107 protein-coding genes, 1 riboswitch and 1 other annotated feature (2 of these 109 only partly in view) are annotated in these 115,343 nt (G+C 29.5%); of the genes, 88 read left to right on the top strand and 19 right to left on the bottom strand.

Annotation, left to right across the window (positions count from 1 at the left end; genetic code table 11):
- The 14 genes from BV55_RS0102510 to BV55_RS0102445 all read left to right on the top strand — a co-directional run.
- Window positions 1-1,164, top strand: partial view of an ethanolamine ammonia-lyase subunit EutB gene (locus BV55_RS0102510; RefSeq protein WP_029451175.1) — the 3' portion only. 204 nt of this gene lie to the left of the window's left edge; the window shows 1,164 of its 1,368 coding nt (coding positions 205-1,368); its start codon lies beyond the left edge, outside the window; its stop codon occupies window positions 1,162-1,164.
- Between the two features lie 14 nt (window positions 1,165-1,178).
- Window positions 1,179-2,063 (top strand): ethanolamine ammonia-lyase subunit EutC, encoded by an 885-nt coding sequence (eutC, locus tag BV55_RS0102505; RefSeq protein WP_029451174.1) that lies wholly within the window; start codon window positions 1,179-1,181, stop codon window positions 2,061-2,063.
- Between the two features lie 18 nt (window positions 2,064-2,081).
- Window positions 2,082-2,738, top strand: a complete 657-nt coding sequence (eutL, locus tag BV55_RS0102500) for an ethanolamine utilization microcompartment protein EutL (RefSeq protein ID WP_029451173.1) — start codon at window positions 2,082-2,084, stop codon at window positions 2,736-2,738.
- Window positions 2,739-2,753: 15 nt separating this feature from the next.
- Window positions 2,754-3,422, top strand: a complete 669-nt coding sequence (locus tag BV55_RS0102495; protein ID WP_029451172.1) for a BMC domain-containing protein — start codon at window positions 2,754-2,756, stop codon at window positions 3,420-3,422.
- A 13-nt stretch (window positions 3,423-3,435) separates the two neighbouring features.
- Window positions 3,436-4,905 carry an acetaldehyde dehydrogenase (acetylating) gene (locus BV55_RS0102490; protein ID WP_051652376.1) on the top strand — a complete coding sequence of 490 codons (1,470 nt, stop codon included), beginning with the start codon at window positions 3,436-3,438 and terminating at the stop codon, window positions 4,903-4,905.
- A 55-nt stretch (window positions 4,906-4,960) separates the two neighbouring features.
- Entirely contained in the window at window positions 4,961-5,245 is a 285-nt protein-coding gene (gene eutM, locus BV55_RS0102485) for an ethanolamine utilization microcompartment protein EutM (RefSeq protein WP_029451170.1), read from the top strand.
- A gap of 116 nt (window positions 5,246-5,361) precedes the next feature.
- On the top strand, window positions 5,362-6,123 hold the full coding sequence (locus tag BV55_RS0102480) for a cobalamin adenosyltransferase (protein ID WP_029451169.1): 762 nt from the start codon (window positions 5,362-5,364) through the stop codon (window positions 6,121-6,123).
- A 12-nt stretch (window positions 6,124-6,135) separates the two neighbouring features.
- Window positions 6,136-6,777, top strand: coding sequence for an ethanolamine utilization phosphate acetyltransferase EutD (gene eutD, locus BV55_RS0102475; RefSeq protein ID WP_035794216.1), 642 nt, complete (start codon window positions 6,136-6,138; stop codon window positions 6,775-6,777).
- Between the two features lie 11 nt (window positions 6,778-6,788).
- Window positions 6,789-7,619, top strand: a complete 831-nt coding sequence (gene eutJ, locus BV55_RS0102470) for an ethanolamine utilization protein EutJ (RefSeq protein WP_029451167.1) — start codon at window positions 6,789-6,791, stop codon at window positions 7,617-7,619.
- Between the two features lie 26 nt (window positions 7,620-7,645).
- Window positions 7,646-8,356: a TIGR02536 family ethanolamine utilization protein gene (locus BV55_RS0102465; protein WP_029451166.1), complete on the top strand. Its 711-nt coding sequence runs from the start codon at window positions 7,646-7,648 to the stop codon at window positions 8,354-8,356.
- Window positions 8,357-8,415: 59 nt separating this feature from the next.
- Complete coding sequence (locus tag BV55_RS0102460) at window positions 8,416-8,685, top strand: EutN/CcmL family microcompartment protein (RefSeq protein ID WP_029451165.1); 270 nt, start codon at window positions 8,416-8,418, stop codon at window positions 8,683-8,685.
- A 23-nt stretch (window positions 8,686-8,708) separates the two neighbouring features.
- Window positions 8,709-9,251 carry a BMC domain-containing protein gene (locus BV55_RS0102455; protein WP_029451164.1) on the top strand — a complete coding sequence of 181 codons (543 nt, stop codon included), beginning with the start codon at window positions 8,709-8,711 and terminating at the stop codon, window positions 9,249-9,251.
- Between the two features lie 74 nt (window positions 9,252-9,325).
- Window positions 9,326-10,417 (top strand): ethanolamine utilization protein EutH, encoded by a 1,092-nt coding sequence (eutH, locus tag BV55_RS0102450; protein WP_029451163.1) that lies wholly within the window; start codon window positions 9,326-9,328, stop codon window positions 10,415-10,417.
- 123 nt (window positions 10,418-10,540) lie between these two features.
- On the top strand, window positions 10,541-11,011 hold the full coding sequence (locus tag BV55_RS0102445) for a cupin domain-containing protein (protein ID WP_029451162.1): 471 nt from the start codon (window positions 10,541-10,543) through the stop codon (window positions 11,009-11,011).
- Between the two features lie 157 nt (window positions 11,012-11,168).
- Here BV55_RS0102445 and BV55_RS0102440 read toward each other — a convergent pair whose 3' ends face one another.
- Complete coding sequence (locus BV55_RS0102440; RefSeq protein WP_029451161.1) at window positions 11,169-11,825, bottom strand: pentapeptide repeat-containing protein; 657 nt, start codon at window positions 11,823-11,825, stop codon at window positions 11,169-11,171.
- 333 nt (window positions 11,826-12,158) lie between these two features.
- Here BV55_RS0102440 and BV55_RS0102435 point away from each other — a divergent pair, with 333 nt between their 5' ends.
- The 7 genes from BV55_RS0102435 to BV55_RS0102405 all read left to right on the top strand — a co-directional run bounded on the left by BV55_RS0102435 (window position 12,159) and on the right by BV55_RS0102405 (window position 21,458).
- A complete protein-coding gene (locus BV55_RS0102435) occupies window positions 12,159-12,851 on the top strand; it encodes an ABC transporter ATP-binding protein (protein WP_029451160.1) in 693 nt (230 codons plus the stop codon).
- Window positions 12,838-15,393, top strand: a complete 2,556-nt coding sequence (locus BV55_RS0102430) for an ABC transporter permease (protein ID WP_029451158.1) — start codon at window positions 12,838-12,840, stop codon at window positions 15,391-15,393. The genes BV55_RS0102435 and BV55_RS0102430 overlap by 14 nt, the downstream gene beginning before the upstream one ends.
- Before the next feature lie 256 nt (window positions 15,394-15,649).
- Window positions 15,650-16,348 carry a response regulator transcription factor gene (locus BV55_RS0102425; RefSeq protein WP_029451157.1) on the top strand — a complete coding sequence of 233 codons (699 nt, stop codon included), beginning with the start codon at window positions 15,650-15,652 and terminating at the stop codon, window positions 16,346-16,348.
- Window positions 16,345-17,589, top strand: a complete 1,245-nt coding sequence (locus BV55_RS0102420; protein ID WP_029451156.1) for a sensor histidine kinase — start codon at window positions 16,345-16,347, stop codon at window positions 17,587-17,589. Before BV55_RS0102425 ends, BV55_RS0102420 begins: the two co-directional genes overlap by 4 nt.
- A 98-nt stretch (window positions 17,590-17,687) precedes the next feature.
- A complete protein-coding gene (locus BV55_RS0102415; protein WP_029451154.1) occupies window positions 17,688-18,758 on the top strand; it encodes a CdaR family transcriptional regulator in 1,071 nt (356 codons plus the stop codon).
- Window positions 18,759-18,986: 228 nt separating this feature from the next.
- Window positions 18,987-20,237: a GntP family permease gene (locus BV55_RS0102410; protein ID WP_029451153.1), complete on the top strand. Its 1,251-nt coding sequence runs from the start codon at window positions 18,987-18,989 to the stop codon at window positions 20,235-20,237.
- Window positions 20,238-20,327: 90 nt separating this feature from the next.
- The gene (locus BV55_RS0102405; RefSeq protein ID WP_029451152.1) at window positions 20,328-21,458 is read left to right on the top strand and encodes a glycerate kinase; all 1,131 of its coding nucleotides are present in this window, start codon (window positions 20,328-20,330) and stop codon (window positions 21,456-21,458) included.
- A gap of 149 nt (window positions 21,459-21,607) precedes the next feature.
- Here the strand turns inward: BV55_RS0102405 and BV55_RS0102400 are convergent, their stop codons facing one another.
- Window positions 21,608-21,934, bottom strand: coding sequence for a hypothetical protein (locus tag BV55_RS0102400; RefSeq protein WP_029451151.1), 327 nt, complete (start codon window positions 21,932-21,934; stop codon window positions 21,608-21,610).
- A 440-nt stretch (window positions 21,935-22,374) separates the two neighbouring features.
- Here BV55_RS0102400 and BV55_RS0102390 point away from each other — a divergent pair, with 440 nt between their 5' ends.
- From BV55_RS0102390 to BV55_RS0102380, 3 genes are all read left to right on the top strand, one after another.
- Complete coding sequence (locus tag BV55_RS0102390) at window positions 22,375-22,632, top strand: DUF1653 domain-containing protein (RefSeq protein ID WP_029451149.1); 258 nt, start codon at window positions 22,375-22,377, stop codon at window positions 22,630-22,632.
- Between the two features lie 34 nt (window positions 22,633-22,666).
- A complete protein-coding gene (locus tag BV55_RS0102385; protein WP_029451148.1) occupies window positions 22,667-24,388 on the top strand; it encodes an ABC transporter ATP-binding protein in 1,722 nt (573 codons plus the stop codon).
- 182 nt (window positions 24,389-24,570) lie between these two features.
- The gene (locus BV55_RS0102380; RefSeq protein WP_029451147.1) at window positions 24,571-26,451 is read left to right on the top strand and encodes an LTA synthase family protein; all 1,881 of its coding nucleotides are present in this window, start codon (window positions 24,571-24,573) and stop codon (window positions 26,449-26,451) included.
- Window positions 26,452-26,566: 115 nt separating this feature from the next.
- Here BV55_RS0102380 and BV55_RS0102375 read toward each other — a convergent pair whose 3' ends face one another.
- Window positions 26,567-27,754 carry an amidase domain-containing protein gene (locus BV55_RS0102375; protein WP_157469589.1) on the bottom strand — a complete coding sequence of 396 codons (1,188 nt, stop codon included), beginning with the start codon at window positions 27,752-27,754 and terminating at the stop codon, window positions 26,567-26,569.
- Between the two features lie 137 nt (window positions 27,755-27,891).
- Between BV55_RS0102375 and BV55_RS0102370 the strand changes: the two genes are divergently transcribed.
- The 9 genes from BV55_RS0102370 (at window position 27,892) to BV55_RS0102330 (ending at window position 35,417) form a co-directional block, all read left to right on the top strand.
- Window positions 27,892-29,229, top strand: a complete 1,338-nt coding sequence (locus tag BV55_RS0102370; RefSeq protein WP_029451143.1) for an MATE family efflux transporter — start codon at window positions 27,892-27,894, stop codon at window positions 29,227-29,229.
- Window positions 29,230-29,395: 166 nt separating this feature from the next.
- Complete coding sequence (locus tag BV55_RS0102365) at window positions 29,396-30,094, top strand: DUF1538 domain-containing protein (RefSeq protein WP_035794212.1); 699 nt, start codon at window positions 29,396-29,398, stop codon at window positions 30,092-30,094.
- Between the two features lie 12 nt (window positions 30,095-30,106).
- Window positions 30,107-30,424: a P-II family nitrogen regulator gene (locus tag BV55_RS0102360; RefSeq protein ID WP_029451140.1), complete on the top strand. Its 318-nt coding sequence runs from the start codon at window positions 30,107-30,109 to the stop codon at window positions 30,422-30,424.
- A 241-nt stretch (window positions 30,425-30,665) separates the two neighbouring features.
- Window positions 30,666-31,115: a MarR family winged helix-turn-helix transcriptional regulator gene (locus BV55_RS0102355; RefSeq protein ID WP_029451138.1), complete on the top strand. Its 450-nt coding sequence runs from the start codon at window positions 30,666-30,668 to the stop codon at window positions 31,113-31,115.
- Between the two features lie 20 nt (window positions 31,116-31,135).
- Complete coding sequence (locus BV55_RS0102350) at window positions 31,136-31,501, top strand: HsmA family protein (protein WP_029451137.1); 366 nt, start codon at window positions 31,136-31,138, stop codon at window positions 31,499-31,501.
- A 319-nt stretch (window positions 31,502-31,820) separates the two neighbouring features.
- Window positions 31,821-32,657, top strand: coding sequence for a YkgJ family cysteine cluster protein (locus BV55_RS0102345; protein ID WP_207640791.1), 837 nt, complete (start codon window positions 31,821-31,823; stop codon window positions 32,655-32,657).
- A gap of 185 nt (window positions 32,658-32,842) precedes the next feature.
- Window positions 32,843-33,220, top strand: a complete 378-nt coding sequence (locus tag BV55_RS0102340) for a RidA family protein (protein WP_029451134.1) — start codon at window positions 32,843-32,845, stop codon at window positions 33,218-33,220.
- A 272-nt stretch (window positions 33,221-33,492) separates the two neighbouring features.
- Window positions 33,493-34,083, top strand: a complete 591-nt coding sequence (locus BV55_RS0102335) for a 50S ribosomal protein L25 (protein WP_051652375.1) — start codon at window positions 33,493-33,495, stop codon at window positions 34,081-34,083.
- 509 nt (window positions 34,084-34,592) lie between these two features.
- Complete coding sequence (locus BV55_RS0102330; RefSeq protein WP_029451132.1) at window positions 34,593-35,417, top strand: aldo/keto reductase; 825 nt, start codon at window positions 34,593-34,595, stop codon at window positions 35,415-35,417.
- Window positions 35,418-35,578: 161 nt separating this feature from the next.
- Here the strand turns inward: BV55_RS0102330 and BV55_RS0102325 are convergent, their stop codons facing one another.
- Window positions 35,579-36,376, bottom strand: a complete 798-nt coding sequence (locus BV55_RS0102325; protein ID WP_029451131.1) for a cell wall hydrolase — start codon at window positions 36,374-36,376, stop codon at window positions 35,579-35,581.
- 243 nt (window positions 36,377-36,619) lie between these two features.
- Window positions 36,620-36,844: a binding site (T-box leader), on the top strand.
- Between the two features lie 72 nt (window positions 36,845-36,916).
- Here BV55_RS0102325 and thrS point away from each other — a divergent pair.
- Window positions 36,917-38,839, top strand: a complete 1,923-nt coding sequence (thrS, locus tag BV55_RS0102320; RefSeq protein ID WP_029451127.1) for a threonine--tRNA ligase — start codon at window positions 36,917-36,919, stop codon at window positions 38,837-38,839.
- A 46-nt stretch (window positions 38,840-38,885) separates the two neighbouring features.
- Here the strand turns inward: thrS and BV55_RS0102315 are convergent, their stop codons facing one another.
- Window positions 38,886-39,461 (bottom strand): DUF3867 domain-containing protein, encoded by a 576-nt coding sequence (locus BV55_RS0102315; RefSeq protein ID WP_029451126.1) that lies wholly within the window; start codon window positions 39,459-39,461, stop codon window positions 38,886-38,888.
- Between the two features lie 143 nt (window positions 39,462-39,604).
- Between BV55_RS0102315 and BV55_RS0102310 the strand changes: the two genes are divergently transcribed.
- Together BV55_RS0102310 and BV55_RS15235 are read left to right on the top strand one after the other, a co-directional pair.
- Window positions 39,605-40,465, top strand: coding sequence for a CorA family divalent cation transporter (locus BV55_RS0102310; RefSeq protein ID WP_029451125.1), 861 nt, complete (start codon window positions 39,605-39,607; stop codon window positions 40,463-40,465).
- Window positions 40,466-40,647: 182 nt separating this feature from the next.
- A protein-coding gene (locus BV55_RS15235) for an IS3 family transposase (RefSeq protein ID WP_242850839.1) occupies window positions 40,648-41,885 on the top strand; the annotation gives its coding sequence in 2 pieces (ribosomal slippage) (window positions 40,648-40,987 and window positions 40,987-41,885; 1,239 coding nt in all).
- An 80-nt stretch (window positions 41,886-41,965) separates the two neighbouring features.
- On the opposite strand, the gene BV55_RS0102295 is transcribed toward BV55_RS15235, so the two are convergent.
- Window positions 41,966-42,235 carry an ATP cone domain-containing protein gene (locus BV55_RS0102295; RefSeq protein ID WP_029451121.1) on the bottom strand — a complete coding sequence of 90 codons (270 nt, stop codon included), beginning with the start codon at window positions 42,233-42,235 and terminating at the stop codon, window positions 41,966-41,968.
- A 197-nt stretch (window positions 42,236-42,432) separates the two neighbouring features.
- On the opposite strand from BV55_RS0102295, the gene BV55_RS0102290 reads away from it, so the two are divergent.
- The 7 genes from BV55_RS0102290 to lplA all read left to right on the top strand — a co-directional run bounded on the left by BV55_RS0102290 (window position 42,433) and on the right by lplA (window position 50,666).
- Complete coding sequence (locus BV55_RS0102290; protein ID WP_029451120.1) at window positions 42,433-43,476, top strand: M42 family metallopeptidase; 1,044 nt, start codon at window positions 42,433-42,435, stop codon at window positions 43,474-43,476.
- A 242-nt stretch (window positions 43,477-43,718) separates the two neighbouring features.
- Entirely contained in the window at window positions 43,719-44,831 is a 1,113-nt protein-coding gene (gene gcvT / locus BV55_RS0102285) for a glycine cleavage system aminomethyltransferase GcvT (RefSeq protein WP_029451119.1), read from the top strand.
- Between the two features lie 12 nt (window positions 44,832-44,843).
- Window positions 44,844-45,227, top strand: a complete 384-nt coding sequence (gene gcvH, locus BV55_RS0102280; RefSeq protein WP_029451118.1) for a glycine cleavage system protein GcvH — start codon at window positions 44,844-44,846, stop codon at window positions 45,225-45,227.
- Window positions 45,228-45,230: 3 nt separating this feature from the next.
- Window positions 45,231-46,574 (top strand): aminomethyl-transferring glycine dehydrogenase subunit GcvPA, encoded by a 1,344-nt coding sequence (gcvPA, locus tag BV55_RS0102275; protein ID WP_029451117.1) that lies wholly within the window; start codon window positions 45,231-45,233, stop codon window positions 46,572-46,574.
- Window positions 46,575-48,035 carry an aminomethyl-transferring glycine dehydrogenase subunit GcvPB gene (gene gcvPB, locus BV55_RS0102270; protein WP_029451115.1) on the top strand — a complete coding sequence of 487 codons (1,461 nt, stop codon included), beginning with the start codon at window positions 46,575-46,577 and terminating at the stop codon, window positions 48,033-48,035. It begins immediately after the preceding gene.
- Between the two features lie 16 nt (window positions 48,036-48,051).
- Window positions 48,052-49,449 carry a dihydrolipoyl dehydrogenase gene (lpdA, locus tag BV55_RS0102265; RefSeq protein WP_029451114.1) on the top strand — a complete coding sequence of 466 codons (1,398 nt, stop codon included), beginning with the start codon at window positions 48,052-48,054 and terminating at the stop codon, window positions 49,447-49,449.
- Between the two features lie 239 nt (window positions 49,450-49,688).
- The gene (gene lplA, locus BV55_RS0102260) at window positions 49,689-50,666 is read left to right on the top strand and encodes a lipoate--protein ligase (RefSeq protein ID WP_029451113.1); all 978 of its coding nucleotides are present in this window, start codon (window positions 49,689-49,691) and stop codon (window positions 50,664-50,666) included.
- Between the two features lie 559 nt (window positions 50,667-51,225).
- Here the strand turns inward: lplA and BV55_RS0102255 are convergent.
- The gene (locus tag BV55_RS0102255; protein WP_029451112.1) at window positions 51,226-52,116 is read right to left on the bottom strand and encodes an MBL fold metallo-hydrolase; all 891 of its coding nucleotides are present in this window, start codon (window positions 52,114-52,116) and stop codon (window positions 51,226-51,228) included.
- Between the two features lie 304 nt (window positions 52,117-52,420).
- Here BV55_RS0102255 and BV55_RS0102250 point away from each other — a divergent pair, with 304 nt between their 5' ends.
- The 13 genes from BV55_RS0102250 to BV55_RS0102185 all read left to right on the top strand — a co-directional run bounded on the left by BV55_RS0102250 (window position 52,421) and on the right by BV55_RS0102185 (window position 71,125).
- Window positions 52,421-53,101, top strand: coding sequence for a DUF421 domain-containing protein (locus BV55_RS0102250; protein WP_029451111.1), 681 nt, complete (start codon window positions 52,421-52,423; stop codon window positions 53,099-53,101).
- A 309-nt stretch (window positions 53,102-53,410) separates the two neighbouring features.
- Window positions 53,411-53,671, top strand: a complete 261-nt coding sequence (locus BV55_RS0102245; protein ID WP_029451109.1) for a cysteine-rich small domain-containing protein — start codon at window positions 53,411-53,413, stop codon at window positions 53,669-53,671.
- Between the two features lie 148 nt (window positions 53,672-53,819).
- A riboswitch (M-box (ykoK) riboswitch) is annotated at window positions 53,820-53,993 on the top strand.
- 380 nt (window positions 53,994-54,373) lie between these two features.
- Window positions 54,374-56,932 carry a magnesium-translocating P-type ATPase gene (gene mgtA, locus BV55_RS0102235; RefSeq protein ID WP_051652373.1) on the top strand — a complete coding sequence of 853 codons (2,559 nt, stop codon included), beginning with the start codon at window positions 54,374-54,376 and terminating at the stop codon, window positions 56,930-56,932.
- A 474-nt stretch (window positions 56,933-57,406) separates the two neighbouring features.
- Window positions 57,407-59,494, top strand: a complete 2,088-nt coding sequence (locus tag BV55_RS0102230; RefSeq protein WP_029451107.1) for a helix-turn-helix domain-containing protein — start codon at window positions 57,407-57,409, stop codon at window positions 59,492-59,494.
- Between the two features lie 309 nt (window positions 59,495-59,803).
- The gene (locus tag BV55_RS0102225) at window positions 59,804-61,243 is read left to right on the top strand and encodes an MATE family efflux transporter (protein ID WP_242850837.1); all 1,440 of its coding nucleotides are present in this window, start codon (window positions 59,804-59,806) and stop codon (window positions 61,241-61,243) included.
- A gap of 189 nt (window positions 61,244-61,432) precedes the next feature.
- Window positions 61,433-62,503, top strand: a complete 1,071-nt coding sequence (locus BV55_RS0102220; protein WP_029451105.1) for a DUF4097 family beta strand repeat-containing protein — start codon at window positions 61,433-61,435, stop codon at window positions 62,501-62,503.
- A gap of 164 nt (window positions 62,504-62,667) precedes the next feature.
- Complete coding sequence (locus tag BV55_RS0102215; protein ID WP_051652372.1) at window positions 62,668-63,786, top strand: AI-2E family transporter; 1,119 nt, start codon at window positions 62,668-62,670, stop codon at window positions 63,784-63,786.
- A 197-nt stretch (window positions 63,787-63,983) separates the two neighbouring features.
- Entirely contained in the window at window positions 63,984-64,829 is an 846-nt protein-coding gene (locus BV55_RS0102210) for a PRD domain-containing protein (protein ID WP_051652371.1), read from the top strand.
- A gap of 217 nt (window positions 64,830-65,046) precedes the next feature.
- Window positions 65,047-66,393 carry a PTS transporter subunit EIIC gene (locus BV55_RS0102205; protein WP_029451102.1) on the top strand — a complete coding sequence of 449 codons (1,347 nt, stop codon included), beginning with the start codon at window positions 65,047-65,049 and terminating at the stop codon, window positions 66,391-66,393.
- A gap of 354 nt (window positions 66,394-66,747) precedes the next feature.
- Complete coding sequence (locus tag BV55_RS0102200; protein WP_029451101.1) at window positions 66,748-67,833, top strand: DUF871 domain-containing protein; 1,086 nt, start codon at window positions 66,748-66,750, stop codon at window positions 67,831-67,833.
- A gap of 220 nt (window positions 67,834-68,053) precedes the next feature.
- Window positions 68,054-69,313, top strand: coding sequence for an MFS transporter (locus BV55_RS0102195; protein WP_029451100.1), 1,260 nt, complete (start codon window positions 68,054-68,056; stop codon window positions 69,311-69,313).
- Window positions 69,314-69,467: 154 nt separating this feature from the next.
- On the top strand, window positions 69,468-70,079 hold the full coding sequence (locus tag BV55_RS0102190; protein WP_029451098.1) for a DNA-3-methyladenine glycosylase: 612 nt from the start codon (window positions 69,468-69,470) through the stop codon (window positions 70,077-70,079).
- Window positions 70,080-70,207: 128 nt separating this feature from the next.
- The gene (locus BV55_RS0102185) at window positions 70,208-71,125 is read left to right on the top strand and encodes a transposase (RefSeq protein WP_029451096.1); all 918 of its coding nucleotides are present in this window, start codon (window positions 70,208-70,210) and stop codon (window positions 71,123-71,125) included.
- Window positions 71,126-71,236: 111 nt separating this feature from the next.
- Here the strand turns inward: BV55_RS0102185 and ispF are convergent, their stop codons facing one another.
- Window positions 71,237-71,704 (bottom strand): 2-C-methyl-D-erythritol 2,4-cyclodiphosphate synthase, encoded by a 468-nt coding sequence (ispF, locus tag BV55_RS0102180; protein ID WP_029451095.1) that lies wholly within the window; start codon window positions 71,702-71,704, stop codon window positions 71,237-71,239.
- 349 nt (window positions 71,705-72,053) lie between these two features.
- Between ispF and BV55_RS0102175 the strand changes: the two genes are divergently transcribed.
- Together BV55_RS0102175 and BV55_RS0102170 are read left to right on the top strand one after the other, a co-directional pair.
- Window positions 72,054-72,788, top strand: a complete 735-nt coding sequence (locus BV55_RS0102175) for an ABC transporter ATP-binding protein (RefSeq protein WP_029451094.1) — start codon at window positions 72,054-72,056, stop codon at window positions 72,786-72,788.
- A complete protein-coding gene (locus tag BV55_RS0102170; protein WP_029451092.1) occupies window positions 72,781-73,977 on the top strand; it encodes an ABC transporter permease in 1,197 nt (398 codons plus the stop codon). The genes BV55_RS0102175 and BV55_RS0102170 overlap by 8 nt, the downstream gene beginning before the upstream one ends.
- Before the next feature lie 126 nt (window positions 73,978-74,103).
- On the opposite strand, the gene BV55_RS15500 is transcribed toward BV55_RS0102170, so the two are convergent.
- Window positions 74,104-74,280, bottom strand: coding sequence for a hypothetical protein (locus BV55_RS15500; RefSeq protein ID WP_157469587.1), 177 nt, complete (start codon window positions 74,278-74,280; stop codon window positions 74,104-74,106).
- Between the two features lie 277 nt (window positions 74,281-74,557).
- Between BV55_RS15500 and BV55_RS0102165 the strand changes: the two genes are divergently transcribed.
- The 3 genes from BV55_RS0102165 to BV55_RS0102155 all read left to right on the top strand — a co-directional run bounded on the left by BV55_RS0102165 (window position 74,558) and on the right by BV55_RS0102155 (window position 77,171).
- Window positions 74,558-75,148, top strand: coding sequence for a class D sortase (locus tag BV55_RS0102165; RefSeq protein WP_029451090.1), 591 nt, complete (start codon window positions 74,558-74,560; stop codon window positions 75,146-75,148).
- A gap of 88 nt (window positions 75,149-75,236) precedes the next feature.
- The gene (locus BV55_RS0102160) at window positions 75,237-76,166 is read left to right on the top strand and encodes an alpha/beta hydrolase (protein WP_051652370.1); all 930 of its coding nucleotides are present in this window, start codon (window positions 75,237-75,239) and stop codon (window positions 76,164-76,166) included.
- A 108-nt stretch (window positions 76,167-76,274) separates the two neighbouring features.
- Entirely contained in the window at window positions 76,275-77,171 is an 897-nt protein-coding gene (locus tag BV55_RS0102155; RefSeq protein WP_029451086.1) for a polysaccharide deacetylase family protein, read from the top strand.
- Window positions 77,172-77,363: 192 nt separating this feature from the next.
- On the opposite strand, the gene rluF is transcribed toward BV55_RS0102155, so the two are convergent.
- Window positions 77,364-78,230 (bottom strand): 23S rRNA pseudouridine(2604) synthase RluF, encoded by an 867-nt coding sequence (gene rluF, locus BV55_RS0102150; protein WP_198023178.1) that lies wholly within the window; start codon window positions 78,228-78,230, stop codon window positions 77,364-77,366.
- 386 nt (window positions 78,231-78,616) lie between these two features.
- On the opposite strand from rluF, the gene BV55_RS0102145 reads away from it, so the two are divergent.
- Window positions 78,617-78,844 (top strand): glutaredoxin family protein, encoded by a 228-nt coding sequence (locus tag BV55_RS0102145; protein ID WP_029451083.1) that lies wholly within the window; start codon window positions 78,617-78,619, stop codon window positions 78,842-78,844.
- Between the two features lie 276 nt (window positions 78,845-79,120).
- On the opposite strand, the gene BV55_RS0102140 is transcribed toward BV55_RS0102145, so the two are convergent.
- A complete protein-coding gene (locus BV55_RS0102140; RefSeq protein ID WP_029451082.1) occupies window positions 79,121-80,203 on the bottom strand; it encodes an anti-sigma-I factor RsgI family protein in 1,083 nt (360 codons plus the stop codon).
- A gap of 71 nt (window positions 80,204-80,274) precedes the next feature.
- Between BV55_RS0102140 and BV55_RS0102135 the strand changes: the two genes are divergently transcribed.
- Both BV55_RS0102135 and BV55_RS0102130 read left to right on the top strand, forming a co-directional pair.
- Entirely contained in the window at window positions 80,275-81,648 is a 1,374-nt protein-coding gene (locus BV55_RS0102135; protein ID WP_029451081.1) for an aldehyde dehydrogenase, read from the top strand.
- Window positions 81,649-81,848: 200 nt separating this feature from the next.
- Window positions 81,849-82,094, top strand: a complete 246-nt coding sequence (locus BV55_RS0102130) for a hypothetical protein (protein ID WP_029451080.1) — start codon at window positions 81,849-81,851, stop codon at window positions 82,092-82,094.
- A 407-nt stretch (window positions 82,095-82,501) separates the two neighbouring features.
- Here BV55_RS0102130 and BV55_RS0102125 read toward each other — a convergent pair whose 3' ends face one another.
- Window positions 82,502-82,705, bottom strand: a complete 204-nt coding sequence (locus BV55_RS0102125) for a DUF1450 domain-containing protein (protein ID WP_029451079.1) — start codon at window positions 82,703-82,705, stop codon at window positions 82,502-82,504.
- Between the two features lie 170 nt (window positions 82,706-82,875).
- Here BV55_RS0102125 and BV55_RS0102120 point away from each other — a divergent pair, with 170 nt between their 5' ends.
- The 6 genes from BV55_RS0102120 to BV55_RS0102095 all read left to right on the top strand — a co-directional run bounded on the left by BV55_RS0102120 (window position 82,876) and on the right by BV55_RS0102095 (window position 89,811).
- Window positions 82,876-85,581 (top strand): sigma-54-dependent transcriptional regulator, encoded by a 2,706-nt coding sequence (locus BV55_RS0102120; protein WP_029451078.1) that lies wholly within the window; start codon window positions 82,876-82,878, stop codon window positions 85,579-85,581.
- A gap of 404 nt (window positions 85,582-85,985) precedes the next feature.
- A complete protein-coding gene (locus tag BV55_RS0102115; RefSeq protein WP_242850836.1) occupies window positions 85,986-86,357 on the top strand; it encodes a PTS lactose/cellobiose transporter subunit IIA in 372 nt (123 codons plus the stop codon).
- Between the two features lie 17 nt (window positions 86,358-86,374).
- Window positions 86,375-86,905 (top strand): glycine/betaine/sarcosine/D-proline family reductase selenoprotein B, encoded by a 531-nt coding sequence (locus BV55_RS0102110; RefSeq protein WP_029451076.1) that lies wholly within the window; start codon window positions 86,375-86,377, stop codon window positions 86,903-86,905.
- A gap of 112 nt (window positions 86,906-87,017) precedes the next feature.
- Window positions 87,018-87,323, top strand: coding sequence for a PTS sugar transporter subunit IIB (locus BV55_RS0102105; RefSeq protein WP_029451075.1), 306 nt, complete (start codon window positions 87,018-87,020; stop codon window positions 87,321-87,323).
- Window positions 87,324-87,342: 19 nt separating this feature from the next.
- Window positions 87,343-88,656, top strand: a complete 1,314-nt coding sequence (gene celB, locus BV55_RS0102100; protein WP_035794209.1) for a PTS cellobiose transporter subunit IIC — start codon at window positions 87,343-87,345, stop codon at window positions 88,654-88,656.
- Between the two features lie 72 nt (window positions 88,657-88,728).
- Entirely contained in the window at window positions 88,729-89,811 is a 1,083-nt protein-coding gene (locus tag BV55_RS0102095; RefSeq protein WP_029451072.1) for a DUF871 domain-containing protein, read from the top strand.
- A 106-nt stretch (window positions 89,812-89,917) separates the two neighbouring features.
- On the opposite strand, the gene BV55_RS0102090 is transcribed toward BV55_RS0102095, so the two are convergent.
- Complete coding sequence (locus BV55_RS0102090; protein ID WP_029451071.1) at window positions 89,918-90,463, bottom strand: glutathione peroxidase; 546 nt, start codon at window positions 90,461-90,463, stop codon at window positions 89,918-89,920.
- Between the two features lie 250 nt (window positions 90,464-90,713).
- On the opposite strand from BV55_RS0102090, the gene BV55_RS0102085 reads away from it, so the two are divergent.
- The 4 genes from BV55_RS0102085 (at window position 90,714) to BV55_RS0102070 (ending at window position 95,936) form a co-directional block, all read left to right on the top strand.
- A complete protein-coding gene (locus BV55_RS0102085; RefSeq protein WP_029451070.1) occupies window positions 90,714-91,781 on the top strand; it encodes a mannose-1-phosphate guanylyltransferase in 1,068 nt (355 codons plus the stop codon).
- A 323-nt stretch (window positions 91,782-92,104) separates the two neighbouring features.
- A complete protein-coding gene (locus BV55_RS0102080; RefSeq protein WP_029451069.1) occupies window positions 92,105-92,992 on the top strand; it encodes a radical SAM/SPASM domain-containing protein in 888 nt (295 codons plus the stop codon).
- 182 nt (window positions 92,993-93,174) lie between these two features.
- Window positions 93,175-93,540, top strand: a complete 366-nt coding sequence (locus BV55_RS0102075) for an ArsR/SmtB family transcription factor (protein WP_029451067.1) — start codon at window positions 93,175-93,177, stop codon at window positions 93,538-93,540.
- Window positions 93,541-93,554: 14 nt separating this feature from the next.
- Window positions 93,555-95,936, top strand: coding sequence for a heavy metal translocating P-type ATPase (locus BV55_RS0102070; protein WP_029451066.1), 2,382 nt, complete (start codon window positions 93,555-93,557; stop codon window positions 95,934-95,936).
- Window positions 95,937-96,022: 86 nt separating this feature from the next.
- Here BV55_RS0102070 and BV55_RS0102065 read toward each other — a convergent pair whose 3' ends face one another.
- The 5 genes from BV55_RS0102065 to BV55_RS0102045 form a co-directional block, all read right to left on the bottom strand.
- Complete coding sequence (locus tag BV55_RS0102065) at window positions 96,023-96,535, bottom strand: ferritin (protein ID WP_029451065.1); 513 nt, start codon at window positions 96,533-96,535, stop codon at window positions 96,023-96,025.
- Between the two features lie 186 nt (window positions 96,536-96,721).
- Entirely contained in the window at window positions 96,722-97,456 is a 735-nt protein-coding gene (locus BV55_RS0102060; protein WP_029451064.1) for a glycerophosphodiester phosphodiesterase, read from the bottom strand.
- Between the two features lie 151 nt (window positions 97,457-97,607).
- A complete protein-coding gene (locus tag BV55_RS0102055) occupies window positions 97,608-98,126 on the bottom strand; it encodes a hypothetical protein (RefSeq protein WP_029451063.1) in 519 nt (172 codons plus the stop codon).
- Window positions 98,127-98,144: 18 nt separating this feature from the next.
- Window positions 98,145-98,780: a response regulator transcription factor gene (locus tag BV55_RS0102050; RefSeq protein ID WP_029451062.1), complete on the bottom strand. Its 636-nt coding sequence runs from the start codon at window positions 98,778-98,780 to the stop codon at window positions 98,145-98,147.
- Window positions 98,777-99,967, bottom strand: a complete 1,191-nt coding sequence (locus tag BV55_RS0102045) for a sensor histidine kinase (RefSeq protein ID WP_198023175.1) — start codon at window positions 99,965-99,967, stop codon at window positions 98,777-98,779. The genes BV55_RS0102050 and BV55_RS0102045 overlap by 4 nt, the downstream gene beginning before the upstream one ends.
- A gap of 644 nt (window positions 99,968-100,611) precedes the next feature.
- Between BV55_RS0102045 and BV55_RS0102040 the strand changes: the two genes are divergently transcribed.
- From BV55_RS0102040 to BV55_RS0101985, 12 genes are all read left to right on the top strand, one after another.
- Complete coding sequence (locus BV55_RS0102040) at window positions 100,612-101,268, top strand: redox-sensing transcriptional repressor Rex (protein ID WP_029451060.1); 657 nt, start codon at window positions 100,612-100,614, stop codon at window positions 101,266-101,268.
- A gap of 201 nt (window positions 101,269-101,469) precedes the next feature.
- Entirely contained in the window at window positions 101,470-102,252 is a 783-nt protein-coding gene (locus BV55_RS0102035; RefSeq protein ID WP_029451059.1) for a short-chain-enoyl-CoA hydratase, read from the top strand.
- Window positions 102,253-102,291: 39 nt separating this feature from the next.
- Window positions 102,292-103,431: an acyl-CoA dehydrogenase gene (locus BV55_RS0102030; RefSeq protein WP_029451058.1), complete on the top strand. Its 1,140-nt coding sequence runs from the start codon at window positions 102,292-102,294 to the stop codon at window positions 103,429-103,431.
- Window positions 103,432-103,446: 15 nt separating this feature from the next.
- A complete protein-coding gene (locus BV55_RS0102025) occupies window positions 103,447-104,226 on the top strand; it encodes an electron transfer flavoprotein subunit beta/FixA family protein (protein ID WP_029451057.1) in 780 nt (259 codons plus the stop codon).
- Window positions 104,227-104,260: 34 nt separating this feature from the next.
- A complete protein-coding gene (locus tag BV55_RS0102020; RefSeq protein WP_029451056.1) occupies window positions 104,261-105,265 on the top strand; it encodes an electron transfer flavoprotein subunit alpha/FixB family protein in 1,005 nt (334 codons plus the stop codon).
- A gap of 64 nt (window positions 105,266-105,329) precedes the next feature.
- Complete coding sequence (locus BV55_RS0102015) at window positions 105,330-106,178, top strand: 3-hydroxybutyryl-CoA dehydrogenase (RefSeq protein ID WP_029451055.1); 849 nt, start codon at window positions 105,330-105,332, stop codon at window positions 106,176-106,178.
- A gap of 188 nt (window positions 106,179-106,366) precedes the next feature.
- Window positions 106,367-106,828, top strand: a complete 462-nt coding sequence (locus tag BV55_RS0102010; RefSeq protein WP_029451054.1) for a hypothetical protein — start codon at window positions 106,367-106,369, stop codon at window positions 106,826-106,828.
- Window positions 106,829-107,102: 274 nt separating this feature from the next.
- Window positions 107,103-108,269: an iron-containing alcohol dehydrogenase gene (locus BV55_RS0102005; protein WP_029451053.1), complete on the top strand. Its 1,167-nt coding sequence runs from the start codon at window positions 107,103-107,105 to the stop codon at window positions 108,267-108,269.
- A gap of 200 nt (window positions 108,270-108,469) precedes the next feature.
- Window positions 108,470-109,360, top strand: a complete 891-nt coding sequence (locus BV55_RS0102000; protein WP_029451052.1) for a sulfide/dihydroorotate dehydrogenase-like FAD/NAD-binding protein — start codon at window positions 108,470-108,472, stop codon at window positions 109,358-109,360.
- Window positions 109,360-110,742, top strand: coding sequence for an NADPH-dependent glutamate synthase (gene gltA, locus BV55_RS0101995; protein ID WP_029451051.1), 1,383 nt, complete (start codon window positions 109,360-109,362; stop codon window positions 110,740-110,742). The genes BV55_RS0102000 and gltA overlap by 1 nt, the downstream gene beginning before the upstream one ends.
- A gap of 309 nt (window positions 110,743-111,051) precedes the next feature.
- Window positions 111,052-111,996, top strand: coding sequence for a DNA-3-methyladenine glycosylase family protein (locus BV55_RS0101990; RefSeq protein WP_029451049.1), 945 nt, complete (start codon window positions 111,052-111,054; stop codon window positions 111,994-111,996).
- Window positions 111,997-112,321: 325 nt separating this feature from the next.
- On the top strand, window positions 112,322-113,815 hold the full coding sequence (locus BV55_RS0101985) for a 4Fe-4S dicluster domain-containing protein (protein ID WP_029451048.1): 1,494 nt from the start codon (window positions 112,322-112,324) through the stop codon (window positions 113,813-113,815).
- A 39-nt stretch (window positions 113,816-113,854) separates the two neighbouring features.
- Here the strand turns inward: BV55_RS0101985 and BV55_RS0101980 are convergent, their stop codons facing one another.
- The gene (locus BV55_RS0101980) at window positions 113,855-114,496 is read right to left on the bottom strand and encodes a TIGR01906 family membrane protein (protein WP_029451047.1); all 642 of its coding nucleotides are present in this window, start codon (window positions 114,494-114,496) and stop codon (window positions 113,855-113,857) included.
- A gap of 352 nt (window positions 114,497-114,848) precedes the next feature.
- Here BV55_RS0101980 and groES point away from each other — a divergent pair, with 352 nt between their 5' ends.
- Both groES and groL read left to right on the top strand, forming a co-directional pair.
- Window positions 114,849-115,133 (top strand): co-chaperone GroES, encoded by a 285-nt coding sequence (gene groES, locus BV55_RS0101975; protein ID WP_029451046.1) that lies wholly within the window; start codon window positions 114,849-114,851, stop codon window positions 115,131-115,133.
- 46 nt (window positions 115,134-115,179) lie between these two features.
- On the top strand, window positions 115,180-115,343 hold the 5' end (the start) of the coding sequence (gene groL / locus BV55_RS0101970; RefSeq protein ID WP_029451045.1) for a chaperonin GroEL. Its footprint extends 1,462 nt past the window's final position; only the first 164 of its 1,626 coding nucleotides appear in the window; the start codon lies at window positions 115,180-115,182; its stop codon lies beyond the right edge, outside the window.

Genomic DNA, 115,343 nt, shown 5'->3' with positions numbered 1-115,343 from the left:
ATGGATGAAATTACAAGAATAATACAAGATGCAGTAAATGAAAAGATATATGCTGAAATCAAAAACTGGACAATTTCAGATTTAAGAGAATGGATCTTAGATGAAAACACAACAGGTGCTGATATAACAAGAGTTTCAAGAGGACTTACTAGTGAAGTTGTTGCAGCTGTTGCAAAGCTTATGTCTAATTTAGATTTAATATATGCAGCAAAGAAGATAAAAATAACAGCTCATTGTAATACTACAATAGGTGAAGATGGAAGATTATCTGCAAGATTACAACCTAATCACCCAACAGATGATGTGGATGGAATAGTTGCTTCTTTATTAGAAGGATTAACATTTGGTATTGGTGATGCACTTATAGGACTAAACCCAGTTGATGATACAGTTGGAAGTGTAGTTAAGATATTAAAGAAATTTGAAGAGGTAAAACAAACATATGAAATACCAACACAAAACTGTGTTTTAGCTCACGTAACAACTCAAATGGAAGCTATAAAACAAGGAGCTCCAACAGATTTAATATTCCAAAGTATTGCAGGATCTCAAAAAGGAAATGCAGCATTTGGAATTACAGCAGACTTAATAGAAGAAGCTAGACAGTTAGCATTAACACAAGGAACAGCAGCTGGCCCGAATGTTATGTATTTCGAGACAGGACAGGGTTCAGAGTTATCAGCAGAAGCACATTTTGGTGCTGACCAGGTGACAATGGAAGCTAGATGTTACGGATTTGCTAAAAAATATGATCCTTTTGTAGTTAATACAGTTGTTGGATTTATAGGACCAGAATATCTATATGACAGCAGACAAGTTATAAGAGCAGGTCTTGAAGATCACTTCATGGGTAAGCTTACAGGAATATCAATGGGATGCGACGTTTGTTATACAAACCATATGAAGGCAGACCAAAATGATGTAGAAAACCTAGCAGTATTGTTAACTACAGCAGGATGTAACTACTTTATGGGAATACCTCATGGAGATGACGTAATGCTTAACTACCAAACTACAGGATACCATGAAACAGCAGCTTTAAGAGAATTGTTAAATAAAAGACCAATTGCTGAATTTGAAGCTTGGTTAGAAAAATGGGAATTTATAAAAGATGGTAAATTAACAGCAAGAGCAGGAGATGCTTCTGTATTTCTTAAAAAGTAAAAGGAGGTAAGAATATGTTTTCAGAAAGTGATTTAAAAAGATTAGTAGAACAAGTTTTAGTTGAAATGACTACAAAAGAAGGATCAAGTGCAGAAGGTATAGCTAAAGAGATTTTAGAAACAGCAACTGTAGTTGAAGATGGAATGATTCCAGATATTACAGAGGTTGATATTAGAACAAATCTTTTAGTAAAGAATCCAGCTGATAGAGAAGGATATCTAAAAATGAAAAAGCATACACCAGCTAGACTTGGTGTTGGAAGAGCAGGGGCAAGATACAAAACAGAAACAACACTCAGATTTAGAGCAGACCATGCTGCAGCTCAAGATGCTGTATTTACAGATGTTGATGAAAAGGTATTGGAAGATATGGATCTTCAAATAGTTAAAACTATGTGTTCATCTAAAGATGAATTCATAACTAGACCAGACCTTGGAAGAAAGATCTCAAAGGAAGAGCTCGATAAGTTAAAATCTTATAAGAGAAATCCACAAGTGCAAATATATGTTTCTGACGGACTAAGTTCAAAAGCTATAGAAGCTAATGTTAAGAGTATATTACCTGCATTAATACAAGGACTTGAAGGATACGGAATATCTGTAGGAAAGCCTTTCTTTGTAAAGCTTGGAAGAGTTGGAGCTATGGATGTTATCTCTGAAGAATTTGGAGCAGATGTAACTTGCGTTCTTATAGGAGAAAGACCAGGCCTTGTAACAGCAGAAAGTATGAGTGCTTATATAGCTTACAAGGGAACAATTGGTATGGAAGAATCAAGAAGAACAGTTGTATCTAACATACATAGAGGCGGTACTCCTGCAGTTGAAGCTGGAGCTTATATAGCCGATATTATAAAACTTATGTTAGAGAAAAAAGCAAGTGGACTCGATCTAAAATTATAACCTAAGGAGGATATTATTATGAAAAACGATCAACTTCGTCCATCAGTATTAAGCGTTAAGTTAATACCTAATGTAAGTGCTGATATGGCTAGAGAACTTAATTTGAAACCAGAACATAAGAGCATAGGAATCATAACATCAGATTGTGATGATGTTACTTATACAGCTTTAGATGAAGCTACTAAATCTGTAGAGGTTGAAGTAGTTTATGCTAAATCCTTATATGCAGGAGCTGCAAATGCTAATAGTAAACTTGCAGGTGAAGTTATAGGAATATTAGCAGGACCTAGCCCAGCAGAAGTTAGAAGTGGAATTAATACAACCGTTGACTTTATAGAAAGTGGTGTTGCTACATTTTATAGTGCCAATGATGATGACTCAATTCCATACTATGCACAATGTATATCAAGAACAGGTTCATACCTTTCTAAGACAGCAGGAATAAAAGAAGGCGAAGCATTAGCTTATCTAATAGCTCCACCACTAGAAGCAATGTATGCATTAGATGCAGCTATGAAAGCGGCAGCAGTTGATCTTAAGGCATTCTTTGGCCCACCATCTGAAACTAACTTTGGTGGAGCACTTTTAACAGGAAGCCAATCAGCATGTAAGGCAGCTTGCGAAGCTTTCGCATCAGCAGTTAAATTTGTAGCAGAAAACCCTAAAGAATACTAAGATTAGGTGAAAGATATGAATAAATCCACCTTGGGGTTTTTAGAAACTTATGGATTTGTTGCTGCTGTAGAAGGCCTTGATGTAGCTTTGAAATCTGCCAATGTAGAGCTTGTTAGCTGTGAATTTATAAGCAGTGGAATAGTTACCGTTATAATTACAGGAGATGTATCATCTGTAAAAGCTGCAGTGGAAGCTGCATGCATAGCAATAGATAGGATAGGAACTTTAAGAAGTGCCAATGTAATAGCTAGAACCGATGATCAGGTTTTAGGTATGTTTTATAAAGATCATAATGATCAAGTAAAAGATTTAGAAAAAGAAAATATTCATGTAGTCTCTAAAGTTCAGAATGTAACAGAATCTATAAATAAATCAAAAGAAACAGATGATTTGCAAATAAATGACTTGGAAAAGACTGAGAAGCAAGAAAAGACAGAAGAAGTCATTAAAAAAGAGATAGTTATTAAAGAAGATTTAGAGAATAAAGATGGAGGCTTGAACCAAGGGTTTGAAGTTGAAGAAATTATAAAAATGTCAGAAAAGCAATTAGAGGCATTAAAAGTTCAAGAGCTTAGGACTATGGCTAGAGTATTAAAAGAAAATCACAAGTTTTCTTTGACTAAAAAACAAATTAAGTTTAGTAAAAAAGATGAACTGATAAAAGCTATTCTTAATGAGAAATAGAGGAGTATGAGATATGGAACTTTTAGATAAAGATTTATTATCATTACAAGAAACAAGAACACTTATATCTAAGGCTAAAAAGGCCCATGATATATACAAAACATTTTCTCAATCAAAGGTTGATTCAATAGTTAAAGCCGTAGCAGAAGCTGCTGAAAAAGAAGCTGTAAAACTTGCTAAAATGGCTCATGAAGAAACTGGATTTGGAATATGGCAAGATAAAGTAGTAAAGAATACTTTTGCAAGCAGAGTAGTTTATGAAAGTATAAAAGATTTAAAAACAGTTGGAATAATAAAAGAAAATGATGCAGATAAGTACTTTGAAGTTGGTGTATCACTTGGAGTCATAGCAGCTCTTATACCATCAACTAATCCAACATCAACAACAATTTATAAAACGTTGATTTCAATAAAATCAGGAAATTCTGTAGTAATTTCAGCACATCCAAATGCTAAAAATTGTATTGTTGAAACAGCAAAAATATTAAGTGATGCAGCAACTAAGGCTGGAGCACCAGAAGGACTAATAGGGGTTACAACAATGCCTTCACTTCCTGCAACTACAGAACTTATGAAACATAACGATACAGCACTTATATTAGCTACAGGTGGAGAAGCAATGGTAAAGGCTGCATATAGTTCAGGAACACCTGCTATAGGAGTTGGACCTGGAAATGGACCATCATTTATAGATAAATCAGCAGATGTTAAATTAGCTGTTAAAAGAATACTTGATAGTAAGACTTTTGATAACGGAGTAATTTGTGCATCAGAACAATCAATAGTTGTTGAAAATTGCATGAAAGAAGCTGTTAAAGAAGAGCTTATAAAACAAGGAGCTTACTTCTTAAATGAAGTTGAATCCAAAAAGCTTGGGAAGTTTATACTAAGAGCTAATGGAACTATGAATCCACAAATAGTTGGTAAGAGTGTAAAAAAACTTGCTGAAATGTCTGGCCTTAATGTTAAAGAGGGTGCTAGAGTATTAATTTCTGAAGAAAATACAGTAGGTAAAAATAACCCTTACTCAAGAGAAAAGCTTACACCTATATTAGCTTTTTATACAGTAGATAACCTAGAGGCAGCAATTAAGCTTTGTATAGAAATATTAATGAATGAAGGAAAAGGACACACATCAACACTTCATACAGAAGATAAAGAAGTTATAAAAGCTTTTGCACTTAGAATGCCAGTATCTAGATTGCTTATTAATACTTCAGGTACTTTTGGAGGATTAGGAGCAACAACTAATCTTGTCCCAGCACTTACATTAGGTTGTGGAGCTATTGGAGGAAGTTCAACTTCTGACAATATAGGACCTTTAAACTTACTAGACATTAAAAGAGTTGCTTTTGGAGTTAAAGAGCAAGAAGAGATTACAGGTACTACTTCAGAAGTTAATTCAAATGAAACTTCAATGTCTAAGGATCAATTAGAGCTAATAATAAGAAAAGTTGTTGAACAACTATCAGCACTTTCTTAAGATTATAAATTATAAATAACAAAAAAATAATAATAAATATTAGGAGGAATTCAAAATGGCAAATATGAACGCATTAGGAATGATAGAAACTAAAGGATTAGTAGGGGCAATAGAGGCTGCAGACGCAATGGTTAAGGCTGCAAATGTAACTTTAATAGGTAAAGAGCAAATAGGTGCAGGACTTGTTACAGTAATGGTAAGAGGTGACGTTGGAGCTGTTAAAGCTGCTACAGATGCAGGAGCTGCTGCTGCTGAAAGAGTTGGAGAATTAATCTCTGTTCATGTAATACCAAGACCACATAGTGAAGTTGAAGTTTTACTTCCAAAATCCGAATTATAAAATAAAAATATAAAAAATATTTTGTAAACTATTATATCATGCTCATGAACTTATATCTTATTGGTCATGGGCATGATTAAAATAATAATAAAACATCTTATAAAGGATGTGAAATAATGAGTGTTTTAACAGAGAGTACACTTAGAAGTAAACTTAAAAATCAAAATGTCAGTGAGTATATAGTGGAAAAGGGAGTTATAATAACCCCATCCGCGAAGCAATATTTACAAGACAAAAAGATAAAATTAGTTTACAACAATGATATAAAAGTTAATGAGACTATTAAAAGTTCAAATGCATTAGAACTTAAAGAAAAAACATTTAATCCTAGATATGAACATATAGATGGTGGATTTTTTGAAGATAAGCCAGAGCATATGACTCAGCTTAATGGAAATAAGCTAGTATGTAAAGATCATAGGAGAATAGTTTTAAGGGGCAGACTTGACTCACTACAATCTAAAATATTAAGAGCACAAATCTTATGTAAAAATTTAGATGAAAAGTTAGTTTTAAAGGATTTAGAAGAAATTTTAGATTACGTAAGAAAGATATTAGAATGTGAAGTGACAGAAAAACCATTGCCAATGGTTAATCTTATAGGACTCTCTGAAAAAGAGTTAAGAGCGTATTCTCATGATCCTAAAAAGTATCTAAACACTGATCATATAATATATCCAAGTTATAAAATGGGAGACGTAGTTGTAGAATTAAATAGATTAAGAACTGAAAGCAGAGAAGTAGAGATAGTAGCCTTTAATGCATTTAAAAATGAGGACGGTGAACTTTCAAGAAATGATATAGCTCTAGCCATGAATAGGCTTAGTAGTTGTTTTTATGTCATGATGTGTAAAGTCGTTTCTGGAAAGTACAAATAAGAGGTGAAGAAAATGGAAATATCAAATATTGAAGTTAATTATATAATAGCCGAAGTTTTAAAAAGATTAAAAGAAAAACCAGAAGATAAGGGTATACTAATAGAAGCATCAGGAAAACATGTTCATCTTTCAAGGAAGGATGTTGATACATTATTTGGACCTGGATATGAACTAAAGAAAGCAAGAGACTTATCCCAACCAGGACAGTATCTTTGCGAAGAAAAGGTAACTGTAATAGGACCAAAGGGTGTAATGCAAAATGTTGCTGTATTAGGACCTATAAGAAAAACAACACAGGTTGAACTTTCTAAAAGTGATGCGGTTTCAATAGGAGTTAATGCTCCAGTTAGAATGTCAGGATCTACAAAAGAAAGTGCAGCTGTAAGTTTAGCTACTAAAACTGCAGCTATAAGACTCGAAGAAGGTGTAATAGTTGCAAAAAGACATATTCATATAACTCCAGAAGATGCAGCAAAATATGGAGTAAAGGACAAAGATATTATTAAAGTTAAAGTGAGTGGTGATAGAAGCTTAATTTTTGATGAGGTAGCCGTTAGAGTAAGTGATAAATTTAGTACAGTAATTCACATAGACTATGATGAGGCAAATGCATGCGGATTTGTTAAGAATATTCGTGGTGAAATACTTAAATAAAGAGGTTAATTATGATGAATTTAGGTAGAGTTGATACCATTATAAAAGAAGTTGAAAGCTCAATAAAAAAACCAAGAAAAGTTAATAAAGATGAAAAACTTTATGTAGGTGTAGACTTAGGTACAGCGTATATTGTTATAGTAGTTTTAGATGACAAAAAAAGGCCAGTAGCCTGCGAAATGCAATTTGCACAAGTGGTTAGAGATGGCTTAGTTGTAGATTTTATTGGAGCTACTAAAATAGTAAAAGAGCTTAAAAGAAAAATTGAAGATAAAATAGGCATCGAACTTACAAATGCTGCAATAGCTGTGCCACCGGGAACTGATGAAAGAGACATAAAGACTCATTCTTATGTAGTTGAAGGTGCGGGTATGGAAGTTATATCTGTAGAAGATGAACCAACAGCTGCAAATGCTGTATTACAAATTGATAATGGAGTAGTTGTAGATGTAGGTGGTGGTACTACAGGCCTTTCCATATTTAAAGATGGAAAGGTTATATATACCGCAGATGAAGCTACAGGAGGTACACAGTTATCTTTGGTAATTGCAGGTGCATATAAGATTCCATTTGAAGAGGCAGAAGAAAAGAAAAAGAGTACTAAAAATCAAGAAGAGATATTTCATATGGTAACTCCTGTTATTCAAAAGGTAGCATCTATTATTAACACACATATAAAAGCATTCGATGTAGATAAAATTTATTTAGTTGGTGGTACCTGTTGTTTAAAGAATTTTGAAAAAGTAATTCAAAAAGAAACAGGCATAGAAACCATTAAACCATTAAATCCATTTTTAGTTACTCCTTTAGGAATTGCAATTAATTGTGCTGATAAACAATAATTTATCTAATGAAAGGAGTTGAACTTATGAATAACGAAGAATTAGTAGAGAATATAACTAAAGAAGTCATGAAAAGAATTAAGTTTATGATGGAAACTAGTAGTATTAATAAAAAAACAGTATTAATATTAGAAGAGACTAAGAACTCATGCCAAGTAGTTAAGGGAAAAATAGAGCAAAATGAAATGTCAGTAGATTATATAGATACTATGAAAGATGTAGATTCTTATGAAATTATATTAATACAAAATCTTTCTAATAACGAATTAGTTAATATATCAAAGGGATATGGAAATTCACCTAAGGAAAAAATGATTATAGATATGCTTTTAAAAGGTAAAAGGTTATATGCTTTAGAAAAAGGATTACAGTATAAAGAGCATGAAAGTAAATCACCTAAAGCATTATTAAAAATATTTGAAAATTATAAAGATAAACTAGTATCTTTTGGCATAGAATTTAAATCATTAAGAGCTGTCTTAGGTAATACTAAAGAAAACAATAATATTGAAGTTTTAGGAAAATCTTTAGTTAAGGAAAGCTGTAAGATAGGAAATTCAGATAATAATAAGTGTTTAAGTTCAGTATTAAATAAAAAGTTAATATCAGAAAGTGATATCAGAAACTTAAAAAAAGAAGGATTAAATGAAATTTTGATTTGTAAGGGTTCTATAGTAACTCCACTTGCAAAAGATTTTGCAAGAATAAACAATATTGATATTAAAATAGAAGGTTAAAATAAAAAACTAATATAGAAAATTAAGGAAACTCTTAGGAGGGGAAAGGGGAGCTGAATATGTTTATAGGGCAAGTAACAGGAAACTTATGGGCAACTAAAAAAGATGAGAACCTTAATGGGCTTAAATTTTTGGTTGTAAGAAAGCTAAATTATAAAGGCGAGCTTACTGAAGATATGGTTGTAGCGGTGGATTCTGTAGGAGCAGGGTCAGGGGATCAAGTTATTGTAGTTGGAGGAAGCTCTGCAAGGCATGTCCTTGGAGAAAAGAAAGCACCAATAGATGCTACTATAGTAGGCATTATAGATACACTAGAACTTGAAAAGTAAGAAAAGATATGGAGATTTAAAGTATGAAAAAAGCTTTAGGAATATTAGAATTTAGTAGTATATCAAGAGGTATCGAAGTTAGTGATGTACTTCTAAAGGCATCCTTTGTAGATGTAGAGATGATTAAACATATATGCCCTGGAAAGTTTTTAACCATAATTTCAGGTGATGTAGAAGCGGTTAAAGAAGCCATGGAAAAGGCTAAGGCTGGAGATCAAAAGAAATTAGTTGAAGATACCGTTATACCAAATGCTAGTGAAGAAATTATAAAGGCATTTAAGAAAAGACCTATTGTAGTAAATTTTAATGCCATAGGTATAATGGAGTTTTTAAATGTTACATCAGCATTAAAGGCATTGGACATAGCTTTAAAGGCCTCAGATACTCAGATTGTTAAATTGGTTTTAGGAAACGGTATTGCAGGAAAGGCTTATTTTATAATTAACGGTTCCGTATCAAGTGTTGAAGAAGGTATAAAGTCAGCAAAAGCTAATATAAACCCTAATAAAATAATTCATAGTTCAGTGATCCCCTCACCTAATGAAATTCTTTTAGGTAACCTTTAAATTTAATGAGGCATTTTAAAATTGAATACATAAGTATTTATAGAAATAAAAATATGAAAAAAGAGGTGTAATAAGTGGGAATAAATGAAATTATTGTATATATTATGATGGTATTTTTAGTTATAGGTGCTATAGACAAACTTTTAGGAAATAAGTTTGGATATGGAGAACAGTTTGAAGAAGGATTTATGGCTATGGGAGCACTTGCTTTAGCAATGGTAGGAGCTATATGCTTAGCACCAGTTTTAGCAAATGTATTAAAACCAGTAATAGTACCAATTTATAAAGCATTAGGATCAGATCCATCAATGTTTGCTACAACTTTACTTGCTTGTGATATGGGCGGATATCAATTAGCAGGAGAACTTGCAGAAAATGCAGCAGTAGGACAATTTGCAGGACTTATCCTTGGAGCAATGATGGGACCTACAATAGTATTTACTATTCCAGTAGCACTTGGAATAATAAAAAAAGAAGATCAAAAATATTTAGCTAAAGGTGTTTTAGCAGGTATTATAACAGTACCAGTTGGAACTTTCGTAGGAGGACTTCTATCAGGACTTCCAGCACTAGTTGTACTTCAAAACTTAACACCAATAATAATAGTTGCATTACTTATAGTTATAGGACTTAAGTTTGCACCAGACGGAATGATAAAGGGATTCACTTATTTTGGAAAGTTTATAACTATAGTTATAACTATAGGACTTGTAGCAGCTGTATTACAAAAGACTACAGGACTTGTTTTAATAAAAGGTATGGCACCAATAGAAGAAGGACTAAGTGTTGTTGGTGATATTGTTGTAATACTTGCAGGAGCGTATCCTCTAGTACACTTTATAACAAAAGTATTTAAGAAACCTCTTATGAAAGTTGGATCATTACTTAAGATTAATGATGTTGCAGCAGCAGGTATGATAGCATCACTTGCAAATAGTATACCAATGTTTGGAATGATGAAGGATATGGACGAAAGAGGAAAGATAATTAACGTTGCTTTCGCAGTAAGTGCAGCCTTCGTATTTGGAGATCATCTAGGATTTGCAGCAGGAGTTAATCCAGAACTTATAGCTCCTATGATAGTAGGTAAATTAGTAGGTGGTGTAACTGCAGTAATAGTAGCAGTTATGATGACTAAAAACCTTGGAGAAACTAAAAAAGCTTAATATAAATCTAAATATTATATAAGATAGAGATTTTGAAATCACTGGACTTATAGAAGATATTAAATTATAAGTCTAGTAGGTTTTAAAATCACACAAATAAAAACTTATGAGGGAGAGATTACAATGGAAAATTTAAATGAAGCAATGATAGAAGAAATAGTTAGAAAATTAATAACAGAAAAATTAGGGGATGTATCTAAAAAAGCTGAGCCTGAAATGTCAAGAGACATAGAACCAAAAAGTGGTATCATGTCAATAAAGACAGAAACAGTTAAGCCAGAAAAATTTGATACAGGGCACGCTGGAGACCAAGTTTTCTTAAAAGACGTAGTATCAGTAGAAGAAAGTCCAAGACTTGGTTGTGGAATCATGGAAATGAAAGAAACTAGCTTTGAGTGGACATTAATGTATGATGAAATAGACTATGTAATAGAAGGAACTTTAGAAGTAGATATAAACGGTAAAAAGGTTGTAGGAAATAAAGGGGATATAATATATATACCAAAAGCATCTACAATTCACTTTACAGTTCCAAACTATTCAAAGTTTATGTATGTAACATACCCAGCAGATTGGGCAGATCAAGCAAAATAAGAATATAATTAATTGAATATAAAAAACCTATAAGACGTTATAAAGTCTTATAGGTTTTTTATGTATTGAGATAGGTATAGGGTAAAGTAAGAATCTATATTTCTTAAAGTTTATACACCATAATGCTACTGGGAATAGGTTGATGGTTATTATGGTACTATAAAGGTTTATCTATCTTAGAATCCTTTAAAAGTCTAATTACATAACTTAATGTATGGAAATCTCTATCTAATTCAAGTTGAATCCTACGTAAGCCTTCAATTAAAGTCTTTTCATCAAAGTGTTCTAATAGAATCATTAAATTTAATAAATTCAGGTCTCCGTCCTTTGTATCAAAAATCCTAGCAGCTTTTACATGGGCATTTGTCATTACATTTTCAGTGGCAATTCTTAAATCCTCACTTATTTTTATATCTGGCATCTCATCAAAGATCTTGATATTAGGATTGCTCCTATCTAAATTTTTAGCCTTTTTTACATCTGTGCATAAAAATACAGTATTTATAAAGGTGGCATCTTTAAAGTTAACTGCCTCTAAGTTTACTGAATCAAATATAGCATTTTCAAATATAGCATCTTTAAAACTACTTCCCTTTAAGTTAGTACCAATAAATTCAGCCCATCTAAAAGTACACTGAAAGAAATCACTAGACTTAAAATGCGCACCTCTAAAACTCACATAATCAAAATTTGAGTTTGAAAAGTTACAATTATAGCAGTTACTTCTAGCAAGGTTTTTGTACATAAAATTCTTATCTTTTTTTTCTATATTGTTGTAATTAAAGTTCCCTTTAACGCTTTGATTTCTAGCCATTTTTACCTCCAAAGCAAATAATATTATTTGCAGTCTTTTATTTTCAAAACACCTTTAAAAAACTCCTAGCTAATTTAAAAGTTATAGAAGTTTTAATATTCTAACCTTTTACTAAGTATTTTCACGTATTTCATTATAAATGTTATACATAACTTTCATAAAAGTCAATGTGATTTTAGGAAGTACACTTTGTATTAATTACATACAAGGTAAAGAATCTATTATTACAAAGTTGTAATAATAATATTTATAGAATTGTAATAATAATGCTTTATCATTTAATATATAAGAGATATCTTAAATATATAAGTCATAGGAAAAGGGGAGAGCAACATGGAACTTGTAAAAGTTGTAGATATATGCAAAAGCTATGGAAAGGATGAAACTAGGGTAGATGCATTAAAAAATATTAATCTTACTATAAATAAGGGGGAGTTTATAGCTATAGTAGGTCCTTCAGGATCTGGTAAAAGTACATTACTTCATTTACTTGGAGGGGTAGATAAACCTACATCAGGAAAGATACTGCTAGGTGGAGTTGATATGTACTCTTTAAAGGAGAAGGAGCTTGCTATACTTAGAAGAAGAAAGGTAGGCTTTATATTTCAATTTTACAACTTAATACCCGTACTCACTGCTGAGGAAAACTTAGAGATACCTGTACTTTTAGATGGAAAGAAGGTAGATAAAAGATACACTGAAGAGCTTTTAGATATATTAGACATGAAAGAAAGAAGAAACCATCTACCCTCACAGCTATCAGGAGGGCAACAACAAAGGGTATCCATAGGAAGAGCCCTTTCTAATAAGCCATCTATAGTGCTTGCAGATGAACCTACAGGGAACTTAGATTCTAAAAATTCTAAGGAGATAATTGAACTTTTAAGATATTCAGCTAAAAAGTATAATCAAACCTTAGTTTTAATAACTCATGACTTAAATATAGCGAAGATGGCTAATAGAATAATAACTATAGAAGATGGAGAGATAAAAGGTGATGAGGTGATAGTCAGTGAAAAGCTATAATGAGATAACCTTCAAATACTTAAAGAAAAATAAAAAAAGAACTATATTAACCACAATAGGTATAATTTTAGCTGTATCTTTATTTTCAGGTATAGGAACATTTTTTTATAGCCTTAAGGAGGGACTTATAGAAAATGCAAGAAAGAATTCGGGGAATTATGAAGTTATCTACTCAAATGTAAAAGGGGAAAAGTTAAAGGAACTAAGCAATAATTTTGAAATATTAAACTTTGGAATTTCAAAAGTTAGTAATGATCCATTTTTTAATATAGAAGGTTTTGATGAGAAGTATACAGTTTATTTATCTTACTATGATAGTGAAGCTTTTTACAATACATTTAGTGGTAATTTAATTGAAGGAGAAGAACCTAAAAACCAAGATGAAATAATTATAGGGAAAAGGGCTGAAAAGACTTTAGATAAAAGAATTGGAGATTATATAAATTTAAAATCAGAAGGTAAAGAAAGTAGATATAAAATAGTAGGATACTATTATGACAAGGAAGAGCCTCCTACAAAAAACTATAATGCTATGACTTTTATAAATAAGTCTAATATAGATAAGAATGAGAATTATAGCGTATATGCAAATCTTAAAGAAAAGAAGGACAAGAGAGGGGTAGGGGAAAAGGTTGGAAGTAGCATTGGTTTAAAGGAAGAGGATATAAAGTTTAATGATAGCGTGCTTAGATTAATGCTTCAAGATAAAAATCAATTATATAATGATTCCATGTATAAAATTATGGCAGTGATTTTATCTATAATAATAATTTGTACAGTGGCAGTTATATATAATTCCTTTAATATTTCTGTAGCTGAGAGAATAAATCAATTTGGAATCTTAAGGTGCCTTGGAGCTACCCCTTCTAAAATAAGGAGATTAGTTTTTAAAGAAGGGTTTATTATGGGCATTATTGCTATACCTATAGGTATAGTTTCAGGATACTTAGGTATCTATACTACCATAAAGCTAATGAATAAATCTGAGTCTTTTATATTTAACTTTTCAAAGGTAGGATTTTATCCACAAGTTGTAGTTATATCTACAATATTATCCATTATAACTATAATGCTATCAGTTATGGGACCTGCCAGAACTGCTTCAAAAATTCCTCCAATAGAGGCTGTAAAAAACTCAGCTAAGCTAAAAAAAGAAAAATTTAAAAGAAGAAAACCAAGACTTATAAAACTTTTATTCGGCATAGAAGGAGAGGTGGCCTATAAAAACATAAGGAGAAACAATAAAAGATTTTTAATTACTGTATTTTCATTAACCATATCTCTTGTGATGTTTGTAGTATTTACATCTTTAGTTAGACTGTCTAAGGATGCAGGTAATCAATTTTTTATAGATATTCCTGCTGAAGCAACTATAGAAAGCAATGAGGGTTTAAGTAAGGATATGATTAAAGATATAGAGGGAAAAGATGAAATAAAGGAAATACTATATCCTACTATAAAAAAAGGAAACTTATATATAGAAAATTCTTACTTAAGGGATGAGTATTATAAGAATACGGGAGCAGTTAAACCTACATCTTATAGTGTAAATGATAAAGATTATGTATATATAAAAGGAGTATCTTATTGTTCCTACGATAATGTATCTTTAGAAGAAATGAAAAAACACATAATTGAAGGTAAGATAGATGAAAATGACTTGAATAATGGTGGGGTAGTATTAATAGATAGAAATATAGTTATTAAACAAGGAAATAAGGGTGGACAAAGAATTATCGAAGATATGACAAATTATAAGGTTGGAGATAAGATAAAGATACCAAACATAAAGCATCCCTTTCTTGGAGAACAAAATGACCAGGATATTAAAATTGATTTTGAAAAGGAAAGCAAAGAAGCTCTTGAAAAAGGTGATTTTATGGAAGTTACCATAGTTGCTATAGCAGATGCAGACCCTTTTAATCAAAAACTTTTTTATAATAGTGTGAATCTTATATTTAGTGAGGATTATTTTAAAAAGTCCTTTGGGGACTACAAAGTAAAAAATATAGGATTAAGATTTAAAGATAAGGCTTCTAGAGACAATATTTATGAATATCTTGAAAGCCTATCAGAAGAATATGGTGCAAATTACACTGATGTATATTCTTTAAAAGAACAGACAGAGAGCGCTTCAAAACAAATCTATGTATTTGTTTATGGGTTTATAATTATAGTTACAATTATAGCATTAGTAAATATAATAAATACAATAACTACAGGACTTCTTCTTCGAAAAAATGAATTTGCCACATTAAGTGCTATAGGTATGACCAAATCACAATTAGAAAAGATGGTAGCATTAGAAGGGATACTGTATGGTATAATAACAAGTATTATTGGTACTGTGATTTCTTATGGATTATATAAGCTTTTATTAAAGAGCGCCTCAGGCTTTGTAGAAATTAACACTAAGGTGCCTATAGACATATTTGTGTATGGAGCCGTAGCTATTATAATGATTACTTTAATAGCTTCCATGATACCTTTAAGAAAGTTAAAAAATATGAATATAGTAGAAAATATAAGAGCTCAAGAATAATTATATAAGGGCTGAAAAGCAATTATAAATAAGCTAATTCTAATTAAATAGGATTAGCTTATTTATAATTTGTTTTAACAAAAGGATTGAATTTATTGATTTATATATATATGCATTTATAGTATCATAAACTAAAGGAAACTGCTACTGCGCTACTCTACGTAGGAGTAAGTTCCGCTAGCTAAATCGAAGATTTAGAACGTCACTTAAATATCAATTTTACAAAGGTAATAATTATGACTTTAGGAGGATGATTTTGAAAAAAATATTATTATTAGAAGATGATATAACTTTGTCTATCGGATTAGAATATACTTTAAAAAAAGAAGGATTTACTGTTAAAAAAGCAAAAAACTTAAAAGAGGCTAGAGCTAATATAAAAGAAGAGGATTTTGATCTTTTACTTTTAGACTTAATGCTTCCAGATGGTAGTGGATATGATATTTGTAAAGAAGTAAGGGAAAAAGGTAATGTGCCAGTGATATTTATGACTGCCTGTGATGAAGAAGCTAATGTAGTTTTAGGATTAGATCTAGGTGGGGATGATTATATAATAAAACCAATTCGAATAAAGGAGCTTTTATCTAGGATAAAGGCTGTTTTAAGAAGACATAGCAAAGACTCTATGGAAGCTATAATAGTATCTGGAAATATTATTATAGAGCCACTTAAGGCTAAAGTATCAAAGAACTCAGAAGAAATAATATTAACCCCAGCAGAATATAAATTACTTTTAATACTTGTAGAAAATAAAGGAAATGTGCTTTCAAGAAATGTACTGCTACAAAAGCTTTGGGATATAGAGGGTAATTTTGTGGATGCTAATACCCTAAATGTTTATATAAAAAGATTAAGAGAAAAAATAGAGGAAGATTTTAAAAAACCTAAATATATAGAAACTGTAAGGGGCATCGGATATAGATGGTCTATAGAAGTTAGGGGTGAGGAGAGTTGATAAGATATTTTAAAAACCCTGAAATAAAGGCTATAACATTAAACTTGAGTATTCTTTTAGTAACAGTAATTATTTTAAGTTTAGCGCTTTTAAATATAGATATGCAGGGTTTAAATAAAACATATATAGATCAAAATACTTTAATAGTAGGGAATATATTATCTAAGAATCCTGAATTAGAAGAGGAAGTTATATCTTCACTTACTCTAAACAATAGGGAAAACTATGATTTAGGGAGAGAAGTTCTTAGTAAGTATTCCTATGACCAAAGCTTAGCTATATATAAAAATCCAAGTGTAAATAAATTCTATAGTAAGATTTTTATAAAGATTACTTTTATGATGGTATTATTTGGGTTTGTAACATTTATTATGGTATCTAATGAATTTATAGGGCTTTATAAACAAATTGAAAAGTTTACTATAGCAGCAGAGGAAGTAATAGAGGGAAAATTTGATAATTTAACTGAATATAATAAAGAAGGATGCATTTATATATTTGCAAATCAGTTTAACTTAATGGGGAATAGACTTAAAGAATCAATGGGTAACCTAAAAAGAGAAAAGGTGTTTTTAAAAAATATAATTTCAGATATATCTCATCAATTAAAGACTCCCTTATTTTCTCTTGTCATGTTTAATGATCTCATGAAAGAAGAGGATGTATCAAAAGAAGATAGAAAAAGGTTCCTAATTTTAAGTGATGAGCAGTTAAAAAGGATGGAGTGGCTTATTATAAATCTTTTAAAAATTGGAAGATTAGAAGCTGGTGTAATAAATTTTAAAACATCTAATAATTCTCTTAAATTAACTATAGATAAAGCATTGACTGGATTATTAGGAAGTTCAAAAGAAAAGCATCAAAATATAATATTAAAAGGTTCTGATGAAATTTATTTTAATCATGATATGGAATGGACAGCAGAAGCTATTTCAAATATTATAAAAAACTCTATAGAGCATACTAAAGAAGGTGGAACTATAGTAATAGAAACAGAGGAGACCCCTTTGTCTGTATCTATAATGATAATAGATAATGGAGTAGGCATTCCAAAGGAGCTTTTTGGAAGGATTTTTGAAAGGTTTTATAAGGGAGAAAACTCTGTTAATCCTACTAGTATAGGAATAGGATTATATTTAGGTAAGTATATTATAGAATCCCAAAATGGTAGTATAAGAGTGGAGAGTGAGCTAAATAGAGGAAGTAAATTTACTATAACCTTTTTAAAAACTGTAATTTGATTTTTAAAAATTGGCATAGTTATTAAAAGCTTTTTAATAAGTGGATATAATATAAAAGGAATAAAAGAAATTTAATATTTAGGAAAGGGCGAAGTATTATGTTGACTTATAATTTTGCGCAGCGGATAGTTGATAGGATGATGAAGGTTATACCTTACAATGTAAATATTATGGATAGTAAAGGCATTATTATAGCTAGTGGAGACAGCCTAAGGGTGGGTAAGGTACATAGGGGAGCATTTGAAGCTATAGAAAGAGGAATTCTAATAGAAGTTTATAAGTCTTCAGGGGGAGCTAAGCCTGGAGTTAATATGCCTATATACTATAACAATGAGATAATGGGTGTTATAGGTATAAGCGGCGATCCAAAAGTTGTAGGATCTTTTGCAGAGCTTGTAAAAATAACTGCAGAGCTTTTAATAAGTCAGGAATACACTTTCAAGGAAAAAAGAATGGAAGAAAGATTGAAGGATGAATTTCTACACCAATGGGCTTATTTAAATCAAGAGTATGATGCAGTATTTAAAGAAAGGGCCAAGGCCTTAAATATAAATCTCAATATAGAAAGGGTAGCTGTAATTGTAAAGTCCATAGATTCAGTAAAAGATCCTAATTTCGACAAATTAAGGATTAAGATATCAAAAGATGAATATTTAATAAGACTTAATCCTCAAATCTGTGTACTATTTATAAAGTTTAACAAAAACTTAGATAAGTTAATTGAAGGAATATCATCTTTAATAGATAATGTTTATATAGGTATTGGGTTTAAACAAGAGATAGTTGGATTGTCTGTAAATCAAGCATTCAAATCAATTGAGCTTGGAGAAAGGCTTAAACCTAATCAATATATTTACAATTATAAGGATTTTGTGCTTATTGATAGGATATATGAAGGTGGAGATAAAAAAGAGATATTAGAGCCTATACTAAAACTTATAGAGGAGGGCGCGGGGTCTGATCTAATAAATACATTAGATAAATATATAAATTTAAATGGTGAAATAAATTTAGTAGCAGAAGCGCTTCATATTCATAGGAATAGTTTAAACTATAGATTACAAAAGATACAAGACATTACAGGGAAAAATACTAAGAACTATTTAGATTTGTTTCAGTTATTTAGTGCTTATACAATTTATAAGTTAGATTGTAAGGAAGGTAAATAATAGTATCATAAACTAAAGGAAACTCCTACTTTGCTACTATACTTAGGAGTAAGTTCCGCTAGCTAAATCGAAGATTTAGAGCGTCACTTAAATTAATAATTACATATATTATAGGTCAAATGCACTATAATATGATCTGAGATTTTAACAATATGACGATGATTTATTAAATGCAAAGGATTACAATTGATATATCAATATTAAATATATATAAATAGGGGGCATATCATGGAAGTAACAGCGCTAGGTGCAATAGTAGCATTAGTTGTGGCTATTGTACTTATAATTAAAAAGGTTCATCCAGCCTATGGTCTTATTTTAGGCGCATTAGTAGGGGGGCTTGTAGGCGGAGCTGGACTTACTGGAACTGTAACACTTATGATAGATGGAGCAAAGGGAATAATGCCGGCCATACTTAGAATTTTAACAGCAGGAGTTTTAGCAGGGGTACTTATAGAATCTGGAGCAGCAGCTAAAATAGCAGAAACTATAGTAGATAAGGTAGGTGAATCAAATTCACTTATAGCATTGACACTTGCAACATTAGTACTTACTTGCGTAGGTGTATTTATAGATGTTGCAGTAATAACTGTAGCACCAATAGCAATTGCTATAGCAAATAAAGCAAAGCTTAGTAGATCATCTATATTAATTGCAATGATAGGTGGAGGAAAGGCTGGAAATATAATGTCTCCAAATCCTAATGCTATAGCAGCAGCAGATACTTTTAAGATACCATTAACATCAGTTATGGCAGCAGGAATTATACCGGCCATATTTGGAGTTATAGTTACCTGCATAATTGCTAAAAAACTTATAAATAAAGGTTCATACATAATTAATGAAGAAATTCAAACCTCATTGGAAGATAAACCAAGTTTTATAGCAGCAATAGTAGGACCTTTAGTTGCTATAATATTACTTTCATTAAGACCATTATTTAAAATTAATATAGACCCACTTATTGCATTACCTGTTGGAGGAGCTGTAGGGGCTTTGTGTATGGGTAAAATAAAGAATTTAAACAAATATTCTATTTTAGGATTAAGTAAAATGAGTGGAGTTGCTATATTGCTTATAGGAACAGGTACTATAGCAGGAATAATAGCTAACTCGGGATTAAAAGATGTAATAATTAATGGACTACAAACCTTAGGACTTCCAGCTTTCTTATTAGCACCTGTAGCAGGTATATTAATGTCAGGGGCTACTGCATCAACTACTTCGGGTACAGCTGTTGGTAGTCAAGTTTTTGGACCAACTATACTCGAACTTGGTATAGCACCAACATCAGCAGCGGCTATGATTCATTCAGGGGCTACTGTGCTTGACCATCTTCCACACGGAAGCTTCTTCCATGCAACTGGTGGTAGTGTATTTATGGATATGAAAGAAAGGCTTAAACTTATACCTTATGAATCTTTAGTAGGACTTACTATGACAATAGTATCTACTATCATATTTGGATTACTTAAATAAGTAGCCCAAAGAATATTAGTTTATATAATAAAATGTTAATTAATTATCTTGTAAAAATACTTGAATAACTATTAGAAAGGCGGATTATTTATGAAATTTGTTTTAGCACCGGATTCATTTAAAGAGAGTATGAGCGCAAAAAGTGTAGCTAAGGCAATGGAAAGAGGTATTAAAAAGGTTATGCCTGATGCAGAGTGTATCCATGTACCTATGGCAGATGGAGGGGAAGGTACGGTACAGTCACTTATAGATGCAACAGAGGGGACATTGTATGAAATAGATGTTAAGGGACCTCTTTTGAATACTGTAAAGGCAGAATTTGCAATGCTTGGAGATGGAAAGACTGCTGTTATAGAAATGGCAAGTGCAAGTGGTATTCAACTTGTTAAAAAGGAAGAACGTAATCCGCTTTATACAACAACCTATGGTACAGGACAGCTTATAAAGGCTGCTCTTGACAAGGGAGCTACTAACATAGTTATAGGTATAGGAGGAAGTGCAACCAATGATGGTGGTGCAGGTATGGTTCAAGCTTTAGGGGCAAGACTTTTAGATAAAGACTTAAATGAACTTCCTTACGGAGGGGGATACCTTATAAATTTAAAAAGTATAGACCTTAAAGGCCTAGACCCGAGACTAAAGAATGTTACCGTAGAAGTTGCTTGCGACGTTAATAATCCATTAATAGGACCTAAAGGTGCATCTTATATATTTGGGCCACAAAAGGGAGCCACAAAAGATATGGTAGAGGTACTTGACAAGAGTCTTACTCATTATGCAAATATAATTAAGAATTTACTTAATAAAGATATAGCAAAGGTTTCAGGAGCTGGAGCTGCAGGAGGCCTTGGTGCAGGACTTATGGCGTTTTTAGATGCTAAGCTTTTAAAGGGTGTGGATATAGTTATAAAACATACCTGTTTAGAAGAAAAGATGGAAGGTGCAGACTATGTATTTACTGGCGAGGGAAGCATAGATGATCAAACTATTTTTGGTAAGACTCCAATTGGGGTGTCTAAAACAGCACTAAAACACAACATACCAGTAGTAGCCTTTGCAGGGAAGGTTTGTTGTAAAGAGAGAGAAAAGCTATATAAAGAAGGAATAACAGCCATTATAGGCATAGTTCCAGGAATAGTAACATTAAAAGAAGCTTTAGAAAATGGTGAAGAAAATATAGAAAGAGCTACAGAAAGTGTAGTAAGACTTATAAGTATATAAGCATAAAGCATAAAGCATATAAGTAGATTTGAATATAGAAAAGTATAATTATATTTTTAAAATTATGTAAAGTTGAAGGACTGTATCAAACTTTTGTTTTGGCACAGTCCTTCATTTTTATATAATTAAATTGAAAGAATAAACATGGCCTATCTTAAGCCGGTTATTTTTCCTTTTAAAGCTTTTATTCGCCCGTTTACATAAATAGATAGTTCTTTCCTATCATTTTTAATTTCTAAAGGTGCATTGGCAATTATGTTAATAAGATCTAATCTATTGATTTTTATGTTTTCTGCCAATTCTTTAGCTAAAAATCTGTGTTTTATATCCCAGTAACGTTTGTTGAATTCATCAGATTGTCTTTTGTTATAATATCCTTTTTCAGCTCCAAATTGGAAAAGATCTGCTGCTGATTCTAATTCTTCTAAGTCCTCAACCTCTAAAGTTTCATCCATAAGATTTTGAAATAATTTCATTATAAACTCCTTTTCTAATCTATATTATGCCATTTTACTTCGATATTTATGTTTATACATAAACAAAAGTCACTTTAGCACATCAAGATTGTAAAATAGACAAATTTAATATTAATATATTATGTGGAAAATGTAAATATATTATTTAATATTAAATAAAAATAAATATAAATATTAGTGTAAAATAGGAATAATTTTCAATATGTTAGCAGATTTTGCCGAACAAAGAAGGTTTAATTTAGCTTCATTAATATCTAAATTTGAAAATGCAAAAAAAATGTGGTACGAAACAGATTTGTATGATTTAACTATTGCCATATACAATTTAAAATAACAATGTGGTAGAATATAATGAGAAGATAGTGCTATCAATGTAACAAACTAAAGTGTGACAGAATTTTGTATGAAAATATTAAGTAACTAATAAAGGAGCTTTAAATATGTGTGGTGAAAGAAAAATTAAACCAGGGACTTTTTATAAACATTTTAAAGGTAATTATTATAAAGTAATATATATAGCTACACATTCAGAAACTCTTGAAGATATGGTGGTTTACCAGCCACAATATGGAGAGATGAATATATGGGTAAGACCACTTTCTATGTTTTTAGAAAGGGTTGAATTCAACGGGAATATGGTAAATAGATTTGAAGAGTGCTCTAATTTAGATTTAGAAAGTATAACAGAATATAAGTAGAGTGTTCAATTATAAAAATTGAGGTGGTGTTTTAGTGTTCAAAAAATTTGTAAGTTATTACAAGCCTTATAAAAAACTTTTCTTTTTAGATATGCTATTTGCTATTATAGCTGTTTTATGTGATTTGTTTTATCCAATGATGACAAGAAAATTAGTAAATGATAGCATCCCAAATAAAAATATAAGGATGATAACTATATTTGCAGGAGCTCTTTTAGTTATATATATAGTTAAGGTTGCTTGCACTTACTTTATGCAGTATTGGGGACATGTAGTTGGTGTAAGAATGCAAGCAGATATGAGAAGGGACTTGTTTAAACACCTTCAAAAGCTTCCTTGTGATTATTTTGATAACAACAAAACAGGGGATATTATGTCTAAGATGATTAACGATTTAATGGATGTATCAGAGCTTGCACATCATGGTCCGGAAGACTTGTTTATATCTATAGTTATGATAATAGGTTCGTTTTTAATATTGATTACAATAAATACACCTTTAACTTTAATAGTTTTTGCATTTGTTCCTTTTGTTTTTATATTTGCTTTTGTTAAAAAGAATAAGATGCAAAAGGCTTTTATGGAAACTAGAGTGAAAACAGGGGATATAAATGCTAGTTTACAAAATAGCATATCTGGAATAAGAGTATCAAAGGCCTTTGTAAGTCATAATCATGAGCTTAAAAAATTTCAAGTAGGAAATAGAAATTTTAAGGCAGCAAGAGAAAGAGCATATAAGGCTATGGCAGAATACCATTCAGGCCTTGGATTTTGTACAGATTTATTAGATTACGTAGTTTTAATAGTTGGTGGATATTTTACTTATCAGGGAAAGATAAATATTGGAGATTTTATGGCATACATATTGTATGTTAAGATGTTTACTCAACCTATAAAGAAACTTATAAACTTTGTAGAACAATATCAAAATGGAATGACTGGATTTAAGAGATACATAGAGATATTAAATGCAGAACCTGAAAAAGATAAGAAAGACCCAATAGAATTTAATAATGTTAAAGGGAAGATAGACTTTAAGGAAGTATCGTTTAAATATGAAGATAAATATATTTTAAGTAACTTGAATATAGAAATACAAGCAGGTAAGACGCTTGCCTTAGTTGGTCCTTCTGGTGGAGGTAAAACAACTTTATGTAACTTAATACCAAGGTTTTATGATGTAGATTCTGGAGATATACTAATAGATAATAAAAGTATCTATGATATAAGCTTAGAAGATTTAAGAAGTAGCATAGGGCTTGTACAACAAGAAGTATTTTTATTTACAGGCACAATAAAAGAAAACATTTTATATGGTAATCAAGAAGCCACTGATGTAGAAATTATAGCTGCAGCTAAAAGAGCTAATATACATGAATTTATAATGTCAATGTCAAAGGGCTATGATACATTTATTGGGGAGAGGGGTATTAAGTTATCAGGTGGTCAAAAACAGAGAATATCCATAGCAAGAGTATTTCTTAAAAACCCACCAATACTTATATTAGATGAGGCAACCTCAGCCTTAGACAACACTACAGAGTATATGATACAAAAGTCATTAGAAGAGTTATGTAAGGGTAGAACTACCATTGTGGTAGCACATAGATTATCAACTATAAAGAATGCTGATAAAATATTAGTTTTAACTGATAATGGTGTAGAAGAAAGCGGAAGTCATGAAGAGTTATTAAATTTAAATGGAATATATAGCGAATTATACAACGCTCAATTTGTTACAAATGAAGTTTCTTAGTAAAATAGTTAAAAGGATTAATCTTCAACAAATAATCCACAGCTGCATTAAAGAAATAAGACAAGCTGTGGATTATTTTCGTTTAAGTATAGAGTTGATTTAAGAATTTTAAAGTAAAAATAATTATATAGTACATAAAATATCATTATGAGTGGTATTAGATCTAATTTAGGAGGAATTCTATGAATAAGTGTAACCTCGAAGAAGAAAAAAAGAGATCTGTTGTTAACAATATTAATAAGAAAAATAAAAATGTGGATTATATGTTTATATTAACTTATTTTATTATATTAATTAAGGATATATTCATGTTATCTATTATCCATAGTGATAATATAAATATTTTTAATAAAAATATTATAATACAGTTTATGGATCCAAGAAAGATGAGGATTTTCACACATTCTTTAGTAATAATTATAATCTTATCTTTTGCATTCTTATTTAAGAAAAAAGGTAGACTTAAATATTATATTACCGTAGATATTATATTTTCATTACTTATGATTGTAGATCTTGTAACTGCTAGATCTATAGGGGGATTTATAACATTAAATTATTTAAAACATGGAAACCTAAGCTTTAAGGATATATTTAATTTTTATAAATACCTAAGGCCTATAGATATAATATTTTTAATGGACATACCATTTATTATAAAACGTTACAAAAGGGATGCTTTATTATATAAGGAAAAAAGAAAAATACCAGTATTCATACTTGTATTCCTTGTGGCTATATTTAGTGCAAATTACATGCATAAGATGCTAGATGTTAAGGGAAAAGTGGATGACGTAGGATTTATAACCCACTACTGGGAACCCTTTGGTAGCATATATGACACTTCACCTTTAGGATATATTGCATTTGATTTTTATGATGATTTAAAGGGGAATAAAAGATCTGAACTTACATCAGAGAAGACAGAGGATATTGAGAAATGGTTTGATGCAAATAAGGAAGACATTCCTGAAAATGATTATAAAGGAATCTTTAAAGGGAAAAATGTTATCTTAATTCAGACTGAGTCAGTTGAAAATTTTATGATAAATCAATCTATTGGAGGAGAAGAGATTACTCCTTATTTGAATAAGATGATTAAAAATAGTTTGTATTTCCCAAACTTTTATGATCAAACAAACTCAGGAGTAAGTTCTGATGCAGATCTTATGACAAATACGGGGCTATTTCCTATAAGGGGTAAAAGTACATTTTGGGAAAATCCTTATACTGAGTATGAATCTCTACCTAAGATATTAAAAGATTATAATTATAATTCCTTATTGCTTCACGGAGAGAAGGGTGGTAATTGGAACTTCAAAATTGCTACGGAAAATATAGGATTTGATAAGGTTTTAGATAGACGAGCTATTAATATAAAGCCTGAAGAGGTAAATTATTTTGGTGGTATATCAGATAAGACTATATTAATGTCATTTTTAGATAATATAACAGAGATGGAAAAGCCTTTTTATGGCCATGGGGTAATTTTAAATTCACATTTTGGCTTTGATTATGTGCCAAGAGAGGAATGGAGGTTAAATCTTCCTTCAGATTTAAATGGTAGTATGGTGGAAAAGTATCTTCAAAGTGTAAATTATGTGGATAAAGAAATAGAATACTTTATAAATGAACTTAAAGAAAAAGATTTAACTAAAGATACTATAGTAATAATAACAGGAGACCATGGTGGTATAAACAAGTATTGTATGGAAGATGTTTCAATGTTTAAGGATAGCTATCCATGGATGGCAGGAGAGCACCCAAAGGTTCCTTTCATAATATATAGTGAAGGATTTGAGGGAGAGACTGTAGATACCATAGGAGGCCAAATAGACATACTACCTACATTGTCCTATCTTTTAGGTGTGGATAAAGATAAATATGTAAATTCCTCTGTAGGAAAGGTTCTTGTAAATACTAACAAAAACTATGCTCTATTAAATGACAATAGTATAATTGGAGATGTAAAAGAAGAGGAGAAAGAGCACATATTAGATGGATTTTGGGTTTCTCATAATATTATAAAAGGAAATTACTTTAAATTAAAATCTAATAAATAGTTTTAAATATAGATGAAAGGCTAAAGGACCTTGGAGGATTTATCCAAAGTTCTTTAGCCTTTACCATACATAATCTGTATCTTTATCAGTGTACTATTTTTAATGCGTTAAGGGCTTATCTTATATGAATTAAATAAAAACTTATATTTTTATCTCCCCAACCTAAATCCCAAGGCACGTGATATCTATCTGTAGTATGGGAATTTATTAAAGGATATCCATGAGAATCAAAATCTGTAACTATAGCAAAGTGATCTATATCATTGCCCTTGGCATAGGCAATTATATCTCCAAAATTAAGTTTTGAAACTTCTCCATTTGCACTAGTGTTGGAAGGTGCTGCAAGGGTGTTAAATGTGCCTTTTTTTATTAAGGTACCTCTACCACTATATATAAGATAGTTTTTAAAGGCATCTGCATTTACAAAGGCAGCACTACCATTAGCACCTTCAGCTTTGTTATAAACACAAAACCAAGTGCCATCAAAGTTTAATCCACCGCCCTCTTCCTTGTCGCCGATGCATTGAGATACGTAATTGGTACAGTTACCTCCAATTCCAGTGAAGTTTTTGTATTTTTTATTGTACCTTTTACCCTCACCAATAGCCCATGGTATTCCACAATATTTATCAGCATAATTCACAGCTTCTAATCTATTATATTGACCCTTTTTTACATTAGGATAAGAAGGTTTAGGCTTATCATAATTAGGTATTTTAAAATCAAGAGGGGAGTTAGAAATATGAATATCCTCTTTTATTTCACCAGAATAAGCCTTTAGTGCATCTTCGAAACAATCAGTATACCAATCATTATATATTACAAATTTATCTTCTCTTTTTATAAGCTCTAATGAATGTAGTAATCCTACACCAAATATGTTTTCAGTTAATGGATCATCATCTTTGTAAGTATATTTAAATTTATAGTACTCATCCAAGGTTATCTTAAAACCTTTATTAGTAGGACTTATCCTTTTTATTTTAGATTCAGAGCTTACATCAGTAAAGATCATATCTCTTTTATATGCCCAGTCCCTAAGATATTTTATTCTCTTAACCTCATGCTCAAGGGACCACCTTCCAAATTTATTTGAGGTATCAAAATGGCTAGAAAGGTTTGAAAGATCGCCATCTATAAAGGACATACATCTAGAATTATATATAGAGTTTATTACTTCTTCAATCTCTTCTTTTGTTTCATCGCTTACCTTTTGTTCGTTAGAAGCACTAGCTTTTGAAAGGTTAAACATAGTAAAAAATAAAATTAAAAATATAGTTAAAATCTTAGAATTTCTTTTCATAATAAATCCCTCCAGCATTAAACATGGTTCTAATATAGTATTTCCAAAGATACACTTTAATATAGACAAAAGTTATAAGTATTTAGTGATATATAAGGAAATGATTATAACTAATAACAATTCTTAGAAGGTTTTTTATGAATAAAAAAGATGAAGTTTTAAACCTATCTCTTCCTATAATTAGCCAAATGGTAGTTTATACCTTTATGTCTATTTTTGATATGATGATGATAGGTAAATATGCAGGAAACAAAGCTGTAAATATATTAGGTCTTAGTAATGCTATGGTTACAACTTTTGTAAATATAATTATTATAAATGGTATATCCATAGGTATGATATCAATAATATCAAGGTATGTAGGTGCTAAAGATAGTTATAAAGCAGCTCTTTTTTCCTATAATGGAATTATCATTGGAGTGCTTATGGCTTTAATTATAACCATCACAACATTCCTATTTGGAAATCAGATACTGTATCTAATGGGAGCTAGAGGTGATTTATTATATATAACTTTTAATTTTAGCAAGATAAATGCAATAGCTATGTTTTTTTATATAATATCTAGCTTAATAAATTCTATGTTTATAGCTTATGGATATAGTTATATTCCACTACTAAGTTCTTTGATTCAATTTGTTACTAAAATATTTTTAAATTATATTTTTATGTTTATTATATTTAAAAACTACATAAATATAAATATTGTAGCTATTTCTTCTTTAATTTCTTATATAGCTGGTTTTATGTTTTGTATTTCTATGGTTAGAAAATATAGATTTAAATTCAAAATTTTACTTGGAAAACTTAAGTTTTCGTTAAGTGCAACAAAGGAAATAATAGATCTATCCCTTCCATCTTCTTTTGAGGAGGCAGCTTACAGCATAAGTAGGCTTATATGTACAAGTATAGTTATGTACTCGGGGAGTATGTATTTTTCAGCTAATGAAATTGCAAATACTATAGAATCTATATCTTTTATGCCTGGTACTAGTTTTGGTATTGCTACAACTACTCTTGTTGGAATTAAAATAGGAGAAAGGAATATAAAAGAAGCTAACACGGTTGCCTTTGATTGTGCATTTTATGCTTTAATTATGATGTGTAGTTTCTCTCTACTGTTTCTTTTTATGCCTAATTTTCTTGTTAAGTTTTTTGTTGGTAAGGGTGACTTGAAGGTATCATATCTTGCAGGCAAATGCCTTGCTATAGGTGCGATAGAACAGCCACTTATTGCTATATCTTTGGTTTTTGCAGGAGGATTAAAAGGTCTTGGAGATACTAAAACACCCTTTTATATATCGGTATTTACTGCCTTTTTTATAAGACTTCCTTTAATATATTATTTCATGCACATATTAAAATATAGCATAACTGCGGTATGGTGGATTACAGCATTACAATGGGGAATAGATGGTGTATTAATGCTTATATGCTTTAAGTATAAAATATTTAAAAGGTTAACAAAGTGTTAAGAATATTGCAACTTATTGATATGGGAAGACTAGTTTGTTATAATAAGGTGCGTATTAAAAAGATATGGTAAGGTAGAAAGATATTTTACTGTAATAATGGCAATATTTAATGATATTTGTTTGTTTGTTAAATATAATAGCACTTGACATTTTAGGGGGGATTTATTTGGTTTTAAACATTTTAAAAGGATTGGCTTTAACAGCTAAAGATATAATACCTGTATCTTTATTTCTAATAATATTTCAGATTTTTGTACTTAAAAGTCCTATAGGAGATACTAAGCCACTGATATTAGGTATTTTATTAAGTACTGTTGGTTTATATATTTTTATAAAAGGACTAGAAATTGGACTTATGCCACTAGGAAGCTCGGTAGGATCTAAATTACCATTATTAGATAATAAGCTACTAGTGATAGTTTTTGCATTTATACTTGGATATACCACAACACTTGCAGAACCAGCGTTAGCATCTTTGGCTATGGAAATAGAGGAACTTTCAGTTGGAACTATGAAGAATAAATGGCTCATTCATGCAGTAGCAACAGGTGTTGGAATAGGAATATCACTTGGTATGATAAAGATAATGTATAATATTCCATATACTCATATAATAATACCAATGGTATTACTTGCATCCATTCTTGCTTATTTTGCACCAAGTAGTATAACTGGTATAGCCTTTGATTCAGGGGGAGTTACTACGGGCCCTGTTACAGTTCCATTAAATATGGCACTAGCTATAGGATTATCCTCTGTAATAAGTGGCAGCGATCCTCTAATTGATGGATTTGGTATAATAGGTCTAGCTTCCATTACTCCTATAATTGCTGTATTATTATTAGGTATTATAGTAAAGTTTTAAGGAGGTCATTTTATGTTTGAAGTAGAGGCTATTATAGTCATAGTTGATAGAGGAGGGGCACATAAATTAATTCAAAGTGCCAAAGGTGCAGGAGCCAAAGGTGCTACCACATTTTATGGACGAGGTACAGGGGAGAGCGAAGGAAAAAGGTTTTTTAATTTAGATGTAGAGCCCTCTAAAGAGGTTATAATTATACTTTCCGAAAAAGAAAATAGTAAAAAGATAATGGATGAAATAATTAAAGTAGGAAAGCTTAATGAACCAGGTACAGGAATAGTATTTACAGTACCAGTATCTAGCATAGTAGGCTTACATCATAGAGAACTTTAAATAGATTTTTATAGTTATGATGTTCATAAAGAAAAAATTAATATTAAACTGTGATTTTGATGTAATTTATAATAGTAGATTAAATATTGATTTAAATAAAAAAATGAACTATAATTAGTTTGCATAGAAACTAATTATAGTTCATTTTTTTGTAAGGGTTAAAATTAAAAAGTAATAGTACTTAAATGGTAAATGAGTTTATTGACTTTTTTCATAAAAAAGATGGTATGGAGTGATTTAATTGGAGAAAAAGCCTCAAGGTATTAAAATTGCAAGTTTAATACGAGAAATCAATTTAAAGCTTAATAATAATATAAGTAATAATTTTAAAAATAGTGGATTTACTACGCCTCAAATATTACTTATAAAGCTGCTTTCAATAGAGGGGCCTCTTAATGTTAGTGAAATAAGTGAAAAAATGTTTCTTACTAAGGGTACAGTTTCTGGCATTATAGACAGGCTTGAAAACCAAGAAGTTGTAAAAAGAAATAGATCTAATGAAGACAAAAGAATAGTGAGTGTAGTACTTACAAATAAAGGTGAAGACATAACTAAAACTATGCGTGGAACAATAAATAAGTATTTTGATACTATTTTTTCAATATGTAAGGAAGAGGACATGGAAAAGATAATAAATGGGTTAGATATACTTAAAAGTGTTTTAGATGAAAATTGTGAGGAAGACAAATAAAAATAGTTTAGGAGGGTATTATGTTAGTAGCAGCTATAATTTCTATAAGTTTAGCGCTTGTTTGTTATACCATAGGAGTATGGAGTGAAAAGATACAAGGCAAATTAAAAACATGGCATTTAAGTTTTTTTTGGATAGGCTTTGTTTTTGATACAATTGGAACAACTCTTATGAAAAAACTTAGTGGTAGTACTAGTTTTAATCTACACTCTGTAACTGGAGGTTCAGCCTTAGCTTTGATGTTAATACATGCAATATGGGCTACTGTTGTTATCTATAAAAAAAGAGAAAAGGGTGCAAAAAGCTTCCATAAGTTTAGCTTGGTAGTATGGGTTATATGGCTCATACCATATATAACAGGCATGGTTATTGCAATGAAAAGATAAAGATTTAGTAATTTTAAAGAAAGGCTGAAGTATAGTTTTTCTTAAATAAGTTAATTACAAAGTTAAAGCTATAAAAGAGATATTAATTACTTTAAATTAAAAGTAATTAATATCTCTTTTGTATTTAAAATGTATTGCATTTTAATAGCTACATAGTATTTAACTGGAAATCACAAGGGATTTAATACAATGAGTTCCATTTTATGTGTAAATATTAGACATATTATTTAAATATATGATAGAATATAATAAGCTTTCCAAATGGGAATATAAAAGCTTTAAAAAATCTTTAGGAGTGAGTTAGTTGGGCAGTATTCTTATGAAAGAAAAAAAGGTAAAGATTAAAGATCAAAACCTTTGTCTTTGTAATAGTGGTAAAGCTAATGAGGATTGTTGTAAATTAAAAAAACAAGAGTATTATACTTTAGGAAAAAATTATGAAGATAAAGACATAATATTTAATCATACATTTAATATGGAAGTCTATGATGAGATAACAGATTATGCTATGTATAATATTTTTGATTTAGAAGGACAATCAGTTTTAACCATTAGTAAATCCATAGAAATTTTAAATAACATATATGAAAAGGTTAATAGGGGAATGAATCAATTTGTAGATTTTGCTGCTTGTAAAAAGGGCTGTTCCTCTTGTTGCAGTCTTTATGTAGACCTTACAGCTATTGAAGCTGAAAATATTAGAAGATATATTGTAGACAATAAAAGAGATGATGAAATAAATGTTTACAAAACAAAGTTAAAAGAAATTAAAGAAAAGGTGGAAACTACTTCAAGACCTTATGAATTAAGCAAAGAAGATTTAGACAATCTGCATTATGAATATGCTTTAAAAGATATACCTTGTATGTTTTTAAAGAAAGATGGATCTTGTAGTGTATACGAAGCAAGACCTTTAAGTTGTAGAAAGTTTATAGTATTTTCATCTAGAGATAAATGTGAAGATAATGTTTCAAAAGTAATATCACCAAATCTGGCTCCAACTAATATAGGAAGACTTGCAATAGATCACTTATCCATGATTACAGGAAGATATAAGAATTTAATTTACATAAATGAAGGGGATAAAAGTCCAATTAAAAGACCTCTTATACAGTGGATTAAAGAAGACTTTGATGATATAAATAGACAACCTTAAATTAAGCTTTTATCTATAAAGTTAAGGATAGTACATGAATTAAAAGTTGAAATAAAAGGAATTAAAATGTATTATAATACTATAGACTAAGTGATGTGGCAAAGAGACTTAAAGGTACTAACTAGGTTTAAAATGCTACTAATTAGTCTAAAATTCATACATAAAGTATACAAGGAGGAATAGAAATGAATAAAGAAGTGATATCGACAAAAAATGCTCCAGGGGCTATTGGACCTTATTCACAAGCTATGAAGGCAGGTAATTTTATTTATACTTCAGGACAGCTTCCAATTAACCCAAAAAATAATGAATTAGTTGAAGATATAAAAAATGCTACAGCTCAGTGTCTTGAAAATGTTAAAGCTATATTAGAAGAAGCGGGAACATCCATGGACAAGGTTGTTAAAACTTTAGTATTTTTAAAAGATTTAAATGACTTTTCAGATATGAATGAAGTCTATGCAAGTTATTTTAAAGAAAATCCACCAGCAAGATCTTGCATCGAAATTTCTAAATTACCTAAAGATGCTATTGTAGAAATAGAAGTTATAGCTTTAATATAAAGTGATTCTTAGACTCATATTTATTATGATTTGATTAAATTTTATATATGAAATTATTTTACTTGAAAAGCCTTGTTTAAAACAAGGCTTTTTTTGAAAATAATATGTGAAAAATTCTAAATTTTAAGACAATCATTTAAACAAAGGGTTAACAAAGTATAAACAAAGCATCTTAAACCTTGACATAAAAAGCCATAGGTATACAATTAAACGTATAAATCACTGTAGATGACTGGTCTACTTGAATTTATTTTAAGAAAGGGGTAGATTAGATGCCAGTAGATAATATACTAGCTTTAGAAAGAAGCTCAAATGCAAAAAAAATAAGAAGAGAGGGCTTCATACCAGGAATAATTTACGGACAAGATTTTGAATCAAAATCTGTTCAATTTGATTTTCTTGAACTAAATAAACTACTAAAAGATAACACAAAGACATCTAGATTTAAAGTTAATATTGGAAATTCCAGCACAAGGTGTATAGTTAAAGAAGTTCAAAGAGACTCAGCTACTGGAAAACTTATTCACATAGATATGCAATCTATAAGTGAAAATGAAGAAATTAAGATTAAAGTACCAATTACATTTACAGGTAAAAGAATGATTGAAAGTAAAAACTTAATGATTGAAAATTACCTAACTGAATTAGAGTTAAGTGGTAAGATGAAATATATGCCAGAGGGAATTGAAATAGATGTAGAAGATAAAGAATTTGGTGATAAAATTATCGTAAGCGATATAATAATAGATTCTAATCTTGAAGTTCTTGATGATAAAGATGAAGTTGTTGCATTAGTATCTTCATCAAAACAACAAGAAATTGACGAGGATGAAACAGAAGAAGTTTTAACTCCTGAAGAATAAAGTATTTTAATGGATTTTATAGGTTATGATAAAGTAATGATTTATAAAGTTAATTATAAACAGCATATATAATAAAAAACACTATAGGGTAGATGTTAAAAAGTCTACTATATAGTGTTTTTTAGGTATTAAAATAAAAAAAGTTTTAAACTTTGATTCAAATAAGATTAAAAAGATAGGTAAATTGTTGGTAAGTATTTTAAATTTATATTTTTAGATGTATATATGGAGGATGGTATTAATATTGTAAGAGGATATGCAAAATAATACACAATAGTATAAATTTCAATATAGAAGATGTAATATTCAGATAAAACTTTATAAAACTAGTACAGATTCCAATTCTATAGATACAAAATTAGAAAAAAGATAATGCTTATTTAATTATCTATGTTATAATAAATACATACTATAACTTTGAATGTAATAAGTTTATAGTTTGTTTGTTAATGATTTTATATAATAAAGCTATATATTTAAAAAGCATGTAACATATCAGGAGGTATAAGATGAAAACTTTGACTAAAAGTTTTAAGTTGAATAATGGTATACAGATGCCTTGTTTAGGATTTGGTACTTTTGAAATTGAGAAGGATGATGCTATTAGGGCCTCCATATTAGAAGCATTAAATGTCGGATATAGGCATATAGACACTGCATCTATGTATAAAAACGAAGAGGGAATAGGAAATGCAATTAAAGAAAGTGATGTTTTAAGAAGAGAGATTTTTTTAACAAGTAAGGTTTGGAATGGGGATCATGGCTATGATAGTACCCTTAAAGCTTTTGAAGCTTCCCTTAAAAAACTTAAAACAGACTATTTAGATTTATACCTAATACATTGGCCTAAAGATTTAAATAAAGAAACATGGAAAGCTTTAGAAAGGCTTTATGATGAAAAGCTTATAAGAGCCATAGGGGTTAGTAATTTTAAAGTACATCATTTAAATGAAATTATGGCAAAAGCTAATATATGTCCTATGGTAAATCAAGTTGAATTTCATCCTCAGCTTCAAAATAAAGAGGTTTTAGATTTTTGTCTAAAAAGTAATATCCAGTTAGAAGCCTGGGGACCACTTATGCAAGGTGAAGTCTTCTCAATAGATCTTATGAAAGATCTTGCGATTAAATATAATAAAACCATATCACAAATTACATTAAGATGGGATATTCAAATGGGAGTTGTAGCAATACCTAAATCAGTAACTCCAAGTAGAATAAAAGAAAACACAGAGATATTTGATTTTGAGATCTCTTTAGAGGATATGGAAAAGATAGCTTCTTTGAACAAAGAAGAAAGAATTGGGCCTGACCCAGATGAAATTACTTTTTAACCTATTAATTAAGCCATTTTAAAAATATATCTTAATACAATTGAGAATTCCATTTGAAAATTTAAATGGAATTCTCAATTTTTTTTAATTAAGATATGTGAAAATATAGCAGCATATAGTTAAGTCATGCTCCACGTACTTATGTGGTAAATTTTCATTAACTAATATTTGAATATTAACCTACCTATAACGGCAGCATCCTTTTTTGATAAAAGCCACTTGTTAGTAACGGTATCATCAAAATAGTATAAAGCGCCATTACTTGGGTCAGACCCATATAAAGCTTCTTTAGCAGCTCTTTTTGAATCTTCAGAAGCTGGTTTATTTATAAAACCATTCATAGTAGGTGTAAACTGATAATATCCATCACTTTTATCGAAAATTACATCTTTTATTGAGGATGGAAATATATCGCTTTTAATCCTATTTAAAATTACTGCGGCAACGGCTACTTTTGCACTATAAGGTTCTGATTCTGATTCTGCTGTTACAAGTCTAGATAATAAATCTAGATCTTCATTAGAATAGTTAACTATAGGATTTTTATTTTCAATTGGAGGGTTTGGCTTTTTACTTGGTGGATTTACTATAGCAGGTCCTCCATTTGGTATAGTTAATACTTGATTTGGATATATTAAGTCTGTATATATGTTGTTTGCAAATCTTAAATTATCAATGGATATACCATATTTCTTTGCTATTTTAAATAAGCTATCTCCAGATTTAATGGTATACTCTGTAGAATTTACATATAGCTTTTGACCAGGGTATATTAATGAAGATTTAAGACTATTGTCATTCATTATAGTATTATATGGAACATTAAATAACCTTCCTATTTTAAAAAGTGAATCACCACTTTGCACGGTATATGTAGCAGCTTGTACATAGTTAGAAGTAGATATCAAAACTAATAAACTACCCGCTAGTACTTTTGATTTTAAAGATTTTAATCTCATTTATGATCCATCCTTTCATTATTTTAGATTTAAGGGTAGTGTAACAAAGGTTTGTACATAAAATCTATAGTAGATAGGTGGCATCAGTGGGCATATGTGGTTAAAAGGTTTTAGTTATTATAAAGGTATTTTGTACCATGTATTGATATTATATTATACACCAATATTTTATTTTTACTTATTTACATAAATAGTATTGACATTATATTATAACGTGATATAATTTTGTACAATATTAAAAATATAAATACAGTGAAGAGAACAGTAGGTTGGATAGAAATTTAAAGAGATAGGATACCTTGGCTGAAAGTATTCTTAAATAAAATCAACCGAATACCATCTCTGAGTAGAGTGCTGAAATATATAGTAAGCATTTCCGTGTACTAGCGTTAATAGTTTCGAGGGGGTACAAATTTTTTAGAAAGTTTGTTACCAATTTGGGTGGAAACGCGTTTACTCGTCCCATTTCTGGGAGGAGTTTTTATTTTACAAAAAAATAAATTCAAGTAAATTAATATAGATTAAAGAAGGAGGATTATTATGATTAAGGTTACACTAAAAGATGGAAGTATTATAGAGGTTGAAAAAGGAACAAAGGTAAGTGAAATCGCAAAAAGCTTAAGTCAAGGTCTTTATAAAAAAGCATTATCAGCTAAAATAAATGGAAAAAGATCTGAGCTTATGGCTGAAATAAACGAGGATTGTAAATTAGAAATATTAACTTTTGAAGATGATGATGGGAAATGGACATTAAGACATACTGGATCTCACATTTTGGCTCAGGCAGTTAAAAGATTATACCCACAGGTTAAATTAGCAATAGGACCTGCTATAGAAAATGGATTTTATTATGATTTTGAAGCGGACTTTTCTTTTACACCAGAAATATTAGAAAAAATAGAAAAAGAAATGCAAAAGATAATAAAAGAAGATTTAGAATTAGAAAGATTTGAGCTTCCAAGATCAGAAGCTATCGAGTATGTAAGGAATAAAGATGAAGATTATAAGGTAGAATTAATACAAGACTTACCAGAGGATTCTATTATATCATTTTACAAGCAAGGTGAGTTTGTCGACTTATGTGCAGGTCCTCATGTACCTTCTACTAAAAAGGTTAAAGCAGTTAAATTGTTGTCTCTTGCAGGAGCTTATTGGAGAGGTGACGAAAAAAAGAAAATGCTTCAAAGAATATATGGAACAGCTTTTGCAAAACAAAGCGAGCTTGAAGCATACCTAAATATGTTAGAAGAAGCTAAAAAAAGAGATCATAGAAAGATAGGTAAGGAGCTCGGACTTTTTGCGATGCATGAAGAGGGTCCAGGATTCCCATTCTTTTATCCTAAAGGAATGGTCCTAAGAAATCTTTTAGAAGATTACTGGAGAGAGGTTCATAGAAAAGCAGGATATGATGAGATAAAAACTCCTATTATATTAAGCGAATCTTTATGGCATCAGTCAGGACACTGGGATCACTATAAAGAAAATATGTATTTTACAAAGATAGATGAGGAAGACTTTGCAATAAAACCTATGAATTGTCCTGGATCTATATTAGTATATAAAGATAGTATGCATTCTTATAAAGAGTTACCAATAAGACTTGCAGAGCTTGGCCTTGTTCATAGACATGAACTTTCAGGTGCTTTACACGGACTTATGAGAGTTAGATGTTTTACTCAAGATGATGCTCATATATTCATGACTAAAGATCAAATTACAGATGAAGTTGTAGATGTTATTAAATTAATTGATGAATTTTATAAGAAATTTGGATTTGATTATTTTGTAGAACTTTCAACTAGACCAGAAAACTCTATGGGAAGCGATGAGGATTGGGAACTTGCAACAAATGGTCTTAAGTTAGCTTTAGATAAAGCTGGGCTTAAATACAAGATAAATGAAGGCGATGGAGCATTTTATGGTCCTAAGATAGACTTCCACTTAAGAGATTGTATAGGAAGAACTTGGCAGTGTGGAACAGTACAATTAGATTTCCAAATGCCTGAAAGATTTGATATTTCCTATATAGGTGCAGATTCAGAAAAGCATAGACCAGTTATGGTACACAGAGTTGTATTTGGAAGCATTGAAAGATTTATAGGTATATTAATAGAACACTTTGCTGGAGCATTCCCAACATGGCTTTCACCAGTACAAGTTAAGGTATTACCTATATCTGAGAAATTCCATGACTATGCAAAACAAGTTGAAAAACAACTTAAAGAAAAAGATATAAGAGTTGAAACTGACTTTAGAGCTGAAAAGATTGGTTACAAAATTCGCGAAGGACGTATGGAAAGAGTACCTTATCTATTAATAGTAGGTGAAAAAGAAGTAGAAAATAATGAAGTTTCAGTTAGAAGTAGAAAAAATGGAGACGAAGGTGTTTCATCACTAGATAGCTTTATAGAAAAGATACAAAAAGAAGTAGATAGTAAAGAAAATTATTTAGTTGAAGTCTAAAAAGTAAATAGAGTATAATAAAAAGCGACTCTAGGGTCGCTTTTTATTAATATTCATAAGTTTTTATATTTTCACATAAAGATATATTTAAAGGCTTATCTTCTATTACCTTTTTATATGAACATAAAAATTCATTTAGTTCTAAATCCTTAAGGTTTATGGCATTACTGCTTCTAAGAATTACATTTTCTTTATCTAAGATTATATCTACCTTATTAGAATTATTGGATATAGAATAGGTACTAACCACTTTTGAATTTAGGCTGTTCTTATATTTTTCATTAAATCCTATAGCCTTCCTTATATTCTCATAGTCCGACTCTATTGGCATTTCAGAAAAGTTTAGACCTAAACTTTTCATTTGAGCTTCTATATCTTTAGGATCTAAACCATACCTTTTCATCATTTCTTTTTGAATGTTAAAAAGTTTTTCAGAAGAAATCGAGTTCTTATCCATATATTCTTTGATTTTTGAAGAAAATGCTGCTATAGATAATTCGCCTTGAGATAAAGAATAATATAGATCATATATATATTGTTCAAAATTATCTATATCCTTTTCCCTAGCTTTATTTTTAAGTTCATTAAAATCAACAATTCTATCATCTTTATTATCAGTCATCTTAAATCCTCCTTAGTTACTCTATTATACTATGCTTAAATACATTATAATAGTATACAACATATATTTAAAGTAATTATTGCATCCACGCTGTTTTAAATATATAACTTAATTAATTGTAATAGTTTAAAGGAGAGGTTAATTTGGGTATAGTATTATATAAAGATGGTAAGATAGAAAAAAACAAAAGATATAAAGAAATAAAAAGTGGAGATGCAGTATTATATTTAACAGACGTATATGAAGATATGTTCACTAAAAGGAGTTCAAATATTAATTTTAGCAGGGACATAGAGATAAAAGATAAAAATAAGATAGTTATTAATATGCCTTATGTAGATGAATTAAATAAAAAAAGAGTTGAGGCTGTACTTGAAGATGGATTAGTATCCTTATATTTTAAAGAAAAAGGGTTCATAGAATTTATAGAAGAAAAGATAAGTAGGAATAAGGAAATAGATTATAAAACTGTGTTTTTGTCATTATTTCAGTTCCTTATGTTAAGTTATGATCAGAAGCTAATAAAGCTAGAAGATGATGTGGAAATTAGGTTCGAAGATGCTGTAGCTAAAGATAGTATACAACTTGAATCGCTTTTAAAGGATAAGAAGAAAATATATATGATTAAAAGATGCACTAATTATTATAAGTCTATACTAGTTTATCTTGAAGATGAATTTAATGATATTAAACTTTATGATAAATTATTTTTTTCTTTTCAAGATACATTAAATCTAGCTGAAAATGTTGAGTCTTCTATATATTCTTGTATAGATATTTACAACTCAATATATTCTAATAGAATGAATAAGACTATGGAACTTTTAACATTTATAACGGTGATGTTGCTTCCAGCTAGTATATTATCAGGAATATTTGGTATGAATTTTAAGTTTATGCCATTATTAGATCATCCACAAGGATTTTATATAACTGTAGCTGTCATGATGTCAGCTGTAGCATTTGGTATAATATACTTTTTTACAAATAGAAAGAGACGATAAAAAATTATGGAGTATTTAGTTCGTTATATAATAATCAATTACATATTATTCTACAAAAGATGCAGGTAGTTAAAAAAGTGTCAATCATATATTGTATATAAGTTTTTAATAAAAGCAGCCTAATTCTGAGCCGACCCCTAAAAGTTAGACCTAAAAATCTAGCAATTGGAGGTCGGTTTTTTATGGCAAAATATGATTATGAATTCAAGAAAAGAATTGTAAATTCATACATGAATGGTGAAGGGGGAAAAAACTTTTTAGCAAATAAGTATGGTGTAAAATCTTCTCGAGATGTTATGAAATGGGTAAACGATTTTAGAATTGCTGGTCCTGATGCTTTACGACCCAAAAGAAAGGGGCGCCGTTCCAAAGTGTCTAAGCCAAAGGAAAGTAAACTCACAAATATTGAAAATGTAAGCAATAATTCAGAGTATTTAAAACAACTTGAAGATGAAAATCTCAAGTTAAGAATAGAGAATTCCTATTTAAAAGAACTGAGGAGGCTGCGTTTAGAGGAGGAAACTCTTCTGAAAAAAAAGCGAGAATCATCCACAGCCTCCGCGGAGATTTCAAACTGAAAGATATTCTCGCATTCACAGGTTTTCCTAAAGCAACATATATGTACTGGCAAAAACGCTTTGATAGAGAAAATCCAAATGAAGATCTTGAGCAAAGAATCCTTGAAATTAGAAAAGAAAACAAAGATTTTGGTTATCGTCGGATTTATGGAGAATTAAGAAAACAGGGACTCATTGTAAACAAAAAACGTGTTCAAAGAGTTGTTCAAAAGCTTGGGCTACAAGTTTCTTCGTTTACCAGAAAAAGCCGTAAATACAGTTCTTATAAAGGCAAGGTGGGCAAGGTTGCTCCGAATAGAATTCACAGGAGATTTGATACTCATATTCAACACCAAAAGATTACAACAGACACCTCTGAATTTAAGTATTATGATATAGATGACAAAGGAAGAATGATCATCAAGAAGCTCTATCTGGATCCATTTATGGATATGTACAATAGAGAAATAATTAACTATGCTATTTCACAACGACCATCTGCTGAGAATATAATGAATGCTTTAAATGAAGCCATAAAAATTACAAGCGATTGTAAATACAGGCGCACATTTCATTCAGATCAAGGATGGGCTTACCAAATGAAGGCTTATAGTTATAATCTGAATGAAAATAAAATATTCCAAAGTATGTCCCGGAAAGGAAACTGCCATGATAATTCAGTAATGGAAAACTTCTTTGGAATTATGAAACAAGAAATGTATTATGGTGTGGTTTATTATAGCTATGAGGAACTGAAAGAGACAATAGACAAATACATAAAGTATTATAACGAGAAACGAATTAAAGAGAAACTAGGATGGATGAGTCCTGTAGAATACAGACTTAGCCACTTAGCTGCATAAAATTATTGCATAGCAGTTAAAAACTACTACGCAATAAAGTCTAACTTAATGGGGTCACATCATTCATTAGGCTGCTTTTATTAAGAATTTATTGAATAACTTGCATATTCTTTTGCTAAGTTTTTAAAACCTTGATTCTTTAAAATAGTAATAGTTAAAGCAAATAGCTCATAACTGGAAGTCTTTTCATTACGGATCTTTTTTATTTCAGTATAAATTTCTTTGGTTATATTATTTATATCACCTTGAGTTAAGTTCGTTTTTGCATCCAAAGCAGCATTTAATATGCTAGTTCCCAACTTCTTTTCATCAAAATCTTCTATTCTACCACTCTTTTTTATTACCTTCATATAAACACCTCCTTTTTTAATTATAACCCCATTTTTTCATATTGCAAAATATAGACTATCTCTTCATTACACAAAATGTAAGGATATTTTGCACTATAAGCATTTAAGGTGAGGCTTATATGAAAAAATATTTGTGATATAATTAAAACCGTAATATATAATTAAAACCGTAATATATAATTATAGGGGGAATAAATATGAATATTGATATGGAATACTTGCTTAATATGATGAAAAAGTATATGGATATACCAAGCCCTGGAGGTTATACGAAAATAGCTATTGAGGAAGCTAGATTAGATTTTGAAAAGCTAGGATTGAAAACAGTTATAACAAAAAAAGGTGCATTAATTGCTACGTTAGAGGGGAAAAACACCGAGGAAGAAATAATAATATCTGCTCATATGGATACATTAGGAGCTATGGTAAAGGAAATAGAAGCTGATGGTAAGCTTAAATATAAAAGAATAGGTGGAGGGTGCTTTGGTTCTATTGAAGGAGAAAATTGTCATATAATAACTGAATCCGGACGTGAGATAAGTGGATCCGTTATGCCTAGAACCGCATCTACTCACATATACGGACAAGAAGTCGCAAATTTAAGTAGAAATGAAAATAATATGATAATAAGAATAGATGAAAAGGTAGAAACAAAAGAAGATGTATTGGATATTGGTATAAATGTTGGTGATTTTATTTATATGGATACAAGAACAAAGATAACAGAAAGTGGCTTTGTTAAATCTAGATATTTAGATAATAAGTTAGCAGTGGCAATGGTATTTGAAGTATGTAGATATTTAAAAGAAAACAAAATAACACCATGTTGTACTACAGAGTTTTATATTAGTAATTATGAAGAAATGGGACATGGAGTATCAGGTAACAATATATCAGATAAAGTTAAAGAAATGGTAGCTATTGATATAGCACCGGTAGGAAAGGGACAAGAGTCTTCAGAGTATGCTGTAACCATTGCAGCTAAAGATAGAAAGAGTGTTTATGATTATGAATTAAGACGTAAACTCTCAGGTATAGCAAAAGAAAATAATATAGATTACAGGGTAGATGTTTTTAATTTTTATAGTTCAGATGCTACTCACGCTATACTTCAAGGTGGAGATTTTAAATTTGCATGTATAGGACCTGGAGTAGACTCTACACATCACTATGAAAGAACACATTTTTCAGCTATAGAAAATAATGTGAAACTTTTAGTAAAGTACATTGAGAACAATTAAAGTACTTAGAATCAAGGCACATAAATGAGTTAGAGCATCTTGTAAAAAAATATAATCAATTAAACATTCAAAAAATTCGTAATTAACAGTGAAATGTATTGAAATTTTCTATAGGAAACTTTATAATAGCCTTAAAGAACAAGTTACTATAGTATTTTCAGTTCTTAGTAAGTTTGATATTTATATAAATTTGTTAATTCAAGTTTATTTATAATATATTTCAAATGATAGGGGGGCTAATATTGGATAATTTAAGGAAAACACCACTTATTGACTCATATGAAAAATACGGTGGCAAGGCAGTTGATTATGCTGGGTGGCTTTTACCAGTAGAGTTTGAAGGGATAATCCCAGAACATGAAGCCGTAAGAAATAATGCAGGGTTATTTGACGTTTCCCACATGGGAGAAATTACAGTAAAAGGTAAGGATGCGTTAAAGTTTTTACAACATATTATGACTAATGACATAGGAATTTTAGAAAACAATCAAGTCGTTTATACTTTAATGTGTTATGAAAATGGTGGAGTCGTAGATGATTTAATATTATACAAATTTGATGAGGGTGATTACTTTTTAGTTGTAAATGCTAGTAATGCAGATAAAGACTTTAAATGGCTTTGCGACAACAAAGAGGGTTTCGATATAGAATTAGAAAACGTTTCACCTAAATATGCTCAATTAGCACTTCAAGGACCAAAAGCACAAGAAATACTTCAAAGAATGGTAGATGTAGATTTATCAGAAATTAAATTTTTCTATTTTAAGAGAAATGTTAAAATTAAAGGTATAGATTGTTTAGTATCTAGGACAGGATATACCGGTGAAGATGGATTTGAAATATATATGGAACCTTCAGGAATTGTAACCTTATGGGATGCAATATTAAAAGAAGGAAAAGCGGATGGAGTTAAGCCTATAGGACTTGGAGCTAGAGACACTTTAAGATTCGAAGCAAACCTTCCTTTATACGGAAATGAAATTTCTCAAGATATAACTCCACTAGAAGGTGGTCTTGGATATTTTGTTAAATTAAATAAAGAAGAGTTTATTGGTAAAGATGTTTTACAAAAACAAAAAGCTGAAGGTTTAAAGAGAAAAGTTATTGGTTTTGAAATGACAGACAAAGGAATTGCAAGACATGGATATAATGTAGTAGATGAAAATGGAAAAGAAATAGGGATAGTTACTACAGGATATTTCTCTCCAACATTAAAGAAAAATATTGGTTGTGCATTAATAAATACTGAGAATTCTGAAATGGGTAAAGAAATATATATCCAAGTAAGAAATAGAAAATTAAAAGCAACTATAATAAGTAAAAAGTTTTATAATAAACAAACTAAAAGTAAATAGGAGGTATTAAATATGAAAGTTTTAAAAGATCTATTATATACAAAAGATCATGATTGGGTAAAGGTAGAAGGGGATAAAGCTTATATAGGACTTACAGATTTTGCTCAACATTCTTTAGGATCTATAGTATTTGTTGAATTACCAGAGATAGATAGTGAATTGGAAAAGGAAGAAGTGTTTGGAGTTATTGAATCAGTAAAGGCAGCTTCAGATTCTCTTATGCCAATTAGCGGTAAGGTATTAGAAATTAATGAGGAAGTAGTAGATGATCCTAGTGTTTTAAATGATAATCCATATGATAATTGGTTATTATGTGTAGAAGTAACTAATAAAGAAGAATTAAACGAATTAATAAATGCTGAAAATTATCAGGAGTTATGTAATAAGGAGGGGTAAAATATGTATCCTTATATCGCAAATATAGACCAAGATAAGGAAGAAATGCTTAAAATCATAGGTGTTAAAACTATGCAAGATCTTTTTAAAGATATTCCAGAAAACGTTTTATTAAATAAAGAGCTTCAAATTGAAAAGTCATCTTCTGAAATAGAAGTATCTAATAAGGTTAGTGAACTTGCAAGAAAGAATAAAAGCATAGATGATTATATTTGTTTCTTAGGGGCAGGTGCTTATGACCATTATATACCAGCAGTAATAAAGCATTTAGTATCTAGATCTGAATTTTATACAGCTTATACTCCATATCAACCAGAGATAAGCCAAGGAACATTACAAGGAGTATTTGAATTCCAAAGTATGATTTGCGAGCTTACAGGCTTAGATGTAGCAAATGCATCAATGTATGATGGACCAACAGCAGCAGCAGAAGCAGCAATATTAACATCTGTGTCAACTAGAAGGAAAAAGGTATTAGTATCTAAAACAGTAAATCCTGAAACAAGAAAGGTTTTAGATACCTACTTAAAATTTAGAGATGTAGAATATGTTGAAATAGAAGAAAAAGATGGTACTACAGATATAGAAAGTTTAAAAGGTCTTATGGACAAAGATACTGCAGGAGTATTAATTCAAAGTCCTAATTTCTTTGGAATAATAGAAGATGTCAGTGAGGCTGAAAAAATAATACATGACAATAAATCACTTTTCATAATGAGTGTGGATCCAATTTCACTTGGTATACTTAAAAGCCCAGGAAAACTAGGGGCGGATATTGCAGTGGGAGAAGGACAAGCGCTAGGACAAAATATAAACTTTGGAGGACCTTGTGTAGGATTCATGACAGCAACTTCTAAGCTTATGAGAAAATTACCAGGAAGAATAGTTGGTCAAACTGAAGATGTAGATGGAAAAAGAGGTTTTGTATTAACTCTTCAAGCAAGAGAACAACATATAAGACGTGAAAAGGCAACTTCAAATATATGTTCAGATCAGACATTAAATGCTATATCAGCAGCTATTTATATGTCTACACTTGGAAAACAAGGAATTAAAGAAGTGGCAGAACAGTGTATAAAAAAATCTCATTATGCTTATAACAAGTTGATTGAATCTGGTAAAGTAAAACCTTTATTTAAAGATAAACCTTTCTTTAAAGAATTTGCAGTAGCTTTAGATAAAGATGTAGATAAAGCTAATGAAGGTCTTGAAGATAAAGGCATATTAGGTGGATACAATATAACAAAGAATTACGAAAATCATAAAAATTCTATGCTTTTATGTGTCACAGAAAAAAGAAGTAAATCTGATATAGATAAGCTAGTTAAGGTAATGGAGGTGATATAGATGAGAGATTATAGTAAATTAATATTTGAACTTTCAAAAGACGGAAGAAAAGCATATTCACTTCCAAAGTTAGATGTTCCAGATATGGAGCTTGAAGAGTTGCTTCCAAAGGACCTTTTAAGAGATGATGAAATAGCATTACCAGAAGTTAGTGAAGTTGATGTAGTAAGACATTACACAGCACTTTCTAATAAAAACTATAGTGTAGATGTAGGATTTTATCCACTAGGATCTTGTACTATGAAATACAATCCTAAGATAAATGAAGATATGGCAGCTTTAAATGGTTTTTCTAGAATTCATCCTTATCAAAAAGAAGATCAAATACAAGGTGCTCTAGAACTTATGTATAATCTATCAGGAAATTTATGCGAAATTACAGGACTTGATGCATTTACTCTTCAGCCAGCGGCTGGTGCTCATGGAGAACTTACAGGGCTTATGATAATTAAACAATATCATAGGAGTAGAGGCGATAAAAAGAGAACTAAAATAATAGTCCCAGACTCAGCTCATGGAACTAATCCAGCTAGTGCAAAAGTAGTTGGATTCGATATAATAGAAGCAAAATCAAATAAAGATGGTACCGTAGATATTGAGGCATTAAAATCTGTGTTAAATGATGAGATAGCTGGTCTTATGCTTACAAATCCTAATACATTAGGTTTGTTTGAAAAAGATATAAGACAAATAGCAGATCTTGTTCATGAAGCAGGTGGATTGCTTTATTATGATGGAGCTAATCTAAATGCAGTAATGGGAATTACAAGACCTGGAGATATGGGATTCGATGTATGTCATTTAAATCTTCATAAAACATTCTCTACACCTCATGGTGGAGGAGGCCCAGGATCAGGACCAGTTGGAGTTAAGAAAGAATTAGAAAAGTTCTTACCTAGTCCAACAGTTAAAAAAGTAAATGAAGTATTTACCTTAGATTATAATAAACCAGAGTCTATAGGTAAGATAAAGAATTTTTATGGAAACTTTGGAGTTATGGTAAGGGCTTATACTTATATATTAACTTTAGGTAGCGATGGATTAAAAGAAGCTTCACAAGTTGCTGTTCTTAATGCTAACTACATTAAAGAAAGCCTGAGAGATTACTATAAAATAGCTATTGATAAAGTATGTAAACATGAAATAGTATTTGCAGGAATAAAAAATAAAGAAACAGGGGTTTCAACCCTTGATGTTGCAAAGAGGCTTATAGATTACGGATTCCATCCACCAACAATTTATTTTCCTCTTATAGTTGATAATGCACTTATGATAGAGCCTACTGAAACTGAGAGCAAAGAAACTATTGATGAGTTTATTGATGCTATGATTAAAATAGCTAAAGAAGCAGAAAAAGATCCTGAAATCTTTAAAACAGCTCCTCACAATACTCCAGTTAGAAGACTAGATGAGGTAAAAGCTGCAAGAACTCCAATTGTAAAATGGAGCAAAGAGAATTAGGAGGAGAGAATATATAATGGATAAGGATATAATTATAATAGGAGGAGGCCCAGGAGGATATGTGGCTGCTATAAGAGCAGCCCAACTCGGGCTTAACGTTACAGTAATAGAAAAAGATAAGTTAGGCGGTACGTGTCTTAATAGAGGTTGTATACCCACAAAGGCTCTTTATAGAAATGCAGAAATACTTAACATATTAGAAAATATAGATGAGTTCGGAATAAGTGTTTCTGATTATAGCATAAACGTAGCAAAGGTACAGGATAGAAAAAACAAAGTTGTACATACGCTAGTATTAGGAGTAGAACAACTTTTAAAAGCTAATAAGGTAGAAGTTATTTCTGGAGAAGCTACTTTAAAGGATAAAAATACAGTTACTGTTAAGACTGCAGATGGTGTGCAGGATATGAGAACTAAAAATATTATAATAGCTACGGGATCTGTTCCTTATATGCCTAACATAAAAGGTATTGAGGAAAAAGGTGTTGTAACTAGTGATGAACTTTTAGAATTTGAGGAAATACCAGAAGAGTTAGTAATTTTAGGAGGAGGCGTAATAGGATTAGAATTCGCTGGAATATTTAATGCTATGAAAACTAAGGTTAAAGTTATTAAAGCTTCAACAACAATATTTCCATCTGTAGATAGTGATATTACAAAAAGATATTCTGCTTATCTAAAGAAACAAGGCATAGAAGTTCAATCATCAGTAGATGTAAAATCTATTGAAAGACAAGGTGAAAAACTTGTGGTAAAAGCCGAGGGTAAAAAGGGAGAAATGTCTATAACTGCAGATACAATATTGATTTCTAAGGGGAGAAGAGCCAATGTAAAAGGCTTGGATATAGAATCATTAGGAATAGATATGGATAAAAAGGGAATAAGGGTAGATGAGAATCTTAAAACTAATATAGAGGGGATATATGCCATTGGGGACGTGAACGGTATATCACTTTTAGCTCATGCTGCATCAAGTCAAGGAGTTTATGCGGTAGAACATATAGCTGGACTTACAAATAAAAAATATGAAGCAATAATACCAGATTGCATATTTGTATTCCCAGAAATCGCTTCAGTTGGGGTTACTGAAGATGAGGCTAAAAAAAGAGAACTAGAATATAATGCAAGTAAATTTATGTTTGGTGCTAACGGAAAAGCATTATCTCTTGGAGAAGGAGATGGATTCATTAAAATATTATCACTTAAAGAAGATGATACCATAATAGGAGTACATATTATGGGACCACATGCTTCTGACCTAATTCATGAAGGTGCACTTGCAATAAATAATAAGCTTGGTGTAGAGGATATAAAGAAGACAGTTCATGCACATCCAACATTAAGCGAAGCATTTTATGAAGCTGCTTTAGGATTGAAGAAAGAAGCAATTCATATAGCACCTCCTAGAAAATAAAAAAACTTATGATGTTATGAGAGAAATAATACTAGCTTCCACATATTCTTAGAGTAACCTAAGGGTATGTGGATTTTAGTTATAAAAGACATTAGATATGGATAAAGGGCAAAAAATAAAAGACAAAAGATTGGATATATTTTATTCATAAGATATTTTTTGAAATATTATATACATAAATATTTTTAATAAATCATAATAACTATTAAAATCTTACATAAAATCAAAGGAGAAATTTCATGAGATATATAAATAATTTAAATACAGACGCTTATTTTAATTTAGCATCAGAAGAATATTTATTAAAGCATACTGATGAGGAATATTTTATGCTTTGGAGAAACGAGTCTTGCATAGTTGTTGGGAAAAATCAAAACACTCTTTCTGAAATAAATTTAGATTACATAACTGAAAATAGTATAAAGGTTGTTAGAAGACTTACAGGAGGTGGAGCCGTATTTCATGATCTTGGAAATATAAACTTCACCTTTATAGTAAACGATGGACAAAGTTTTAATGATTTTGAAAAGTTTGTGAAGCCAATAATTGAAGTTTTACATGAACTTGGAGTTAAGGCTGAGTTTTCAGGAAGAAACGACCTTTTGATAGAAGGTAAGAAATTCTCAGGAAATGCTCAGTGTAAGTACAAAAACAGGGTAATGCATCATGGAACCTTATTATTTTCTTCTAGTATGTCCGACTTAAGTAAAGCCCTTATTTCAAAACCTATTAAATTTACAGATAAAAGCGTAAAATCCATTAGCAGCAGGGTTACAAATATAAGTGATCATCTTAAACATAATCCTATGGATGTATTAGAATTTAAAGATGAAATATTTCACCACTTAGCTATTAAAGAAGGGGCAAAGATTGAAGAATTTAATGAACAAGAAATAAAGACTATAGAAAAGCTTAGAGAAGAAAAGTACAGTACCTGGGATTGGAACTTTGGTAAGTCACCTAAGTATAACTTTAAAGAAGAAAAGAAGTTTAAAGGTGGAACAGTAGAATGTAATGTTGATGTAAAGCTTGGAGTTATTAATGAAATTAAAATATATGGAGATTTCTTCGGCAGAGAAGATATAATAACTTTAGAAAATACCCTTAAAGGAATAAAACACGAAAAAGCTTCTGTTATTGAAGCCTTAAAAGATGTAGACATGTCTAATTATATGTCTAATATTACAAAAGAAGAATTGATCCAAGTATTATTTTAATTATCTTTACAGGTTTAAGTATTAAAAGTTATTGAATATGAGTTAATAAAATTAAAAAGTTAGAGTGCTTACTATCTATATAAATACCTTTAGTAAGCGCTCTAACTTTCATTGGTTTTTGGCGGACTATTTTCTGTATCTGTCAATATGGAGTCTCCTTCCGTAATGTCCATTTGTTATTCACTCTTATATATTACTTAATGGTTATATTTATAATTAACCCTTTGCAAAGAGGAAAACAAATTTAAGCGTTTTATTTATAAAATTTAATTTTCTGGTGGTCTCACCTCTTTTCTTATTAATATTCTAGAAGTATTACTTTATAAATATTTTACCACCTCCTACAATCGATTTATGAATATGAAGAGGATAGTTTTGCTAATTCATGTTGTTAAATTAATTATATATTATTCAGAATATTAAGTCAATAGCTTTTGAAAAAATATAAGGAATATAGGGGACAGTTCATAACTATAAATACTTGGTAAATAATTTGGGACAGTTCACAAGTATTTATAGTTTATACAATGTTTTGTTGATGATTTTGATAATAAACAGACTATTTTTTAAAATAATATAGCTTACCATCTTCTGTAGAAAAACCGATTAATAATTTATTAAACAGATAAGATATAAAAGCTGAGGTAGCACCTAAGTTTATATAATATTCATTAAAACCTAAGTTTATATCATTTAATAAGGCAATGCTTTCTAAGAGGTCTTCCCTTGTTAATGGTTGATCTAAGAGTTCTAAACATTGATTTATATATTTGTGTATGTTTTCTATATTTATATCTGCAAGATTTATTATTTCATCTTTAGAATAGATGATTTTTGCATGGCTTACCATAAAGTAGTCAGCATCTAAAGTCTTTATATATTCTAAGGTATTTAATGATTCCTCTATATTATATAGGTAAGGAAAAGGGTGTCTTTTTATGATTTCTTCGCTGAATATGGAATCTCCAAGATAACATACTTTATCAGGAGTTATTATTCCTATGTGTTCCATAGAGTGACCTTTTAGCGAAGTTATTTCTATTTTTTCATCATTAATTTTATTTATACCATAATCTAATACTTCATCAACATTTATAGGTGTATTAGATTTTTTTAGTTCTTTAGCAGAGTAAGATGAGAATAATGCATAGGGCATAATCTCAGGGTTCTCCATAAATATCTTTTCTTTTAAAGAAGCGTAGGTTATGCATCCTGGATAATTATTTAAAAAGTAATTATTTCCACCACAATGATCTAGGTGGCTATGGGTATTTATTATATATTTAGGATGCAAGTTGTTTTCTGATAAAGCTTCTTCTACTTTCCTGGCAGAGGTATTATTTATACCAGTATCTATAAGTATGCAGTTTTTATTTTTAAATGTATATACTCCAATATTAGTACCAGAGGGTACATAATAGCTATTTCCATTGATTTTTTTTAGTTCCATATAAAATGTCCTCCTTTTATTTAAGTTCATCTCTTTAGATTATAACAAATCATACTTAATTTGTAGGTATGTAATAAATATTTGTTATAAAAAGTTTAAAGATTATGAAAAATATTTTTTTCAATTACAAGAGGCGTCAATTTTAAGGGTATAGATATATTTATATAATGTTTAAGGACTATACAATTATTAACCATTAAGGTGATTAGAAGGATTTTAATAGTATTATAGGAATAAAAACATAGAAGATACAAAGACTAAATAATAAAAAGATAAAGTTTACGAAAAGAAAAGGTGAGTAAAAATGAATTATTTATATGTTTTTATAAAATCTGTAGCAACTTTTTTTATATTACTTATACTTGCAAGGCTTATGGGTCGAAAACAGCTTTCTCAGATAACATTTTTTGACTATATAGTTGGAATTACCATAGGATCTATAGCGGGATCAGGAATTATAGATAGAGATATAAGTATGTATGACACTATAATTGCTTTATTAGTTTGGAGCATGTTACCTATAATTATAGGTAACATCAATTTAAAAAGTATAAGGACAAGAAAGCTTATAGAGAGTGATCCCGTTATAATAATACAAAATGGAGTTGTAAATGAAAAAAACATGAAAAAGGTTAGATACAATATTGGTGATTTGTTGATGCAACTAAGAGAAAAGGGTATATTTGAATTAAGTGAAGTGGAGTTCGCTTTGCTTGAAGCACATGGTGAGCTTAGTGTACTTAAAAATTCACAAAGTAGGGAGGTAACCCTTAAGGATTTAAATATAAAGGTACCATATAAGGGAATGACTATAGAGGTTATATTAGATGGTGCTATATTAAATCAGAATTTAAGCATCATAAATAAGGATGAAGCATGGCTTATTAATGAACTTAAGAATAGAAATATAAATGATGTAAAGCATATCATGTATGCAGGATATACTTCTGAGGGAAATTTAGAGGTAGTAAAAAGACAAATTTAAAAGTTAAGGCAAAAGGAGTAAGCATGGGGAAATAAAATTAATGAGTATTTTACAAAGATATAGGGGAAATCTCCGTTATTTATGCTGGTGGTGATTAATACTACTAATAGGTAGTTAAAGTATAATCTAAAAGGTTGACAATTAAATTTTTAATATGTATATTTAGGTTATATTAATGATATTAATATATAATAGCTTTATAAAGTTTTTAACAAACAATCTAAAATAAGGTTATTAATTAGAAACTATAGACACAACTTATTTATATAAGTTAATTTTAAGATGTAGTTTTAAATAGGGGGAGTTTGTATGGATAATAATTATAGGTTTTTTAAAAATGACGGGTGTCAGTACTTTCCTTGTCACAAAGTTAAAAATGAAGAAGAATTTAACTGTTTGTTTTGCTATTGTCCACTTTATCTTTTAGAAGATTGCGGTGGAAATAAAAATGATATCAATGGTATAAAGGATTGTTCAAATTGTTTAATACCACATTCACCTAAAGGCTATGACTACATAGTAAAAAAGATAATGGACGTAAACAAAACTAAGAGAGAATCAACAAAGTAATCACAGAAAGAAAAAGACCTAATATATTAGTATAAGGCATAGCTTATATTAATTGTAAATATAATGTTTATTTATGTTAATGATTGACTTTTAAAAATCTTAGTCTTATTATAAAGAAGTAAAAATGAATTATACAAAATAAAAATTAATATAGAATTGTTAGGTGAGGTTACTATATAAATATAAGCTACTGCCCAGAAATGTCGAGAGACGCCAACGGGTTAGCAGGTACTGTCGATTAAGGCTTTACTTAATGTAGCTGGTATGTTTTAAAACAAAGCCAAAGTTATATAGTGCTAAAGCTCAACGAATGAAGTAGTCTTTATTTTTCATGAGCAATTTAATCTCTTCATCCGCTGGGTGAAGAGATTTTTCTATTTTAAGGAGGTGAGTACTCTTGGGAGAAAGTATTATTAATAGTGAAAATGAAAAAAGTGAAAATCAATCAGATGGCATAGACCCCCTTCCGGATATTCATCTAGGAGAGGATAGTGATGCATAATAAAAGGAGGTGAACTGTTGTAGGACATCTATAAGTTCCTATAGAAACTATATGATTTATATAATTAAAATTTTACTAAGATTATAACATTATAAAGTGAGAGGCGTAATTTACAGCATTCATAATTATTTTGAGATCTCATAAAGATTATAATTTTATGAAAATTATAGGAGTTATAGATTTTTAACAACAGAATTACTATGGTATTAAAAGAGATGTTAAATAATTTTGAAAGTAAAAATACAGAGATATTATTAAAAAAACTTAATAGCTCCTTAGAGGGATTAAAACAACAGGAAGTAGAAGATAGATTAGATGAGTATGGATTTAATGAATTAGAAAGTGAAAAGAAACCTACTATAATAAAAAGAATATATGAAAATATAAAAAATCCACTTGTAATATTACTTATGGCATTAGCTTTAATTTCCTATTTAAGTGGTGATAATAAGGCCGCTATAGTAATGGGAGTAATGGTGAGTTTAGGTGTAGTTTTAAAGTTTGTTCAAGAAGTTAGGGCGGATAATTCAACAGAACAATTAAAGTCTATGGTAAGAACCACAGCAACAGTTATAAGAGATGGAAAAGCAAATGAGATTCCGCTTAAGGTAATAGTACCTGGAGATATAATACACCTTTCTTCAGGGGACATGATACCAGCAGATGTACAAATAATAACATCTAAAGATTTATTTGTAAATCAATCTGCACTTACAGGTGAATCCTTGCCTGTTGAAAAGATTGTAAGTGATAAAGAATATGATAATGATTTTGAAAATACTAATTTATGCTTTATGGGTACTAACGTTGAAAGTGGTACAGCAATAGCAATAGTTTTAAATACAGGTAATAAAACTTACTTTGGTAAACTTACAAGTAAGCTTGGCGGACAACAAGAAATTACAGATTTCGACAAGGGAATAAATAAGTTTGTCTGGCTTATGATAAAACTTATATTTATTATTGCCCCTTTAGTTTTTTTAATAAATGGATTTGTAAAAGGTAATTGGTTTGATTCCTTTTTGTTTGCAATAGCAGTGGCGGTTGGATTAACACCAGAGATGCTTCCAATGATAGTTACAGTTAATTTATCTAAAGGTGCTATTGCAATGTCTAAGAAAAAGGTAATAGTAAGAAGATTAAATGCCTTGCAAAATTTTGGAGCTATGGATATTTTATGTACAGATAAAACAGGAACTATAACTTGTGGAAAAGTAATATTAGAAAAGTATTTAAATATATATGGGGAAGATAGTAGTAGAGTTTTGAAATATGGATATATAAATAGTTTTTATCAAACAGGATTAAAAAATATGATGGATGAATCCATATTAGAACATAAATTAGATGGAGAAGATTTTAATATTGATGGAAAGTATGAAAAAATAGATGAGATACCCTTTGATTTTATGAGAAAAAGAATGTCTGTAGTTGTAAGAAATAAAAGGATGGAAGATGTTTTAATATGCAAAGGGGCTGTGGAAGAAGTTTTAAGCCTATGTAATAATTATGAAACAAAAGATGGAACTGAAACCTTTAAGGGGGAAATGATAGAGGAAACAAACTCTATAGTTAAAATTTTAAATGAAGATGGATTTAGGGTTATAGCAATTGCTTATAAGGTTAGAAATGCGGATAAAAAGGAATATTCTGTAGAAGATGAAAAGAATTTAACACTTCTTGGCTTTATGGCATTTTTAGATCCACCAAAGGACACCTCAAAAGAGGCTATAGCTAAATTCCATAAATATAATGTAGATGTGAAGGTGTTAACAGGGGATAATGAAATTATAACTCGAAAAATATGTAAAGAAGTAAATCTTAAAGCAGATTCATTGCTACTTGGTAGTGATGTAGATAAGCTATCTGATGAAGAACTACAAGTTAAGGCAGAAAACACAACAATATTTGCAAAGCTTTCACCAATGCATAAAGAAAGAATCATAAGAGCCCTTCAAAAGAAAGGTCACGTAGTTGGTTTTATGGGAGATGGAATAAATGATGCACCAGCTCTTAAAGTAGCAGATGTAGGTATTTCTGTAAATACAGCCGTAGACATAGCAAAGGAATCTTCAGATATGATACTTTTAGAAAATAATTTATTAGTATTAGAAGAGGCTATGCTCGAGGGAAGACGGATATTTGGTAATATAGTTAAATATATAAAGATGACATCAAGCTCTAATTTTGGAAATATGTTTAGCGTTATAGGTGCAAGTATATTTGTACCGTTTTTACCAATGCTTCCAATTCAAGTTTTGACAAATAATTTATTATATGATATTTCTCAAACTACAATACCTACAGACACTGTAGACGAAGAGTGGATAAAGATACCAAGAAGATGGGATATAGAAGAAATAAAAAGGTATATATTCCATATAGGTCCTATAAGTTCTATATTCGATTACGCTACTTATTTTATAATGTTATATGGATTTCATGCTTTTCATAATCCAGCTTTGTTTCAATCAGGGTGGTTTTTAGAATCACTTATAACCCAAACACTAATAATTCATGTTATAAGAACAAATAAAATTCCATTTATACAAAGTAGAGCAAGTAAGCCACTTACTATAACTTCACTACTAATAGTAGCAGCTGGAATAATATTAATTAACTCACCACTAGCATCTGCTTTTGGATTTACTAAATTACCAGTTACCTATTATTTAATATTGTCAGTTATAATAATATGCTATATATTCTTAACCCAAACAATGAAAAGTTTGTATATAAAAAGGTATAAGGTAGAATAATGGTTATCATAGCTTTTATATAAAAAAGTATGAGGTAAAATAATAATTGCAATGTTTTTGAAGGTGTTTAACATAAATTTATTAGTATAAAAATTAATAGAGGTAATAAAGATAATAAAGACAATAAAGATAATGGTATTTTAAAGACTCACTTCTAGCTAGAGTGAGTTTTTATATTTCAAAGTGAAGTTTAAAAGCTTTAATAAAATTAGAAATATCACTGGCTTATTAAAGTAATTAATATTAATTAAAAGGGTATCATATTATTGCATTTTGATATTTCAAAAGTATTTTCCCGGGAAATATATTGCTGAAAATACTTTTAATAAGTAGAATAATGTAAAAATCACAATATAAATAGATTATACTTAATTTTAGATACACTGTTACCTAATATTTCATATGAACTAAGATTTTATAGTATAATAGATATGAATAAAATTAATATATAAGATGTTGTATACAGGAGGAAAAATGAGAAAAGAATATATAAGTTACTTAAAAGAAACTCCAGTAAATGTTTCTTTGCTTAATATAGAGGGTTATCCAATACATTGGCATGATTGTGTAGAAATTTTATATGTGCTTGAAGGTAAACTTAGGATAACAATAGAAACGGAAATATATGAACTAGAAAAAGGAGAACTTGAAATAATTAATTGTGATGAAGCTCATAGCTACGAAAGCATGGGAGATTCTAACAAGGTTTTAATGTTTCAAATAGACCCTAACTTTTTCGAGAAATATTTTAACGATATAAGAAGTGTATTTTTTTATACAAACTCTTCAGAAGAGGGTGCTCAAGAAGATGAAAAACATCATATTCTTAGAAGATATTTATCTATAATTTTGTGTGAGGTTATTCAAAAAGGAGATAAGTATGAGGACTATATAGATGATACTTTAGTAGAACTTTTATATCATCTAATAAATAACTTTCATCAATTAATATATGAAAAGGAAGATTTAAAGGAAAATGGTGAACAATTTGAAAGGTACGATAGAATTGTTAGATATATATATAATAACTACAAAGATAAGATAAGTCTACAGGATATAGCAAAGAAAGAATATTTGAGTTCCTACTATCTTTCCCATGAAATAAAAAACACTGTAGGGTATGGATTTAAGGACTTTTTAAATTTAACTAGAGTTGAAGAATCTGTAAAGCTACTTTTAGATTCTGATAAAACTATATCTGAAATATCGGATGAACTTGGGTTTTCTCATATAAGATATTTTAATAAGCATTTTAAAAGGCATTATGAATGTACGCCTTTTCAGTATAGAAAAAAGTATAAGGTAGATGAAAAAGTTTTAGAAAATATGAAGAAAATTGAAGTCTTAGATTTAAATGAATCCTTACAGTATATGTTATTATATCTTGAAGATTATGATAGATTTAATTATGAGGATAGAATATTTAAATTAAATGTAGATGCATCATCAGAGGGAAAAGGTTTTGAGGAAGAGTTTAATGACTTCATAAATCTTGGTGATTCAAGGGATTTATTAAAGGAAAAACAAAGAACATTTATTACATCAATACAAAATGATATAGAGTTTAAATATGCATTAATAGATAAGGTTTTTTCAGAAGAAATGGGAGTTGCTATAGGATATAGTGATTTTTATAATTGGCAAGAAGTAAGAAGAGTAATAGCATTTTTATTGTCTATTAATTTAAGGCCCTTTATAGTATTAGAAAAATCTATGTTTTCCTCAGAAGGAGTTAGCGCACTTAAAAGTTTTATAAAGTTTTTTAGAGAACTTTATGGAGATTATGAGGTGGGTAAGTGGAGGATTCAACTTTCTAATTTAGAAGAGTTGGAGGCCATGGATCAATTAGAAGACATTAGAGAATTAAAAGAGCTTTTAGAGTGCCACTTCGAATTAATAAATGTAAAAATGGATGTTACAAATAGAGATGCTATATATGATACTTCTTATATGATACCTCATATAATTGAAAACTCTTTAAATGGTAATAGATTTTATTTTAAGGCATTTGATCAAACAGATTTTGATAAGGATTTAAATAATGAAATATTTATGGGGGATAACGGTATAATAACTCAAAATGGAATAAGAAAACCTTCATATTATGCTTATTATTTATTAGCTAAACTTGGTAATACCTTAATTGAAAAAGGTGAAGGGTATATTGTAACTAAATCTGGAGATGATATTCAAATATTAATTTATACTTATAATGAAGATATAGATAAAATAATATCTTTTCATGATATTCTAAAAAGAAGAGGAAGTAAAAATATAGCTGAAAGAAACTTTTCTATAAATATAATAAATCTAATGGATGATTATACTATAACTAAATATGAGATAAATGAATCAATAGGATCTGTATACAACTATTGGATAAGTTTTGGAAAACCAAACAGAATAAATGATGAAGAGTTAGAACTTTTTAAAAAGGCATCTTTTCCTAACATATCTTTCAATTTTGCCAAAAAGAGTTCCGTATTTAACATAGTAAGTAAGGTAAAAGGTTATGGAGCTACACTTTTTGAACTTAAAAGGGTACAAAAATACGATTATTAAGGTGGTTTTTTGTTTATTTGCATATAAGTCTCCTTTTCAAACAAAGCAAAATAGTACTTTATTCTGAGCATTTAAGTGAGTGTACTTAAGTGCTCTTTTCTAATACAATTATAGTATAGAGTTTTAATGTGAATTTATATTTTAATATAAATTTAATATTAGTATATATTAAAATATAAATTTAAAAATTGTATATTGAATACATAATACCGTATGAAAATTATTGATTTTAATGTTTAATTTTTATGCAAAATTAAGTCTCTATTACAAGAAATTTACAACAATTAATTAAAAGGAGACGTGATTAGTGTGGCATTAAGCAGTAAGTCTATTGCCAAAAGTGGGGAAGAATTCGCCACGGGCAATATTACAAAGGTATTATTAAAGATTGCCATACCAGCAATAATATCATTATTAGTAGGAGAACTTTATAATATGGTGGATACCATGTTTGTAGGAAGGGCTATAGGAGCCACAGCAATAGGAGGACTTACTATAGCTTTCCCAGTGCAAAGACTTATGATATCCATTGGACTTTTAATAGCTGTAGGTGCATCAACGGCGGTTGCTAGAGCACTTGGAGAAAAAGACCAATCTAAACTAAAATATATCATAGCAAATGCTTTAACATTAATGTTAATAAGCATGTCTATTATAATAGCACTTATATTTATTTTTAAAAGTAATATAATTAATTTTTTAGGAGCTACAGATACTATATATCCTTATGCAAATGATTATATTAGTATTGTAATAATAGGTGGAATATTTCAGAGCTTTACTGTAATAATAGGATATATATTAATTGCCTTAGGTAATTCAAGGGCTAACTTAATAGCTATATCTATAGGTGCAGTTTGTAATATAATTATAGATTATATATTTGTTGTTGCAATACCACTTGGTGTTAAAGGTGCAGCAATTGCAACAGTAGCATCACAAGTTTTGTCGGCAGCGTATGCGTATTATCATTTTCTAAAGATAAAAAAGAATTTTAATATTTCTTTAAGTTTAAATTTGAAAGGCGATATTACAAAATCTATAATAACTATAGGATTTTCTACGTTTATAATAGAAATATCAGATGCTGTTGTAGCGGTTATATTAAATAATGTACTCAGTGCTCATGGGGATACAGCAATAATTATAGTTGGTGTGGTCTCAAGGGTATCTATGTTTATGTATATTGCAATGCTTGGAATCACATCCGCAATGCAACCTATTGTTGCATATAACTATGGAGCTGAGAACTATGAAAGGGTTAAAGAAGTAGTAAAAAGGTCAACTGTAGCAGTTACTTTAACGTCTATAGTGGTTTGGGTAAGCATGATGGTATTTTCAACACCGGTTTTAGGAAGCTTTATAAAGGAAGCAGATATATTGTCAGAGGCTGTAAAGGACTTTAGGATTGTAATATCAATATTTCCTTGTGTCGGTATATACTTTGTAGCTATATATTATTATCAAGCTATTGAAGAGGCAAGGTTGTCATTAATTCTGTCAATATATAGACAGTTACTTATCTTCATTCCAATACTGTTTATATTCATGAGATTATTCGGAGTTAAAGGAACATGGATTTCTTATCCAGCAGCAGATATAATTTCAGCAATTACTGGCGCTTACTATTTAAAAACTGGACTTTCTATAATGGATGAAAGACAAGTGGAAGCAGATGAAGAGTTAGAAAAGGAAAGGTATGTAGAAAAACCAAGAAGAACTATTGGAAGTTATGTAAATGATATATAAAAAACCTAGAATATAATTTATTAAATTAATCTAATGGCTTGTATAATGCTTATTTTATACAAGCTATTTTTTGATTTACTTATATTTAATGGTATTAATTTATATATATTTTGAAATACAAATACATTAAAGTGTGATATATTTATAATATAATATAATAAATATTTAAGTGGGTAAGGAGTGAAATAAATGAAAAAGGTAGGTACATTTACATTAGCGTTATCATTGATATTTTTAGGTGCTGTACTGATTATTAAACAAATAGATCCTGCTATGTCAATGACCATATTTAAGTTTTGGCCAGGAATATTTATTATACTTGGAATAGAGTATCTTTTAGTTAACAGAACACAAAAACATGATAAGGTAAGTCATTCATTTAATTTTGGAATAATAATTGTTATAATAATTTTTATAATTATGGAAGGATTTTATGGATTTAAGATTAACGTTATTGATGAATTTAAAAGCTTTGATAAGGATGAAGTCAAAGAATTTAACATAGATAAATATAGTGATGGAAGAAAAATAAATGTAGACCAGGAACTTTACAGTTTAAATAAAAATATAAAGATAGATGGAGTAAATGCAAAAATAACTTTAAGAAGGTCCGCAGGTGACAGTATTAGAATAGTTGGAGATATTAACGTGTCTGATGATTATTTTGATGATAGTTATGAAATAAAGATGGATGATAAAGATGGTACAATATATGTAAAATTAGAAGATAACCAAATAAAGGCAATGAATTTGCTTATCTATGTTCCCAGTAGTAGTAATATAAATCTAAATTTTAATAATGCTGAAATAAAGAATGAAGATGATATGAGTGATTTAGATCTTAAAATAAATAATAATAATGGTAACTTTATATTAAGCAATTTTAAATCTATAGGCTTAAATGTTAATAATGGTAATATTAACATTAAGGATACTAATAATGTTAATATATCATCAAACAACATAAAGGCTGATATTTTAGGAGATATTGAAAAATTAAATATAAAATCAAATATTTCATCTATAAACGTGAAAAGCAGCGAAATAAAAGAAGCGGACATAAATTCTCATAATGGGAATATAAAATTACAATCTGGCAATAAGACTAAATTAGACATAGAATCATCCAAAGGCAAGATAACTGTAGATAATAAAAAGATTAGTGGAAATACATTTAAAAAAGATGAAGGTGATGGAAGCATTAAAATAAAAATAGATCTTGGTGTAATAAGCGTAAATCAAACAAATGGTGGTTTTTAAAATTAAAAGATAGCTTTAAAAATAAATTTAAGATATTTTTTAAATAAAAGCAAAAAATAATCGTTTGTAAAAAATGACTAGTTGTGAAAAGTGACAAGTTGTGAAATAAGATTTAAAATAAAATAAAATATGTGATATATTTTACGAAGGAAGGAACTTGGAATTTGAATATTAAAAGGTACAAAGAGAAAAAGTATTTTAATTTAATTATTGCAATTGTGGTAGCATATGTACTTATAAAAGTTATAGATAATTATGCCTACTTTTTTGGAGCTATTACTAAACTGATAGCTATAATATCTCCTTTTATATATGCTTTTATAATAGCATATATATTGAATCCAATAATGAAATTATTTGAAAAAAGATTTAAGCTTAAAAGGGGAGTTAGTATACTGCTAACCTATTTATTAATAGTTGGTATTATTACTATTACAAGTATTTATTTAATACCTAAAATTAGCAATAGCATTATTGATATAATAAAAAACACACCTTATTTTGCAGAAGAAACCCAAAAGTGGATTAATAATTTAATAAGTAATAGTAGACTAAGTGATGTGCTTAATTCATCCACACTTTCAAGTTTTAAATTTGATGATATATTAGCAAAAATAAGTAATGTTAGCATGTCATTTTTAAATTCTATGTTATCTAAAACAATAAGTTTTACAAACTCCTTTATAAAGTGGGTATTTGGCTTTTTAATAGCAATATATATATTATATGATAAAGAAAAGATAATTAATTGGTTTAAAAAGATGTGCTATTTAATTTTTAAAGAGAAGCTTAGTATTAAAATGTTATCTTTAGGAGGAAATCTACACAATATGGTTGGAGCGTATGTTGGAACTAAAGCCATAGATTCAGCAATCATAGGAGTAATAGCCCTTATTGGTTTAAGCATTATAGGATCTTCCTATGCCCTACTTATAGCAGTTATTGTTGCAATTACTAATATGATACCTTACTTTGGACCATTTATAGGAATGGTAACAGCATTCATAATAAATGTATTCTTCAGTCCTATAAAAGCCATGGTTTCGCTAATCTTCTTGCTAATTTTACAACAATTTGACGCATGGTACCTAGATCCAAAGTTAATAGGCGGAAAAGTTGGATTAAGTCCATTTTTAGTAATCTTCGCAGTTACATTAGGTGGTGGACTATATGGACCAATAGGAATGGTTTTGTTTGTCCCAATAATAGCAGTGGTAAAAGTGTACTTAGATAAATTTATAAAAAACCACAAGGAAAAGGTGGGGGACAGTTCACAATTATAGAACTCTTAAGAAAAAGAGGGGACAGTTCACAATTATAGAATCTTTAAAAGGTTTTAGATATAAGTGGATTTAAGGACGGTTCTCAATTATGTAATATGGGGACAGTTCAGAATTATACAGAAAAAATAATAAAGAAAAAGGCACATTTAGATATTACTGTGGTAAGTTTTAATATACTATGGTGAGGGGGCGCAATAGTGGGTAGAAAAATGTATAAGGTCTTAAGACCCTTTAATCATAATGTGGTTTTATGCACCAAAGACAATAAAGAATGTATCTTAATTGGAAAAGGAATTGGATTTGGAATTAAATCTGGAGATAGTATAATTAATGTTAACAATATAGAAAAGGAGTTTTTTCTTGTAGATAACTATAATAGGGAAAAGTTTCAGAACTTATCAAACATCATAGATGAAAATATAATAGGGATTACTGAAGAAGCTATAGCAAGTATTTTTAAGAAACTTCATAAAGAATTAAATGAAAAGATACATATTACGTTACCGGATCATATTGGTTTCGCTTTAAAAAGATTAGAAAGTGGTATAGAGATTAAAAATGTGTTATTGCATGAAATAAAGTTTCTTTATAAAGAAGAATTTGAAGCAGCACAAGAAGTATGGGAAATAATAAATAATGGATTAAATGTAAACTTACCAGAGGATGAAATTGGATTTATTGCAATGCATATTCATGCTGCTATTAACAATCAAGATGTTTCAAAATCATCAATAGATACATCTATAATATCCGATATGATAACATTTATTGAAGAAAACATTAATATAGATTTAAATAAAGAGAGCTTAGAATATTGTAGAATGCTTACTCATCTTAGATTTGCCCTAGAAAGATCAAGAAATAAAATTAATATAAAAAATATTTTAATTGAAAGTATTAAAGAAAACTATAAAGAAACTTATGATCTTGCAAGTAAATTAGCAGATATGGTTTATAAAGATTATAATGTAAAGTTTCCAGAAGGTGAAATTGGATATTTAACTATCCATATACAAAATATACTTTCAAGTAAAAACACATAACCATATAATGTTTTCAAAAGGTATTGAATTTTCTTGATTATGTAGTATTATTAAGTAAAGAGTGAATATTTTAAAGCGTGTTACTGGTTGTGCAGGCATGAGCTTAAGAAGTTTATAGTATTTTATAAATTTCTTGAGCTTTTTTTGTTTGAATTTATTTTTAAAGATTTAATACTAACATGCTTAGAAATAAAAAAAATATTAAGGAGGAATTATCATGGCTAATACACCTTCACCAAAAGTTATTGCCCAAGAGATAAACAATGTTGTTGGGGGAAAAGAAAATATTTTACAGATTGCTTATTGCATGACTCGTCTTAGACTTACGCTTGTAGATAGTGCTAAAGTTAATATGGACGCTATAAAAAAAATAGAAGGGGTTATGGGAATTGTAGAACAAGGAGATCAACTTCAGATTGTACTAGGACCAGGAAGAGTTACAAAGGTTGCTAATGAATTTGGACAAATTGTTGGCATGGAAGTAGGCGAAGTAGATGAAGCAAAATTAAGGAAACAAGAGATTAATGCTAAAAACGCTACACCTTTTAAACTTTTCCTTAAAAAGATATCTAGTATATTTATTCCACTTATTCCTGCATTTATAGCTTGTGGACTTGTAACAGGAATTTTAAATATTGTATTAAAGTTAAATCCAGGATTTGGTGCTGGACCAATAGGTGGTATATTGAAAATTGCAGGTAATGCTGTTTTCTACGGATTAAATTTATTTGTTGGTGTAAATGCCGCTAAGGAATTTGGTGGTTCACCAATGCTTGGTGGTGTAATGGCGGCCATAGTATCACATCCAGACCTTACTAAGGTTACATTATGGGGAAATCCACTAGTACCAGGTAGAGGTGGAATAATAGCTGTTTTATTAGTTGTTGCATTTTCAAGTTGGTTAGAAAAAAAAGTAAGAGAAATTATACCAGAATCTTTAGATTTATTTTTGACACCGCTTATAGTTATATTGATTTCTTGCTTTGCAGCAATATTGGCATTACAACCTCTTGGTGGATTTATATCTGATGCCATAGGTAATGCTACTAAAATTGCAATATCAGGTGGGGGAGCATTTACAGGATTTATTCTTGGTGGGACATTCTTACCACTTGTAATGACAGGACTACATCAAGGACTTACACCTATACATGCTGATTTACTTAAAACCACAGGTGAAAATTTACTATTACCAATACTTTCTATGGCTGGAGCTGGACAAATTGGAGCAGCAATTGCTGTTCTTATAAAGACTAAAAATCAAAGATTGAAGAAAACTATAGTATCAGCACTCCCAGTTGGACTTATGGGGGTAGGAGAACCATTGATATATGGAGTTACTTTACCACTTGGGAAACCGTTTATAGGAGCTTGTATAGGTGGAGCTTTTGGTGGAGCAACACAAGCCTTTTTAAAAGTAGCATCAACAGGTATGGGGCTATCAGGATTACCTTTAGCACTCATTACAAATAAACCTCTCTTATTCTTAATTGGATTGCTAGTTGCTTATATAGCAGGGTTTATTGCTACGATGGCACTTGGTTTTGAAGATCCAATAGAATAATTAAGTTTTAGTATGAAATTTCGGAAAACATAATGTCATGTATGCAAACATTTGTATAATACATTCGTATAACACATAACACACAAAATACAAAATAAAAATTGTAAAAATAAAAAACACAAAATGATTAAGTCTATTTGTACTTATTTGTACTTATGATTAATGGTATATTGCATTATAAAAGATAACTAAGGTTTGTACTCATATTTAAAAAGATGTAGAATCAAAAGATCTACATCTTTTAAATAATTGGGGACGGTTCACAAATTTAAGTTAAGAGGAATTAAGGGGACAGTTCACAAATTATAATTATAAAAGTATTATATAAGATTTGAAAACATAGGAGTGATTTTTTTGAGCAAAGGAATATCAGTTTTTTTAGGAATGGATTATTCTTTAGAGGATAACATAATGTACATGGAGAAGGCGAAAAAACAAGGATTTAACATGATATTTACTTCATTACATATACCAGAGGCAGATTATTCAAAAGTTATAGGAGAATTTAAATATGTTATAAAACGGGCAAAAGAGTTAGATATGACGGTTATTGCAGATATATCACCAAGTGGATTTAAATTTTTAAAATTAAAAGAAAAAGACTTAAAGGGTATTAGGGACCTTGGGGTAGATGTATTAAGAATCGATTTCGGATTTCCGTGTGAAGATATAGCTGAGTTTACACACAATAAGTATGGTATAAAGATTGAGATAAATGCAAGCACTGTAACAGAAAGGTTTTTAAAAGAGCTTGAAAGTTTTCAACCTAACTATTTTAATATGCAAGCTTGCCACAATTATTATCCGCGACTTAACACTGGAATTTCTGTAGAAACATTTAAAAGAAAAAATGAATTATTAAATAAATATAAAATTGAATTAAGTGCTTTTATACCATCTTTGGTTAATAAGAGGGGGCCTATTTATGAAGGACTCCCTACTCTAGAAATCCATAGATTAACATCACCAAGGATTGCAGCTAAGCATTTATACGCAATGGGAATAAATAATGTGCTTTTTGGCGACAGTACAGCATCCGATGATGAATTAATAAGTGTAGGAAGTGTAAATGAAAAATTAATAGAATTTGATATAGAGGTATTAAGTAATTGTGATGTAGAAAAGAAAATTATTTTTAGAGACTTTCACTCTAATAGAAGTGACGCATCAGCCGATGTTATAAGATCTGTAGAATCCAGATTAGAATTAGGGGTAAAAGATAAAATTAATGAATTTAATAATATACCTAGACAAATTGGATATGTAACTATAGATAACTTTAACTATTTAAGATATTCAGGTGAATTACAAATTTGTAAAAAAGATCTGCCTGAAGATACAAGAGTTAACGTGATAGGTAAAATTAAAGATGAAGAATTATTCTTGATAAACTTTATAGAGGATGAAAGTAAATTTAAGTTTAAAGATGTAGAGCAATAGTAAAAATGATTGGTATAATTAGGGACAGTTCACAAATAAAAATTTATGTGAACTGTCCCTAGTTAATTTCTAAATTTAAAATAAGTAACAGTTAAGAAAATCTTAAATCTGTTTTGATAAAATATGAATCTTATAGGTTAAATGTCCAATTATTTTTTCAGAAGTGTATAATCTTTAGTATCAGAAGCTTTATAATTTTTGAATTTAAGGGGGGATGGTATTGGCACAGAAACAATTTAAAAACTCAGGAGATAAATTTAATAAAAATGCAGTACTTTATTTAGGCGGAATATCTTTTTTCTACATATGTATGGGATCATTTAATATGATGCAAGGTATATACATAAAAGAGCTTAACTTTGATGAAAGTTTTCTAGGATTAATTCTTAGTTTAAAGACCTTTTCACTAGCCATTTTTTCAATACCTTGTGCAATGATAGTTAATAAAATAGGAAAGAAAAAAGGTATATTATTAACTATGATAATTGTTCCAATAACCATAATATTACAAGGTATGTCCCAAACCAAAGGTATGATTCTTGGACTATCAATATTGCAGGGGGGGGCAAATAGTTTTATATTGGTTTCGGAAGGTCCTTTTTTTATGGAAAATAGCAATGGAAGAAATAGAATAAAATTATTTAGTTATTCTTTTGCAGATAATGTATTTTCAACTATGTTTGGTTACTTTGTTTTTGGACAAATATCTGGGGGGTTTATAAGGTTATTTGGAAGCATTGAAGCGCTGAGATATGCTATTGTAATTTCAGGAGCACTTGGACTTATGTCAATAATTTTAATAGCATTTATAAAAGATAGTGAAACCTGTCCTGTTGAAGATAAAACTATGTTTTTAAAGGATTTGGTTAAGATATCTAAAAAGAAATATCCTATGAAATTTTTACTTTATAACTTACTTATAGGATTTGGAGCAGGACTTGTTGTCCCATATTTTAACGTTTATCTAAAATATAAGGTAAATGCTACCACAGAACAGATAGGGATTATAATGGCCCTAGCACAGGCGGCAATGGGCTTAGGTGGGCTAGCCACACCTTATATGGCGGCTAGGTATGGTAGAATAAAAACTATTATTATGTGCCAAGTAGCGTCTATACCTTTTTTGATGCTTATAGCGTTACCACCCAATATAATAGTGGTATCTATAGCTTTATTTATAAGGAATGGATTAATGAACATGGCAGGTCCTGTAGTAGGAAATCTATCAATGGAGCTAATTGAAGAGAATGAAAGGTCAATATTTGCAAGTGTTAATAATATATCAAACAATCTGAGCAGAGCTCTAAGTGCTATAGTTGGAGGTTTCATAATGAATAATTTTTCTCATGGATATGAGTTACCTTATTTTTTAACAGCTATAACATATATAATGGCAACTATGTATTTTTATAAATCATTTAGAGGATTCGATAATAAAAAGGTATATGCAAAAAAGACAAATAAAGCAGCTATTGTATAAGCTTATATAATATATATACGTACGTATATAGGGACAGTTCACAATATTTAAAGATAATTAATAATAAAACTTATATTATTGAGTATAATAAGAGATATTGAATAACATATTTATATTAAAGTTATTTTTATTTTTAAATTAGGAGGTTGATGTTTTGGAAAAGCTAAGTAGAGAATTTTATAGAAGAGATGCATTGATAGTTGCGAAGGAACTTTTAGGTAATTTAATAGTAAAAAAGGTGGGTAACGATATTTTAGTTGCGAAAATCGTAGAAGTTGAAGCTTACAGAGGCACTATAGACAAGGCTGCACACTCTTACAGTGGAAAGGCAACAAATAGAACCAAAATAATGTATGGAGATGGAGGCTTTGCATATGTGTATTTAATTTATGGCATATACTATTGTATGAATATAGTTGCAAGCACTATAGATAATCCAGAAGCTATTTTAATTAGAGCGGTAGAACCTATAGATGGAATTGATATTATGAGTAAGTTAAGATATGGTAAAGATTTTAATGACATTACTAAAAAACAAAAAATAAATTTAACTAATGGTCCAGGAAAGCTTTGCATTGCTCTTAACATAACGAAGGAAGATAATGGCGTTGATATGTACGGAGAAGACTTTTATATTTTAAATAATGAAAAGAAAGACTTTACAATAGAAACATCTAAGAGAATAAATATCGATTACTCAGAAGAAGCAAAAGATTTTGATTGGAGATTTTTTATAAAGGATAATATTTATGTATCAAAAGGCTAGAAGTATATAAAAAAAATTTAAGGGGACAGTTCACAAGTTTTCTGAAATCCCGTTTGTATATTTATCTACAATTTGGTTAATAATCTAACTACAATTTAAAGATATATATGTATTTAGGAGTGATTAATTTGCCAAGGTCTGCTAGAGTAAAAAGCCATGACGGTATATATCATGTAATGTTAAGAAGTATAAGTGATATAAATCTTTTTAAAGACGATAATGATAAAGATAAATTTATGATGTATATAAAAAGATATAAGGTTCAGTTTGGATTTAAGGTGTATGCGTATTGTCTTATGTCAAATCATGTTCACATTATAATAGATTGTAATGGTGGAGATATATCTAAAATAATGCATGGTATTAATCAAAGTTATGCTCAATATTATAATAAAAAGTACAATCGTTATGGTCACCTTTTTCAAGATAGGTTCAAAAGCAAGATAGTGGATAATGAGAGATACCTTGTAGTATTAAGTCTATATATACATAATAATCCTAAGGATATTGCTGAATATAAGCATAATATAGAGAACTATTTTTATTCTAGCCTTGGAATTTATCTTGGAATAAGAAAAGATACTAAAAATATATTAGATAAAAAGGTTATGATAAATATAGTTTCTGGGAATTATAAGAGATTTAAAATAAAATATAAATTGATGTTAAAAATGAATGTAAGTGAAACTGAATTTGAAGATTATGATTTCACACTTCAAGAAGGATGCTATGAATATAGAAGTGAGAGGAGTTTAATTTGTAGAGATAAGTCACATTTAGTTATATTAAGCATATTGTTAAAAAGATTTAATTTAAAAAGAGATGCTTTATTTTTAAAAAATAACAGAGACATATGTGAATTTAAAAGTATTTTTATATTATTATGTAGAAATCTATGTAATATGTCATATAAGGAATTAGGGAAGATTTTAATTAACAATTCTCAAGCAAATTTATCAAGATTATGTTCTAATGGAATTGAATTGGTAATGGAAGATATAAGATATAAGAATATAATTGAAAATGTTTATGAACAAGTATTCTAAGGTTAAATATAAAGAGTAAAAAAAGTAAAATGCATAATTAAAGTAAGTTTGTCTGAAAAGTATAAAATAAACTATACTTTTCAAATAAAACTTCCATTTGTTTATGTATTACTAAATTAATAAACAAATACTTTGTGATGCCATTCCTTCACCTGATCCAGTGAAACCTAAACCTTCTTCTGTAGTAGCTTTTATATTAATTTGATTAATGTCTATTCCTAATATGCTAGAAATGTTATTTCTCATTTCATCAATATAAGGCGATAATTTAGGCGCCTCAGCAATTATAGTAGCATCTATATTGCCGATAGAAAAACCTTTTTTTAAAATCAAATCATAAACCTTCTTTAGAAGGGACAAACTTGATATGTCCTTGTATATTAAATTATTGTCTGGAAAATGGGTTCCTATATCCCCTAAGCTTGCTGCACCCAAAATTGAGTCCATTATAGCATGGACAAGCACATCTGCATCTGAGTGCCCAAGTAATCCATACTCATTAGGTATAGTTACTCCACCTAATATTAAGGATCTATCTTCAACTAACTTGTGAACATCATATCCTAACCCAATTCGCATAAAAACCCTCCTAACTAAAATTATGAACTGTCCCTATAATTATTTATACTTAGTCTTACATAGATTAATAAGAAAATCAAGACTTAATAATGAGAGGATAAAGAATTTATTAATTATAAAGATAATATTTTTTATTTTTACAATTAAAATTATTGGTAGTTATTTGTTAATAGATGATATAATGATTAAGAGAATTAATAGGCGTTAGGTGTGAAATGATGATTAGTTTATATTTTCTGTTATTTAAATAAGGACAAACTAAAGGTATTGTACTTATGAACCGTCCCCTTAACCTTAATAATATAACTTTTTAGTCTTTTAATTTATCTTATTTAAGAGGAGTGATTTTGTGGTAGAAGTAATTGGCTTAAGTAAACAATTTAAATCAGTAAAAGCAGTAGATGATATTAGCTTTAAAGTAAGTCAAGGTGAAATTGTTGGTTTGCTTGGAGAAAATGGAGCTGGAAAGACAACTACATTAAGAATGCTTGCAACAATGTTAAAACCTACATCGGGAACAGTTAGGATAAACAATTATGATGTAGTGAACGATGCTCATATGGTAAGAGGTGAGATAGGGATATTATTCGGTGGAGAAGTTGGACTATACGACAGGCTTACAGCAAGAGAAAATATCAAATATTTTGCCCAATTAAATGGTGTTTCAAATCAGAAAGCTGAAGAACAAATAAATAAATTAGTTAAGGCGTTTAACATGCAAGAATATATAGATAGAAGAGTAGGTAAGTTTTCAAGGGGAATGAAACAAAAAGTTGCTATTGCAAGGTCTATTGTTCATGATCCTAAAATTATGCTGTTTGATGAACCAACAGCAGGATTAGATATAAGTGCGTCAAAAATAATACATGATTTTATACTCCATTGCAAAGAAGAAAACAAAGCAATTGTATTTTCCAGCCATATGATGAATGAAGTTGAAAAGCTCTGCGATAGAGTAGTTATAATAAACAAAGGGAAAATCGTTGAAGATGGTAAAATTGATAAACTAAAAGAAAAATATAATGATCAAGATATGGAGAGCATTTTCACTAAATTAATAGGAGGGGATTCTAAAAATGAATAGAAGTATAACTTTGTTAGTATTTAAAAAAGAGTTAATGGATATATTTAGGGACAAGAAGACTCTTATATCAAGTATCGTAATACCTCTTATTATATTCCCCTTATTATTTATGGTTATGGGTAAAAGCATAAGCAAAACATCAAAATCAGTAGAGGATAATCTTAAGATTTCTATTTCAGATAAATCAAATAGTGATATGGGACAGTTCATAAAAGATCAGAAGGGAATAAATCTCATAGAAACTGATAGCATCGAAGAAGATATGAAAAGTGGAAAGATACTTATGGCATTAGAAATACCAGAAGGCTTTGAAAATTCAATTTTAAAGGAAGAAATGGTTAATGTTATAGTAACCTATGATAATTCTAGTCAACAATCTCAAATGGCATTATCTAAAGTTGAAGGTTATATAGATGTTTATTCTAAAGAAGTTGTGGCAAAAAGGCTCCAATTAAGAGGTATAAAACAAGAGCTTTTAACTCCTGTAAATTTGGAAGTTAAAACTTTCGAAAAGGAATCTGAGGGCTTTAGTAAATTTATGCTATCGTTATTATTACCTTTATTACTTGTTATGTATAGTGTATCAGGACCAATTGCTCCAGCTACGGATTTAGGAGCTGGGGAAAAGGAAAGAGGAACATTAGAACCTTTATTAACTACAAAGGCAAGCAGGATGTCATTACTGTGGGGGAAGTTCTTAGCAATTACAGTTATGGGATTGGTAACAACTATAGCATCATTAGCAGGTGTTATGATTGCAATGAAACAAAGTGGTGGCCTTATGTCTAATGGAAGTGTTTCAGCGGCAAGCTTTAGTATAGAACCAAAAGCTATGATATTAATAGGTATGGTTGCTATATTAACAACTATGGTTTTTGGTGCATTAGAACTTTCTATAAGTATATATGCAAGATCATTTAAGGAGGCTCAGACTTATTTAACACCACTCACCATAATAACTATAATACCAGTATACGCAACATATATGTTAGATCCTAAGAGTATAGAAAATTTTTATTTCCATATACCATTAGCTAATTCAGTTTGTCTTTTAAAAGAACTGATAATGGGTATTTATAATTATAATCATATACTTACAACATTGGGATGGACCATAGCTTATATAGTTATTTCTATACTATTTGCAAGGTTCATGTTCAGTCGCGAAGAAGTTGTTTTTAGAGCATAATTTAGAATATAATTTCATAAAAAATAAAAAAACATTAGAAAGCCATGGGAAATAAAAAAGCAATTTATCTCTTATGGCTTTTTAATATATAAAAATTATAGATATAGTTTTGTGAAAAATTATAAATTATAAGGTTTTCCTAAATTCATGAATTTGACAAGGTGGACAGCTCTTATTAGAATTTAAATGAAACAAGTTTTTAATGTTAAAAAACATTAATTTAAAGATGCTCTTTTTGTACTTTTTGTTAGAATCTAATACTTTTTTTGAATGGAAATCTACGGATATAAGATTATTTTTCATAATGTAGTCACCCCACTATTTCATAGAATTCCTTTATTTAAGTATACTATAAAAACTAACAAATGTTAAGAATATTTGGACAAGTAAGGTGTTAATCTTGATAAAATAAAAGCATAAAAACCAGTAAATTTAAGACTTTGATTAATGGTATTACTTTATACAAGAATAAGATAATAATTTAGGGACAGTTCACAAGAATATATTAAAACTATAAACTGTAGACTAAATAAGATAATGATTTATAATAAGATTAAGAATTAAAAAAAGGAGGATATATATGAATAAGAAAAAATTAACAGGGACACTACTCATAGTAATTGGCATTTTAATTATATCCAGTGCTATTTTTATGAGAATTTCTTCAAATAAAAAACAAAAAGATATGATAGCTAGGTTTGAAGAAACTCTAAGAGATATGGGAGAGTATGATGAAAATAATGAAGGCAAAGAAAGTTCACCTAGTGGCGAGCATAATAAAGAAAGTGATAATGCAATAGCCATGATGATTATACCTAAAATCAATGTTACAGCAGCTGTTGCTGAAGGTAGTGACATGGAAACCTTAAAATCTGCGGTAGGACATTTCGAAGGTACAGCTTTACCAGGGCAAAAAGGTAACTTTGCAGTAGCAGGCCATAGAAACTACACATACAGTGAGTATTTTAAAAGAGCAGATGAATTAGAAAATGGAGACGAAATAATAGTTAGAAATAAAGATGGAGAGTTCAAGTATAATGTTACAGGAAAAAAGATAGTAGAACCGGAAGATGTAGGAGTATTAGATGAAACTGAAGACGCTACATTAACCATAGTAACATGTACACCAGGTGCAACGAAACGATTAATAATAAACGGAAAATTAGAATAAGCATACAAAGATATAAAGATAATTGTGAACTGTCCCTAAGGCTAAACATTTACTAAGTTAACTTTTATGTAATGGAAGGGGAGTAAATATGTATAAGGTTATCCTATCTATTTTAATGATTATATTGATCGTATGCTTAGTGATTTATTTTATAGTTAAATATTATTTTCAGCAAGTAGTGGTAAGAGAGGTTATTCCTGAAGATATAATATTTAACGAACAAATAAAAAGAGGGCTTATAAATAATGAATTTTATAAATCATTAAACAAGGAAGAATTTTTTATAGAATCAAAGGATGAGTTAAAATTAAGGGGTATTTATATAAGATCTAGTAATGAATCTAACAAAACTATGATTTTTGTACATGGGATAACTGTTGGTTTAGTATGCTCAATAAAATATATATCAATGTTTTTAGAAAAAGGGTGGAATGTACTTATATATGATCAAAGAAGACATTCTAAAAGTGAGGGGAAATACTCTACTTATGGATATTATGAAAAAGAGGATCTTGATTTATTTGTTAATTGGATAATAAATAAAAAAGGTGAAGATGAGATAATTGGATTGCATGGTGAGTCTATGGGTGCTGCTACGGTACTTCAATATGCTAAGATTAATAAATATGCTAAATTTATTATTTCAGATTGTTCCTTTTCTAGTTTGAATGAATTGTTGGAAAGAAAGATAAAGGAAAAGAGTCCTTTATTGAAGCCAATATTAAAACTCATGAGCAAAAGATCAGTAAGAAAAGCAAAATTTAGTTTTGATTATGTAAACCCAATTGAGGTTGTTAAAAAGGCTTCCATACCAATTATGTTTATACATGGAGATAAGGACAGATTTGTACCATGGGATATGAGTGTTGATATGTATAATTCAAAAGAAGTAGGAATAAAGAAACTGTATATAGCAAAAGGTGCAAGACATGCAGAGTCTATTGAAGTGGATAAACTTAAGTATGAAGAGGAAGTTATGAAGTTTGTGGATGAAGTTTTAAATAATATAGATAATTAATAAAGATTCATATATAAATTAGGGACAGTTCATAATTAATAAGCTTTGGCTAGGTTAATTGGGGACAGTTCACAATTAAAAAAATGAAAAAGTGGTTGGAGTGATTATATGAAAAAACGAAGCAAAATTATAATTGGATTAGCTTTGATATTTGTTGTTAGTGTACTTTCTGTATCACTAATATTAAAAGTTAGAAATAACGATAATATATCAGAAAATAATAAAGTTAATGCTACAAAGGACAGTAAAGAGGAAGATCAAGAGAACTCAGAAGAGGAAAAGAAAGAAGAAGAATTAGAAGATAGGTTTGAAGGTATGGAGCTTAAGGATAATTTGGTAGGGGTTCCTATACTTTATTATCATTCTGTTGAAAAGTCTGAGGATAACGAGCTTCGGATAGCGCCTGAAAAGTTTAGAGGCCAGTTGAAGTATTTGAAAGACAATAACTATGTATCCCTTACATTACAGGAGCTACAGAGTTATATAACTCAGAACATGCCAATTCCTAAAAATTCAGTTGTAATTACATTTGATGATGGGTATAAGGATAACTATGACAATGCTTACCCTATATTAAAAGAGTTTGGATATACAGCTACAATCTTTGTAATATCAGGGTTAATAGATAAGGATCCAAATTATTTAAATAGTGACCATATAAAAGAGATGTCGAAAAATGGTATAGAAATAGGAAGCCATAGTATAAATCACGAAAACTTATTAGAAATACCAAAGGAAGATAAAATAGAAACCATAACAAAATCAAAACAAGATTTGGAAAAGTTAATAGAAAAACCAGTTATAAGTATTGCATACCCTTTTGGGAAGGTTAATGATGATATTGTTAACATAACAAAAGGCGCAGGTTACACATTAGGATTTACCATAGATAAAGGCTGGGGAAATGGAAAAGAAGATCCACTTAAATTAAGTAGGGTGTATATAAGTGCATTTATTACAGATGAAATCTTTAAAGAAAGAATATCAAAAGCCCAATACAAATAAGATATATTTTTTTAGCATAATGCTAATTATATCTATTTATAAATAAAATCACAAAAAACCTTAGATGTCATAAGACTTTTATCTAAGGCTTTTTTAAAAGTAGAAAAGTTTAATAATATTTATTTGGAGAATGTATAAGAAGGTTTATTAGTATTAAACAACGCAATATCTGTGCTGGTTTCTGAGTTCATTTTAGGATATAAGTTTATTTATTGTTATTAACTCACTAGGCGTAAGATACCTCCACTTTCCTAGAGGAAGGTTATGCAAAGTTACATTCATAATTCTTATACGCTGCAATTTTACTACATTATATCCAAGAGCACTGCACATCCTTCTAATTTGCCTGTTTAACCCTTGAGTTAAAATTATGCGAAATACATAAGTGCCTTCTCTAGTAACCTTGCATTTTTTTGTGATGGTATCAAGGATATTAACCCCACTAGACATGTTTTCTATAAAGTTTCTAGAAATTGGCTTATCAACTGTTACAATATATTCTTTTTCATGATTATTTTCAGCTCTTAGTATCTTATTTACAATATCACCATCGTTAGTTAAAAAGATCAATCCTTCAGAATCTTTATCAAGGCGACCTATGTGAAATATTCGTTTAGGATGTCCCACAAAGTCCACTATATTACCTTTTACCCAGGGCTCTGTTGTACAAGTTATACCTACAGGTTTATTTAAAGCTATATAAATGGGCTTTTCTTTTTCATTGATTAACTTTTTATCCACATAAACCTCTTGGTAAGTAGAAACCTTAGTACCTATAACAGCCTTAACACCATCAACAGTTACCCTCCCACTTTCTATAAGCCTATCAGCCTCCCTCCTAGAACAGTACCCACTATCGCTAATAAATTTGTTTATCCGTATACTATCTTTTGTATCATGAACTATGTAAGAGGGGGTTAAAGAATCTTTTTTAATGTCTTCATTTTTAGAAGGCTTAGAATGAATCTTTTTATTGTTATTAGGTGTATTTTTGTTAGGTGAATTCTTTTTTTTATTAGCAGTATGTTTAGTTAAATTAGTATTAGTGCTAGTCTTCAATTCATCACGTCCTTATTTCTTTCACTTATATAGCATATATTAAAGTTTTTTAATTAAAGTAAAGCTTCATTATAATGTTTTTAAAAATAGAATTTATAGGCATAATAAGATATTATATAATTATATCATTAATAGTATAATTAATAGACTAAAAGTTATATTATGTAGAAAGCTATAATGTATATTTATCTTTAAATAAACATAAAATAATAAATATAACCCAATAAACATAAACTAATAACGATAAAACTATAATTATAGACATATAATTAAGATAACAAATAATTATTATGAATTAAAAAAGACTATTGAAATGTATAAAATATAGTTGTATAATAGTAATATACCTAACAAGGGTATTTGATGATAAAAAAGGAGGAATTATAATGAAAAATGTTGTTATTTATACTTCTGACACATGCACATTTTGTTCAGCAGCAAAGGAATATTTTAAAGAAAATAATGTAAGCTACGAGGAAAAGAATGTTAAAGAACCATCTAACAGAAAAGAATTGATGGCTATGGGAATAATGAGTGTTCCTGTAATAAAAATTGATGGTGAGACAGTTATAGGATTCAACCAAAGTGAAGTTGAAGCGTTATTAAATAAATAATTATTAAATAAAAATATTTTTATTTTGAGGATAGTAGCCATTAAAGGGTTACTATCCTCAAATTTTAATATAATAAGCTTTATTATATTTATGTGAAAGACTATATATAAATCAAAAAGGAATATTAATATACAGAAAATTAATAGTGAATTATCTAAGTATTATGGTAGTATACAGAAAGTTAATAGTAGGTTATCTAAAGCTTATGGTAATATATAGGGAATTAATAGTGTGATATCTAAAGCGAAGACTAACCTAAAGAAAACTTATTTTAACCTACTTAGGATTTATATTATGATTTTCGCCACTATTGTTTATTCTTGCATCTATTCCATTTTCTTTTACAAAGATTTCACAAGAGGATAAGTCCTTTTCATTTAGTTTATTACCATTTATATAAATATATATTGTTGATCTTTCCTCAATGAAGTTTAATTCTTTTCCTTTGTTTAAAATTAGTTCTAGTGATTGATCAATGGACTTTCCAGTTAGATTCAAATTTGAAGATATCTCCTTTCCGTTGCTATCTTTAGAGATTACTTTAGTTACTTTATGCATCATATTAACATTTATTTTTAAGGATGCATTGGCTTCTAAAATTATAGTGGTAGATATTTGATTTTGCAAAAGTAGATATATTAAACTTAAAACGATTATCACAAAAACACTTATTGATAAAGGGTATTTATATAGTCTCCAAGAATTTGTTTTAGCACCTGATACAATTAATCCTATTTGAGAAGAAGGTTCTTCAAGTAATTTTATTCTTATAAATTCGCCATAACAATTTAATATTATACCCTTATTTTTATTTGATGTTAATAAAATTCCTGCACATAAGTTATTAGTTTGAGATTTATCATACAGGGTTAAGGCATTGCTTGTAGCATTATCTTTACTAGAATCTGAATTTAACTTTGATTCGTCAGAAATGTTTTCTGTTGAATTTACATTTGTTGCTTGTATATTAAGGTAATTTTTTATATTATTGTATTGAGGGTTAGAAATTATTAAATAATAAGCTATTAAATAATTTTCCCACTTTTTTATAAATCGTGGAGATTCATCAGTAAATTCTGATAAACTTTTAATAGGAAGAGATCTGTTTCTTTTAATTAAACTTGTTAAAGTTTTCTCTTCTAATAAAGAAAAGCTTATATTTAAAAGTAAATTTTTTGTATCAAAAGATGGAGTGCTTTTACAAAGGTCTTTTAAAATTACTCCATATAGAGATAATTCTTTGATAAATAAAGAGATGTCCTCTTTAATATTATAAGCAAAATTATCTTCTAACACAATTATTTTTTGAGTATAAACGAATTTATATTTGTTTTTAACTAGCATAAATTTACAATCCATAAATAAACACCTCTAGAAGTAATATTAATATATAATAGGGGAATTTGCAAAGATTTAAAGGAGTAATTATTATGATTAAAGTAAATAAGTTAATAGAAATCCAAAGAAATCATTTTTTAAGCGGGAATACTCTTCCTATAGAAGGGAGAATTGATTTACTAAAAAAGCTTAGGTATTCAATAACTTCTAATGAAAATGAGATACTAGATGGATTATGGAAGGACCTTAGAAAATCAAAGTTTGAGTCTTATGCTACAGAAATAGGACTTGTACTAGAAGAAATAAATTTAGCCATAAAAAATGTAGAAAAATGGTCCAGGGCAAAAAAGAAACCAACACCCTTAGTTCATTTTCCAGCAAAGAGTTATATATATCCAAATCCACAGGGCGTAGTTCTTATAATGTCACCTTGGAATTATCCTTTCCAACTTACAATGTCACCTTTAGTAGGAGCTATAGCAGCAGGAAATAGCATTATTATAAAGCCGTCTAAATATTCACCGAATACAAATATAGTATTAAAAAAGATAATTAAAGAATGTTTTTCTATAGAACAGGTAGACATAGTTTATGAAGATGGTGGAAGAGAATCTATTAAGGAAATATTAGAACAAAAATTTGACTACATATTCTTCACAGGAAGTGTAGGCACTGGCAAGATAGTTATGGAAGCTGCTGCAAAGAACCTTACTCCTCTTACTTTAGAGCTTGGTGGGAAAAGTCCATGCATAGTTGATAAAGATGCAGATATAGAGCTTTCAGCTAAGAGAATAGTTTGGGGCAAATTTTTAAATGCTGGACAAACTTGTGTGGCACCTGATTATTTACTTGTAAATAGCTTAGTAAAATCAAAACTTATAGATGCTATTAAAAAATATATAAAAGAATTTTATGGTGAAGACCCTAAAGAAAGTCCTGATTATCCTAGAATCATCAATGTGAAGCAGTTTGATAGATTAAAATCTTATTTAGGAAAAGGAAATGTGATTTTAGGCGGTAATAATATAAGAGAAGAGTTATATTTTGAGCCTACAATAATAGATAACCTTACCTTGGAAGATGAGATAATGAATGATGAAATATTCGGACCTATATTTCCTATTATAGAATTCGAAAACTTAAATGAAGCAATTAATTTAATCAATAGTAGACCAAAGCCTCTTGCTCTTTATTATTTTTCAAAGAGTAAGGCGTCACAGGAAATTATACTGAAAAATACTACATCAGGAGGAGCGTGTATAAATGATACTGTAATACAAGTGGCATCTCATTATATACCATTTGGTGGAGTAGGCGAAAGTGGTATGGGTGGATATCATGGAGAATCAAGCTTTGAAACCTTTTCTCACTACAAATCAGTTATAAAAAGAGGTAAATTAGATATTAATTTTAGGTATGCACCCTACAAAGACAAATTTAACTTATTAAAGAAAATAATGAAATAACAAAATAATATACAGCATAAAAACATTAATTATATTTATAAAATTAAAATATAAATGCATTAAAACATATAAAGCATCATAAAAATAGAAGAAAAGTATAATAATGAACAAAATCATATAAATAAGATTAAAGTAAAATAAAAGAGTGAAAAGAAAGAATGGTGTAAGATTAAAATCAATGTAAGTATTGGAGGGCTATAGTGGAGGATGGAATCCTTAAGGCAGTCAAGTGGGAAGGTAACAGCAAAGATATGTATAAATTAGTGCTAAGTCAGACACCCCTATTATTTAAAAAACAAATAATAATCTTGGTTAGCAATTGGATTAATCATAATAATATAAAGGTTATTACAGAAGAAGTTGTATTTGAAATTGTAGAAGACATAGCACCTTTAAAAATAAAAATGAAATTGTTGCCAGTATTAAAAAGTATGAGAAGCATATGAATCATATAAATAATATTATAATTTAGCATTTAAGAATCTAAAGCTTAACTAATTAAAAGTTAGCTTTATATTACTTTTATCCGATGGCTACAATACGTAACACCCCTATGCTCTTCAAGGTGAGGGATGACGGCTGCTACGCCTCTTTATAAGTTTTCCTAAGACTCAGATGGAGATGTATTCCTTATAAGCAAACTCCATCTGAGTCTAAGAATCACTTGATAATTAAAAATGTTGTATAGTATGATTAGTCAAGCTATATAATATATGGAATTATACGTAGGATAAAGATACAGGGTTACACATAAGATAAAAAATATGAAACTATACATAAAATAAAAAATAGGCAGCTATACATAGTGTAAAAATATAGGTATATAAAATATCCTATAAGTAAATTTATATATTTAAATAAGTTTTTCTTTTATATTAGAAATTAAATCATCAAGAGTTTCACCTATAATAAATTCATGATCAACCATTACGAAGGGGACAGTTCTACAAAGGTCGCATCTTAGTAGGCATTCTTTTGAAGTAAAGTCCATATTTTCTTTTTCTAGAGCAGAAGCTATATCTTCAAAATATCTGCTGAAGGTGCAAACTTTTATCATAATACCAAATCCTTTCTAAATCTTAAGTTTAGATAATGTTTATAATTACATTATAAATATTTATATAGGCATTTATCAAGTGAAAAGATTAAAATATTGATATTTTGATTAATACAAAAGTTCAATATATAACCTTTATAGCTAATATATTGGTAAAAGGAGTGATTATATTGAAAACTAATAAAGACGAAATATTTAAGCTTATAGAAGATTCTGTGGATGCTGATAAAAAAGGGTTATCGGCTGGCGAAATAGGAAAAAAGCTTAATTTACAAAGAAGTAATGTAAGTTCAATACTTAATGAATTACATAGAGACGGGCTATTACTAAAGATAAAAGGAAAGCCTGTTATATATACTATGGATTCTACTATTAAATCTCAAGGCACTTTAATTAAAGAAAATGCTAATTTTAATATGCTTATAGGAAATGATAAGAGTTTAGAAAAGTGTATTCAACAAGCAAAGGCTGCAATGTTATATCCACCAAAGGGTCTTCATACCTTAATATTAGGACCAAGTGGTGTTGGAAAAACTATGTTTGCAGAACTTATGTATAAATTTGGTGTGGAAAATAATCTTTTGAAACCAAATTCACCATTTGTATCTTTTAATTGTTCTGATTATGCAAATAACCCTCAGCTTTTATTAGCTCATCTTTTCGGGTGTAAGAAGGGTGCATTTACAGGAGCTGATAAAGATAGAGAAGGAATAGTAGGAAAAGCTAATGGAGGAGTTCTGTTTTTAGATGAGGTTCATAGATTACCACCAGAGGGACAGGAGATGCTGTTTTATCTTATAGATAAAGGACTTTATTCATCTTTAGGAGATGATAATAAAAAAAAGTGCGAAGTTCTTATAATGTGTGCTACCACGGAGGATATAGACGAGGTTCTTCTTACTACATTCACAAGGCGCATACCTATGAATATAAAAATACCTGCTTTAAAAGATAGGAGTCTTGACGAAAGGTTTGAGCTTATATGTGAATTTTTTACTGTAGAGGCGGCGAGAATAGGAAAAGATATATCAGTATCACTTAATACGGTGAGACAACTTATGCTTCATAATTGTCAGGGAAATATAGGACAACTTAAAAGTGATATTCAATTAGGCTGTGCAAATGCTTTTTTAAATTCAGTATCTAAAAAGTTAAAAAATATAGAAGTTCATTGCACTGATTTTGCTAGTTACGTAAATCAAGGTCTTCTTATATATAAAAATCATGCTAACGAAATAGATAAAATAATAAAAAGTGAAAAAACCCTATATTTTACGCCAAAAGGACCTAAAAGCTTGATGAAAGAAGGCGACTATTCTCTTCCAGATAACTTTTATGAAGGAATAGAAAAAAAGATGGAGGAGCTCCATAAGCGAGGCATAAAGGAAACAGAAATAAAACTTTTAATGGAATTTGATATTGAAAATTATTTTAAAACTTTTATAAAAACCTTTAGCAAAAGTGTTAAAAAGGATGAATTGTCGAAAATAGTAGACGAGGGTGTAATAGTTATAGTGGAGACATTTTTAGATATAGCAAGTCATAGTTTACGGAAGGTATTTCAAAGTAAGGTGTTCTACGGATTATGTCTTCATATAAATTCTAGTATAAATAGAATAAAAAGTGGTAAAAGTATAGTGAATCATAATTTAGAAAATATAAAAAGAAATTATAACAATGAATATGAAGTATCTAAAGAACTAGCAATTTTAATAGAAAATGCTTATCATATAAAGGTTCCAGAAGATGAAATAGGATTTATAGCAATGTTTTTAACAGTAAATGAAATAGAATCTGAAACATTAAAACAAAGTCCAATTGTTGTTATAGCAATGCATGGTAGAACTACGGCATCATCTATGGCTGAAGTTGTAAACAAACTTGTAGGAGCAGATAACACCTATGCTTATGATATGTCATTAGATAAGAGTCCTAAAGTAGCCTATTATGAATTGAAAAATCTGATAATAAAAATAAATGAAGGAGGGGGAGTAATTCTTCTTGTAGATATGGGGTCATTAAGTATGTTTGGTGAGCTTATATCTAAAGATACCGGTATTGAAATAAAGGTACTGGATATGGTTTCTACAGCAATTGCTATAGAGTGCTCAAGAAAAGCTGTCATAGAATCGGATGTACAAGCTATTTACTATAATATAAGAAAAAGTCTCGATAACTGTGAATCATATAATATAAAAGTAGCCGATAAATTTATTCCGAAAAATGATAATATTATTATAACATTATGTACTACAGGAGAAGGAAGTGCTATAAAGCTAAAAGATTTTATTGAGAGTAAGATAAATACACAAGAATATAATGTGGAAATATTCCCAATGGCCTTGAACAATAAACAGCATACTTATAATACGCTGAACAATATAGCTAAAGAAAAGAATATATTAGCAATAGTCGGAACTATAAACCCTAATATATATGGGATACCTTATATATCCACATATGATATATTCATGGATAGTAATTGTGACAGTCTTATAAAAATATTAGAAGGAAAAAAAGAAGTTAGTACCAATAATAGTTTTATTGAAGTGCTGAGTAAAGATATTAAAAATATGGATTTATATAAGTTTGAAATATTATACAATGATTTTTTAAAACAGGTAACAGAGAAGACTGGTAAAAAGATAAATTATGATGTTTCAACAGGTCTTATGGTTCACATGATTTGTTCTACAAGCAATATAATAGAAGGTAAGATGACCTCTTCTTGTTATTCTAAAGATGTAATTAAAGAACAGTACAAAAATGAATATAAGATAGTGAAAAATGCTCTTAAAAAAATAGAAGAAAATTATAATATTATATTTAATGAAGACGAAATTTGTTTTATTATAAGAAATATAATGAGTATATAAAGATAGTTAAGATAAGTATATAAAAATAAGCCATGTGTATAAGAATTTGGATAATAGATATAACTTGTACAACTTGTATAAGTTGTCTAAAGGATAAATTCTAAAAGTAAGGGATAGGGCTTATTTTTTTTGCGCATTATTAAATGGATGTAGTGGTTAGAACAGCTTTATTTTAAAAAATAAATTTTATATAAACGTCTTATTTAAACATTGAAATAACACACAAGATAAGAATTAGGATAAAAAGAAGAAATAAGAAGTGTATAAAATATTTATACACGTTATATAAATGAACTATGGAAACCCTTATAAATCAAAGATTACATAGAATACTAATAAGTTGGCACGGGTTTTGCTTAGTTATTAAAGTAATAGTTAATAAATATTGAAATGGAGGAATAAATATGACAAAGAAAATAGATGGGGTTATGAATGAAGATGAAAATACAGATATAGATGAAAAAATTATATTTAGTCTTATAAGTTTTTCAGGAGATGCTAAAAGTTGTTTATTTGAAGCTTTTAATAATATAAAAGAAGGTAACTATGATTTAGCTAATAATATTATGGAAGAGGCAGAAAAGTCATTAATGAAGGCTCATGAGATACAAACAAAACTTATCCAAAAGGAGGCTGAAGGAGATCATATAAAGGTAAATATACTTATGGTTCATGCTCAAGATCATCTCATGAGTACATTACTAGCAAGAGATCTTGTTAAAAATATGATAGAGATGCAAAAGGAAATTAATAATCTTAAAGAGAAAATTAAATAAGATAGTGAGGTGATTTAATGATAAAGGTAGTTCAATTTTTAAATCAAGTTCAAGCAGGATTGGGTGGCGATGAGAGGATGGACATAGAACCCCAATCACAAAATGGAGCTTTTGGCCCAGGAATGCTTTTAAAATCTACAATGATAAGGAATGGAGCAGATATAATTGGTACAGTAATTTGTGGAGATAATTATTTCTTAGAAAATAAAGAAAAGGCCGTGGAAGAAATATTAGAAATGATAAAGAAGTTTTCACCAGACGTAGTTTTGTGCGGTCCAGCATTAAATTATAAAAGATATGGTGAATGTTGTGGGTATTTGGTAAAAGCCGTAGAAAATAAACTTAAAATACCAGCTTTTGCAGCTATGTCAAAAGAAAGTACAGGCACACCAATATTTAGAAAAGATATTTATATAATAGAAACACCAAATAAAGGTGGAGTAGGACTTAGCAATTCCTTGAAAAATATATCAAGTTTTGCAGGTAAGCTAGGTAAGGGAGAAGCAATAGGAACTCCAGAGAAAGAAGGATATTTTTCAAAAAAGTGATTAGGATAACAATGTTTAACTACAGTTAAAGTATAACAATTCATAGATATTTATTTGATATTTTAAAGTAAAGGTAGTTTAATGTTTGTACAAAAAACAAGGAGGCGGAAAAATGAAAAGGATTGCTTTATTTTGTTCAGCAGGAATGTCAACAAGCTTATTAGTTACAAAGATGAAAAAGGCAGCTAAAGTTAAAGGAATAGAAGTATCAATTGATGCTTTTCCTGAGGCGGCTATGGGAAAAGAATTAGATGAGGTTGATGTGGTACTTATAGGACCACAAATTAAATATTTATTAAATAAACTTAAGAAATTATGTGATGAAAAAGGGGTTCCAATAGGTGTAATAAACACTATGGATTATGGCATGATGGATGGAGATAAGGTTTTAGAACAGGCTTTAAAGATGATGGAATAGTAAAAATGGGGGGATTATCATGAGAAAATTTATGGATTCAATTGAAGAAAAGTTAATGCCAGTAGCAGAAAGATTAGCTAGTAATAAATATTTACTTTCTATACGTGATGGGTTTATGTTATCTATGCCACTACTTATTATAGGAGCAATGTCTTTATTATTTGCATCATTGCCAATACCAGGATATGAAAAATTTATGACTGGAATATTTGGAGAAGGGTGGTCATCATTCTTTATAGTACCATTCCACGCAACCATGGCAATAATGACTATATTCGTAATAATTGGAATATCATATAGCTTGTCAAAACACTATGAGATAGAAGGATTAAGCACAGCTGCCATTGCACTTACTTCATTCCTTATATTAACACCATTTTTCACCAATTTTGTAGAGGAAGGGACAAAGGTGGCTGTTAAAGTAGATGGAGTTATTCCAATGGAATGGATAGGCTCCAAAGGATTATTTGTAGGAATATTTTCGGCAATATTTGCAACTGAAATAGTAAGGTTTGTTATTAATAAGGGTTGGGTAATAAAAATGCCAGAAGGTGTTCCGCCTACAGTTGCGAAGTCGTTTTCAGCATTGATACCGGCTGCTATTACTTTGCTTATTTTTAATATCATAAGATTATTGTTTGGATTTACTTCATTTGAAACAATTCATAACTTTATTTATACTATATTACAAGTACCATTGACATCATTAGGGGATAGCTTAGGAGCTACTTTAATTTCTAATTTCTTTATAGGCCTATTTTGGGCATTTGGTATATCTGGTGGGGATGTTGTACAGTCTGTTATGAGTCCGATTTGGTTAGCTTTATCAGCTGAAAATCTTTCCGCATTTCAAGCAGGTTTAAATCTTCCTCATATTATTACACAACAATTTAATTCCATATATTTGTGGCTCGGTGGTGGTGGAGCAACATTAGCATTATGTCTTTTGATGTTATTTAAATGTAAATCACAACAGTGTAAGAAAATTGGTAAACTTGCAATACTTCCAGGTTTGTTTAATATAAATGAACCTATAATATTTGGATTGCCTATAGTTTTAAATCCTATTATGATTATACCATTTATACTAGTACCACTAGTATTAGCTATTGTAACTTATGTATCTATGACTACAGGCATTGTGCCAAGACCTAATGGAGTTTTAATTCCATGGACTACACCGCCTATAATAGGTGGGTTCTTAGTATCTGGTATAAGAGGTGCAATACTACAAATTGTAGAACTTGTAATATCACTATTTATTTATCTTCCATTTATAAGTATTGTAGATAAAGGATATTATGAACAAGAAAAGGCTTATGAATCAAATTAAGATTTTAAATTAAATAGATAGAAACATTATATGAAACTTGTGATTTATTTAAGAATAATGGAGGGGTTTACTATGAAAAATATAGGGTTTTCGATATATCCAGCTCACACAAAATTAGAAAATAACTTAAAATATATTGATAAAGCTAATAAATATGGTTATAAAAGAATATTTACATGTCTTCTCTCAGTAGAGGGAGATAAAAAAAAGATAATGGATGAATTCAAACAAACTATAGCGCATGCTAATAAATATGGTATGAAAGTTATAGCAGATATCAATCCAGAAGTGTTAAAATATCTTGGAGTAAGCTTTGAAGATTTGGGAATTTTTAAGGAAATGGGACTCTATGGAATAAGGTTAGATAATGGATTTTCAGGCATGGAAGAATCTGTAATGAGCTTTAATAAATATGGATTGAAAATTGAGTTTAATATGAGTTCTGGAACTAAATATATAGACAATGTATTTAGTTATAATCCTAATCCAGAAAATATTTTAGGCTGTCATAACTTTTATCCACATAAATATTCTGGAATTGGATATGAACATTTTACCAAGTGCAATGCTCAATTTAAAAATTATAATATTAGAACAGCTGCCTTTGTTTCTTCAAACAAAGCAAAATATGGGCCATGGCCTGTGAGTGAAGGATTATGCACATTAGAAGAACATAGAAATCTTCCAATACAGGTTCAAGCAAAACATTTATTTTCTACGAACTCTATTGATGATGTAATAATTGCCAACGCATTTGCATCTGAAGAAGAGCTTAAGGCTTTAAGTGAAGTAAATCCTTATATTTTAACTTTTAAAGCAAATATTGAAGAAGGAATATCTGATGCTGAGAAAAATATAATTCTTGAAACTTTACATTCTAACAGAGCAGATGTATCTGAATATATGATAAGATCATCTAGGACTAGAGTAAAAAGTGCAGGAGATGGATTTAGACAATTTAATACAAAAGATATTAAAAGAGGGGATATCACAATAGACAATGTGAACTATAAGAATTATACAGGGGAATTACAAATAGCATTAAAAGATATGAAAAACTCTGGTAATACAAATGTAGTAGGAAGAATAGATGAGGATGAAATATTTTTGATAGACTATGTAAAACCGTTGCAAAAGTTTTTAATTACTGAGTAGTTAATGAAATAAAAAAAGATAGGTTTAGAGATTGTTTTCTCTAGACCTATCTTTTTTAGTTATTAAGGTTATTAATTAAATCATTTTAAGTGAATATTTAAGTAGATTATAGTAACTTTTCTATATCTTTTTGCATATCCATTGGTTCTACTGGAGATTCAAATCTTCCTACTATGTTTCCATCTCTACCTATTAAAAATTTAGTGAAATTCCACTTTATTGAATCATCTATAAGGAATTCAGGGAACTTTTCACTTATGAAACTATGAATCATTTTTCCACTTGGATTTTGTAAATCAAAACCTTTAAATGAAGTGTTAGAAGTTAAATACTTAAACAAAGGGTGCGCATCTTTTCCTCTTACATCTATCTTTTCAAACATAGGGAAAGTTACACCGTAATTTAGCTCACAAAATGTCTTAACATCTTTATTATCACCAGGTTCTTGCATATCAAACTGGTTACAAGGGAAACCTAATATTTCAAAGCCCTTTTCATTATACTTATCATATAGTTTTTGGAGGTCTTTATACTGAGGTGTAAAGCCACATTTGCTTGCAGTATTAACTATTAATAGAGCCTTACCTTTATAATCATTTAAATTTACGTCATTTCCATCGATATCTTTTACATTAAAATCATAAACAGACATATTAACATCTCCTCATTTATTATTATTCATTAAAAGAATATTTTGCTCAATTAAATCTTATAAATTAAATATAACATTATAAGATTATTTTGTCAACTTTAATTATTAATAAATAAAGCATTTTCTTGGAGAATAATTGAGTTTTAATATTATTTGAACTAACAAAATAAAGATATAATGCTATGCTGTCTTCACAAATAAGCACATACATACATATTATAAAACATAACAATACTTGGAGTGTGAAAAAGTGCTTTACGCATTAATATTAGCGGGAGGAAAAGGAACGAGGCTTTATCCTCTATCAAGGGCTGAAAATCCTAAACAATTTTTAAGGAGTGTAGATAATAAAAGTTTTTTGAGAAATACTGTAGATAGGATTAAACCAATTATAGATAAAGAAAATATTTATATAGTAACTAATGAAAGTTATAAAGATAAGATAAAAGAAGAATTAATTGAAATAAACGAGGAAAATATATTTGTAGAACCATCTAATAAAGAGACTGCTACTTGTATAGGTCTTTCTGCAGTTAAGTTATTAAAAAAGGATAAGGATGCTGTAATGGTGGTTCTTCCATCAGATCATTATATAAAGGGAGAAAAAGAATACCAAGAAACTTTAAATCAAGCAATAGAAATAGCAGAAAGGCGAAGAGGATTAGTTACCATAGGTGTAAATCCAACAACACCTGAAACTGGTTATGGATATATTGAGATGGGACAGAGGGTACCTGGAAGTATAGCCACATATAGAGTGGAAAGATTTACTGAAAAACCTAATATAGAAGTTGCTAAAGATTTTTTAATGAAAGGAACTTATCTTTGGAATAGCGGCATATTTGTATGGCGGGCAGATGTATTTTTAAGAGAAATGGAAAAATATCTTCCTAAGATGTATAAAAGTCTTATGCAGATATATCAAGCAGTAGATGAAAATGAAGAGAAAAATGTTATAAAAGAACAGTATGATCTAATGGATGGGATATCTGTAGATTTTGGTATTATGCAAAAAACTAGGAAGGCTTTTGTTATAAAATGTGAATTCGTTTGGGACGATATTGGAAGCTTTAAAGCTTTCAGTAGATTCCTTAAAGTTCATGAGGGAAATAATGTTTCTGAAAATGTCTTTTTAGATGAGAGTGAAAATTGTTCAGTATTTAGTAAAGATAAGCTTATTATAGGTTTTGGAATAAAGGATTTAGTTATAGTAGATTCAGGTGATGTGATATTAGTAATGGATAAATGTAAAGATCAAGAGATGAAACAATTACTAAATGGAATTAAACAAAATATAGAATTTAATAAATATATATAAATAAATATATATTAAGGTAGACCTTTTATTAATTAAAGGTCTATCTATTTTTATTAAGTTTTACAATTTATAATTTGACTAAAAGACTATAAAGATTAATAAGATGCATGTCTGTCTTTATTAAGTTAAATAGAATTATAATGGTAATGGTTAGTTTAAAATAAAAAAAGGCAAAGGAATTTTTTAAAATATATGATAAAATACATATGGATAAATCATTTTATAAAAATTATAATTACCAATATATTAATAGATCATTAATATAGAATAAGCGAAATAATTGCTAGGTCTTACAAGATGTTACTAGAATTGGAGTGTGATACATTATGAAATTTAAAAAGATTTATATAGAAATAACTAATGCATGTAATCTTGCCTGTGACTTTTGTCCTCAAACTAAAAGGAAGGCTGAATTCATTGATATTAATAAATTTAGTCACATATTAGATGAGGTAAAGCCTTATGGTGAGTATGTATATTTTCATGTTAAGGGGGAACCTTTATTACATAAGGATATAGATAAACTTTTAGATTTATGTGAGGAAAAAGGGGTTAAGGCAAATATAACAACTAATGGAACCTTAATTAAAAATATGCAAGATAAACTAATAGGGAAACCATCTTTAAGACAAATTAATATTTCCCTTCATAGCTTTGACGGAAACCATGTAGAAAACAATAAAAATAAGTACATAGATGACGTAATATCTTTTATAAAAGATATTAGAAAAACAAATAATACCCTAATTTCTCTAAGGCTTTGGAATCTTGATGAGGACAATGCTACAAATATAAAAAAGCAAAGGAACAGAGAAATACTATCTATATTAGAAAGAGAATTTAATTTGCCTTATAAAATTCAAGAAGAAATAAATCTTTCAAGAGGTATTAAAATAGCAGAGGGGGTATTTTTAAATCAAGATTACGAATTTGAGTGGCCAAGTTTAAATGCAGAAGAAGATAAGACTCATAGAGGTTTTTGCTATGGGCTTAAAAATCAAGTTGGAATATTGGTAGATGGCACTGTAGTTCCTTGCTGCCTTGATGGTGAGGGGATAATTAATCTTGGTAATATACATGACATGCATTTTCCGGAAATTATAGAAGGGAAAAGAGCGGTGTCTATTGCAGAGGGATTTTCAAATAGAGAAGTAGTAGAAGAATTATGTAGAAAATGTGGATATAGAAAAAGATTTAATGAAAATAAATAAATTAAATGTCTAAAGGTTAATTAAAAATGCGCATTTTGAGTAACTTTTTATTTTTGTACAACATAACATAAGTAATGAATATTTTAACTTAAAAAAACTTGACTTCACAGAATATAATCAATATAATATAAATAACATATGAATACATGCTCATATGTACAATTGTAAGAGGAGATAATTATATGGAAGATTTAGAGAGGATAGATAGTTGCAGTACAGTTATGATTCATGAAGATGTAGTAAGAAAAGTTATTAAGTCACTACCTACAGATGAAAAACTATATGAACTTGCAGAACTATTTAAGGTTTTTGGAGATGGTACTCGTATAAAGATAATATGTGCTTTATTTAAATCTGAGATGTGTGTTTGTGACTTAGCAGCACTTCTTGCAATGAGTCAATCAGCAATATCACATCAACTTAGAGTCTTAAAAAATGCTAGGCTTGTAACTTTTAGAAGAGAAGGTAAAGTAGTCTATTATTCATTAGATGATGATCATGTTAAAGACATATTTGATAAAGGGTTAGTACACATCACAGAAAAGTAGATAGGGGTGATTTTATGATCAAACATGAATTAATTTTAGAAGGCTTAGATTGTGCAAGTTGTTCAGCTAAAATAGAAGATAAGGTATCTAAAATAGAGGATGTATTTTCTGCTAGTATGAACTTTTCAACAAAGACTTTAATAATAGAAAGTAATAAAGAAGAGGCTATGGAGAAAATATTAAAAGATAGTATAGATATAATAAATAGATTAGAACCAGATGTTATAGTAAAACAAAAAGAAAATAATTTACGACTAAATAAAAATATGATTATAATGTTAGAGGGCCTTAACTGCGCAAATTGTGCAGCAAAGATTGAGACAGAAGTTAATAAATTAGAAGAGGTAAAAGAAGCTGGATTAGACTTTGTATCTAAAAGATTAATTATAAAGGTAGATAATAATTCAAATAGGAATAATATATTCTCAAAAGTTCAATCAATAGTAAATAAACTAGAACCCGAGGTAGAGGTGAAGCTACAAAGCAATAATTCAATTAATAATAAAGAACTAGGTATTAATACAAAAAGTGAAAACGAACAGGAAAATAATGAAATAAAGGAATCTATTATAAAACTAATATTAGGTTTTGGATTCTTTATTATACCATTAATATTTGATTTTTCACCTAAAATAGAGCTTGGATTATTTCTTATAAGTTATGCTTTAGTTGGTGGAGAGATAGTTTTAAGAGCAGTAAAAAACATATCTAAAGGTCAAGTGTTTGATGAAAATTTCCTTATGACAATAGCTACTTTAGGGGCATTTGCTATTAGACAATACCCAGAAGCTGTGGCTGTTATGATATTTTATCAAGTGGGAGAATTATTTCAAGATATAGCTGTAAATAAATCAAGAAAGTCTATATCAGATCTTATGGATATAAGACTAGACTCCGCTAGCGTTAAAAGAGGAGAAGAGTTTATAACTGTTTCGCCGCAGGAAGTTTTAATAGGTGATATCATAATGATAAAACCTGGAGAAAAGCTACCTTTAGATGGAGTTATAATAGAAGGGAAAAGTATGGTTGATACATCTGCACTTACAGGGGAGTCAGTTCCAAGAACAGTTAGAATTGGAGATGAGGTCCTTGGAGGATTTATAAATAAAAATGGACTATTATATGTAAAAGTTGAAAAAGAATTCGGTGAGTCTACACTATCAAAGATATTAGATTTAGTACAAAATGCAGGGGCTAAAAAAGCGCCTACTGAAAAGTTTATTACTAAATTTGCTAGATATTATACGCCTGTTGTAGTTATATCTGCGGTTATCTTAGCTGTGGTGCCTCCACTAATAATAGAGGGTGCTACATTTTCAGATTGGATATATAGAGCTCTTGTGTTCCTTGTAGTATCTTGTCCATGTGCTTTAGTGGTGTCGATACCTTTAGGATTCTTTGGAGGTATTGGATCAGCATCTAAAAATGGTATATTGATTAAGGGTGGGAATTATTTAGAGGCCCTAAATAAGGTCGAAACTATAGTGTTTGATAAAACAGGAACTTTAACAAAAGGTGTATTTAAAGTTACAAATGTTTACTCTAAAGAAGGATTCACAAAAGAAAGCTTGATAGAATACGCAGCTTATGTTGAAGCATTTTCTACTCATCCTATAGCAACATCTATTGTAGAATACTTTGATAAAGATATAGATAAATCAAGGGTGAAAAATTATGAAGAGATATCAGGACATGGAATAAAAGCATTAGTGGATAATAAAAATGTATTAGCTGGAAATAAGAAACTTATGGATATGCATAATATAGAAGTAGAAGAAGTTTCTAGTATAGGTACTGTGGTTTATTTAAGTATAGACGAAGGTTATGCTGGACATGTAGATATATCAGATGAAATAAAAGAAGACTCTAAGGAAGCTATAACAGGGCTTAAAGCTTCAGGAATTAAAAATATTTTAATGTTAACTGGAGATAATAAATTTGTAGCTGATAAAGTAGGAACAAAAATTGGGGTAGACAAAGTTTATTCTGAGTTACTTCCACAAAATAAGGTAGAAATACTAGAAGGATTGCAAGAAGATAAATTAAGAAAAGGAAAAGTAGCCTTTGTAGGTGATGGAATAAATGATGCTCCTGTACTTGCTAGGGCGGACATAGGTATAGCTATGGGTGGAGTTGGATCTGATGCTGCTATAGAGGCGGCAGATATTGTAATAATGACAGACGAGCCATCTAAAATTATACTAGCCATAAAGATAGCTAAAAAGACAAATAAAGTGGTATGGCAAAATATTATATTTGCATTAAGTGTAAAGCTTGTAATATTAATATTAGGAGCTATGGGAATAGCTACTATGTGGGAAGCAGTATTTGGAGATGTAGGAGTTGCTTTAATAGCAGTGCTAAACTCTATGAGAGTGCTTAGAGTGAAAAACTAAATATGTAAACTTCAAACAAAAAAGAACAGGAAATAACTTTTTAAGTTATTTCCTGTTCTTTTTAGTGATTATATAAATTTAAATGTTTATGCATTAGCTGTTGGTGGAGTAAATACTCTTGTAGCTAATTCATCGTCCAACATATATAAGGCAGCTGGATTTGATTCTATTCTCTTAAGTTTTTTAATTATAGTATTAAAGTTTTGTTCTTCTTCTACTTGCTCATCTATAAACCATTGAAGTAAACTTAGAGTTGCATGTTCTTTTTCTTCAGTAGCTATATTAGCAAGGTTATATATTTTAGAAGTAACTGTTTTCTCATGCTCATAGCCTGATTCAAAAAGATGAAGTACAGAATCGTATTCTATTTGAGGCTTTTCAATAGCCTCGATAACTACCCTTCCATCCATTTGATTTATATAATTATAAAATTTCATAGCATGGAAAAGCTCTTCTTCATATTGAACTTTAAAGAAGTTTGCAAAACCTTCTAAATCTTCACTTTCAGCATAAGCAGCCATAGCTAAATAAGTATAAGCTGAATAAAATTCGTAATTAACTTGATCATTTAATGATTTTTGTAATCTTTCACTTAACATATTATATACCTCCCTGTATTTTAGACAAAAGTCTATCTAATAAAAGATATAAATTTGTATTAAAATTAGATATTTTGTTTGATTTTAAGCATACATACATTATATATCATAAAAAATCAATTATCAATAATCGGAGGTAATCATATAATGATATCCTCCGATTTTACATAAAGAATAACAATTTATTTAAGATTTTAGTAAGTTACTAAGTTTATCAGGATAATTAGTTATAATACCATCTATACCTAAATTTATTAAAGTTTTCATATGATTTTCATCATTTACGGTGTAAGTATTTATAAGAATGTTTTTAGATTTAATATCATCTACTATATCCTTATGAATTACACTTAAAAAATGAGGGTGAAGAGCATCGGCTCCTACATATTGTGCATAGATATGAGGTTTATAAAGACCAGCTTCATATAATAATCCTGTTTTAATATTATTATCTATAGATTTACATTTCACCATGGAGTAATGATTAAAAGAAGATAATATTACATGTTTAGATAAATTATATTCATGAATCTTTTTTATAACCATTTCTTCTAAGCCTTCATATAAGATTATGCTATTTTTCAACTCAAGATTTAGGTATATATCTTTTTCTTTGCAATAGTCTAGCAACTCTTCCAGTGTAGGAATTTTAATATTTTTAAATTTATCTCCAAATTTAATACCAAAGTCCAAAGCTTTAAGCTCTTTATAGGTGTATTGTGATATAAAACCTTTATTACTTGTGGTTCTATCTAAAGTTTCATCATGGCATAATACAAGTACATTATCCTTAGTAAGCTGTACATCGGTTTCTATGCCGTCACAATCAGCCTCTACAGCCTTTTCAAAAGCTAACATAGTGTTCTCAGGATATTTACCACTAAAGCCTCTATGGGCTATATTTAAACTTTTATAATGCATAAAAAATCCTCCTATTAATTTTATCCGATGGCTACCAGACCTAACACTCCTATCCTCTTCAAGGTGGGGGATGACGGCTGCTAAGCTCCTTTATAAGTTATTCTAGCCTTTGATGGGGAGATGTATCCTTATAAGCAAACACCACCTGAGTCTAAGAATCACTTGATTTAGAAACTTTTTCTTTGTAATCTCCAATAAGTATAAAAATACCTATAGATAAAAGTATAAAAGGCCAAAGATACCTTAACATTAAATATATATTAGTAAATTTAAATTTATAAATTGTGGAAAGAGTTATAAATAATATTGCTAAATATATAATCCAATACCTTTTTTTAAAAGATTTAAAGTTTTGTTTTCTTATGTGTATAATGTAAACTAATACACAACAAAGCCCCAGTAGATATAAGAAAAGGCTATAGTCTATGTTATATACGTTATAATTATTTAAAATAAATTCTAATAAAGCTAAAGAAATAAGAATTAAAGATGGTATTAAGATCAATATATTTTTATGTTTAGTATAATACCCCATAAGAATATAGGCCGCCATAAGACCAAAACCAACTATAAAAAATGAAATGTTATTTTTAATAATTCCAATATTTCTAAGAAACATTAATACACCGGTTAATAATAAGGTTATAGCAAAAAAGATATTCTTTTTCATTAATTATTCTCCTAAACTTTAAAGATTTGCCTTTAAAAATAAGGCAGCTTTTGTTCTATCACTAATTCCTATTTTGCTATAAATATTGCTTATATAGTTTTTAACCGTACCCTCTGAAATAAATAGCTTTGAAGAAATTTGCTTGTTATTATAGCCTTCGATTAAAAGGGAAGACACCTGAAGCTCTCTTTCTGAAAGAGATAAATCTCTTTTTAAAGTATTTTTGGAAGCTTCTTTTTCATATAATCTAGATATAAGCTTTGCTGCTATATTTGTAGGAATAAATAGTTGACCCTTTAAACTATCTCTTATAGCTTCAATCAACTTTTCAGCAGGCATATCCTTTAAGAGATATCCTGATGCACCATTAGATAGAGCCTCTATTATATATTCATCATCATCAAAGGTAGTAAGCATAATTACAGCTACTTTTGGTAAAATAGACTTTATTTTTTTAACGCTATCTACGCCATTCATTATAGGCATTCTTATATCCATTAAGATAACATCAGGGGTTAATTCAATAGACTTTTGAAAGGCTATTTCACCATTTTCAGCAGTAGCGATTACTTCAATATCCTCTTCTAGATCTAAAATAGTCTTAAGACCATCCCGCATAAGAGTTTGATCATCTGCAATTAAAACCTTTATCATAAATTCAAGTCCTCCTTTAATATAAATTCTATTATGAAACCTTTTTCCTTTAAATATTTTAGATTAAACTCTCCATTTACAGATTCCACTGATTCTTTCATATTTGTAAGACCAAAACCTAGTATAATATTTTCGGAGCCTAAGCCTTTATCTTCTAAGTAAAAGAAGATATTTCCATCACTATCATAAAGCTTAAATATAAACTCTTTAGCATTACCATGTTTAATTCCATTTGTGATACCCTCTAAAAGACTATTATAGATTATCTTTTCGTAGGTCTTAGGTATGTTTTTGCTTAATGATATATCATATTGTATTTTAACGTCTGTATGAAGTTTAGTGTCCTCTAATATTAACTTTAAAGAGGGGATAAACTCAATTAAATCTTTGCCTTCTTTCATCATGGTAACTGATGATCTAATATCCTTAAGGCCCTTTCTAACTTGCTCTTGTGCTAAGGTGATTTTATCAAGTCCTCCAGGTTTATCTTTAATTAAAAGCCTTTTACCAGCTTCAATTTCAACGAGTACAGTAGTAAGAGTGTGACCAACTGTATCATGTAATTCTCTTGAAATTCTATTTCGTTCTTTTAAAGCAGCCATTTCTTCGAGAGCTTCTGAGTGTTCTTTTAATTTAGAATAGGCCTTTTCAAGCTTTATATTTTTTTCTTCTATTTCATTCATTGAATTAGATAGCTTAGATCTTTGAATTATTTGCTCCTTTAAAAAGTAGAGTATGCTTGATAAAAAAACAAATCCTAGTAAAGCTATTACAGAGGATAATGAAATATTGCCTAAATTTGTGTATAAAGATGGAGTGGATATTTTGTTTATTATAAAAGAGAGATACCCAAGTACAATAATTAAAAAGCTAAAAGTGTAGCTGTGAAAAAATATAGAATCCATAATAATTATTATGGTATATAAAATTGATATACCAGATGTATCAGCTGCAAAGATTAAATAGACTACTGTTAAATCAACAAAGATTAAAAATTTACCTATATACTTTTTACTAGGGTTTGGATAAAGGATAGATAATCTTATGCTAACAGAAATTATTAAAAGGGAAGATAAAAATCCAATTATAACTCTATTTTCATTAGATGAGTAAAGCAACAATAAAAATATTAATGTGAAAGAAAAGTACAATATTATCCAAATAGTTTTTTCGGTATTTTTATCCATAAATATCATGAAACCTTTCAAAATTATTATTTGTATAAATTTAATTATATTATATCATTAACTAATAACTATAATATAATTTTGCATATATTAATAAACATTGGTCAATAATTATATAAAGTATTAATCTACAAAATGTGTTTTATAAGTAATTTATTAAATAAATAATAAGTATTATAACAATTTGTTAAGAATTTGCAGGTATATTTAATAATATAAGCAATGAAATTACGAAAGTATAAGCAAAACTATATATTTTCAATGTAAAAACATGTATAATAGCAAGTAAATTATAAATTATTATATTTTTTTGTGTAATCACAAGGTAACTTGTGATAGAATACTTGGTGTATATTATATTAAATTTAATTATTCACAATAAATTTTACTTTATTTTTCTTTGTTTTATCTTATAGATTGTAGGTATAAGCTTATTTGAAGTTGTATCTATTAATTTAAATTTATTAGAGTTAAGTATATTTGAGTTTGAATTTGATTTATTATAGAATATATTTTCACAAAAATAATAATTTTATTTATCTCTGTAATTATAATGCAAAGGAATTAGAAGATATTTATATAATTATTATTAAAAACGTTGTAACTTAGTATAAGTTATTAAATTTAGTTAAAGAGGTGTAATCATGGATAAAAAAAGGAGTATTTCTATGGCGGTAATAAAAAGATTACCAAAATATCATAGATATCTTAGTGAATTACTTAGAAACGATGTAGACAGGATATCATCAAAAGAATTAAGTGAGAAGATAGGATTTACTGCTTCACAAATAAGGCAGGATCTAAATTGTTTTGGAGACTTTGGTCAACAAGGATATGGATACAATGTAAGAGAATTATATGCTCAAATAAGTGAAATAGTAGGATTATCAAATGAGTATAAAACAGTTATAGTAGGTGCAGGTAATATAGGTCAGGCTATAGCAAATTATAATAGATTCGAAAAGTTAGGTTTTAAATTAGAAGCTATATTTGATGCTAATCCTAAGCTTTCAGGAATAAAAATAAGAGATATAGCTATAGACGATATAGATAAATTAGAACAATACATTAAGTCAAATACTATAAATATAGGAATAATATGTGTACCAGCGGTAAACGCTCAAAAAGTATGTGACATACTTGTTAATAACGGAGTAAAGGGGATTTGGAACTTTGCACCAGTAGACCTTGTAGTACCAGAGGACACAGTTGTAGAAAATGTTCATCTTAGTGAAAGCTTATTAACTCTTACATATCTCATTCATGAAAAAGAAAATGAAAAGGAAATGGAAATAGAATAATGAAATAATTCAAAATCATTTGATTTATCATTGAAATAAATTCTTATTCGAGTTATAATTATAATTGAAGTGCGAGCTTCAATTATTTTTTATGTCTACTTGTTAGATAATTAACAATGGCTTATTAGGAAATTGAGAATAGCACATTAATTTCTATAATTTTCAATAAGTAAATTATAGAAAGTAAAAGGGAGGATTATCATGGAATTAAAGAATGTTATCCTTGAAAAAGAAGGCAATATTGCCATCGTAACAATTAATAGACCCAAGGCATTGAATGCTTTGAATTCAGAAACATTGAAAGAATTAGATACTTTAGTTGATACTTTAGAAAATGACCAAGAAATTTATTCAGTAATTATAACTGGAGCAGGGGATAAAGCATTTATTGCGGGGGCTGATATAACAGAAATGAAGGATTTAAATACCATGGAAGGAAGAGGTTTTTCTATACTCGGAAACAGGGTTTTTAGAAGAATAGAAAATCTTGAAAAACCAGTGATAGCAGCTATAAATGGCTTTGCACTAGGTGGCGGATGTGAACTTGCAATGGCTTGTGATATAAGAATAGCCACAGAGAAGGCTAAGTTTGGACAACCTGAAGTAGGGCTTGGAATAACACCAGGTTTTGGTGGTACTCAAAGGCTTGCAAGACATGTTGGAATTGGAATGGCAAAAGAAATAATATTTACAAGTAGAATGGTAAAAGCAGATGAAGCTTTAAGAATTGGGCTTGTAAACAAAGTAGTTGAAGTGGAAAAGTTAATGGAAGAAGCTAAATTAATGGCAAATACTATAGCAGCCAATGCGCCTATAGCTGTTAAGCTATCTAAAGTAGCTATTAACAGAGGTATGCAATGTGATATAGATACAGCACTTATGTATGAAGCAGAAACCTTTGGACAATGTTTTTCTACTGAAGATCAAAAAGAAGGAATGGCAGCTTTTGTAGAAAGAAGAGATAAAAACTTTAAAAATAAATAAAACCTTAATTTAATATGTACTTTTAAGGAGGTAAAATAAATGAATTTTGCATTATCAGAGGAACAACAATTAGTTAGACAAATGGCAAGACAATTTGCAGAAGAAAAAGTAAAACCTATAGCGGGTGAAATTGATGAAACTGAAGAGTTTCCAATGGAAAACGCAAAGCTTATGGGTAAATATGGCCTTATGGGAATACCTTTTCCAAAAAAATACGGTGGAGCTGAGGGTGATACTTTAGCTTATATATTAGCAGTAGAAGAAATATCTAAAGCTTGTGGTACTACAGGGATAATATTATCTGCTCATGTTTCTTTATGTGAATCTTTAATATACCAATATGGTAATGAGATGCAAAGAGAAAAATATCTTCCATCCCTAATAAATGGCGATAAGTTAGGTGCATTTGGACTTACTGAACCTGGTGCAGGTACAGATGCAGCAGGTCAACAAACCATAGCAGTTTTAGATGGAGATCATTATGTTTTAAATGGAACAAAGATATTTATAACTAATGGTGGAGTTGCAGATGTATTTGTAATATTTGCCATGACTGATAGAAGCAAGGGAACTAGAGGGATATCAGCATTTATAGTTGAAAAGGATTTCGAAGGATTCTCTATAGGAAAACTTGAAAATAAGATGGGCATAAGAGCCTCATCTACTACAGAACTTGTAATGCAAAATTGCATAGTTCCAAAGGAAAACCTAGTAGGACAAGAAGGAAAGGGTTTTGGAATTGCAATGAAGACTCTCGATGGAGGAAGAATAGGAGTTGCAGCTCAAGCTTTAGGTATAGCGGAAGGTGCATTAGAGGAAAGTGTTAAGTATATGAAGGAAAGAAAACAATTCGGGAAACCTATTAGTGCTTTCCAAGGACTACAATGGATGGTTGCTGAAATGGATACTAAGGTAGAGGCGGCAAGATATCTAGTTTATAATGCTGCATTTTTAAAAGATCAAGGACTTCCATTTTCAGTAGAAGCTGCAAGAGCAAAATTATTTGCATCAGAAGTAGCTATGGAAGTTACAACTAAGGCAGTTCAATTATTTGGTGGATATGGTTATACAAGAGAGTATCCAGTAGAAAGAATGATGAGAGATGCTAAAATAACAGAAATATATGAAGGAACTTCAGAAGTACAAAAAATGGTTATTGCAGGAAATGCATTGAAATAGGAGGGGGCTACATAGATGAATATAGTTGTTTGTTTAAAACAGGTACCAGATACTACAGCGGTAAGAATTGATGCTAAGACAGGAACTCTTATAAGAGAAGGAGTTCCATCTATAATAAATCCAGAAGATAAAAATGCTTTAGAAGAATCTTTAGTTTTAAAAGATAAGTATGGTGCAAAGGTAACGGTTATAAGCATGGGACCACCTCAAGCAAAAAATGCATTAAAAGAAGCATTATCCATGGGAGCAGATGAGGCTATACTTATAACAGATAGAGCTTTTGCAGGAGCTGATACATTAGCTACATCAAAAGCACTTGCTGGAGCTTTGAAAAAAATTGATTATGATATAATATTTGCAGGAAGGCAAGCTATAGATGGAGATACAGCGCAAGTTGGACCAGAAATAGCTGAGCATTTAAATATTCCTCAAATTACTTATGTACAAGAAGTAGTAGCAGAAGGAAATGTATTAAAAGTAAATAGAGCTTTAGAAGATGGTTATGAAATAATTGAAGTGAAAACTCCAGTTTTACTTACTGCTATAAAGGAATTAAATGAACCAAGATATATGCATGCGAATTATATTTATGAATCTAAAAACAAAGAAATTAAAATTTGGACAGCAGAAGATATAGATGTTGATAAATCCCAACTGGGACTTGCTGGATCACCTACAAAGGTTAAAAAGTCTATAACTAAAGAAGCAAAGGGACAAGGGGAGATAGTAAATAAACCTGCAAAAGAAGCAGTTGAACACGTATTTTCAAAACTAAGGGAAAAACATTATATTTAAATCTACACTTAGGAAATTTAGGAGGGATTTATAAATGAATATAGCTGATTATAAGGGCGTTTGGGTTTTTGCAGAACAAAGAGATGGAAAGCTTCAAAAGATTTCATTAGAGCTTATAGCTAAGGGGAGAGAAATGGCTGATAAGCTAGGTGTGAAATTAACCTCTTTACTTTTAGGTAATAATGTAGGTGAATTGTCAAAAACTCTTATAGCTTATGGTGCAGATGAAGTTTTACAGGTAGAAAGTGAATTGTTAAATGATTATACTACAGATGGGTATACGAAAGTTATATGTGAACTTGTAGATAAATACAAACCAGAAGTATTATTTATAGGTGCTACCTTTGTAGGGAGAGATCTAGGACCAAGAGTAGCTGCTAGATTAAATACAGGACTTACAGCAGATTGCACAGCTTTGGATATAGATGAAGAAACAAAGCACTTATTAATGACAAGACCTGCGTTTGGCGGAAATCTTATGGCTACAATTGAGTGTGCAGACCATAGACCTCAAATGGCAACTATAAGACCAGGGGTGTTTGCAAAGCTCATTAAAGATGAAAGTAGAGAAAAAAATATAGTTAAAATAGAGGCTAATTTAAAACAAGAAGATATAAGAACAAAGATTATAGATGTTAAAAAGATTCATAAAGAAATAGAAGATATAACAGAGGCTAAAGTTTTAGTAGCTGGTGGCAGAGGAGTTGGAGATAAGGAAAGCTTTAATCTTCTAAAAGAGCTTGCTGAAACAATGGGAGGAACAGTTGCAGCTTCTCGTGCAGCTATTGAGAAAAACTGGTTAGATAAAGATTACCAAGTTGGACAAACAGGAAAAACTGTTAGACCTAATATTTATATAGCTTGTGGTATATCAGGAGCAATTCAGCATTTAGCTGGAATGCAAGAAAGTGATATAATAATAGCTATAAATAAAGATGAAAGTGCTCCAATAATGAAACTTGCAGATTATGCAATAGTTGGAGACTTTAATAAGGTAATTCCAGAGATGATATCACAGTTTAAAACTATGCAAGAATAATCTAAAATAAGCTTAGCTAAATATATAATTTAGCTAAGCAAATTCAATATAGGAGGGTTTTTATATGGAAAAAATATTTGTACTTGGTGCAGGAACTATGGGAGCTGGTATAGTTCAAGCTTTTGCTCAAAAAGGATATGAAGTCATAGTAAGAGATATAAAGGACGAATTTGTTGAAAAAGGTATTGCTGGCATAAATAAGAATCTTACAAAGCTTGTTACTAAAGGTAAAATAACAGAAGATGATAAAGAAACTATACTTTCAAGAATCTCAGGAACTACAGATATGAATCTTGCTGAAGATTGTGACTTAGTAGTTGAAGCTGCTATAGAAAACATGGAGATTAAAAAACAAATATTTAAAGAGTTAGATAAGATATGTAAGAAAGAAACTATACTTGCTTCTAATACATCATCTTTATCCATTACAGAGGTAGCATCAGCTACAAATAGGCCAGATAAAGTTATAGGAATGCATTTCTTTAATCCTGCAACTATAATGAAACTTGTGGAGATAATAAAAGGAATGGCTACATCAGAAGAAACTTTCAATGCTATAAAGGAAGTTTCTATATCTATCGGAAAAGACCCAGTAGAGGTTGCGGAAGCTCCGGGATTTGTAGTAAACAGAATATTAATACCTATGATAAATGAAGCAATTGGAATATTTGCAGAAGATATAGCAAGTGCAGAGGATATAGATAAATCAATGATGCTTGGAGCTAATCATCCAATGGGACCTTTGGCATTAGGAGATCTTATAGGACTTGATGTATGTCTTGCAATAATGGATGTTTTATATAAAGAGACAGGGGATAGCAAATATAGAGCACATAGCTTACTTAGAAAATATGTAAGAGCAGGCTGGCTTGGAAGAAAAACTGGAAAAGGGTTATACGACTATAGTAAATAACATTTAAAAGATGTATTTAAAGACGGCCTATGGGCCGTCTTTTTTGAATATCATTTTAGTTAATTAGGATATAAAAGTTAAAAATACATAAAAAATTTAATATAGTTTCTAAGTTAAACTATACTATGATAAAATAAGATTAGATTAAAAATTACAAGATAAAAAATATCACATTGGGGGAATATGAAATGAGTTTTAAAGGATTTATAACATCTGTTATGCTAGGTCTTGTGTTAGCTATAATATCTATATGGAATTTTAGAATTTCTCTTTACATATTAGGATTATTTTATATTTTAAAAGGTGCACTTCAGCTTATAAATAAAGATTATTATAATAAACTTTTGTATTTTATGAATATAGATAGGTATAAAGCATACGAACTTAAGGGAGAAGAATTTAAAAAGTATATAAAGTCAGATCCAATATCAGATTTTATTGTAGCTTTTTTATTTATCTATGTAGGATATAAAGCTAAACTTCCAACTAATAGTATAAGGTATCCATTGATGGTATTTTTATTTATAACAATAGATTACTTAATAGAAACTAATGCTATGATTAAAAGTGAAAAATGGGAAGACTATAAGAAAAAAAGTATCTTAACAGCTATGGTTATGATATTAGCTGTATTTATTTTACTTAAGTAAGGTTAATAATTTAACTTGTTCTGTGATAAAATATTGCTCTATTATGGAACAAGTTATTTTAGGTAAACTGTTATCAAATGGCACATTATACATGTTTAATTGTAGTTGATAAATTGTGAATAAGTGTTATAATAAATATATGGACAGTAATAAGGCAACCAATAGTTAAAAGTTTAACTATGATAATGAAATTATTGTTAAACTTTTAACCGCAAATGCCATAGTTGTTATTATTATAAAATAAATATATGAATAAATTCGGGAGGTATGAAGCATGAATAGATTTACATTACCAAGAGACATATACTTTGGAGAAGGGTCTATGGAAGTATTGAAAACATTAAAAGGTAAAAAGGCTATTATAGTAACCGGCGGAAGTTCAATGCAAAAGTTTGGGTTTTTAGATAAGGTAGAAAGCTATTTAAAAGAGGCTGGAATAGAAACAAAGAGAATTGAAGGGGTAGAACCGGACCCATCTGTAGAAACAGTAATGAAGGGTGCAGAAACAATGAGGTCCTTTGAACCAGATTTAATAGTAGCTATTGGTGGAGGATCACCTATAGATGCAGCTAAAGCTATGTGGATATTTTATGAGCACCCAGAAACAACCTTTGATGATGTGAAAGATCCATTTACAGTACCTGAATTAAGAAATAAAGCAAGATTTGTGGCAATACCATCAACTAGTGGTACAGCTACAGAAGTTACAGCTTTTTCAGTTATAACTGATTATAAATTAGGAATAAAATATCCATTAGCAGATTTTAATTTAACTCCAGATATAGCTATAGTAGATTCAAGTCTTGCTGAAACTATGCCAAAAGTTTTGACAGCTTACACAGGAATGGATGCTTTAACTCATGCTATAGAAGCTTACGTTGCATCTTTAAGATCGGCTTTTTCAGATCCGCTTGCAATGCAATCCATAACAATGATAAAGAAACATTTATTTAACTCTTATAATGGAGATAAAACAGCAAGAGAAGAGATGCATATAGCGCAATGTTTAGCTGGTATGGCATTTAGTAATGCACTGCTTGGAATAACTCATAGTATGGCTCATAAAACAGGTGCAGTATTCCACGTTCCACATGGTTGTGCCAATGCAATATACCTTCCTTATGTAATTCAATTCAATAAAAAGGCCTGTGGAGACAGATATGCTGAAATAGCTAGAAATTTAGCACTTGAAGGAAATAATGAAGAAGAGCTTATAGCTTCATTAATTGAAATGATAAAAGAAATGAATAAAGCCATGGGAATACCTAAGACTTTAAAAGAATATGGAGTAAAGGAAGAAGACTTTAAAGCTAATGTAAAAAGAGTATCTGCCAATGCAATTTTAGATGCTTGTACAGGATCCAATCCAAGAGAGATAAGCGAAGAAGAAATGGAAAAGTTATTTACTTGTATTTATTATGGAGATAAAGTTAATTTTTAGTCCTTTATGGAGTTACTTGTTTAATTAATATAAAAGTGGAGGTTTTCTTTAATTTAAAAATATAAGAAAACCTCATTATTTTGAACATTAAAAATATATTTATAGTTTATTATTTATTAATACTGAAATTTTATTTTTATATGTTATAATGTATATGGAAATTAAGCATGATGTAGAAAATTTAACATGGGGGAATGAATATGTACAAAATAGTTAAGAAAAGAGCCTTAGCATCTAATATTTATTTAATGGACATAGAGGCACCTAGAGTTGCTAAATCATGTCAGCCAGGACAATTTGTTATAGTTAAGATGGATGAAAAAGGTGAAAGAATACCGCTTACAATATGTGATTATGACAGGGAAATGGGAACGGTTTCTATCGTATTTCAAACACTTGGTGAATCAACAAAGATAATGGCAAACTATGAAGAAGGACAATATTTTACCGATTTTGTAGGACCACTTGGAAGACCGTCTGAAATGGTTCATGAAGATATAGAAGAACTAAAAAAGAAAAAGATAATGTTTATTGCTGGTGGAGTTGGAACAGCACCTGTTTATCCACAAGTTAAATGGTTAAAGAAAAGAGGCATAGATGCAGATGTAATCGTTGGAACAAAAACTAAAGATCTTTTAATACTAGAAGACGAGCTTAAATCTGTAGCAGGAAATTTATATGTAGCCACAGATGATGGATCTTATGGATTTAAAGGACTAGTTACTGAATGTCTTAAAGACTTAGTAAATAATCAAGGAAAACATTATGACTTAGTAGTTGCAATAGGACCTATGATAATGATGAAGTTCGTTGTAATGCTTACTAAAGAATTAGATATACCAACAGTTGTTAGTTTAAATCCTATAATGGTTGATGGTACAGGCATGTGTGGTGCTTGTAGAGTAACTGTTGGAAATGAAGTTAAATTTGCTTGTGTAGATGGACCTGAATTTGATGGACACTTAGTTAACTTTGATGAAGCAATGAGAAGACAAACTATGTATAAAACAGAAGAAGGAAGAAAAGTATTAAAGAAAGAAGAGGGCGACACACATCATGGTGGTGGTTGTGGCTGCGGAGGTGATAAATAATGGATAGAATGAAAAGAACTCCAATATCAGAACAAGATCCAAAAATAAGAGCTACTAATTTTGAAGAAGTTTGTTTAGGATATACAAAAGAAGAAGCTATGGAAGAAGCTTCCAGATGCTTGAATTGCAAAAAACCTCAATGCGTAACTCAATGCCCAGTAACAATTGAAATACCAGAATTTATTCAGTGTGTAAAAAACGGTGAATTTGAAGAAGCAGCAAGAGTTATAGCTAGATCTAGTGCCCTTCCAGCAGTCTGTGGTAGAGTATGTCCTCAAGAAGTACAATGTGAAGGCAAATGTATATTAGGAATAAAAGGAGAAGCTGTTGCTATTGGTAAACTTGAAAGATTCGTAGCAGACTGGTCAAGAGAAAATAACATTGACCTTTCAAAGGTTGATTCTAAAAATGGTAAAAAGGTAGCTGTAGTAGGAAGTGGTCCTGCAGGACTTACTTGCGCTGGAGAACTTGCTAAAAAAGGTTATGATGTAACTATTTTTGAAGCACTACATCAGCCAGGTGGGGTTTTGGTATATGGAATACCAGAATTTAGACTTCCAAAAGATACAGTAGTTAAACATGAAATAGAAAATGTTAAGAAGTTAGGTGTTAAGATAGAAACTAACGTAATAGTTGGAAGAACCGTAACTATAGACCAGTTATTCGAAGAAGAAGACTTTGATGCTGTCTTTATAGGATCTGGAGCAGGTCTTCCAAAGTTTATGGGAATACCAGGAGAAAATGCTAATGGAGTATGTTCTGCTAATGAATTCTTAACTAGAAACAACTTAATGAAAGCATTTAAAGAAGGGTATTCTACACCTATAAGAGTTGGAGACAGAGTTGCAGTAGTAGGTGGAGGAAATGTTGCTATGGACGCTGCTAGAACTGCATTAAGATTAGGTGCAGAGTCACACATAGTATATAGAAGATCAGAATCCGAACTTCCAGCAAGAGCAGAAGAAGTTCATCATGCTAAAGAAGAAGGGGTTGTATTTGACCTATTAACAAATCCAGTAGAAATACTTACAGATGATAAGGGCTGGGTTACTGGAATGAAATGTGTAAGAATGGAGCTTGGAGAAGCTGACGCATCAGGAAGAAGAAAACCTGTTGAAATTGAAGGATCAGAATTTGTTATAGAATTAGATACAGTTATAATGTCACTTGGAACATCACCAAATCCATTGATTCCTTCAACTACAAAAGGTCTTGAAATAAATAAGAGAAAATGTATTGTTACAGAAGAAGAAACAGGACTTACAACAAGAGAAAAAGTATATGCTGGTGGAGATGCTGTAACAGGAGCAGCTACAGTAATACTTGCTATGGGAGCCGGTAAGAAGGCAGCAGCATCCATAGATGAATTTTTAAGCAAATAATAGAGCTATATAATGAGAGCCTTTTAATATGTATAAAAGTACATTAAAAGGCTCTTTTGTCTTCCTTATTTGTATTAATTATCTCTAAAAGCAAAACTTTTTTAATATGATAGTCTATTATTGATTATACACTAAAGAGAGTAGACTATAATTCTGAAAAAACTGGAATTTAATAACTCTATATTTGATTTTAGAATAGAGTTATCTTATAATAATATTTATTAGAGAAATTAAGACGTATTAAGAGATATGTCATACCTTGAACTGTTATTTTCAAAATATAAAGGAAATAGTTAAAGGAGAAAAGCTATGGATTATAAAAATATTGAAAGTTTTGATAAGGGGATAATTATAAAAAAAGTTAAAAATTTTAATCTTATACACATATTTGATTGTGGTCAATGCTTCAGATGGGATAGAGAAGAAAATGGAAATTATATAGGAGTTGCTTTTGAGAGGGTTATAGAATTAGAAAAAAGAGATGAAGATGTACTTATATATAATACTACAGAAGAGGAATTTAAAAATATTTGGGAAGAGTACTTTGATCTTCAAAGAGATTATAAGGACATAAAGCTAGAACTTAGCAAAGATCCTTTACTAAAAAGAGCTGTGAATTTTGGTGATGGAATAAGGATACTTCGGCAAGAACCTTTTGAACTTACTATATCTTTTATAATATCTGCCAACAACAGAATACCTATGATAAAAAGGGCTATAAACAATATAAGCAGTAAGTGGGGAAAGCCTATTGAATATAAAGGAAAGACATATTATGCATTTCCTAGAATAGAAGATTTACAAGGGGTTTCATTAGAGGATATTGGTGGTTGTAGTGTTGGATTTAGAGCAAAATATATAAAGGATTCTGTAGACAAAATTTATAACGCTAAAGTCTTATGTGAAAAGATAAAGAATGAAGGCATAGTGGATGAAGCAGAAATAGAAGATGCAAGAAAGTATGATTTACATTATATTAAAAGCTGTGATGATGATACTTGCCATTTAAGCCTTCAAAACTTTTCGGGAATAGGTCCTAAAGTTGCAGATTGCATAATGCTATTTTCTATGCAAAAGTATTCAGCTTTTCCGGTGGATGTATGGGTTAAAAGAGCTATGCAACATTTTTATTTAGCACCAGATGTTTCCTTAAAGAAAATACGAGAATTTGGGAAAGACAGATTTAATGAACTTTCAGGATTTGCACAACAATATTTATTTTATTATGCAAGAGAAAATAGTATTAAAATGTAGAAAGTAAATTACTGCTTAGCTAAAATGTTACGTAACTTGCAATGAACATAAATTTGATTATATTAGTGAACAAATAATTTTAATATGATTATACTTATTTATTAAAGGTAGGAAATATAAAAAAGGTTTATATATCCTACCTTTAATTTGATTTAATCAAGGTTTAAAAAGATAATAATAACGTAAAAACATCAAAAAGGTTGATACTATTTTAATGTAAATCTGATATAATAGAAATGAAATTGTTTACTGATAGCGTTTCTAACTGTACTAATTTTAAAATATTTAAGATAGTACAAGTATTTATTTTAAAGAGGTGTATATTATGTTCCATTTTGAAACTCAATTAAAAAGATTAAAGCATGAAGTTTTAAAAGATGTTGCTGTATTAGCTATTGAAGATAAGCTTGATGATGAAAATTTAAAAAGTATACCATATAAAATTATTAGTGGAAATACCCCTACTTATAGATGTTGTGTTCATAAGGAAAGATCTATATTAAATGAGAGAGTTAAATTGGCTATGGGATGTCTTCCAGATGGTGATCATCCTAAAATCGAATTTATTGATATTAAAGATAAAAAGCAAATAGTATATATAATAGAAGCTGCCTGTGATAGGTGCCCTATAAATAAATATAATGTAACAGAAGCCTGTAGAGGGTGCATAGCTCACAAATGTATGGAGGTCTGTCCAGCTAATGCAATGATTAGAGTGGCTGGTAAAGCTTATATAAATCAAGAATTGTGTAAGGAATGTGGATTGTGTAAAAAAGCATGTCCTTATGATGCTATATCCGAAGTTATGCGACCTTGCAAGGTATCTTGTCCTACGGGGGCTTTAGAAGTAAGAGAGGAAGATAGACGAGCTATAATAGAAGAAGAACATTGTATAAATTGTGGAAGTTGTATATCTGCATGTCCTTTTGGGGCAATATCAGATAAGAGCTATATAGTTCCTGTAGTTCAGGAATTATCAAAAGAAGATTCTAATATTTATGCAGTGGTAGCTCCAGCTATTGCGGGACAGTTTGGACCTAAAGTAACTATGGGGAAAGTTAGAGATGCCTTTAAAAAGGTCGGGTTTAAAGATATATTTGAAGCGGCTTGTGGAGCAGATGCTGTAACAGTTCATGAAGGCAAAGAGTTTGTGGAAAGAATGGAAAAAGGCCATAAGTATATGACTAATTCCTGTTGCCCAGGATTTATGAATTTTATAGAAAAAAAGTTTCCAGATGAAATAGAAAGAGTTTCAACAACTGTATCTCCTATGATAGCTACAGCTAGATTTATTAAATCAAAAGATAATTTAGCAAAGGTAATATTTGTAGGGCCTTGTGTGGCTAAAAAGAGTGAGGCTACAAGAGATGAATTAAAAGGTGATGTAGATTATGTGTTAACATTTGAAGAAATAGCAGCAATTATGGATGCATTTAGTGTAGACCCTGAAAATTGTGAAGAGCAAGCAATTGATGAGGCGTCTATATTTGGAAGAGGATTTGCAAATGGTGGAGGACTTACAGCAGCTATTGAGAACTTTATAAAAGATAGCAATATAAAGGTAGATTTTAAACCTGTGAGGGTAAGTGGTGCTATTGAAATTAAAAAGGCCATGACTATGGCGAAGGTTGGAAGACTTGGTGGTAACTTTATTGAAGGTATGATGTGTGAGGGTGGATGCACTGGAGGCCCTGCAACGCTATTACCACCAATGAAGTCAAAGGGCCTATTTATTAAATTTAGTAACGAAGCTAGTAAAAAGTCTGTAATTGAAAATGATAGATTAAAAGAATTTGAAAAGATAAATTTAGAAAGATAAATTTAGAAAGATAAATTTATCTTTCTAAACTACGAATTTTTAAATTTTGTTTTTGTTTAGCTTTTTATGTAAGAATATAAGAATTATTGAACATACTACTAAAAGCGATAATATAAGCATAGACTCATGAAAAAAGAATTCCTGAGGTAAGATATTTATAATAGGATCTTTTATAGGGTCAAATAACCAATAATCATTTGAAAAGAATATTTCATGAAATGTTACAAAAGATTTATCGAAGTTTATTATAAAAGGTATAGCCAATGTTAAAGGAATTAATATTAACATAAAATAAGAATATTTTAGAAAAGAAAAGTTTCTTAGCCTTGAAAGGTGAGCTATAAAGATTAGGGATAATATAAAGGTGAAAAGAGAAACATAAGTTATGATATTAAATATATTTTTTACATCGACGAAGTGTTCTCTTCCCTCATGGGACATAAAAAAGTCTTCAAAAATCAAATCATCATTATTAAGAGGGTTAAGATAATCGATAAGTATAGTATAATTTTTTATGGTAGCTTCCTTACTTATATTAGCCTCTAAAGGAATATTTAATCTAGTTGTATCAATTTTATATAAGGTTTTAAAATTTAAAGCAAATATTGTACTAGAAGTTAATAAAAATACGGCTAAGGCTATACCACATAATAATGAAATTAATTTATTTAGTTTGTTCATATTAAGCGCTCCTATCATAAAATTTGATTATTTGAATATTAATTAAAAGGAGAATATATAGTTATATACGGATTATATTATAATATATAGATTCTATTATAATATAAAAATAGCAATATAAAACAACTTAAATTACAAAATGGAAGAAATCTTGTGTAATAGCTACTAAGAGGGAGTAATTCGCATATTAATGCAAATATTAAGGATATTAGATATTTAAGTAAATTTGAATTTATGTTGATTATTCTTTATTATAAGAATTGTATTAGCACTCATTCAAATAGAGTGCTAACAATAAGGTAATCAATTAATTTATATAAAATAAAAATAAATACATTAAGGAGGGGTTTAAATGAATATTAGACCACTTGGAGACAGGGTAGTAATAAAGAGATTAGAAGCAGAAGAAAAAACTAAAAGCGGAATAGTTTTAACAGGTACAGCAAAAGAAAGACCTCAAGAAGCAACAGTAGTAGCAGTAGGACCTGGTGGATATGTAGAGGGAAAAGATATTAAGATGGAAGTAAAGGTTGGAGATAAGGTATTATTCTCTAAGTATGCAGGTACAGAAGTTAAACTTGATGCAGAAGAGTACACTATTTTAAAACAAGATGATATATTAGCTATTGTTGAATAGTAACACATAGGAGAATCATAATATTATTTCAGGAGGGTGAATATAAATGGCTAAAAATATAATATTCGGTGAAGATGCAAGAAGATCTATGCAAAGAGGTGTAGATATTTTAGCTGACACTGTTAAAGTTACATTAGGACCTAAGGGAAGAAACGTAGTTTTAGATAAAAAATTTGGAGCTCCTTTAATTACAAATGACGGAGTTACTAT

Source organism: Clostridium algidicarnis (genome assembly GCF_000703125.1).
Lineage (GTDB): Bacteria > Bacillota > Clostridia > Clostridiales > Clostridiaceae > Clostridium_L > Clostridium_L algidicarnis.
The sequence above is the reverse complement of the archived record's forward strand: the minus strand, read 5'-3'. Positions and strand labels throughout refer to the sequence as shown.

Excerpts from the sequence above, each read along its gene's own strand:
- eutC (WP_029451174.1), top strand. The coding sequence starts at position 1,179 with ATGTTTTCAGAAAGTGATTTAAAAAGATTAGTAGAACAAGTTTTAGTT.
- eutL (WP_029451173.1), top strand. The coding sequence starts at position 2,082 with ATGAAAAACGATCAACTTCGTCCATCAGTATTAAGCGTTAAGTTAATA.
- BV55_RS0102495 (WP_029451172.1), top strand. The coding sequence starts at position 2,754 with ATGAATAAATCCACCTTGGGGTTTTTAGAAACTTATGGATTTGTTGCT.
- BV55_RS0102490 (WP_051652376.1), top strand. The coding sequence starts at position 3,436 with ATGGAACTTTTAGATAAAGATTTATTATCATTACAAGAAACAAGAACA.
- eutM (WP_029451170.1), top strand. The coding sequence starts at position 4,961 with ATGGCAAATATGAACGCATTAGGAATGATAGAAACTAAAGGATTAGTA.
- BV55_RS0102480 (WP_029451169.1), top strand. The coding sequence starts at position 5,362 with ATGAGTGTTTTAACAGAGAGTACACTTAGAAGTAAACTTAAAAATCAA.
- eutD (WP_035794216.1), top strand. The coding sequence starts at position 6,136 with ATGGAAATATCAAATATTGAAGTTAATTATATAATAGCCGAAGTTTTA.
- eutJ (WP_029451167.1), top strand. The coding sequence starts at position 6,789 with ATGATGAATTTAGGTAGAGTTGATACCATTATAAAAGAAGTTGAAAGC.
- BV55_RS0102465 (WP_029451166.1), top strand. The coding sequence starts at position 7,646 with ATGAATAACGAAGAATTAGTAGAGAATATAACTAAAGAAGTCATGAAA.
- BV55_RS0102460 (WP_029451165.1), top strand. The coding sequence starts at position 8,416 with ATGTTTATAGGGCAAGTAACAGGAAACTTATGGGCAACTAAAAAAGAT.
- BV55_RS0102455 (WP_029451164.1), top strand. The coding sequence starts at position 8,709 with ATGAAAAAAGCTTTAGGAATATTAGAATTTAGTAGTATATCAAGAGGT.
- BV55_RS0102445 (WP_029451162.1), top strand. The coding sequence starts at position 10,541 with ATGGAAAATTTAAATGAAGCAATGATAGAAGAAATAGTTAGAAAATTA.
- BV55_RS0102440 (WP_029451161.1), bottom strand. The coding sequence starts at position 11,825 with ATGGCTAGAAATCAAAGCGTTAAAGGGAACTTTAATTACAACAATATA.
- BV55_RS0102435 (WP_029451160.1), top strand. The coding sequence starts at position 12,159 with ATGGAACTTGTAAAAGTTGTAGATATATGCAAAAGCTATGGAAAGGAT.
- BV55_RS0102415 (WP_029451154.1), top strand. The coding sequence starts at position 17,688 with ATGTTGACTTATAATTTTGCGCAGCGGATAGTTGATAGGATGATGAAG.
- BV55_RS0102410 (WP_029451153.1), top strand. The coding sequence starts at position 18,987 with ATGGAAGTAACAGCGCTAGGTGCAATAGTAGCATTAGTTGTGGCTATT.
- BV55_RS0102405 (WP_029451152.1), top strand. The coding sequence starts at position 20,328 with ATGAAATTTGTTTTAGCACCGGATTCATTTAAAGAGAGTATGAGCGCA.
- BV55_RS0102400 (WP_029451151.1), bottom strand. The coding sequence starts at position 21,934 with ATGAAATTATTTCAAAATCTTATGGATGAAACTTTAGAGGTTGAGGAC.
- BV55_RS0102390 (WP_029451149.1), top strand. The coding sequence starts at position 22,375 with ATGTGTGGTGAAAGAAAAATTAAACCAGGGACTTTTTATAAACATTTT.
- BV55_RS0102380 (WP_029451147.1), top strand. The coding sequence starts at position 24,571 with ATGAATAAGTGTAACCTCGAAGAAGAAAAAAAGAGATCTGTTGTTAAC.
- BV55_RS0102375 (WP_157469589.1), bottom strand. The coding sequence starts at position 27,754 with ATGAAAAGAAATTCTAAGATTTTAACTATATTTTTAATTTTATTTTTT.
- BV55_RS0102370 (WP_029451143.1), top strand. The coding sequence starts at position 27,892 with ATGAATAAAAAAGATGAAGTTTTAAACCTATCTCTTCCTATAATTAGC.
- BV55_RS0102360 (WP_029451140.1), top strand. The coding sequence starts at position 30,107 with ATGTTTGAAGTAGAGGCTATTATAGTCATAGTTGATAGAGGAGGGGCA.
- BV55_RS0102350 (WP_029451137.1), top strand. The coding sequence starts at position 31,136 with ATGTTAGTAGCAGCTATAATTTCTATAAGTTTAGCGCTTGTTTGTTAT.
- BV55_RS0102345 (WP_207640791.1), top strand. The coding sequence starts at position 31,821 with ATGAAAGAAAAAAAGGTAAAGATTAAAGATCAAAACCTTTGTCTTTGT.
- BV55_RS0102340 (WP_029451134.1), top strand. The coding sequence starts at position 32,843 with ATGAATAAAGAAGTGATATCGACAAAAAATGCTCCAGGGGCTATTGGA.
- BV55_RS0102335 (WP_051652375.1), top strand. The coding sequence starts at position 33,493 with ATGCCAGTAGATAATATACTAGCTTTAGAAAGAAGCTCAAATGCAAAA.
- BV55_RS0102330 (WP_029451132.1), top strand. The coding sequence starts at position 34,593 with ATGAAAACTTTGACTAAAAGTTTTAAGTTGAATAATGGTATACAGATG.
- BV55_RS0102325 (WP_029451131.1), bottom strand. The coding sequence starts at position 36,376 with ATGAGATTAAAATCTTTAAAATCAAAAGTACTAGCGGGTAGTTTATTA.
- thrS (WP_029451127.1), top strand. The coding sequence starts at position 36,917 with ATGATTAAGGTTACACTAAAAGATGGAAGTATTATAGAGGTTGAAAAA.
- BV55_RS0102315 (WP_029451126.1), bottom strand. The coding sequence starts at position 39,461 with ATGACTGATAATAAAGATGATAGAATTGTTGATTTTAATGAACTTAAA.
- BV55_RS0102295 (WP_029451121.1), bottom strand. The coding sequence starts at position 42,235 with ATGAAGGTAATAAAAAAGAGTGGTAGAATAGAAGATTTTGATGAAAAG.
- BV55_RS0102290 (WP_029451120.1), top strand. The coding sequence starts at position 42,433 with ATGAATATTGATATGGAATACTTGCTTAATATGATGAAAAAGTATATG.
- gcvH (WP_029451118.1), top strand. The coding sequence starts at position 44,844 with ATGAAAGTTTTAAAAGATCTATTATATACAAAAGATCATGATTGGGTA.
- gcvPA (WP_029451117.1), top strand. The coding sequence starts at position 45,231 with ATGTATCCTTATATCGCAAATATAGACCAAGATAAGGAAGAAATGCTT.
- gcvPB (WP_029451115.1), top strand. The coding sequence starts at position 46,575 with ATGAGAGATTATAGTAAATTAATATTTGAACTTTCAAAAGACGGAAGA.
- lpdA (WP_029451114.1), top strand. The coding sequence starts at position 48,052 with ATGGATAAGGATATAATTATAATAGGAGGAGGCCCAGGAGGATATGTG.
- lplA (WP_029451113.1), top strand. The coding sequence starts at position 49,689 with ATGAGATATATAAATAATTTAAATACAGACGCTTATTTTAATTTAGCA.
- BV55_RS0102255 (WP_029451112.1), bottom strand. The coding sequence starts at position 52,116 with ATGGAACTAAAAAAAATCAATGGAAATAGCTATTATGTACCCTCTGGT.
- BV55_RS0102250 (WP_029451111.1), top strand. The coding sequence starts at position 52,421 with ATGAATTATTTATATGTTTTTATAAAATCTGTAGCAACTTTTTTTATA.
- BV55_RS0102245 (WP_029451109.1), top strand. The coding sequence starts at position 53,411 with ATGGATAATAATTATAGGTTTTTTAAAAATGACGGGTGTCAGTACTTT.
- mgtA (WP_051652373.1), top strand. The coding sequence starts at position 54,374 with ATGGTATTAAAAGAGATGTTAAATAATTTTGAAAGTAAAAATACAGAG.
- BV55_RS0102230 (WP_029451107.1), top strand. The coding sequence starts at position 57,407 with ATGAGAAAAGAATATATAAGTTACTTAAAAGAAACTCCAGTAAATGTT.
- BV55_RS0102220 (WP_029451105.1), top strand. The coding sequence starts at position 61,433 with ATGAAAAAGGTAGGTACATTTACATTAGCGTTATCATTGATATTTTTA.
- BV55_RS0102205 (WP_029451102.1), top strand. The coding sequence starts at position 65,047 with ATGGCTAATACACCTTCACCAAAAGTTATTGCCCAAGAGATAAACAAT.
- ispF (WP_029451095.1), bottom strand. The coding sequence starts at position 71,704 with ATGCGAATTGGGTTAGGATATGATGTTCACAAGTTAGTTGAAGATAGA.
- BV55_RS0102170 (WP_029451092.1), top strand. The coding sequence starts at position 72,781 with ATGAATAGAAGTATAACTTTGTTAGTATTTAAAAAAGAGTTAATGGAT.
- BV55_RS15500 (WP_157469587.1), bottom strand. The coding sequence starts at position 74,280 with ATGAAAAATAATCTTATATCCGTAGATTTCCATTCAAAAAAAGTATTA.
- BV55_RS0102165 (WP_029451090.1), top strand. The coding sequence starts at position 74,558 with ATGAATAAGAAAAAATTAACAGGGACACTACTCATAGTAATTGGCATT.
- BV55_RS0102160 (WP_051652370.1), top strand. The coding sequence starts at position 75,237 with ATGTATAAGGTTATCCTATCTATTTTAATGATTATATTGATCGTATGC.
- BV55_RS0102155 (WP_029451086.1), top strand. The coding sequence starts at position 76,275 with ATGAAAAAACGAAGCAAAATTATAATTGGATTAGCTTTGATATTTGTT.
- BV55_RS0102145 (WP_029451083.1), top strand. The coding sequence starts at position 78,617 with ATGAAAAATGTTGTTATTTATACTTCTGACACATGCACATTTTGTTCA.
- BV55_RS0102140 (WP_029451082.1), bottom strand. The coding sequence starts at position 80,203 with ATGGATTGTAAATTTATGCTAGTTAAAAACAAATATAAATTCGTTTAT.
- BV55_RS0102135 (WP_029451081.1), top strand. The coding sequence starts at position 80,275 with ATGATTAAAGTAAATAAGTTAATAGAAATCCAAAGAAATCATTTTTTA.
- BV55_RS0102125 (WP_029451079.1), bottom strand. The coding sequence starts at position 82,705 with ATGATAAAAGTTTGCACCTTCAGCAGATATTTTGAAGATATAGCTTCT.
- BV55_RS0102115 (WP_242850836.1), top strand. The coding sequence starts at position 85,986 with ATGACAAAGAAAATAGATGGGGTTATGAATGAAGATGAAAATACAGAT.
- BV55_RS0102110 (WP_029451076.1), top strand. The coding sequence starts at position 86,375 with ATGATAAAGGTAGTTCAATTTTTAAATCAAGTTCAAGCAGGATTGGGT.
- BV55_RS0102105 (WP_029451075.1), top strand. The coding sequence starts at position 87,018 with ATGAAAAGGATTGCTTTATTTTGTTCAGCAGGAATGTCAACAAGCTTA.
- celB (WP_035794209.1), top strand. The coding sequence starts at position 87,343 with ATGAGAAAATTTATGGATTCAATTGAAGAAAAGTTAATGCCAGTAGCA.
- BV55_RS0102095 (WP_029451072.1), top strand. The coding sequence starts at position 88,729 with ATGAAAAATATAGGGTTTTCGATATATCCAGCTCACACAAAATTAGAA.
- BV55_RS0102090 (WP_029451071.1), bottom strand. The coding sequence starts at position 90,463 with ATGTCTGTTTATGATTTTAATGTAAAAGATATCGATGGAAATGACGTA.
- BV55_RS0102075 (WP_029451067.1), top strand. The coding sequence starts at position 93,175 with ATGGAAGATTTAGAGAGGATAGATAGTTGCAGTACAGTTATGATTCAT.
- BV55_RS0102070 (WP_029451066.1), top strand. The coding sequence starts at position 93,555 with ATGATCAAACATGAATTAATTTTAGAAGGCTTAGATTGTGCAAGTTGT.
- BV55_RS0102065 (WP_029451065.1), bottom strand. The coding sequence starts at position 96,535 with ATGTTAAGTGAAAGATTACAAAAATCATTAAATGATCAAGTTAATTAC.
- BV55_RS0102060 (WP_029451064.1), bottom strand. The coding sequence starts at position 97,456 with ATGCATTATAAAAGTTTAAATATAGCCCATAGAGGCTTTAGTGGTAAA.
- BV55_RS0102055 (WP_029451063.1), bottom strand. The coding sequence starts at position 98,126 with ATGAAAAAGAATATCTTTTTTGCTATAACCTTATTATTAACCGGTGTA.
- BV55_RS0102050 (WP_029451062.1), bottom strand. The coding sequence starts at position 98,780 with ATGATAAAGGTTTTAATTGCAGATGATCAAACTCTTATGCGGGATGGT.
- BV55_RS0102045 (WP_198023175.1), bottom strand. The coding sequence starts at position 99,967 with ATGGATAAAAATACCGAAAAAACTATTTGGATAATATTGTACTTTTCT.
- BV55_RS0102040 (WP_029451060.1), top strand. The coding sequence starts at position 100,612 with ATGGATAAAAAAAGGAGTATTTCTATGGCGGTAATAAAAAGATTACCA.
- BV55_RS0102035 (WP_029451059.1), top strand. The coding sequence starts at position 101,470 with ATGGAATTAAAGAATGTTATCCTTGAAAAAGAAGGCAATATTGCCATC.
- BV55_RS0102030 (WP_029451058.1), top strand. The coding sequence starts at position 102,292 with ATGAATTTTGCATTATCAGAGGAACAACAATTAGTTAGACAAATGGCA.
- BV55_RS0102025 (WP_029451057.1), top strand. The coding sequence starts at position 103,447 with ATGAATATAGTTGTTTGTTTAAAACAGGTACCAGATACTACAGCGGTA.
- BV55_RS0102020 (WP_029451056.1), top strand. The coding sequence starts at position 104,261 with ATGAATATAGCTGATTATAAGGGCGTTTGGGTTTTTGCAGAACAAAGA.
- BV55_RS0102015 (WP_029451055.1), top strand. The coding sequence starts at position 105,330 with ATGGAAAAAATATTTGTACTTGGTGCAGGAACTATGGGAGCTGGTATA.
- BV55_RS0102010 (WP_029451054.1), top strand. The coding sequence starts at position 106,367 with ATGAGTTTTAAAGGATTTATAACATCTGTTATGCTAGGTCTTGTGTTA.
- BV55_RS0102005 (WP_029451053.1), top strand. The coding sequence starts at position 107,103 with ATGAATAGATTTACATTACCAAGAGACATATACTTTGGAGAAGGGTCT.
- BV55_RS0102000 (WP_029451052.1), top strand. The coding sequence starts at position 108,470 with ATGTACAAAATAGTTAAGAAAAGAGCCTTAGCATCTAATATTTATTTA.
- gltA (WP_029451051.1), top strand. The coding sequence starts at position 109,360 with ATGGATAGAATGAAAAGAACTCCAATATCAGAACAAGATCCAAAAATA.
- BV55_RS0101990 (WP_029451049.1), top strand. The coding sequence starts at position 111,052 with ATGGATTATAAAAATATTGAAAGTTTTGATAAGGGGATAATTATAAAA.
- BV55_RS0101985 (WP_029451048.1), top strand. The coding sequence starts at position 112,322 with ATGTTCCATTTTGAAACTCAATTAAAAAGATTAAAGCATGAAGTTTTA.
- BV55_RS0101980 (WP_029451047.1), bottom strand. The coding sequence starts at position 114,496 with ATGAACAAACTAAATAAATTAATTTCATTATTATGTGGTATAGCCTTA.
- groES (WP_029451046.1), top strand. The coding sequence starts at position 114,849 with ATGAATATTAGACCACTTGGAGACAGGGTAGTAATAAAGAGATTAGAA.